The 115,343-nt window shown below is 63.4% G+C and carries 92 protein-coding genes, 1 tRNA gene, 2 pseudogenes and 2 riboswitches (2 of these 97 only partly in view); of the genes and pseudogenes, 47 read left to right on the forward strand and 48 right to left on the reverse strand.

The window, feature by feature from the left end; translation table 11 throughout:
* From ACUCCZ_RS10050 to ACUCCZ_RS10075, 6 genes are all read left to right on the forward strand, one after another.
* On the forward strand, window positions 1–728 hold the 3' end of the coding sequence (locus tag ACUCCZ_RS10050; protein ID WP_445439678.1) for a glycosyltransferase family 4 protein. Its footprint begins 1,441 nt before the window's first position; 728 of the gene's 2,169 nt are visible here — the last part of the coding sequence; the start codon falls outside the window, past its left edge; the stop codon is at window positions 726–728.
* 120 nt (window positions 729–848) lie between these two features.
* The gene (locus tag ACUCCZ_RS10055) at window positions 849–1,787 is read left to right on the forward strand and encodes a polysaccharide pyruvyl transferase family protein (protein ID WP_435918300.1); all 939 of its coding nucleotides are present in this window, start codon (window positions 849–851) and stop codon (window positions 1,785–1,787) included.
* A gap of 311 nt (window positions 1,788–2,098) precedes the next feature.
* Window positions 2,099–3,031 carry a glycosyltransferase family 2 protein gene (locus tag ACUCCZ_RS10060; RefSeq protein ID WP_435918299.1) on the forward strand — a complete coding sequence of 311 codons (933 nt, stop codon included), beginning with the start codon at window positions 2,099–2,101 and terminating at the stop codon, window positions 3,029–3,031.
* A gap of 3 nt (window positions 3,032–3,034) precedes the next feature.
* The gene (locus tag ACUCCZ_RS10065; protein ID WP_435918298.1) at window positions 3,035–4,927 is read left to right on the forward strand and encodes an ABC transporter ATP-binding protein; all 1,893 of its coding nucleotides are present in this window, start codon (window positions 3,035–3,037) and stop codon (window positions 4,925–4,927) included.
* 160 nt (window positions 4,928–5,087) lie between these two features.
* Window positions 5,088–5,675 carry a glycosyltransferase family 2 protein gene (locus tag ACUCCZ_RS10070; RefSeq protein ID WP_435918297.1) on the forward strand — a complete coding sequence of 196 codons (588 nt, stop codon included), beginning with the start codon at window positions 5,088–5,090 and terminating at the stop codon, window positions 5,673–5,675.
* A 96-nt stretch (window positions 5,676–5,771) separates the two neighbouring features.
* Window positions 5,772–5,909 carry a hypothetical protein gene (locus ACUCCZ_RS10075; protein ID WP_435918296.1) on the forward strand — a complete coding sequence of 46 codons (138 nt, stop codon included), beginning with the start codon at window positions 5,772–5,774 and terminating at the stop codon, window positions 5,907–5,909.
* A gap of 38 nt (window positions 5,910–5,947) precedes the next feature.
* On the opposite strand, the gene ACUCCZ_RS10080 is transcribed toward ACUCCZ_RS10075, so the two are convergent.
* From ACUCCZ_RS10080 to rfbA, 6 genes are all read right to left on the reverse strand, one after another.
* Window positions 5,948–7,315, reverse strand: a complete 1,368-nt coding sequence (locus tag ACUCCZ_RS10080; protein ID WP_435918295.1) for a glycosyltransferase family 4 protein — start codon at window positions 7,313–7,315, stop codon at window positions 5,948–5,950.
* A gap of 79 nt (window positions 7,316–7,394) precedes the next feature.
* The gene (locus ACUCCZ_RS10085) at window positions 7,395–8,444 is read right to left on the reverse strand and encodes a prephenate dehydrogenase (protein ID WP_435918294.1); all 1,050 of its coding nucleotides are present in this window, start codon (window positions 8,442–8,444) and stop codon (window positions 7,395–7,397) included.
* Window positions 8,441–9,442, reverse strand: a complete 1,002-nt coding sequence (locus tag ACUCCZ_RS10090) for a CgeB family protein (RefSeq protein ID WP_435918293.1) — start codon at window positions 9,440–9,442, stop codon at window positions 8,441–8,443. Before ACUCCZ_RS10090 ends, ACUCCZ_RS10085 begins: the two co-directional genes overlap by 4 nt.
* Window positions 9,443–9,527: 85 nt before the next feature.
* Complete coding sequence (locus ACUCCZ_RS10095) at window positions 9,528–10,772, reverse strand: zinc ABC transporter permease (RefSeq protein ID WP_445439679.1); 1,245 nt, start codon at window positions 10,770–10,772, stop codon at window positions 9,528–9,530.
* Window positions 10,769–12,346: a tyrosine-protein kinase domain-containing protein gene (locus ACUCCZ_RS10100; protein ID WP_435918291.1), complete on the reverse strand. Its 1,578-nt coding sequence runs from the start codon at window positions 12,344–12,346 to the stop codon at window positions 10,769–10,771. Before ACUCCZ_RS10100 ends, ACUCCZ_RS10095 begins: the two co-directional genes overlap by 4 nt.
* 351 nt (window positions 12,347–12,697) lie before the next feature.
* Window positions 12,698–13,564 (reverse strand): glucose-1-phosphate thymidylyltransferase RfbA, encoded by an 867-nt coding sequence (gene rfbA, locus ACUCCZ_RS10105; RefSeq protein ID WP_435918290.1) that lies wholly within the window; start codon window positions 13,562–13,564, stop codon window positions 12,698–12,700.
* A 268-nt stretch (window positions 13,565–13,832) separates the two neighbouring features.
* On the opposite strand from rfbA, the gene ACUCCZ_RS10110 reads away from it, so the two are divergent.
* The 15 genes from ACUCCZ_RS10110 (at window position 13,833) to pknB (ending at window position 28,408) form a co-directional block, all read left to right on the forward strand.
* The gene (locus tag ACUCCZ_RS10110) at window positions 13,833–15,167 is read left to right on the forward strand and encodes a hypothetical protein (RefSeq protein WP_435918289.1); all 1,335 of its coding nucleotides are present in this window, start codon (window positions 13,833–13,835) and stop codon (window positions 15,165–15,167) included.
* 324 nt (window positions 15,168–15,491) lie between these two features.
* A complete protein-coding gene (rfbB, locus tag ACUCCZ_RS10115) occupies window positions 15,492–16,490 on the forward strand; it encodes a dTDP-glucose 4,6-dehydratase (protein ID WP_435918288.1) in 999 nt (332 codons plus the stop codon).
* A complete protein-coding gene (locus ACUCCZ_RS10120) occupies window positions 16,490–17,878 on the forward strand; it encodes a sugar nucleotide-binding protein (RefSeq protein ID WP_435918287.1) in 1,389 nt (462 codons plus the stop codon). Before rfbB ends, ACUCCZ_RS10120 begins: the two co-directional genes overlap by 1 nt.
* Window positions 17,878–18,594 (forward strand): hypothetical protein, encoded by a 717-nt coding sequence (locus ACUCCZ_RS10125; protein ID WP_435918319.1) that lies wholly within the window; start codon window positions 17,878–17,880, stop codon window positions 18,592–18,594. Before ACUCCZ_RS10120 ends, ACUCCZ_RS10125 begins: the two co-directional genes overlap by 1 nt.
* Window positions 18,588–18,845 carry a PqqD family peptide modification chaperone gene (locus tag ACUCCZ_RS10130; RefSeq protein ID WP_435918286.1) on the forward strand — a complete coding sequence of 86 codons (258 nt, stop codon included), beginning with the start codon at window positions 18,588–18,590 and terminating at the stop codon, window positions 18,843–18,845. Before ACUCCZ_RS10125 ends, ACUCCZ_RS10130 begins: the two co-directional genes overlap by 7 nt.
* A 27-nt stretch (window positions 18,846–18,872) precedes the next feature.
* Window positions 18,873–19,808 (forward strand): nucleotidyltransferase family protein, encoded by a 936-nt coding sequence (locus ACUCCZ_RS10135; RefSeq protein WP_435918285.1) that lies wholly within the window; start codon window positions 18,873–18,875, stop codon window positions 19,806–19,808.
* Between the two features lie 47 nt (window positions 19,809–19,855).
* A complete protein-coding gene (locus tag ACUCCZ_RS10140) occupies window positions 19,856–20,074 on the forward strand; it encodes a PqqD family protein (protein ID WP_435918284.1) in 219 nt (72 codons plus the stop codon).
* Between the two features lie 5 nt (window positions 20,075–20,079).
* Window positions 20,080–20,718, forward strand: coding sequence for an arsenate reductase/protein-tyrosine-phosphatase family protein (locus ACUCCZ_RS10145; protein ID WP_435918283.1), 639 nt, complete (start codon window positions 20,080–20,082; stop codon window positions 20,716–20,718).
* 5 nt (window positions 20,719–20,723) lie between these two features.
* Entirely contained in the window at window positions 20,724–20,933 is a 210-nt protein-coding gene (locus ACUCCZ_RS10150; RefSeq protein ID WP_462981539.1) for a hypothetical protein, read from the forward strand.
* A 44-nt stretch (window positions 20,934–20,977) separates the two neighbouring features.
* Window positions 20,978–21,667: an FhaA domain-containing protein gene (locus ACUCCZ_RS10155; protein WP_435918281.1), complete on the forward strand. Its 690-nt coding sequence runs from the start codon at window positions 20,978–20,980 to the stop codon at window positions 21,665–21,667.
* A gap of 2 nt (window positions 21,668–21,669) precedes the next feature.
* Window positions 21,670–22,158: an FHA domain-containing protein FhaB/FipA gene (locus ACUCCZ_RS10160; RefSeq protein ID WP_435918280.1), complete on the forward strand. Its 489-nt coding sequence runs from the start codon at window positions 21,670–21,672 to the stop codon at window positions 22,156–22,158.
* A gap of 3 nt (window positions 22,159–22,161) precedes the next feature.
* The gene (locus ACUCCZ_RS10165; RefSeq protein WP_435918279.1) at window positions 22,162–23,634 is read left to right on the forward strand and encodes a protein phosphatase 2C domain-containing protein; all 1,473 of its coding nucleotides are present in this window, start codon (window positions 22,162–22,164) and stop codon (window positions 23,632–23,634) included.
* Window positions 23,634–25,040, forward strand: a complete 1,407-nt coding sequence (locus ACUCCZ_RS10170; RefSeq protein WP_435918278.1) for an FtsW/RodA/SpoVE family cell cycle protein — start codon at window positions 23,634–23,636, stop codon at window positions 25,038–25,040. Before ACUCCZ_RS10165 ends, ACUCCZ_RS10170 begins: the two co-directional genes overlap by 1 nt.
* Entirely contained in the window at window positions 25,037–26,464 is a 1,428-nt protein-coding gene (locus ACUCCZ_RS10175; RefSeq protein WP_435918277.1) for a peptidoglycan D,D-transpeptidase FtsI family protein, read from the forward strand. The genes ACUCCZ_RS10170 and ACUCCZ_RS10175 overlap by 4 nt, the downstream gene beginning before the upstream one ends.
* Window positions 26,465–26,521: 57 nt before the next feature.
* On the forward strand, window positions 26,522–28,408 hold the full coding sequence (gene pknB / locus ACUCCZ_RS10180) for a Stk1 family PASTA domain-containing Ser/Thr kinase (protein WP_435918276.1): 1,887 nt from the start codon (window positions 26,522–26,524) through the stop codon (window positions 28,406–28,408).
* Window position 28,409: 1 nt separating this feature from the next.
* Here pknB and ACUCCZ_RS10185 read toward each other — a convergent pair whose 3' ends face one another.
* A complete protein-coding gene (locus ACUCCZ_RS10185; protein ID WP_435918275.1) occupies window positions 28,410–29,039 on the reverse strand; it encodes an anthranilate synthase component II in 630 nt (209 codons plus the stop codon).
* Window positions 29,040–29,105: 66 nt separating this feature from the next.
* On the reverse strand, window positions 29,106–29,873 hold the full coding sequence (locus ACUCCZ_RS10190; protein WP_435918318.1) for a DUF881 domain-containing protein: 768 nt from the start codon (window positions 29,871–29,873) through the stop codon (window positions 29,106–29,108).
* A 181-nt stretch (window positions 29,874–30,054) separates the two neighbouring features.
* On the opposite strand from ACUCCZ_RS10190, the gene ACUCCZ_RS10195 reads away from it, so the two are divergent.
* Window positions 30,055–30,336, forward strand: coding sequence for a cell division protein CrgA (locus ACUCCZ_RS10195; RefSeq protein ID WP_435918274.1), 282 nt, complete (start codon window positions 30,055–30,057; stop codon window positions 30,334–30,336).
* 115 nt (window positions 30,337–30,451) lie between these two features.
* On the opposite strand, the gene lysS is transcribed toward ACUCCZ_RS10195, so the two are convergent.
* Entirely contained in the window at window positions 30,452–31,984 is a 1,533-nt protein-coding gene (gene lysS, locus ACUCCZ_RS10200) for a lysine--tRNA ligase (protein WP_435918273.1), read from the reverse strand.
* A gap of 488 nt (window positions 31,985–32,472) precedes the next feature.
* Here lysS and mptB point away from each other — a divergent pair, with 488 nt between their 5' ends.
* A complete protein-coding gene (gene mptB, locus ACUCCZ_RS10205; protein ID WP_445439696.1) occupies window positions 32,473–33,864 on the forward strand; it encodes a polyprenol phosphomannose-dependent alpha 1,6 mannosyltransferase MptB in 1,392 nt (463 codons plus the stop codon).
* Between the two features lie 445 nt (window positions 33,865–34,309).
* Here mptB and ACUCCZ_RS10210 read toward each other — a convergent pair whose 3' ends face one another.
* Complete coding sequence (locus ACUCCZ_RS10210) at window positions 34,310–35,602, reverse strand: ABC transporter substrate-binding protein (protein WP_435918271.1); 1,293 nt, start codon at window positions 35,600–35,602, stop codon at window positions 34,310–34,312.
* Window positions 35,603–35,758: 156 nt separating this feature from the next.
* On the opposite strand from ACUCCZ_RS10210, the gene ACUCCZ_RS10215 reads away from it, so the two are divergent.
* From ACUCCZ_RS10215 to cydC, 6 genes are all read left to right on the forward strand, one after another.
* Entirely contained in the window at window positions 35,759–37,495 is a 1,737-nt protein-coding gene (locus ACUCCZ_RS10215) for an ABC transporter ATP-binding protein (RefSeq protein ID WP_435918270.1), read from the forward strand.
* Window positions 37,492–39,489 (forward strand): ABC transporter ATP-binding protein, encoded by a 1,998-nt coding sequence (locus ACUCCZ_RS10220; protein WP_435918269.1) that lies wholly within the window; start codon window positions 37,492–37,494, stop codon window positions 39,487–39,489. Before ACUCCZ_RS10215 ends, ACUCCZ_RS10220 begins: the two co-directional genes overlap by 4 nt.
* A 316-nt stretch (window positions 39,490–39,805) precedes the next feature.
* Entirely contained in the window at window positions 39,806–41,323 is a 1,518-nt protein-coding gene (locus ACUCCZ_RS10225) for a cytochrome ubiquinol oxidase subunit I (RefSeq protein ID WP_435918268.1), read from the forward strand.
* Window positions 41,324–41,336: 13 nt separating this feature from the next.
* A complete protein-coding gene (gene cydB, locus ACUCCZ_RS10230) occupies window positions 41,337–42,410 on the forward strand; it encodes a cytochrome d ubiquinol oxidase subunit II (RefSeq protein WP_435918267.1) in 1,074 nt (357 codons plus the stop codon).
* Window positions 42,411–42,485: 75 nt separating this feature from the next.
* On the forward strand, window positions 42,486–44,054 hold the full coding sequence (gene cydD / locus ACUCCZ_RS10235; protein WP_435918317.1) for a thiol reductant ABC exporter subunit CydD: 1,569 nt from the start codon (window positions 42,486–42,488) through the stop codon (window positions 44,052–44,054).
* A complete protein-coding gene (gene cydC, locus ACUCCZ_RS10240) occupies window positions 44,051–45,655 on the forward strand; it encodes a thiol reductant ABC exporter subunit CydC (RefSeq protein WP_435918266.1) in 1,605 nt (534 codons plus the stop codon). The genes cydD and cydC overlap by 4 nt, the downstream gene beginning before the upstream one ends.
* 319 nt (window positions 45,656–45,974) lie before the next feature.
* Here cydC and ACUCCZ_RS10245 read toward each other — a convergent pair whose 3' ends face one another.
* The 8 genes from ACUCCZ_RS10245 to ACUCCZ_RS10280 form a co-directional block, all read right to left on the reverse strand.
* Window positions 45,975–46,565, reverse strand: coding sequence for a hypothetical protein (locus ACUCCZ_RS10245; RefSeq protein ID WP_202726555.1), 591 nt, complete (start codon window positions 46,563–46,565; stop codon window positions 45,975–45,977).
* Window positions 46,562–47,800, reverse strand: coding sequence for a DUF7224 domain-containing protein (locus ACUCCZ_RS10250; RefSeq protein ID WP_435918265.1), 1,239 nt, complete (start codon window positions 47,798–47,800; stop codon window positions 46,562–46,564). The genes ACUCCZ_RS10245 and ACUCCZ_RS10250 overlap by 4 nt, the downstream gene beginning before the upstream one ends.
* Window positions 47,797–48,513 (reverse strand): ATP-binding cassette domain-containing protein, encoded by a 717-nt coding sequence (locus tag ACUCCZ_RS10255; protein WP_353663606.1) that lies wholly within the window; start codon window positions 48,511–48,513, stop codon window positions 47,797–47,799. Before ACUCCZ_RS10255 ends, ACUCCZ_RS10250 begins: the two co-directional genes overlap by 4 nt.
* 581 nt (window positions 48,514–49,094) lie before the next feature.
* A complete protein-coding gene (locus tag ACUCCZ_RS10260) occupies window positions 49,095–49,775 on the reverse strand; it encodes a LutC/YkgG family protein (RefSeq protein WP_353663361.1) in 681 nt (226 codons plus the stop codon).
* A complete protein-coding gene (locus ACUCCZ_RS10265) occupies window positions 49,772–51,307 on the reverse strand; it encodes a LutB/LldF family L-lactate oxidation iron-sulfur protein (protein WP_435918264.1) in 1,536 nt (511 codons plus the stop codon). Before ACUCCZ_RS10265 ends, ACUCCZ_RS10260 begins: the two co-directional genes overlap by 4 nt.
* Before the next feature lie 3 nt (window positions 51,308–51,310).
* Window positions 51,311–52,117: a (Fe-S)-binding protein gene (locus ACUCCZ_RS10270; protein WP_435918263.1), complete on the reverse strand. Its 807-nt coding sequence runs from the start codon at window positions 52,115–52,117 to the stop codon at window positions 51,311–51,313.
* Window positions 52,118–52,159: 42 nt separating this feature from the next.
* Window positions 52,160–53,848 (reverse strand): L-lactate permease, encoded by a 1,689-nt coding sequence (locus ACUCCZ_RS10275; RefSeq protein WP_435918262.1) that lies wholly within the window; start codon window positions 53,846–53,848, stop codon window positions 52,160–52,162.
* A 119-nt stretch (window positions 53,849–53,967) separates the two neighbouring features.
* Window positions 53,968–54,117: a hypothetical protein gene (locus tag ACUCCZ_RS10280; RefSeq protein ID WP_435918261.1), complete on the reverse strand. Its 150-nt coding sequence runs from the start codon at window positions 54,115–54,117 to the stop codon at window positions 53,968–53,970.
* Between the two features lie 140 nt (window positions 54,118–54,257).
* On the opposite strand from ACUCCZ_RS10280, the gene ACUCCZ_RS10285 reads away from it, so the two are divergent.
* The 7 genes from ACUCCZ_RS10285 (at window position 54,258) to ACUCCZ_RS10315 (ending at window position 64,378) form a co-directional block, all read left to right on the forward strand.
* Window positions 54,258–54,920, forward strand: coding sequence for a FadR/GntR family transcriptional regulator (locus tag ACUCCZ_RS10285; protein WP_435918316.1), 663 nt, complete (start codon window positions 54,258–54,260; stop codon window positions 54,918–54,920).
* Window positions 54,921–55,089: 169 nt separating this feature from the next.
* Window positions 55,090–55,416, forward strand: coding sequence for a thiamine-binding protein (locus ACUCCZ_RS10290; protein WP_435918260.1), 327 nt, complete (start codon window positions 55,090–55,092; stop codon window positions 55,414–55,416).
* Between the two features lie 355 nt (window positions 55,417–55,771).
* A complete protein-coding gene (locus ACUCCZ_RS10295; RefSeq protein WP_435918259.1) occupies window positions 55,772–57,586 on the forward strand; it encodes an NAD(P)-binding protein in 1,815 nt (604 codons plus the stop codon).
* 15 nt (window positions 57,587–57,601) lie between these two features.
* Window positions 57,602–61,216, forward strand: a complete 3,615-nt coding sequence (nifJ, locus tag ACUCCZ_RS10300) for a pyruvate:ferredoxin (flavodoxin) oxidoreductase (RefSeq protein ID WP_435918258.1) — start codon at window positions 57,602–57,604, stop codon at window positions 61,214–61,216.
* A 23-nt stretch (window positions 61,217–61,239) separates the two neighbouring features.
* Entirely contained in the window at window positions 61,240–62,247 is a 1,008-nt protein-coding gene (locus tag ACUCCZ_RS10305; protein ID WP_435918257.1) for a dihydroorotate dehydrogenase-like protein, read from the forward strand.
* A gap of 450 nt (window positions 62,248–62,697) precedes the next feature.
* Window positions 62,698–63,117, forward strand: a complete 420-nt coding sequence (locus tag ACUCCZ_RS10310; protein ID WP_435918256.1) for a DoxX family protein — start codon at window positions 62,698–62,700, stop codon at window positions 63,115–63,117.
* Window positions 63,118–63,202: 85 nt separating this feature from the next.
* The gene (locus ACUCCZ_RS10315; protein WP_435918255.1) at window positions 63,203–64,378 is read left to right on the forward strand and encodes a glycosyltransferase family 4 protein; all 1,176 of its coding nucleotides are present in this window, start codon (window positions 63,203–63,205) and stop codon (window positions 64,376–64,378) included.
* Between the two features lie 59 nt (window positions 64,379–64,437).
* Here ACUCCZ_RS10315 and ACUCCZ_RS10320 read toward each other — a convergent pair whose 3' ends face one another.
* From ACUCCZ_RS10320 to ACUCCZ_RS10335, 4 genes are all read right to left on the reverse strand, one after another.
* Window positions 64,438–66,543 (reverse strand): ATP-binding cassette domain-containing protein, encoded by a 2,106-nt coding sequence (locus ACUCCZ_RS10320; protein ID WP_435918254.1) that lies wholly within the window; start codon window positions 66,541–66,543, stop codon window positions 64,438–64,440.
* Window positions 66,540–67,169: an ECF transporter S component gene (locus tag ACUCCZ_RS10325; protein WP_435918253.1), complete on the reverse strand. Its 630-nt coding sequence runs from the start codon at window positions 67,167–67,169 to the stop codon at window positions 66,540–66,542. Before ACUCCZ_RS10325 ends, ACUCCZ_RS10320 begins: the two co-directional genes overlap by 4 nt.
* Before the next feature lie 35 nt (window positions 67,170–67,204).
* A riboswitch (TPP riboswitch) is annotated at window positions 67,205–67,308 on the reverse strand.
* Window positions 67,309–67,541: 233 nt separating this feature from the next.
* Entirely contained in the window at window positions 67,542–70,043 is a 2,502-nt protein-coding gene (gene hrpB / locus ACUCCZ_RS10330; protein WP_435918252.1) for an ATP-dependent helicase HrpB, read from the reverse strand.
* Window positions 70,025–70,672: an NUDIX hydrolase gene (locus tag ACUCCZ_RS10335; RefSeq protein WP_435918251.1), complete on the reverse strand. Its 648-nt coding sequence runs from the start codon at window positions 70,670–70,672 to the stop codon at window positions 70,025–70,027. The genes hrpB and ACUCCZ_RS10335 overlap by 19 nt, the downstream gene beginning before the upstream one ends.
* A gap of 126 nt (window positions 70,673–70,798) precedes the next feature.
* Between ACUCCZ_RS10335 and ACUCCZ_RS10340 the strand changes: the two genes are divergently transcribed.
* Together ACUCCZ_RS10340 and ACUCCZ_RS10345 are read left to right on the forward strand one after the other, a co-directional pair.
* Window positions 70,799–72,151 (forward strand): NAD(P)/FAD-dependent oxidoreductase, encoded by a 1,353-nt coding sequence (locus tag ACUCCZ_RS10340; RefSeq protein WP_435918250.1) that lies wholly within the window; start codon window positions 70,799–70,801, stop codon window positions 72,149–72,151.
* Entirely contained in the window at window positions 72,148–72,435 is a 288-nt protein-coding gene (locus tag ACUCCZ_RS10345) for a hypothetical protein (protein ID WP_435918249.1), read from the forward strand. Before ACUCCZ_RS10340 ends, ACUCCZ_RS10345 begins: the two co-directional genes overlap by 4 nt.
* A gap of 308 nt (window positions 72,436–72,743) precedes the next feature.
* Here ACUCCZ_RS10345 and ACUCCZ_RS10350 read toward each other — a convergent pair whose 3' ends face one another.
* The 6 genes from ACUCCZ_RS10350 to ACUCCZ_RS10375 form a co-directional block, all read right to left on the reverse strand.
* Window positions 72,744–73,691, reverse strand: coding sequence for an endonuclease domain-containing protein (locus ACUCCZ_RS10350; protein ID WP_435918248.1), 948 nt, complete (start codon window positions 73,689–73,691; stop codon window positions 72,744–72,746).
* A 352-nt stretch (window positions 73,692–74,043) separates the two neighbouring features.
* A complete protein-coding gene (locus tag ACUCCZ_RS10355; protein ID WP_435918247.1) occupies window positions 74,044–75,165 on the reverse strand; it encodes a glycosyltransferase in 1,122 nt (373 codons plus the stop codon).
* Window positions 75,165–76,232 carry a non-hydrolyzing UDP-N-acetylglucosamine 2-epimerase gene (gene wecB, locus ACUCCZ_RS10360; RefSeq protein WP_435918246.1) on the reverse strand — a complete coding sequence of 356 codons (1,068 nt, stop codon included), beginning with the start codon at window positions 76,230–76,232 and terminating at the stop codon, window positions 75,165–75,167. Before wecB ends, ACUCCZ_RS10355 begins: the two co-directional genes overlap by 1 nt.
* A gap of 61 nt (window positions 76,233–76,293) precedes the next feature.
* Complete coding sequence (locus ACUCCZ_RS10365; protein ID WP_435918245.1) at window positions 76,294–77,538, reverse strand: O-antigen ligase family protein; 1,245 nt, start codon at window positions 77,536–77,538, stop codon at window positions 76,294–76,296.
* The gene (locus ACUCCZ_RS10370; protein ID WP_435918244.1) at window positions 77,535–78,668 is read right to left on the reverse strand and encodes a glycosyltransferase; all 1,134 of its coding nucleotides are present in this window, start codon (window positions 78,666–78,668) and stop codon (window positions 77,535–77,537) included. The genes ACUCCZ_RS10365 and ACUCCZ_RS10370 overlap by 4 nt, the downstream gene beginning before the upstream one ends.
* Window positions 78,669–78,670: 2 nt before the next feature.
* A complete protein-coding gene (locus tag ACUCCZ_RS10375) occupies window positions 78,671–79,969 on the reverse strand; it encodes a nucleotide sugar dehydrogenase (RefSeq protein WP_435918243.1) in 1,299 nt (432 codons plus the stop codon).
* Between the two features lie 162 nt (window positions 79,970–80,131).
* Here ACUCCZ_RS10375 and ACUCCZ_RS10380 point away from each other — a divergent pair, with 162 nt between their 5' ends.
* The 4 genes from ACUCCZ_RS10380 (at window position 80,132) to ACUCCZ_RS10395 (ending at window position 84,537) form a co-directional block, all read left to right on the forward strand.
* Window positions 80,132–80,893, forward strand: a complete 762-nt coding sequence (locus ACUCCZ_RS10380; RefSeq protein ID WP_435918242.1) for a DeoR/GlpR family DNA-binding transcription regulator — start codon at window positions 80,132–80,134, stop codon at window positions 80,891–80,893.
* 373 nt (window positions 80,894–81,266) lie between these two features.
* Window positions 81,267–82,217 carry a 1-phosphofructokinase family hexose kinase gene (locus ACUCCZ_RS10385; protein WP_435918241.1) on the forward strand — a complete coding sequence of 317 codons (951 nt, stop codon included), beginning with the start codon at window positions 81,267–81,269 and terminating at the stop codon, window positions 82,215–82,217.
* Window positions 82,218–82,230: 13 nt separating this feature from the next.
* Window positions 82,231–84,237 carry a PTS fructose transporter subunit IIABC gene (locus ACUCCZ_RS10390; RefSeq protein WP_435918240.1) on the forward strand — a complete coding sequence of 669 codons (2,007 nt, stop codon included), beginning with the start codon at window positions 82,231–82,233 and terminating at the stop codon, window positions 84,235–84,237.
* Between the two features lie 42 nt (window positions 84,238–84,279).
* Window positions 84,280–84,537, forward strand: coding sequence for an HPr family phosphocarrier protein (locus tag ACUCCZ_RS10395; protein ID WP_435918239.1), 258 nt, complete (start codon window positions 84,280–84,282; stop codon window positions 84,535–84,537).
* Window positions 84,538–84,948: 411 nt separating this feature from the next.
* On the opposite strand, the pseudogene ACUCCZ_RS10400 reads toward ACUCCZ_RS10395, so the two are convergent.
* From ACUCCZ_RS10400 to ACUCCZ_RS10430, 7 genes and pseudogenes are all read right to left on the reverse strand, one after another.
* Window positions 84,949–85,210, reverse strand: a pseudogene (locus ACUCCZ_RS10400) (peptide MFS transporter); the annotation flags it as partial.
* 97 nt (window positions 85,211–85,307) lie between these two features.
* The gene (locus tag ACUCCZ_RS10405) at window positions 85,308–86,678 is read right to left on the reverse strand and encodes an O-antigen ligase family protein (protein ID WP_435918238.1); all 1,371 of its coding nucleotides are present in this window, start codon (window positions 86,676–86,678) and stop codon (window positions 85,308–85,310) included.
* 92 nt (window positions 86,679–86,770) lie between these two features.
* The gene (locus ACUCCZ_RS10410; RefSeq protein ID WP_435918237.1) at window positions 86,771–87,763 is read right to left on the reverse strand and encodes a Gfo/Idh/MocA family protein; all 993 of its coding nucleotides are present in this window, start codon (window positions 87,761–87,763) and stop codon (window positions 86,771–86,773) included.
* The gene (locus ACUCCZ_RS10415; RefSeq protein WP_435918236.1) at window positions 87,763–88,875 is read right to left on the reverse strand and encodes a DegT/DnrJ/EryC1/StrS family aminotransferase; all 1,113 of its coding nucleotides are present in this window, start codon (window positions 88,873–88,875) and stop codon (window positions 87,763–87,765) included. Before ACUCCZ_RS10415 ends, ACUCCZ_RS10410 begins: the two co-directional genes overlap by 1 nt.
* Window positions 88,876–88,962: 87 nt before the next feature.
* Entirely contained in the window at window positions 88,963–89,580 is a 618-nt protein-coding gene (locus ACUCCZ_RS10420) for an acyltransferase (protein ID WP_435918235.1), read from the reverse strand.
* Window positions 89,581–89,706: 126 nt separating this feature from the next.
* A complete protein-coding gene (locus ACUCCZ_RS10425) occupies window positions 89,707–91,047 on the reverse strand; it encodes an O-antigen ligase family protein (RefSeq protein ID WP_435918234.1) in 1,341 nt (446 codons plus the stop codon).
* Entirely contained in the window at window positions 91,044–92,417 is a 1,374-nt protein-coding gene (locus ACUCCZ_RS10430) for a glycosyltransferase (protein WP_435918233.1), read from the reverse strand. Before ACUCCZ_RS10430 ends, ACUCCZ_RS10425 begins: the two co-directional genes overlap by 4 nt.
* Before the next feature lie 81 nt (window positions 92,418–92,498).
* Between ACUCCZ_RS10430 and ACUCCZ_RS10435 the strand changes: the two genes are divergently transcribed.
* On the forward strand, window positions 92,499–93,752 hold the full coding sequence (locus ACUCCZ_RS10435; protein WP_435918232.1) for a tyrosine-protein kinase domain-containing protein: 1,254 nt from the start codon (window positions 92,499–92,501) through the stop codon (window positions 93,750–93,752).
* A gap of 107 nt (window positions 93,753–93,859) precedes the next feature.
* On the opposite strand, the gene ACUCCZ_RS10440 is transcribed toward ACUCCZ_RS10435, so the two are convergent.
* From ACUCCZ_RS10440 to ACUCCZ_RS10460, 5 genes are all read right to left on the reverse strand, one after another.
* Window positions 93,860–95,230: an O-antigen ligase family protein gene (locus ACUCCZ_RS10440; protein WP_435918231.1), complete on the reverse strand. Its 1,371-nt coding sequence runs from the start codon at window positions 95,228–95,230 to the stop codon at window positions 93,860–93,862.
* A complete protein-coding gene (locus ACUCCZ_RS10445; protein ID WP_435918230.1) occupies window positions 95,218–96,405 on the reverse strand; it encodes a mannosyltransferase family protein in 1,188 nt (395 codons plus the stop codon). Before ACUCCZ_RS10445 ends, ACUCCZ_RS10440 begins: the two co-directional genes overlap by 13 nt.
* Window positions 96,402–97,781, reverse strand: coding sequence for a hypothetical protein (locus ACUCCZ_RS10450; RefSeq protein ID WP_435918315.1), 1,380 nt, complete (start codon window positions 97,779–97,781; stop codon window positions 96,402–96,404). Before ACUCCZ_RS10450 ends, ACUCCZ_RS10445 begins: the two co-directional genes overlap by 4 nt.
* A 171-nt stretch (window positions 97,782–97,952) precedes the next feature.
* The gene (locus ACUCCZ_RS10455; RefSeq protein WP_435918229.1) at window positions 97,953–100,244 is read right to left on the reverse strand and encodes a transglycosylase domain-containing protein; all 2,292 of its coding nucleotides are present in this window, start codon (window positions 100,242–100,244) and stop codon (window positions 97,953–97,955) included.
* Complete coding sequence (locus ACUCCZ_RS10460; RefSeq protein ID WP_435918228.1) at window positions 100,237–100,656, reverse strand: DUF5318 family protein; 420 nt, start codon at window positions 100,654–100,656, stop codon at window positions 100,237–100,239. The genes ACUCCZ_RS10455 and ACUCCZ_RS10460 overlap by 8 nt, the downstream gene beginning before the upstream one ends.
* Window positions 100,657–100,859: 203 nt before the next feature.
* Between ACUCCZ_RS10460 and ACUCCZ_RS10465 the strand changes: the two genes are divergently transcribed.
* The 3 genes from ACUCCZ_RS10465 to ACUCCZ_RS10475 all read left to right on the forward strand — a co-directional run bounded on the left by ACUCCZ_RS10465 (window position 100,860) and on the right by ACUCCZ_RS10475 (window position 103,713).
* Window positions 100,860–102,131 carry a M16 family metallopeptidase gene (locus tag ACUCCZ_RS10465; RefSeq protein WP_435918227.1) on the forward strand — a complete coding sequence of 424 codons (1,272 nt, stop codon included), beginning with the start codon at window positions 100,860–100,862 and terminating at the stop codon, window positions 102,129–102,131.
* 107 nt (window positions 102,132–102,238) lie between these two features.
* A complete protein-coding gene (locus tag ACUCCZ_RS10470) occupies window positions 102,239–103,489 on the forward strand; it encodes a M16 family metallopeptidase (RefSeq protein WP_435918314.1) in 1,251 nt (416 codons plus the stop codon).
* A 148-nt stretch (window positions 103,490–103,637) separates the two neighbouring features.
* Window positions 103,638–103,713 (forward strand) — tRNA-Ala (locus ACUCCZ_RS10475).
* A gap of 2,009 nt (window positions 103,714–105,722) precedes the next feature.
* Here the strand turns inward: ACUCCZ_RS10475 and ACUCCZ_RS10480 are convergent.
* The 8 genes and pseudogenes from ACUCCZ_RS10480 to ACUCCZ_RS10515 all read right to left on the reverse strand — a co-directional run bounded on the left by ACUCCZ_RS10480 (window position 105,723) and on the right by ACUCCZ_RS10515 (window position 114,184).
* A complete protein-coding gene (locus ACUCCZ_RS10480; RefSeq protein ID WP_435918226.1) occupies window positions 105,723–106,781 on the reverse strand; it encodes an RES family NAD+ phosphorylase in 1,059 nt (352 codons plus the stop codon).
* Window positions 106,774–107,745, reverse strand: coding sequence for a sce7725 family protein (locus tag ACUCCZ_RS10485; protein ID WP_435918225.1), 972 nt, complete (start codon window positions 107,743–107,745; stop codon window positions 106,774–106,776). Before ACUCCZ_RS10485 ends, ACUCCZ_RS10480 begins: the two co-directional genes overlap by 8 nt.
* 7 nt (window positions 107,746–107,752) lie before the next feature.
* Window positions 107,753–108,640 carry a sce7726 family protein gene (locus ACUCCZ_RS10490; RefSeq protein WP_316088211.1) on the reverse strand — a complete coding sequence of 296 codons (888 nt, stop codon included), beginning with the start codon at window positions 108,638–108,640 and terminating at the stop codon, window positions 107,753–107,755.
* A 550-nt stretch (window positions 108,641–109,190) separates the two neighbouring features.
* A pseudogene (locus tag ACUCCZ_RS10495) lies at window positions 109,191–109,652 on the reverse strand (response regulator); the annotation flags it as partial.
* Between the two features lie 121 nt (window positions 109,653–109,773).
* Window positions 109,774–110,448, reverse strand: coding sequence for a thiamine phosphate synthase (locus ACUCCZ_RS10500; RefSeq protein WP_435918224.1), 675 nt, complete (start codon window positions 110,446–110,448; stop codon window positions 109,774–109,776).
* Complete coding sequence (gene thiM / locus ACUCCZ_RS10505) at window positions 110,445–111,215, reverse strand: hydroxyethylthiazole kinase (protein ID WP_435918223.1); 771 nt, start codon at window positions 111,213–111,215, stop codon at window positions 110,445–110,447. Before thiM ends, ACUCCZ_RS10500 begins: the two co-directional genes overlap by 4 nt.
* Window positions 111,212–112,561: an MFS transporter gene (locus tag ACUCCZ_RS10510; protein ID WP_435918222.1), complete on the reverse strand. Its 1,350-nt coding sequence runs from the start codon at window positions 112,559–112,561 to the stop codon at window positions 111,212–111,214. Before ACUCCZ_RS10510 ends, thiM begins: the two co-directional genes overlap by 4 nt.
* A 51-nt stretch (window positions 112,562–112,612) precedes the next feature.
* Window positions 112,613–114,184 (reverse strand): bifunctional hydroxymethylpyrimidine kinase/phosphomethylpyrimidine kinase, encoded by a 1,572-nt coding sequence (locus ACUCCZ_RS10515; protein ID WP_353663378.1) that lies wholly within the window; start codon window positions 114,182–114,184, stop codon window positions 112,613–112,615.
* Window positions 114,176–114,270: riboswitch (TPP riboswitch) on the reverse strand. Its footprint overlaps the gene before it by 9 nt.
* Window positions 114,271–114,451: 181 nt before the next feature.
* Between ACUCCZ_RS10515 and ACUCCZ_RS10520 the strand changes: the two genes are divergently transcribed.
* Window positions 114,452–115,343, forward strand: the beginning of a protein-coding gene (locus ACUCCZ_RS10520) for an oleate hydratase (RefSeq protein WP_435918221.1). It continues 893 nt past the right edge of the window; the window shows 892 of its 1,785 coding nt (coding positions 1–892); the start codon lies at window positions 114,452–114,454; the stop codon falls past the right edge of the window.

A 115,343-nucleotide genomic window follows, 5' to 3' on the forward strand; every position in this document is an offset into this window, starting at 1 on the left:
GGATCGTCCTCAAGGTGCTCACCCCACCGCTACGACGTTGGGATCGCAGGGCCGCCGCGTCCGCGGACGAGTACCTGTGCAACTCGACAGTGGTTCGCGACCGTATCCGTGACGTGTACGGGATCGAGGCAGCAGTCGTGCATCCGCCGTACTCCCTGAATCCCACCGGCCCCCAGGAGCCACTACCGGGACTGGATCATCCCTCCTTCTTCCTGGTGGTCAGCCGCCTCATGCCCTACAAGAATGTCGACATCGTGCTGAATGCCTTCGTGGATCTGCCCGATGAGCATCTGGTCGTCGTCGGGTCAGGGCCATTGCGCGATGAATTGCACGATCTCGCCCCCGCCAACGTATCCTTCTTCGAAGGCATCAGTGACGCCCAGCTGCGTTGGGCCTACGCCCACGCGTCGGCGGTCATCGCGCCGAGCAAGGAGGACTTCGGGTTGACCCCCGTGGAGGGCTTCGCCTTCGGAACCCCCTGCCTGGGGCTACATGCCGGTGGCTACCTGGACACCGTCGTGGACGGCGTCTCCGGACGATTCTTCGACTCCGCAACCCCCGGAGCCGTGACGCAGGCCATCCGCCAGTTCCGCGAGAACCCTCTCGAGGAGCGCACCGTATTGGAGCACGCGGGGAAGTTCTCCCCAGAGACCTTCGCGAGGGCCATCAGGTTGCACCTACGACCGGCACCCGAGCGCGGCCCCAGTCCTTGCCACGACCAGGTGTAGACGGGCGCCCCCAGCCCAGGACCCCATTGGGTTCCCCTGCGGTCGAGGACGTCACCCACAACCGAACTCAACCAACGATGTCGCCCCGACATCCCATCACGAACGGGAGATTTCAACCTCATGGCACCAAGCAAGTTGACCGGGATTCAGCGCCGCCTACACGCCTCGAGGTCCGCTGCGATGACGGCGGCCAACAGCAGACTCCATCCCTCGGCACCCTGCACCACCGTGTACCAGTGGACCCATGTGAAGAACTTCGGCGACCTCATGTCGTGCCGTGTCCTCGCCGACGGCGGCATCCTCGCGTTCTCCAGGCGTCTCTCCCAGGCCGCCCTACTGTGCATCGGATCGGTCTTCAACCACCGTCCGACCAAGCCCCATCCCTGGATCTGGGGCTCGGGCATGTTGACTCCCGACGCCCCGGTCCTCGAGAACCGCAAGGTTTTTGGTGTCCGTGGCTGTCTCACCCGTGACGTGGCCGGACTCCCCGAGACCACTCCGTTGGGGGATCCCGGGCTGCTGTACACCGACCGGATCAGACTGCCACGGGCACGTAGGCACAGGTGGGGCATCGTCTCGCACTTCGAGGACAAGCGTCACCTGTTCATCAAGGAACTCACCACGCACGACGACACGATCGCGATCGACGTCTGCCAAGAGCCCCGCAAGGTCGTGAGTGCCATCAACAGCTGCTCCCACATCTTCACCACGTCGTTGCACGGCCTGATCGTGGCTGACTCGTTGGAGATCCCGGCGTGTTGGGGACGTCCCGACGCACAGTCCGACACCGGGGACTTCAAGTTCAACGACTATCACACGGCCTACCACACGATGGCCAGCGACCAGCGTCGCGCTGATCTCACCCGCACCATCAACCTCCGGGAGCTCGAGGACCTCGCGGCGTCACCGGACGTCGATGATGTCAATCGCGTGAAGAACGACCTCCGACGCTCCCGGAAGGATCTCGCCAAGGCCTCGGTGGTCCGCACCGGGAGGACCTCTACTGTCCGGAACGTGGCACGTGAGATTGGCCTGACCATGTGGCGCGGCCACGCCTGAGCAGAGATGACGGAAATCCGAGTGTCCACGCCGGCCCCGCGGAAGTGGCGTCGTAACGAGGTGGAACAACCAACTCCAGGCAGCGTATTCTCGTCTGGGTGCACGATGCCCCGTTGCGCCGATTTCACCGCTCCCGCACCGGGTTGCATCGCTCCCCGGCAAGGAGGACCTCAAGTTGGCCACGGTGGCGATCGCCGGACGTGGGGTCCATCCCGTCATGAGCCCCTCAACCATGACCGCACGACCTCGCCGCACTTCCCCGAGGTCATCAGGGCCCAGCGCCCAGCCGCTCGAGAACCAGAAGGACTGAGATGACCACTGCATCGATCATTATCCCGTCGTATCGGGGGGCACAGCGACTGCCGCGCCTGCTGAGCGCACTGGCGGCACAGACCGCCAAGGATTGGGAGGCCATCGTCGTCATTGACGGGGACATGGACGGCTCGGAGGGGATCGTCGCCACGTATTCCCATCTGCCGATCCGGTCCTTGGTATTCCCGCAGAATCGTGGCCGTGTCGCGGCTCTCAACGCCGGCCACGAAGCCGCCGAGGGCAACGTCCTCATTCGCTGTGACGACGACCTGGAGCCGGCGCCCGACTACGTCGAGCGTCACGTCGCCAACCACGCCGATCGCGAGCAGGGAACCATCGGCATCTGCCTCAACGTCCTTCCCGACAACCGCTACACCGCCGTGTACGGAGCTGAGGCGGACGAGCGGGTCCGGGCCGGCGCCTACCGGGCCGATGACGACCAGACCTGGCGCTACTGGGCCGGAAACGTCTCCATCACCAAGGCCATCTGGGAGCAAGTCGGGCCCTATGACGACCACTACCAGGCCTACGGGTGGGAGGACGTCGACTACGGCTGGCGTCTCCACCAGGCCGGCATCCCCATCGTCGTCGATCCCGCCCTCGCGACAAGGCACCACGCAGCGGCGGTCTCGACGCTTGCCCGCGTCAGCCGAAGTTATCGCTCCGGTCAGGCCCGTCGGACCTTCGACGAGATTCACGGACCAGGCACCTCCGGCGCCGTCCGTCCGGTAGAGGACAGCAGGTGGAACCAGCTTGTCTGCTCCACCGCCCCCCACCTGTCCTACCGCCGGATCCAGGCCCTGGCCAAGAGCCTCGACGCTGCTCTGCCCGGTCTCCCAGCCCCGGTCGCACAAAAGGCCATTGCGCTGCTTGTCGAGGCGTCGGGCATCGCGGGATACGAGACCACCGAAACCGCGGAGAGAGACTTCTGACACATGGGCAAGACCGAAACCGCTCCCAAACATGGAGGCGTCCTGAAGAACCTGAGGTTCCTCATCTCCACGTTCTCCCGCCCGACCCAGGTCAAGCTCGTCCTCTACCTCTGCGCGCAGGCCCTGATCTCGCTGATGGACATGGTCGGAATCGCCATGGTCCTGCCCGTGACCCAGGTCCTCATGGGGGCCGACCTCGACAAGGGTTACCTGGGAGTGGCCCACAGAATGCTGGGAAACCCGTCCACCGGAACGTTCACGATTGAACTCTGCGTGGCGATGGTGCTCGCCTTCCTCGTCAAGGCGGTCGTCGGGACATGGCTGTCGTGGTGGTCCACCGGGTTCGTCGCACGACTGTCCGTGGGGACCTCGTCCCGACTGCTGAGCGCCTTCCTCCACGAGGACTACCTGTCACACAAGAGAAGGGACGTCGCCGAGGTCATTCGCAATGTCGGTCCGGCCGTACAGGCCGCGCACACCCAGTCACTGGGCGGAATGATGAACCTCTCCGGACTGGTGTTCTCCAGCGTCACGGTGATGATCCTGCTGCTCATCATCACCCCGCTCCCGACACTCCTCGCGATCATCTACTTCGGCATTCTCATCCTCTTCATCCAGAAGGCCCTCGGCCGCCGCAATGCCGACGCCGGACATCTCGCCCAGAAGACGGCGTGGGAGGCCAGCAAGGCTCTCGTCGAGGCCATGAATGGGTTCCGTGAGATCAACGTCCAGGAGTGCGACACCCAGTTCATCGCGCGGTACGCTGAGAAGAACGCCGAGAACGCCAATGCCAGCAGGTTGGCGAACTTCTACACCGGTCTTCCGAAGATCATCCTGGAATTCCTCACGATCATGTTCATCGCGATCGCCCTCACCATCGTCTCGATGACCTCGGATCCCTCGTCGGCAATGGCCACGCTGACCGTCTTCGTCGCCGCTGCCATCAAACTGCTGCCCAACATGTCCGCCATCACGGCCAGCATCGGGATGGTCCGCTTCGGCGCCGGCGGTCTCGACATCACCGTCAGGACGCTCAAGAACATGAGCGGCAACAAGGAGTTCCGGTCGGACAGCCCCCTGCCCACGCACGAGGACGTCATCAAGCAGGTGCACCGCATCGGATACGGACAGCCGCATCCGGTTCCCCTCTCAGTAACCGACCTGTCCTTCACCTACCCCGACGGGACGGACCCGGTGCTGCAGAACATCACGATCGACATCCCGGCCGGCACCTCCCTTGCACTGTGTGGATTGAGCGGGTCCGGCAAGACGACCCTTATCGACATCCTCCTGGGCCTGATCCCGTACCGCCACGGAGTCATCACCTTCGACGGGATCGACATCCAGAACAACATGAGGTCGTGGCACGACCATGTCGCATACGTTCCACAGGACGTCTACATCCTTGATTCGTCGATCGACGCGAACATCGCCTTCGGAATCCCCGAGGACGCGTGGGACCGACAGCGCATCGTCGAGTGCATCAAGGCAGCCCAGCTTACCGACGTCGCCAGCGAGTTCGAGAGCGGGCGTCTGGCCAGCGTGGGAGAACGTGGTGCCAGGCTCTCGGGAGGCCAGCGTCAGCGCATCGGAATCGCTCGGGCTCTGTACCGGAACCCGTCGGTGCTGGTCCTTGACGAGGCGACCTCGGCTCTCGACAACGAGACCGAGGCTGCCATCAGCAACACGATCCACTCCCTGCAGGGAGAGGTCACCACCGTGCTGGTGGCACACCGACTGTCCACCGTCCGCGACGTCGACCAGCTCATCTACCTCGAGGACGGGCACATCGCCGCTCGGGGAACCTTCTCCGAGGTCCAGAAGTCGTCGAGATCCTTCGCACGGCTGGTCGAATTGGGCTCCCTCGATCGTGAGGTCCCCCGTGACGAACGATAGTCGCTGGCCTCGCCACGGTCCCCGGACCCACGATGAACCATCGCTTCGTTCAACGCGCAGCTGCCAGCACACACCAATGGGAGTGATCCATGTTTGACGCCAGCGTCATTGTCCCTGCACACAACGCATCGAAGACTCTCGGTGCCCAACTGGACGCCCTGTGCACGCAGGAGACGGACAAACACCTGGAGGTCATCGTCGTCGCGACGATCGGTCGACCGACTCGACCGCCGAGACGGCGAGGTCGCGTGCTGCCAAGATCAGGAGCACCATCGACGGCCGGCTGGACGTCATCTCCACAAGTCCTGACGGGCCGCACGGTCCATCGGCGGCGCGCAACGCGGGTGCCGAGCGCGCTTCGAGCGACAAGCTGCTCTTCTGCGATGCAGACGACATCGTTCCCCCGAACTGGGCGGAGACGCTGATCGCGGCCCTCGACCGTCACCCCTTTGTCGTCGGTCCGCTCAATCCCTTCATCGACGACCCGGAGAAATCCGACATTCCGCAATTCCCGAACTTCCAGGTGTGGAACAACCTGTGCCCGACCGGGGCGGCGGCGAACATGGCCATCGATGCCAGCCTCTTCCACTTCCTTGACGGGTTCGACACCCGGCTGCCCATCGCCGAGGACATCGACCTGTGCGTTCGCGCTCATCTGGCGGGCTGGGACGTCGCTCCGACCGACTGCACCGTTGCCTATCGTTCCCGCAAGATGTACTGGCAGCAGGTGCGACAGTCCATCGGATAGGCAGGTTACGACGCGCTCCTGCGTGCGGGGTACCGCGATCTCATCGTCGAGGCGGGCGGCCACGGTGTCCGCCTTTCAGACCTGACGTCCGACTTGGTGAAGACGGTGGTCAACCCGAAGAGGTGGCCGACGAGCGTGCCGGACCTCAAGGTGTGGGCCCAACAGGTCGTCATCAAGGTCGAACGCATCCGTGTCGTTCTCGACTACTGGGCCAGGCACGGCGCACAGGGCTGACACGAGTCACGGACGGACGCACCCACCCGCGCGAGACGTCAGCTCTGTGTCCGAGCGCGATCGATGACCTCCATGAGGTGATCGCCGAAATGCTCGTGGTCGTACTCGGTTGCCCTTTTCCGAGCGGCCCGGGACGCAGCCTCTTGATCGTCCTCGGAGAGGTGGGCAATATGGACCGTCTCGGCCCGCAGCTCCTCGACCGTCCGCCACAGGCCGGCGTCCTGGAGTCCTTCCACGACCTCGCGAGGTCCTGCCGTCGCATAGACGACGGGCACGCATCCGGCTGACATGGCCTCCACCGTCGTGATCCCGAAGTGCTCCTGGGTCTTGGGATCGGCATCAGCGTCCTCGCCGTAGCCCTGCGCATGCCAGTACATCGTCGCTCGCGAATAGAGTTCCCGCAGCACCTGGAAGTCAACATTCGGGTGGAACTCGACGGGTGCCGAACCAGCCCTCCTACGAAGTCCGTCCACGACCTGCTGCTTGGCCGGTGGACACGCTCCGACGACGTGGAGTGTCCAACCCTCGCGATGGAGGTCCTCCATGCCAGCGAAGGCGTCAACGAGCACGTCGAATCGCTTGTTCGGCACCTTCGGAACAACGGGTTCGAAGCGCCCGACCGTGATGATGTCGCGTCCCTTCGCCACACCGTCAACCGCCATGGCCGGGCACGGAGGAGGAAGAACCGTCGAGTCGACGTTCCAAAGCCGGCTGACATGTCCGGAGGTGAAGTGGGAGTTCGCCACCACCATCTGGTAGTTGTGGGGGAACGGTGTCCAGGTGACGAGAACCTTCCGCGCAACGGTCATGACACCCATGTACAGGCGGTGCAGGAAGGTCGTGCACTGGTAGTCCCGTCTGTGCGGGAAGTGGCAGACGTAGATGTTCGTTCGCGCCGTCCCCGGGGTCTCATTGCTGGAAGCACAGTTGATGAAGAGGTCAGCATGGAGTGGACGGAGCTGTAGTTTCCAGATCCAGTCCTCGATGAGGCGGCACAGTGCGACCGGTACCTGCCGCTCCATCCGGCTGAAATCCTTGATTCGGTGGATCCTCACCCCGGACAGGTCAAGGCCGTAATGTTTTTCCAGCCAGGTGTGTGTGACGTCGGCGTTCGCGAGAATGACGTCATCGTGGCCGCGCTCCGCGAGTGCAGCCGCGGTCACAACGGCGTAGCGTTCCGCTCCACCGCCGGGCTGCAGATACGGCATGAAGACGATGGCTGGCCCACGCGAACCCGGACCCCGCTCCCCCGCGACACTGGCGTTGCGTCGGGGGTCCAGAACCGGCCTCCACGCGCAGACGCCAGCTCCGGGGTGGTGGTTCCTCAGGAACTCCCGGCCCTTGTCCAGTACGCGGCCGATCAGAGCAGGAAGAGGTCCCTGCGCGATCCGTGTGTCCTTCACCATGACTCAACCTCCGTCGTGCGAGCGTGATGCGAACGGCCCGTCACTGACCCGTGTGGGTTCGACAGCGCCGACAGTCACCTCAGCCTGCATTCCTTCCTTGACCGGACAACGTCTTCGCAATGATCGAGGCGGGCTCGTCCCCCGACGAATCAATCGGCATCGTCGGCTCGTCGCCCCACCTGGAAAGGTTGTACCGACTCCAGAAATCCTCGATCCAGGCCGGTGGGGCCGGATGGTGAACCCATGCCGGCAGACCTCGGCATGCGGCCTCGAGGGTTCCGGTGGAGAAGATGGAGACGACCGGCCGCCCCTCCTCGACCAAGGACTTGCCTGATGCCTTGATGATGACGCCAGCCCTCGCCATGATGCGATGCTGGACACGCGACATGACGTCCGCCTCGTTGGGGTGGGGGCGGTAGATCGCACCGGTCGAGGTGCAGAACTCCGTGTACATCCGTTGCTTGGCAGCTCGGCCCAGTTCAGCACCGTGCAGTTGTCCCAGCATCACGGGCGTCTCGTCAAGGATCTCCACCTTGGGCAGCCTCGAAGCCTTCCACAGCATCTGGGAGCCGGTCACCTCACTGGTGACGTCGGAGCGGCCCGCGCACTGGTATTCGGCGTCGGCCTCGGACCACGCGAACAGGTGGTCCCCCGGGCTCAGCGGAGGCGCCCAGGGCGTCAACAATCCGTGCTGGACGACGCAGAACCTGGCATTGTGCCTCGTGGCCCAGGGCTTCACCTGGCGAGCCAGGTGATTGAAGGTTCCCAGGGTGAGTACCTGTTCTATCGAGGGTGGCAGCCACCCACCCTCGTTCCACTCCATGACGCGTACTGCCCCGGTCGCGGCCTCGCGGGCCTCGGAATGCGCCGAGAGAACGGCCGTACGATCAGGGTCGAGGTGCTCCAAGGGGTCGAAGGTCGCGTAGTAGCAACTCGCCGAGACCTGGTCAAGCACGACCAAGGTCGTGGGACGTTCGACCGGCAGGTACAGCTTCGCCGGAGTGACGGACGGCTGATGTCGCACGAACCTCTTGGCAGCTGCCAGTCCGAACCGCACCCGGTTCCGGCTGTCGGACCACCGGCACCACGCGTCGAGATCGTCAGGGAAGACGAGTCCTGGACCTGTCATGACCACAACTCCTCAATGACAGCAGCACGGCGGTCCAAGGTGTGCTCGGCCAGGGTGCGGGCCTTCGCAGCCCGACGCATGGCACTCATGCGGGTCCGATCCGAGAGGACCTGTCGGGCGAGCTCAATCGTCTCCTCAGCACTGTGTTGAACGAGTACTTCGTTGCCCGGTTCGTAGAACTCACTGACGTCGTCACGATCGACGATCTGGACCCCACCGACACCACACGCCTCGAAGGTACGCATGGTGAAGCCGTCCTGATCACCGTGCACATTGAGCGTCGCGGCCGAATCTCGCATGATGCCGTAGGCCTCGCCCAGGCCAACATCTCGTCTTGCCGGAATACCGGTGGACGTGATCCGCCACGTCCTCAGACGGTCGAGGGGGTGGTCAGACCATTCCCTACCATATGCCATCACGGGAATCCCAGCGCTGACGAGAGCAGCGAGGAACTGCTGACGGGCAGGAAGATGAGACCCTACGAAAGTGATGTCACGTCGTGGCCAGCGGCCGGAAGGCACGGTCGACGTGTTAAATCCTATTGGAACGTAGTGGGCGTCGATTCCTTTCCCCTGCAATTCCACAGTATCATCGCGGCTGTACGTCGCGACGGTGGAGACGGACGCCACCCTGCCGATGTCCAGTGCCATGCGACGCAATTCGTCGTACAGCCAGACGACCGAGCGTATTGTGCGCCGTCTCATCTCATCCCAATAGGCCTCGCCGAGAACATCACCTCGGACGGTGAGTACAAGGTCGGGACGGACAGAACGCACACGCTCGATCGCCCTGGCCGTCACGACCTCGGCTGACAGGTGTCCCTCGGTGCCGCGGATCTTGGCCGGCAACTCATACCTCAGCTTGTTCCACGCCTTCTCGACGCGCGGGGCCGCATCGTACCGATGCACGACGACGTCGTAACCGGTCCTCTCGAACGCGTCACCAATGGCATCCCCGTAGCCATGGAAACTGGGGGTTACGACGAGGAGCCGCATCATTTCACCATCCTTAAGGAATCATCTCGGTTTCGCGTCCACCCAAGCGGACTCTTTGACGGCTGCACGACATCGAGCGAGTCGGTCATCACTGCGCGTCCTTCGTGATGGGAACCACAGCCATGCCTTGGCCAGTGTCCAAAGACAACTGCTCCTGCGCCTTGATGGGCGAACCGTATCGCTCGCACAGCGCAACCCCGATGACGATGAAGGCCGGGACAGTGAAGAACACCTCACCCAGTTTCCACGCACACACCAGGATGGCGATTGCTGCGCCCTCCACGACCCGTTGCTCGTCAGAGACTTTCGTTCGCTGGTCCATGAGGCCCCAGACCACGAGGACGAACAGACCCACGACAGCGACCAACAGCGGAATACCACCCTCAACCCGGAGGGCCGCATAGGAGTCGTGAAACCACATCCGGCGGTCGTCGAAGACCAACACCCATGCTGTGCCCAGACCCTCGCCGTACCAAGGAGCTGCATGCACCTTGGCCACCGTCGCGACGTCGATGACACTACGGAACCAGTCCGTCCCGGCCCTGCCGGCGAAGACACCGGTCCGGGCAAGGTTCTCCTCGACATAGCGAATTACACTCCAGCCAAGGAACGCCAAAACCAGGCGCAAGGTTAAACCAAGACGGTCACGGATGAACACCCAGACGCACCCTGCCGCAAACGCCATCATGGAGGTCCGAGATCCCGTCGCAACAGCAGTCGCACTAAATACCAAGAATGCAATCGTGCGGGTCGTCGTCGTACGCAGGATGGCCAAGGCCATGATGCCGATCACCGCATAGACCATCCCGGCCACGTTCTTGTCGCCGAGGAAACCAAGCAGGAAGCCCTCATATCTAGCGCCTCGCAGCGATGTGAAGTTCGCCGGGATGTTGATGAAGACCAGGGCGAATGCATAACCAGCGATGAGGGAACGCCACAGCAGCCGCCGCTGCGCCAGGCAGACCGAAAACAGAACCAGGAGAAACCACCGGAACGACCTTTGCAGCCATGGCTCACCCTCGTGGATCGAGACCGCGATGACCCATGCGAGCACCGTGGCCCACATGAGCAAATAGAAACCAAAACCTCGTACCTTGATGGTCGGACGCACGAAAGCGCAGACGAAGATCGCACCTGCGACGAGAATGACGTCAATGGGAACCGGCAGACCCGCGTCCCACCTACCCAGGATGAGGCTGCACCCCAACAAGAAGTCAGGAACCCGCGTACTGCCGACACGATCGGCAAGACTACGGACCTTGGTGCCCATACCCCTACCCTGGCCCGCCACAGCGGCGGACCCGGTGTGCCCTTCAGCAACCAGCTCGATCATTTGGCTCGACGTGGAGTGGGCTCTGGGTCCGTGTCAACGGGTTCCGTTTTCTGGACTCGGACTAGCCTCTCCTTCGGCTGACGATCGTCCTTGACAACGGCAATTGATTCCTGGCTGTCCTGCTCCTCCGTGCCATAAGACGTGTAGTAGCCATGCTTTCCATAATCACCGTAGTACGACCCATACCCATAACCGGCCGCACCATAACCATACAGCACGTCGCCCATCTTCTTACGAGGAACACGAGTCAGCACCGAGCCCAGGAGCGGAGCTCCAACCTGCTCCAGACGCTTGACCACCAAGGACACCTGATCGCGGTGAGTCTCCCCAACCACAGCCACATAAATCGTGCCGTCCGCTATCGTCCCGAGCAAGCCGGCATCCGTGACGGCCAGCAACGGCGGAGCGTCAATGACAACGAAATAGCCTTGCCTGCGCAACTCGGTCAGCAAATCCTTCATCCGCTGAGAGCCAAGCAGCTCGGACGGGTTCGGCGGGATACGCCCCGCGGCCAACATCTGGAGATGCTTGGTCTCGGTTCGCATCAGTGCGTCATCAAGGCTTACGTCACCGGCAAGTACCTGCGAGAGCCCGACGCCCGCTTCAGTGCCGAAAACCTTGTGCTGTACCGGACGGCGCATGTCGGCATCAATGAGGACAACTTTCTCGCCAGCCTGAGCCATAACTACCGCGAGGTGAGTCGAGATCGTCGACTTACCTTCTCCCGGATTTGCGGAGGTGATAACGACCGAACGAGGAGGGTTGTCAACATTAGCGAATCTGAGGTTCGTACGAAGCTGGCGGAACGCTTCACCAGTCACGCCGGAGAGATGGACAATCGACTTCTTACGCTGTTCCGCAAGCTTCTTGTCATCTGGTACGACGGCAAGGGTTCCCGAACCCGTAAGCTCTTCAACCGTCGCCTGGTCCCTGACCTTGACGTCGAACTGCTTCCGAACAACTGCGATGACCGCACCGATAAGGAATCCAATCACCAAACCAGCTGCAAGGAACAGTGCCAGCGACTTCCCACGGTCACCGGCTGGAAGGCCGGCGGACTCATAGCCGAGAACATGCACCGAGGTCATCTTGGCCAACTGGGCATCGCTCTTGTTGCCCGACCCGGCAGTCTGACCATAGGTCTCCATTCGCAGGGCCTCAGAAATGAGCGCCTCCAACCCCGCATTGGCAAGGGCTTGAGCGTTCTTGGCAGTGTCGCCAGTCGCTTTGATGTCGATAAAGGCAGTGTCACCTGGCGCGGATGCTGTCAGATGGCCACTCGCAGCCTCTGGGATACCTTGTTTCCTGAGGATCTCGGCTGTCTTTTGAGACATGGTTCGCGTCTCAACGAGCTTCGTGTAGGTCGTTGCGCGCTGCTGGGCGATCGTGTTGCCCGACATGGCTCCGCCGACGGAGGCAGAGTCACCAGCCACGACCATGCCTGTCGCTTTGGCCGTAAACACCTCTGGGCGGGTCAACTGATATGCCGCGCCGATCAATCCTCCTATCACGGTGCAGATGATCAACAGGGCAAGATTGCGCCGCAGAATGCGGACTACGTCAACGACTGTCACGGGGATTGGACTCCTCCAATTCTGGGGCTGCAGGCGCTGTGATGCCTCTCAACCGGCACGGACAGCCTACAGTCTGGCGTGACATCGAGCGAGTTGGAGGCAAGACCCCTCATCAAAAGGGCCCGGCGTGCTGAACAGCCTGCCCCACAGTCCCGTACAGCCAAGAACGGCGAGCTCCTCGCCGTCAGCACCGGGAACATGACAACCGTCATGTTCCCTCCATCAAGATCGAGGTCGTCCACACCAACGGCTGGTTCGAGTCTCCCGCACTTCCAGGATCCACTTCGTCACGGAATTGGTCGAGCCGATGACCGAAGGCACTCGCCAGATCGGAAACCCCTGGACCTGATCTCAGCTGGTCAACAGGCTACGCAGGTAAGCACCATATCCAGATTTCTCGAACTTCCCCGCCCTGGCGAGGAGATCATCATCTGACAGGAATCCCCGGCGCCATGCAGCCTCCTCTGGACAACCCACCTGCAGACCCTGACGAGCCTGAATTGCGCGGACGAAATTGCCGGCATCGTTCAGCGACTCGAAGGTCCCCGTATCCAGCCAAGCCGTGCCGCGCGGCAACAGTTCGACATGAAGACGATGACGGTCCATGTAAACCCGATTGACGTCAGTGATCTCCAGTTCACCACGCGCCGACGGCCTGAGACCACGAGCGACCTCAATGACATCGTTGTCATAGAAGTAAAGTCCAGGCACCGCCCAATGTGACTTCGGATGTTCCGGCTTCTCCTCGATGGACACTGCGAACCCATCATCGTCAATCTCGACGACGCCGTAAGCGCTCGGATCGGCGACCCGGTAGCCAAAGATGAGGGCTCCGTCCACCGATTGAGCCTTGGCCTGGAGGCGAGTTCCCAACCCCGGCCCTGAGAAGATGTTGTCCCCCAGAATGAGGCACGATGAATCACTGCCAATGAACTCAGCTCCGATGGTGAACGCCTGAGCGAGCCCCTTGGGCTCGGGCTGCACTGCGAACTCAATGGATATCCCGAACTGGGAACCATCACCGAGCAGGTGGTGAAAAGCCTCGGCCTCATGAGGGGTGGTGATGACCAAGACATCCCGGATACCGGCAAAGATCAAGGTCGTCAGCGGGTAGTAGATCATCGGCTTGTCGTAGACAGGCATGAGCTGCTTGCTCGTCCCGAGTGTGACCGGGTGGAGTCGGGAGCCAGTACCACCGGCCAAGATGATGCCTCGCATGTCCCCATCATGTCATGCCAGACTGATGATCGTGGCGTAGCGCAATATGCACTGCTCCTTCCAGTCGTCATCGACATGAGCAACCGGATGAACGGGACACAGTCAGGAAGACAAGCCGGACAGCTGTATGAGGTATCGTTTCACACTGTGGCCAGGCCCATCCATGTGAACCATGCACACGTGCTACATTTTCCATGTACTTTGCCGTAACTGGCGACAGGACCCTACAACTCTCGACTGAACCTTTGTCATTTTTCGAGGAGCAGACATGGACACCAGCAAACAAGAACCCGTCCACGCAACTGGGCCGTCGCAAGTATCGCGTCGGTCAGTGGCCAAAGGCACCGCGTGGGCGGTACCGGCGATCACCAGCATGACACTGGTGCCGGCCTTCGCGGCCAGCACGCAACGCAAACAGGTCACAATCACCTTCGACGCGAAAAAGCACAATGAGACCGTCCAGTGCGTACGGGTACCAGCCGAAGCCACCGACATCCGCTATTCCATCCGCGGCGGAGCGGGCGGCGCAGGCCCCAAGGACAGCTGGGGCGAACGCGGCGGATCCGGTGCCCAGGTGCAGGGCCAGATCCATCGGCCCGGCGAAGGTACGGCTGCCGCACAGGAGTTCACCATCTGGGGTGTGGCCGGCGGCTACGGGCCCACGGCTGCATGGAACGACGGCGCCGTCGAGTTCGCAACCGGATACGGCAACGGCGGTCCGTCAATGGGTGTGCCCTACCACACCAGTACCGTCTCAACTGAGCAATGGTCTGAACGTTGGTGCCACGGTGGCGGCGCCGGTTCGGCAATAGCCATCGGCGGTGACCCCGAGGGGTCGGGCCAGCTCGTGGCGGTGGCCGGCGGCGGTGGAGCCGCCGGTACAGGCACGTATTCGCGTGAGGCGGCAAATATGGGGTCCACGGTCTGGCCTGTCCGAGAGGGCGGCAACGGCGGTGACGGCGGCAAGAGCTGGGACGGCGCCGATGGCGGTCAGTCCCACTACGAGACCGAATACGCCCAGGTCACTGCAGCCGGAGGTTCGGGAGCCCACGGCGGTCAGGGTGGCAACGGAGGTAGCAAGGCAAACACCTCGTACATGCCCAGCGACCTCGAGTTCGACAAGATCATTCCAGGCCAGTCGGGTGGCAACCACGGCAGCGGCAACCACGGTGGTGGCAACGGTGGTGCGCCAGTCAAGTTCGAGCGCAAGCGTAGCGTGCGCGGGGACGGTCACATTGATGACTACATCGCGCTGTCCACGGCCGCGGGTGGCGGCGGCTACGCCGGCGGTGGTTCCGGGGCACTCGTCGTCATTTCGCGCGACCCGATCTTGAAGTGGGCTGCCAGCGACGTCCCTGGACAGTTGGGGGCCATTGGTGCCGGCGGTGCTGGCAGCAGCTACCTCGCACCCAGTCTGGACAATGGTTTCAGTGCGACCGGGGAGATCGACTTCCCCGACACTGGTGGCGTGCGCACCAATGGCACAGTGCACATAGCACCCAGTCTGCCGAAGAACTATGGCGAGCCCGGGAACGTGACGATTAGCTTCTGGGTTCCCGAGGACATGTCCACAAAGCCCAAGGACTACACCGACGAGTGCTGAGGCACTCTCGGGTGTCCTCATGGCAACGGGAGGGAAGGTGAATCAGATTCACCTTCCCCCTCCTTTGTCTTCGGTAGGTTGGTCAACGCCTGTCCCACCGGACGCCGTACCTGGCACCTGCTCACAGCACAACGGTCCGTCCTCGAGCGGACGACAAAGCCCTCATGGCATGAGGATGATGCTGGTTCTCACGTGCCGGGCCGCCAACAGTGGAGTTACCACTGCCCGTGAGGACAGCTTGATGTCAGGCCGGTTTCACCCCGAAGCCATGCTGCTCCAGCGATGGGAAAACCATCGGGCATGGCTTCCTCTACACTGCCTGTTATGCACTCCCTTCTCGTCACTGGCGGAGCCGGGTTCATCGGCAGCAACTTTGCCCACTGGATCATCGACAACACTGACGCCACAGTCACGGTCTTGGACGCGATGACCTACGCCGCCAACGAGGCCTCCCTGACAGGGCTGCCCCGTAACCGCTTCCAGCTGGTACGAGGATCGGTGTGTGATGCTGACCTCGTCGATGAGCTCGTCTCCCATCACGATGCCGTCGTCCACTTCGCCGCTGAATCCCACAATGACAACTCCCTGGACGGTCCGGCCCCGTTCATCCAGACCAACATTGTTGGCACCTTCACCCTGCTACAATCCGTCCGCAAACACGAAACGCGGCTACACCACATTTCCACCGACGAGGTCTATGGCGACCTTCAGCTCGACGACCCCACCAAGTTCACCCCACAGACTCGATACAACCCGTCGTCGCCCTACTCAGCTTCCAAAGCCTCTTCGGACCTTCTGGTACGTGCTTGGGTACGCTCATTCGGAGTCCAGGCCACCATCTCGAACTGCTCGAACAACTACGGCCCACGCCAGCACGTCGAGAAGTTCATCCCCCGTCAGATCACCGAAGTCCTTGAGGGACGACGCCCCAAACTCTACGGGAGCGGCCTCAACGTCCGCGACTGGATCCACGTTGACGACCACAACTCGGCAGTGTGGACGATCCTCGAACGCGGCACGATCGGCGAAACGTACCTCATCGGGGCCGACGGTGAGCTCGACAACAAAACCGTCATCGAACTCATTCTTGAACTCATGGGCCAGCCCACCGACGGCTACGACCACGTCAACGACCGCCCCGGCCACGACCTGCGCTACGCCATCGACGCCACCAAGCTGCGCGAGGAACTCGGCTGGCAACCCGAGTACACGAACTTCCGAAACGGCCTGGCGGCGACAATCGACTGGTACCGCAACAACGAGTCGTGGTGGCGTCCCCAGAAGGAGGCCACCGAGGCCGCCTACGCAGCGAAGGGGCAGTGATGAGTGAATTGAGCATCGACACCACCGACATCCCGGGCCTTCTCGTCCTGCACCTTCCCCTGCATGGCGACAACCGCGGCTGGTTCAAGGAGAACTGGCAACGCGCGAAGATGACCGCTCTCGGCCTACCCGATTTCGGACCAGTACAAAACAATGTGTCACACAACGCTCAGGCAGGCGTCACCCGGGGAATGCACGCCGAGCCGTGGGACAAACTCGTCTCAGTGGCAACTGGGCGCATCCTCGGCGCCTGGGTGGATCTACGCGACGGGAACTCCTTTGGCACCGTCGTCACCGTCGAGATGGGACCCGAGACTGCAGTCTTCGTCCCCCGAGGAGTCGGCAACGGTTACCAGGCTCTCGAGGACGGCACGACATACAGCTATCTCGTCAACGACCACTGGTCGGCCCAGGCCAGGAAGTCCTACACCTTCGTCAACCTCGCCGACCCGGCACTGGGCATCAAGTGGCCGATCTGCGTGGACCAGGCAGAGCTGTCCGAGGCTGATCGCCATCACCCGCCGCTGAGCGGGGTCATCCCCTTCCGTAAGCCGCGCACCGTCGTGTTGGGGTCCAACGGCCAGCTCGGCAGGGCCCTGCGCCAGCTCCTGCCCGACGCCGAGTTCACGACCCGCGAGACCCTCGACCTGTCCAATCCGGCCAGCCTTGACGCCTTCGACTGGAGTGGGGTCGGCACCATCATCAATGCCGCCGCCTACACCGCCGTCGACGCTGCCGAGGACCCCGCCAACCGGGCCACCGTCTGGGCTGCCAACGTCTCCGGGGTCGCCCACCTGGCCCGGATCGCCGCTGAGCGACTCGCCGCCCTGGTCCACGTCTCCAGCGACTACGTCTTCGACGGCACCAACCCGCTCCACACCGAGGACGAGACCTTCAGCCCGCTGGGCATCTACGGCATCACCAAGGCCGCTGCCGACGAGATCGTCACCGCGTATCCGCGCCACTATGTGCTGCGCACCAGCTGGGTCGTCGGCGAGGGCGACAACTTCGTCAACACCATGGCCAATCTGGCGCGTCGCGGCATCAGCCCTCAGGTCGTCTCGGACCAGCACGGCCGTCTCACCTTCACCCGAGATCTTGCTGCCGCAATCGTCCACCTGCTGACGACCGAGGCGCCTTTCGGCAGCTACAACATCTCCAATGAAGGACCGACGCAGACCTGGTTCGACATCGCGAGCGAGATCTTCACCCTGTTGGGAGCCGACGGCACCGTCACCCCGACAACCTCAGCCGAATGGGGCAAGGGCAAGGACTTGGCCCCGCGTCCCGAGCATTCCACCCTTGACCTGTCCCGCATCGAGGCCAGCGGGTTCACTCCGGCCACGACTGCTGACCGGCTGCGCGAGTACCTGGGCGTGACCAAGTGATGGATTTGGCAGCCCTCGGCACCACGGTGCAGGTCGACGCATCCGGGACCGGGCTGGACCAGGAGGAGCTCCGCCACGCGTGGGCACGTTGCCTCAGCGCCCCGGATCCCGAACCGGTCCTGCTCGCCCCCGGTCCGATGTCGGCATCCTCCCTGACCCAGGAGATCACCCGGAAACTCATCTCACGTCAGATTGGCCGCCTCCTCATGTTTCACGCCGGTGCCGTGTGTCACCCGGTCACCGGGGACTCGGTCGTCTTCGTCGCCCCTGGTGGCACCGGGAAAACCACCCTCGCCACCCACCTAGGGCAACGCTACGGGTACATCAGCGACGAAACGGTCGCCATCGAGCCCGGCACCTGGCGGATCCTCCCCTACCCCAAGCCGCTGTCGACTCGTCGTCCCGACCTGTCCGGGGAGAAGGCAGAACTCAGCCCCGACGACCTGGGACTGCAGACCTGCCACCCCGATCCCCACGTCAGTCACCTCGTGCTGCTGGCACGAGACGACTCCCACGACACTCGCACCACCCCCGTGCGGCGTCTTGACGCCATGGTGACGATGGCCGAACAGTCCTCGTCGATCTACAAGCTCCCCAAGCCACTGTGCCTGCTGGCAGATCTCATCTCGCACGCCGGAGGCGTCTGGCGAGCCCAATATGCCGAGCATGGCACCCTCGACCCGTTCATCGACGACCTTTTGGGGGCGCCATGCTGATTCAGCGCGCCGACGTCACAGACATCTGGTTCGAGGACGACGAGGCACTCGTCATCATTGAGGAGGCCATTTTCCGACTCACACCCCTCGCCGTCGCGATATGGGACATTCTCGAGACCCCACTCGAATTCGACGAGTTGGGTCGCGAACTCGAGGCCCTTTTCGGGCCGCCGCCCGACGGTACCCTGGCCGAGGCACTAACGAGTTTCGTCGACACCATGACCCGCAACGGGATATTGATGAAATCATGACGCCACTCATTGATAAGCTCCAAGACGATGAATGGCGTGACCGAGGTGACGATTGGCACTGCGAGTCGCATCGAGCTGACCCACGGCGTCCTGCAACGGCTGGCCGACCGATGCGGTGCCGACGTGCTGCATGTCAAAGGCCCCGCCGTCTCCCCAGAACTCCTGGGGCACCGCTTCGTAGACGGCAAGGACACCGTCATCCCCCGCGGTTCCACGGATGCAGACATCCTCGTGCGTCCCGAGCACCTCGCCCAGTTCGAGAACACACTCGCCAACCACGGCTGGCACAAGGTGGCTGATTTCCGTGACGGCTCAGCCTTCGGTCATGCGGCCAATTACTGGCACGAGTTCCTTGGCTACGCCGACGTCCACCGACAATTTCCGGGGATCGACATCGCACCCTCGCAGGCCTTCCAAGCGCTGTGGACCCGTCGTCAAGGAATCGACATCGCCCACACCCCCATCCACACCCCCAGCGTGACCGACCAGCGCCTCATCCTTCTGCTGCACGCAGCCCGTAGTGGTAACCCGAACCATCCTGACAAGGTGCGTTGTTGGGACGATGCTGACGACCACGACCGTCGGGCCGTACGCACCCTGGCCCGCGATCTCAACGCCCAAGTCGCTCTGGCCGCCGTCATCGGCGAACTGGACCAGTTTCGCGGACACCGCACCTATGACCTGTGGCGACAGTTCTCGACCGGGGACCCCAGTCGTCTGCACGAGTGGCGCGCTCGGATCCATGCCGCCCCCACCCGCAAGGACGCCGTTCAGGTGATTCTGAGGTCCCTCGCCCTCAACCGACCGCACTTGCGCATGAACCTCGGCCACGAGCTCACCCGTGCTGACATCGCCCGCGGCTACTGGGATCGCACCGTGAAGGCCTCCCAAGAGGTCTTCCAGGTGGCTCGCAGACAGGCCCGGAAGCAGCTGGGCTCGCACCGCCGAAAGGGCCGCCGATGACGTGGCGGATCAGACCCAATGTGGCATGGACGTACGACGGAGATGCCGTGGCTGTCGCAACCGTCCCCGACACCCAGGTGTATCGCCTCGACAGCAGCGGCAGAATCATCTGGGACGCGGTCGCCGAACACCCGGGAGCGACGACCGAGAAGATCGTTGAGGACGTCGCTGCCCTGGTCGACGTATCTGCCGACCACATCCGTGAGGACGTCATCAGCTACCTGCGCCACCTGGAATCCCTCGGTATCGTGACCGCGAAAGGTTGACGATCATGACCGAACACGCACATTCGACGGACCCGCTGCGAATCCATTTCGTCTGCACCGCCAATATCTGCCGCTCAGCGTATTGCCAGGCCCGCGCAGCTCACTTGTTCAATCCCTCGCGATTCGAGACGTCCAGTTCAGGCTGCCAGGCTGAGGAAGGCCTGCCGATGTGGGGACGGATGCGCCGCGAGCTCAAGCGTCGTCAGTCCCAGGCGATCGCGACCTCCTCCCACCAGATCGAGATCGACGACGCCGAGAACGCGGACCTCATACTCACCATGACGGCGATACAGCGCGACGCCATCATCGGGTGGTGGCCACAAGTGATGAAACGGACCTTCACCCTGTCGCAATTCGTCGCGATCGCCAGTGCCCTGACCTGGGACGACCCAACGATGGACCCTCGCCAGGTCATTGACACAGCATTTCAGAATCGCTCCGCAGTCGGTGTAACTGACGACATCGAGGACCCCTTCCGTCAGAGCAGTGAGGTCGTACGCGCCTGCGCCGACACATTGGACGGGCTCCTCGAGGACCTGGAGCACATGCTGACCCCCGTGAGGCCCCGCCGCGCGGCAGACGGACTCCCCGATGACCTGGAACACATCCTGGCCCCCGTAAAGCCCCGACACGCGGCAGAATGACCACCATGCACCTCGCCGAGAGCCTCGACCAACAATCCGCCATCATTGTGACCGATCCCAGCCATGTCGACGAGGTCATCGACCTCCAGGGCACCCCGGCCCCGGTGGCGCTTCCGAAGAAGCCTTCGGGGATGGCGCTCGCCACGCGGAACACGGTCGCCACAGGGGCGTCGTCAGACCTTCTGGGTACACTCGCATGGTGGTGGCCCGTGTGAAACGGGCCACCCAGCCCGACATGTGAACCGGAAGGAGGAGCCGGGTGGGTTTCCTGGACAAGGTCGAGAAGTCGATCGAAGGCGCCGTCAGCGGTGTCTTCGCGCGCGCCTTCCGTGGTGAGGTCGAGCCGGTGGAGATCGCCGGTCGCTTGCAGCGCGAACTCGACTCCGAGGCTCAGATCCTGTCCCGTGACAAGTCGCTGGTTCCCAACGACTTCGTCGTCCAGCTGTCGAGCCGAGATTATGAACGTCTTGTTCCCTACACCAAGACCCTGAACGCCGAGATCATCCCGACCCTGCGCGATCACGCCAGTGAGCGTCACTACGTCTTCAACGGGCCCATCCACATCCGGTACGACCTGAACGACTCCCTGCCGGTCGGCAAGTTCACCGTCCTGACCGGGGAGAACCATGCCGAGGCCACGGCCGGCGGTAGCGCACCGCTGGTTCTGGAGGTCAATGGAGTGCGTCATCCCCTCACTCCTCCGGGGCTGACGATCGGTCGTGGTTCCGACGCTGACATCCGGATCAACGACCCGGGGATCTCTCGCCTCCATGCCCGAATCAATGTCTGGCCCCAGGGCGACGGAATTGGCCTATCCATCGAAGACCTCAACTCCACCAATGGCGTGACGGTCAACGGCGTCAAGGTCTCCAGCACGGAGATCAGCGACGGGTCACGCATCGAGATCGGCTCCACGCGGATGCTGGTTCACTCTCCGACGGGGATGTGATCGTGAGCGAATTCCTGGTCGCACTGTTGCGCATCGCATATCTGGCGGTGTTGTGGATCTTCATCCTGCTGGTCACCAACGTCATTCGTACCGACATCTATGGCCATCGAGTTCCTCGTAATGCCGAGGCAGCTGCCGTGGGTTCGGGACGACGCGGCAAGGCCCGCAAGGCTCGTCGGCGCGAGGTCTCCCCGGTACCGACGGGTCTGCAGGTCATCTCGGGAAGTCGGGCCGGCACTCATGTCCCGTTGGCCAACGCCGTCACCGTGGGACGCGGAAACGACTGCACCCTGCCCATTGACGACGACTACGCCTCCACTCGTCACGCCGAGTTCAGCCCCGGACTCGACGGTGCGTGGTTCGTCGAGGATCTGGCCTCGACAAATGGCACCCATGTCAACGGTGAGCGCATCGAGGATCCGACGCGCCTGTCGGTGGGGGACGAGGTGCGAATTGGCAGGACCGTCATGACCGTCACCGGCGGGTGGTGAGCCATGGCCTTCTCCCTCGATGTTCGATGCCACTCCGAAATTGGCCTGGTACGACGCAACAACCAGGACTCGGGGTACGTCTCCCCGAGAATGCTCGTCGTCGCCGACGGCATGGGTGGTGCCGCCGCAGGTGACCTCGCCTCCACCGTCGCCGTGCGTCACGTCGCTCGAGCTGACGAAAGGTTCTCCGGGAAGGACTCCCCGGGCCGCCCGCAGGGCGAGGAAATGCTCACCATTCTGGCTGGTGCAGTGGCTGACGCCAATGACGAACTGGCCGACCTCGTGGCGTGGGATTCCTCTCTGGAGGGCATGGGGACGACCTTCTGCGGAGCGATGTTCTCAGGCACCCAGCTCGGTGTGGTCCACATCGGTGACTCCCGCGGCTACCTACTGCGTCAGGGCCGCATGAAGCGGATGACACACGACCACTCGTGGGTGCAGTCCCTCATCGATGATGGTCGGATCACCCCCGAGGAGGCTGCGGTCCACCCGCATCGGTCCCTCCTTCTCAAGGTGCTCAATGGCCAGCCCCAGCACGTCCCGGACACCCAGATCGTGGATCTTCGGCTGGGAGACCGCATCCTCTTCTGCTCTGACGGACTGTGCGGTCTCGTTGACGACGAGAAAATCGCCGAGCACCTCGGCACCACCAGTCTCGACGATGTCGTCGACCTGCTGACGACGGATGCCCATGCCGCTGGCGGCACCGACAACATCACCGTCGTCGTTGCCGAGGTCGTTGAGGCTGATCCCACCCTGGACGCCTCCGAACCCCACATCATCGGGGCAGCGACAACCCGCAAGGTTCCCGAGCACGAGGTCACCGCTCCGCTCTCCGTCGAGAAACCGTCCTCCGCGACGAAGGACGACGGCGCGTCAACCGTGCTCTTCGACTCCGAGGCCGAGGAGTCCATGCGATATGCCCCCGTGGACTCCCGGACTCGCCACCATCGCTACTGGCTGTGGCCGGTTGTCATGCTCGCTCTCGCCGCTGTCGTGACCGGCGGGATCTTCGGCACTCGCGCCTACCTGAACACCCAGTACTACGTGGGCACCGACGGCAACGCGGTGGCGATCTACCAGGGATCGCCGGACTCCCTGGCGTGGATCCAGCTCTCCCACGTCGCCGAGACGACGGACATCAAGACCACTGATCTTCCCCGCTACTACCGCGATCGTGTCTCGGGCAACATCCGTGTCTCCTCAATGGAGTCCGCCCACGCCACGGTTGCCGAACTGCGTACCGGAGCTGAGCAATGCAGGGCTGTGCGTGACATGGCCGCGACCCCGCCCGCTGCCCCGACCAAACCCTCGACAGCACCGTCAACGAGCCCACGGCCTGCCAGTGGTTCTGGTACTCCTCGCCCGTCCACAGTGCCGACCCCTGCCGCCCCGTCGCCGACCTCCGAGATGCCCTCACCGAACGCCTCGGGGCATGAGGTGGACCTCCCCGCCGTCAGCTCGGGGGATTGCTGATGAGCATCGGACAGGAATTCGGTGACGGAACCGTCGTCGTCCAGAGCAAGAGGCGCTGGACGGAGCTGTTCATGCTCCTCATGGCCTGGGCCATCGGCTTCGCCGGCTGGGTGCTCACCGAGCTCAACATCAACCATGAGCTGCCCAAGACGTGGATGATGGTCGGCGGGTTCTGGCTGGGAATGGCTGTCATCACGCACGTCTTCGTGAGGATCGTCACTCCTTACGCCGACCCGGTGGTTCTGCCCATCGTCGTCACCCTCAATGGGCTCGGGCTCGCGATGATTCACCGCATCGACCTCATCCCCGACCCGCACTATCACCGGATGGAGACCCAGGCCCTGTGGACGGCCCTGGGCATCGTCCTCTTCGTGGCGACCCTGCTCATCCTGCGCGACCACCGCAAGTTGCAGAAGTACCCCTACGTGCTGTTCATCGTCGGACTGGGTTTTCTCATGCTGCCTCTGGTTCCCGGCCTGGGGATGGCCGTGCTGGGATCGCGGGTGTGGATCCACCTCGGCCCCTACAGCTTCCAGCCCGCCGAGGTCTCCAAGGTGGTGCTGGCCATCGCCTTCGCGGCCTACCTCATCGACAACCGCGACGTGCTCTCCCGTGCCGGCCACACGTTCCTGGGCATCACACTGCCCCGCGCCCGTGACCTCGGCCCGATCGCGGTGATGTGGGTGGCGACGATGCTCGTCATCGTCTACCAGAACGACCTGGGCACCGGAATGCTCTTCTACGGCATGTTCGTCGTGATGCTGTATATCACGACCGAGCGGGTCGGATGGGCGATCCTGGGAGCGATCAGCCTGGTCGGCGGCGCTGCACTGGCGTACGCCTTCTTCGGTCACGTGCGCATCCGCTTCGACTCCTGGCTGCACCCCTTCACTGACTACAGCCAGAATTACCAGATCATCCAGGCCCAATTCGGGTTGGCGTGGGGTGGTCTTGCCGGGCGTGGCTGGGGGCTTGGACGTCCCGGCATGGTGCCGCTGTCATGGAGCGACTTCATAGCCTCCTCGATCGGCGAGGAGCTCGGCGTCACCGGCCTCATGGCCGTCATCGTGATGTTCTTCATCCTCACTGCTCGCGGTATGCGCACGGCCCTCGGCTGCCGAGACGAGTTCGGCAAACTCATGGTCGCTGGACTGTCCTTCACCCTTGCCCTCCAGGTCTTCGCCATCATCGGTGGCGTCACCCGACTATTGCCACTTACTGGCCTGACGACGCCATTCATGAGCCAAGGCGGGTCGTCCCTGGTGGCCAACTGGGTCATCGTCGCACTCATCATGATCGTGTCGCACCGCAACCGAAGGCCGGCCGACGACTTCGTCGCCACCGTTCCCGTTGACCCTCAAGCCCAGACAGCCACCGCCGTCGTCTCGAATGGAGACACGCGATGAACAAGCAGATTCGCGGGGTCTCCCTGCTCGCCGGGCTGATGTTCCTCGCCCTCATGGTCAATCTCACCGGATCGGCCATCTTCCGGCAGGCCGGCCTCAACAATGATCCCCGCAACGTTCGCGTGCGAGACGCCGAGTTCTCCCAGAACCGTGGCGACATCCTCGTCGGTTCGATGCCCATCGCGACCACCACGTCCAGCGACGGCAAGTTCGCCTACCAGCGCGTCTATCCCTCCGGCCCGGAGTACGCCCCCATCACCGGGTACTACTCCTATTACTACGGACGTTCCATGCTGGAGCAGACCCAGAACGCCCAGCTGACCGGAACCTCTGATGCCCAGTGGCTTTCCCGAATCACAGGAACGTTGTCCGGTCACAAGCCTGAAGGCGGATCGATCACCACGACGATCGACGCCAAGGCCCAGGACGCCGCATGGAAGGGGCTCAAGGGCAAGAAGGGCGCCGTCGTTGCGCTCGACTACACCACCGGCGCGGTGCTGGCCATGGCGTCCTCCCCCTCCTATGACCCCAACGATCTGGCCTCCCATCGCCTCGACGACACCAGCCAGGCGTGGAAGGACCTCGTTGCCGACAAGTCGTCTCCGTTGTCCAACCGCGCCACCCGAGAGATCTACGCACCCGGGTCGATCTTCAAGCTCGTCACCGCCGCTGCCGCCTTGCAGAATGGTTACAGCGACACGTCGAAGATCGATGCCCCCGAGAAGTGGATCCTGCCCGGTTCCCGCACACCGTTGACGAATGACGAGTACTGCGGCGGCAAACAGATCACCATGACTCAGGCGTTGACGGTTTCCTGCAACACCGCCTTCGGAAAACTCGGCGTCACGCTGGGGCAGGACAAGATCCGTGACCAGGCCAAGGAGTTCGGATTCGGCGACACCGTCGACTCCGACATCTCGATGGTGGCCTCGAAGTTCCCCCAAGAGCTCAACGACGCCCAGCTCGCACAGAGCTCCATCGGGCAGTTCGACGTCGCCGCCTCCCCGTTGCAGATGGCCATGGTCACCGCCGGCATTGCCAACAGCGGAAAGCTCATGGCCCCCTATCTCACCGCGCAGGTTCGGGCATCGAATCTTCAGGTGGTTTCCGAACATCAACCTCGGCAGATGTCCCAACCGATGACGAAGGACTCGGCTGAACAGCTGAAGTCGATGATGGTCTCGGTGGTCAACAACGGCACCGGTAAGAGGGCACGCATCGACGGAGTCACCGTCGGCGGCAAGACCGGTACTGCGCAGACGATGAGGGGCAAGGCCCCCTACGCGTGGTTCGTGGGGTGGTCGGACAAGCCACACGTCGCAGTGGCGGTCTTCATCCAATCCTCGGACACCGCCATCGACGAGGTCTACGGAGGCCGACTCGCGGCGCCCATCGCCAGAGATGTCATCGAGGCGATGAGATGACAATCAGACAATCAACCAACACATTCCACCACGTCTCACCACGAAGGAGATCCCTCAATGGGCACTGAGAGTTGGCTCTCCGGGCGTTACGAACTGCAGAACCTCATCGGCCGTGGCGGCATGGCCGATGTCTGGAAGGCCCGCGACCACCGTCTCGGCCGCGACGTCGCCGTCAAGAGACTGCGCGCTGACCTCGCCAGCGACGACACCTTCCAGGCGAGGTTCCAGCGTGAGGCGCAGTCAGCAGCGCGCCTCAACCATCCGAACATCGTCGCCGTGTATGACACCGGTGAGACGAAGGATCCGACGACTGGCCTGCAGGTGCCCTACATCGTCATGGAGCTCATTGACGGTCACACCCTGCGCGACGTGCTGCGTGACGGCCGCAAGATCCTTCCCCGCCGTGCCCTGGAGTTCACCCAAGGTGTGCTCGATGCGCTGAGCTACTCCCACGCCGCCGGTATCGTCCACCGTGACATCAAGCCGGCCAACGTCATGCTCACCCGTGAGGGATACGTCAAGGTGATGGACTTCGGCATCGCCCGCGCAGTCGCCGACACCTCCGCCACCATGACCCAGACGGCCGCCGTCATCGGCACCGCCCAATACCTTTCCCCGGAGCAGGCTCGCGGCGAGACCGTGGACAACCGAGCCGACATCTATGCCACCGGCTGCCTGCTGTACGAGCTGTTGGTCGGACGCCCGCCGTTCATCGGCGACTCCCCCGTCTCGGTGGCCTACCAGCACGTTCGCGAGATCCCGGCCCCGCCGTCCTCGCTGGACTCCGAGATCACCTGTGAGATGGACGCCATCACCCTCAAGGCCTTGGCGAAGGACCCGACCGATCGCTACCAGACCGCCAAACAGATGCATGACGACATTGATCGTTTGCTGTCGGGACGCGAACCACTGGCAATGCAGACTCACGCGGATCCCGAGGCCGACACGCAGGAGCAGACCCACCTCATCCCGGCTGCCGCGGCGACTGCCGCCGCAACTCGTCCCGCTCCGGCTGCCGCTGCACAGCGAAATGGTGTCACTCCAGCTCGAGACGACGACCCCGAGGAGCCTGAAGAGCCCCAGCGCAAACGTTGGCGAATCGTCCTCGTGACGATCCTGGTCTTGGTGTTGGTCGCTCTGATCGGATTCGGGCTGTACAAAACGCTTGGCCCCTCCTCGGACCCCTCGCCGTCCCCGACGCCGTCGAGCACCGTCACGATGGTGGATGTCCCGGCGGTCACTGGTCTGAGCCAGCAGGGAGCTACCTCGACCCTGGAGAACGCCAGCCTCAAGGTCAAGGTCGAACACGTCCAGAAGGATGAGTCCACGGCCAACCAGGTCGTCTCCCAGAATCCTGCTGCCAACCAGAAGGTTCCCGAGGGCAGCGAGGTGACGATCACCGTCAATGACGGACCGAAGCAGCTGACCATCCCGCAGAACATCGTCGGAATGTCCAAGTCGGATGCCGTCAAAGCCCTCAAGGAGGCCGGATTCTCGGACAACCAGATCAAGGTCAACAACGATGACCCCAAAACTGAGCCGAATACCGCCAAGGCAGGCACGGTTGATTCCGTCAGCCCGAGTGCTGGAACGTCGCTGACCCCTGAACAGCAGGTGACCCTGACGATCGCGACCGGTAAGTCGATCGTCCCGAACCTCAAGGGTATGAGCGTCGAAGAGGCCAACGCCGCCGCCAGCTCGAGCGGATTCTCCATCTCCGTGGAGCGTCAGACGACGTCCTCGGCTGCTCCGAGAACGGTGTTCAGCCAGGACCCGGATTACGGGGCCGCTGCCAAGAGGTCGACTGCCATCAAGGTGCTCGTCGCCGTCGCACCGGAACCGACTCGCGAGGCCCCCACGAGCTCTGCCCCGAGCGAGGACCCGTCAACCTCGTCGATCGCTCCGGCACCGACATCGACGCCCAGCCCGTCATCTCACGGCTGAATCAGTGGTTCGTCGCACTCATCAGCGGGCTCATCTGGCTGGCGCGCGCGGGAGCTTCCGGATCCCCGCACTCCGCCAACCAGGTGGCGAGCATCTGGTGACCGTGCTGGGAGAGTACTGACTCGGGGTGGAACTGCACCCCTTCCACCGGCAGGCTGCGGTGACGCAGACCCATGACGACGCCGGTGTCCGTGCGTGCTGTCACCTCCAGCTCGGCCGGGATCTCGTCCACGGCCAGGGAGTGGTAACGGGTGACGACGAGCGGATCTGGCAGGCCAGCGAAAACCCCCTTGCCCTCGTGGTGTATCAGCGAGGTCTTGCCGTGCAGTTGCTCCTCGGCACGCCCGACGTGGCCTCCCCACGCAATGGCCATGGCCTGCATACCCAGACAGACCCCGAAGATCGGTCGATGGGCACCACGCAGGACGTCAACGCACACTCCGGCGTCCTCCGGATGCCCGGGGCCGGGTGAGAGCAGGATGCCGTCGAAGGGATCCCACCACTGCGCATCCTCGAAGAGAGGGTCATCGTTGCGAACCACGGTGGTTTCCGCCCCGATCTGTCCCAGGTAGGACACGAGATTCCACACGAAGGAGTCGTAGTTGTCGACGACGAGAACCCTGGCTGTCATGGGGTCATTGTGTCGCAGGCCGGAGTCGAGATGCCATCGTGTTCAGGTTGTGTCAGGCGGGTAGTCTCAACGCGGGGTGGCGTGGCCCATGGCGACGGTGCCAGCGTAGGCCGGCATCGTGACCGAACCGAGCCGCTCCACCGACCATCCGAGCTGGTAGGCGTTCACATATTCCTTGTAGATCCGCACCGCCTCGGATGTGTCAAGGGCTTGCTCCATGGCGCCGCGGTCCCCAATCGCCTCGATGACATAGGGCGGGGCGTAGGCAACCCCGTGCAGCACGACCGTGTTGCCGACGCATTTCACGGCAGTGGTCGAGATGACCCGCTGCCCCTGGATGGTCATGGCCTCGGTTCCACCGGCCCAGAGGGTGTTGACGACCATCTGGATGTCCTGCTGGTGGACAACGAGCATGTTGGCGTCGACCCCATCGGGATTCTCACTGAGGGGAGCGTCATCAAGGGTGACCCGCAGAGCTCTGCCGCTGACGGCTCCCAGACCTACCGACGGTGCCAACGCTGACGTCGAGGAGACAGCCGAAGAGGTGATGCCCGGGGCCTGGTCGGCCTTGGAGAGCTCGTCAACCTGAGCTCGCAAGCTGGCTGCCTCTTCCTGCAGGGCGGCATTGTGACTGGCCTGGTTACGGACGAGGGTGGCCATGTCGGTATCGCGTTCGGGGCGCAGGTCACGGCCACGCGAATTGACCGCGGCCGTCGTCATCATGAAACCCGCCACCGCCATGACGAGCACCGTGGCGAATCTGGCCAGGCGAGGATGGCGGGAATCCGATCGGATGTCCTGGATGAGGGGTCCGCCGACGGCGTCCTCCGCCATCTTCTCGGGCTCGGCGGCAGGAGCAGGGTCGGGATGCCCGGCGTCGTTGTCGTCGCTCATCGTCCCCTCCTCGCAGACCGACCTGTGTCGCCGGAATTGGCGATCGTCCTCTAGGCTAGTCACGTAAGACTTGTCCCATCACGCTCGGTGGGCGTGTCCTCGAAATTCAGGAGTTGTCACCGTGCCCGAATCCAAGGTCAGACCGCAAGCCAAGAAGAAGGCCCAGGCCAAGAACCGGGCCGAGGTCGAGGAGCGTCGGGCCGAGAAGAAGGCCGCGCCGGTTGACCGCTCCTGGGTGCCGAAGGTGTTCGTCCCCCTTTTCCTGCTCGGTGTGCTGTGGTTGATCGTCTACTACATCGCCGGCAACCAGATCCCCGGCATGAAGGATCTCGGCGACTGGAGCGTCCTCATCGGCATGTGCCTCATGGCTGCCGCTTTTGGCGTCGCCACCTTGTGGAAATGAGCTGACGCTAAACGGCGCAGGTGCTGGGCATCTGTGCCGTTTAGCATGTCCTGGAACACTTGCCCTTCTGATGCCACGAAGGCACGCGGGACCATTCCCGGCGGGCCTCACACCGTCAGTGCTCGGGCTTGAGCAGCGGGAAGAGGATCGTCTCGCGGATACCGGCATTGGTGAACAACATCACCAGACGGTCGACGCCGAGCCCAAGACCACCCATGGGCGGGCAGCCGAACTCCAGGGCCTCGAGGAAGTCCTCGTCAAGCTGCATGGCCTCCGGGTCGCCAGCAGCAGCTGCCAATGACTGCTTGGTGAGCACCTCACGCTGAATGACAGGGTCCACGAGTTCGGAGAATCCGGTGCCGCGCTCCATGCCGCCGATGATGAGGTCCCAGGCCTCGACCATGCGCGGGTCGTCACGGTGCGGGCGGGCCAGCGGCTGGGCGATGGCCGGGTAGTCGCAGACGAAGGTGGGGTTGATGAGCTCTGGCTCGACGAGTTCGCCGAAGAGCTCCATGACGACCTTTCCGGCCTCCCATGACGGATCGAGTTCGATCTCGTGCTCGACGGCGATGGCGTGTAATTCCTCCAACGGCGTGTCGAGGGTGACCTCGCGCCCCAGCTTCTCCGACAGCCCCGGGTAGACGCTCACCCAGCGCCATTCGCCGTCAAGGTCGACGGTCCCCTTGAGGGTCTCGATCTGGTGGATGTCGAGGGCGTCGGCCACCTCCATGATAATGTCCTTGATGACCTCGGCAATCGTGAACTGGTTGCCCCAACTCATGTAGGCCTCAAGCATGGAGAACTCGGCCGAGTGACTGGAGTCGATGCCCTCGTTGCGAAAGACGCGTCCTATCTCGTAGACGCGGTCGGTGCCGCCCACCATCGCGCGTTTGAGGTAGAGCTCAAGAGCGATGCGCAGGCTCATGTCGGTGTCAAAGGCATTGAGGTGGGTGTTGAACGGACGAGCCGTCGCACCACCGTGGACCAGCTGCAGGATCGGTGTCTCGATCTCCAGGAAGCCACGCTCGTCGAGGGCGTGGCGCACCGCGCGAGTAATAATGGCGCGGGTGCGCACCATCCGACGGGACTCGTCGCGCACGACCAGGTCCGCGTAACGACGACGTACCCGGGTCTCCTCCGAGAGTTCCTTGTGGAGGGTCGGCAGGGGACGCAGGGCCTTCGACGCCATCCGCCACTGCGAGGCCATGATGGACAGTTCGCCACGACGGGAGACGACGACGCGTCCACGCACCCAGACATGGTCGCCCAGGTCGACGTCGGACTTCCAGGCCGCCAGGGCTTCGTCGCCCACCTCAGCCTTGGAGAGCATCACCTGCAGACGCTCGCCGTTGGAGGTTTCGGTGAACCCGTCCTGCAGGCTGGCGAAGCAGAGCTTGCCGGTGTTGCGGACGAAGACGACGCGCCCGCCGATGGTGACCTCATCCGCCGTCTCCTCGCCCACAGCCAGGATCAACTCGCCCTTGTCATCGGTGTACTTCTGACGGATCTGGGCCAGGGTGTGGTCGCGCAGCAGATCGACCGGGTAGGCCTGACCTCCGTCGGCGATGATCCGGGCCCGCTTGTCAAGACGGACCTGCATCTGCTCGGAGACGTCAGGGGACTGGCTGGAAACGGTGTCAGAACTCACCGGGTAATCCTATCGAAAAGGAGGGGTAGGGACGATTCTGTCTATGCTGTCCACAGCACCCGCCTACTCCCGGGAAGGCCTGATGTTCTGTGTCCTCTACCGCAGCGACGGCGTCACACAATCGGACAACCATCGCAGTATCGCCCCGCCCACGACGATCCCACACAGGAACCCTCACGACCTGGCATTCTGGCGTGAGCCATGTCACCTACATCCCGGCGATACCATCGAGACATCTCAATTTTGAATGCATGAGCAACGGGCCTTTGACGTTGCCACCGCGATAGAATCGCGATTCAGACCTTGTCGTCGCCCCGAGACCAGACTCTTGATATTGCACAACTCAACCAACCTACCGAGGTTTAAACCCCATGCAACGAGCACATCAGACATCCACACATCCGAGGAACTGGTTTTCTGAAACAAACACGGCTCTCAGGAACAACCCTAGGATGAAAATTTCCGCTGCGTTATCAATATTGACAGTCATGTATATCGCAGCGCTTTCACCAAGCGGAAACCCCAAGATACCCGATGGACCAGGTGGGGCATGGAAACTCTTTCGTGTCTTCAATGGACACACAGGGATAGAACTCGCACACACATGTACCCTTTTTACGATAATTTGGTACATCACATGGATCCTGCTGAGACACACCAGCAAGTCAAGCCACCGGTGGTTGGTTGCCACATGGATTCTACTGCTCACCGTCTTTCCACCGATATGGGATGACACTTACAACTATGTCGAGCAGGGATGGGTAGTCCTTCATGGCGGAAATCCAACCACATTGCCAGCTGGCTCAATGCAAGGACCGTACACGGAATGGACCAATACATGGAAGGGAACCACTGTCGGATACCCTCCCTTGGCGCTGTACACCCAGGCGCTGGCCGTCGCCCTCTCCTTCAACCAGCCATGGCTGGCTCTGACGAACATGCGGATACTCGGGATTGTAGGATGGCTGTTCTTGGCATGGGCCACCCCACGCATTGCAGCGCGAACCAAGGCGTCACCTGAAGCCGCATTCTGGTTTGTCTGCGCCAATCCTTTTCTACTTGTATACGGAATCAATCATGGTCACAATGATTTATTGGCTCTAGGAATCTCGGCCGTCGGAATAGAATTGATCTATCAATACCGCGCTTCAAAACTCAAGGCCATCGCAGGATTCTTTGTTGTCATGTGTGGCGCGCTGATCAAACCTACAGCACTGATCGTGCTCGTCCTACCGGTCGCATCGTCGATTTATCGCAACCATGATCCGCGCGAGTTGGTCACTCAATTCCGTGCACTCATTTTTTCAGGAATTGCCTGCGCCGGTTCTGCCCTCTTGTGCATCGGGCTGTCTGCGATCTCCCCGCTAGGAGCGTATTGGATCAGACCCACGGGTGATCCCGCGCCGTATTCGTCGTCCCTCTATGCCATGACCGGAGCACTACTTCACGCATACGCCCCGACCACCGACTCCGCATGGAATATGGCAGGAAAGCCCCTGTGCGTTCTGGCACTGATAGCAATCATGATCACAGCTGTCTTCAAACGCATCCTGGACAGGCCAGAAGTCATTGTGATCATTACTCTCACAACCTTGGTCCTCGTCGGCCCGCCTGGGCGCCCCTGGTATCTGTTGCCGGTCATCATGGGCCTTGGCCTCATCGACTGGCCAACAAGGAAGAAGATTGCATTCCAATCAGTTTTTGTAATACCATTCACATTGTACTCTCCTATCCATTACAGCTATTTCGTCCTTAATTTCTACTCATGGATCACATCGGCCGCATGTATTTTTGTGACTATTGTCGCAGGTTGGTGGCGCAACACACCCGATAACAGTTACGGCTATCATCCGCGCCGCCCCGCGACCTCCTCCGAGTAATGGCAGTGAAGGTCAGCACGTGGCTTCATGCCCGATGTCGATGCGAATATCTCTCCTGAGCCATGTTAGGTTGACTTTGGCCAATACCCGCGTTCTCGCGCAGACAACTGTCACTCGCCTCATCCACATGCTTCGCGTGCATAATATGCGCACGGCAGATTCACCATCCACCAGTGATCGGAGGAGCAAAATGAAACTCAGAATTTATTATTACTGATGTCGAGTAATCCGTTGTGTCGATTCATATGTATCCCGGAGTCCACCCATATAAACTGGGCGAGCTGAAGTCAGAAATTACTCATCTGCCACGGCTCAGATATCAGGACCAGACCATGGTCAGCGAGGACATCAAGCCCACCCTCAAAACCTACCGCTGACCAACCCAACTCTCGGTCTCCTGGATGTCATCGTGCGGCTGCGTCACGGAATGCTGCTCTCGCGAGGGTTACCCCTCAGCCACCTTCAACCCGCCAGCGGCCAGGGCACTCCTTGCCGTCGAAGCCAACACAGGAAGCTTCCCGCTGACCTTCGTCCTCGTCCCCCACAACTTCGCATTGGGACGCCAGGCCACCGCGACCTCGTCCCACACCGGAGAGGTCGAGGAGTCATCGTCGATCCTGCGGCCCAGATCAGCGAGGTCACCGACGACGTCCTCGTTGCCCACCAAGGTCTCGAGGGACGCCGGCGTCGTCATCCCCTCGGCCTTGCCAGCCGGGACGAGACCGCGTCCCGTCAGCAATTCGGGCTGGTTGTCGAGGGCATCAGCGAAACTCAGTGCCTGCCGCGCAGTCCTGCATCCCTTGAGCACCACCCACGACGAGCCCTGATACGACGACACCCGGGAATCATGACCCTCGAGCGGAGGAATGGAGGCAACCTTCCAATGATGCTGCCCAGCCCCAACGGCGGTCTTGAGATGAGGAAGATCAGCGGGAGCACCAATGTGTCCCACGATCTTCCCGGATGAGAAATCACTGTGCACCGACTCCCACCCATGGGAGATGACGAGCTGCTGTGCGGCAACCATCCGCTGCAGCTCGTCGGTGAGCTTGCGCGCCCCGTCTGAATCGATGTCAACCCTCCACGTCGTGTCATTCACCGGGACGAACCATGGCGATCCCGCTGTGTCGGACATCGCAGCCAGCCACTCGGTCTCCTCAACTGGCAAATCCGACACCGCCTTTCCCGTGGACGCCAGAGTCGTGGCTGCGACGTGGAGCTCCTCCCAGGTCTTGGGCGGAGCCACATGGGCCTCCGACCAAGCGTCGGAATCGTAGAAGAGGACCAGCGGCGAGGTGTCCAGCGGCAGCCCGTACGTCCTCCCCTGGTAGGTGACCCGCGACATCGGGCCGCGTTCGTACTTGTCGCGATACTGCTCGGCGTACTGAGTGACATCTTCCAGCACCCCGTCATGGGCCAGTCTCGCCACCGACCTGCTCGGCACCTGGGCCATACAAGGCGCTTTGTCCTCCTCGACCGACGTCTCCAGAGCGGTGAGGTACTTGTCGGTCGTCGAGAAGATCGCATGCAGGTTGAGTGTCACACCGGGATGGCGACGCTGATACTCGTCACCAGCGCTCTCCAGGCTCGGCAGGTCAGGCGCCATGGACATCCGGTGCCACACCTCGACCGAATCGTCAGGACTGGGCTTGGCCAATGGAGTCAACGTCTGTGCGCACCCAACTGTGCCGACGAGAAGCAACCCTGCCACCAGGAGGGCCAGCGTGCGTCTCATCATCACCCCTCACATCACAGCAGATTCGGTGGCTCACAGCCTACCGACCGGTCGACTCGTCCGACGGGACAACACTGCCCATCTCCTCTAGGGTGTCGATCGTGCCGCTCGGCAGATCCTCTCACGCCGGTTGCACATGTCACTATCCGAGGAGCACTCGTGCTGACACAACTTGTGGCCCGGCATCTACGGCCCTATCGCCTGCAGGTGACCGTCATCGTCGTGGCGCAAGTCTGCGCCCAGATCGCCGCGCTGACCCTCCCGACGATCAACGCTGACATCATTAACAAGGGCGTCGTCCGCGTCGACACCGGCTACGTCACCTCGCATTCCCTCCTCATGCTGGCCGTCGCCCTGGGACAGACGATCTGCCAGGTCATCGCAGTCTTCCTGGCCGCCCAGGTCGCCATGGGAATGGGACGCGACATCCGCGACGCCGTCTTCACCCGCACCCTCGACTTTTCCGCCCGCGAGGTCAACCAGTTCGGGGCGCCGTCCCTCATCACCCGCACCACGAACGACGTCCAGCAGGTGCAGATGCTGGTCTTCATGACCCTGGCCATCCTCATCGGGGCGCCGATCATGATGGTCGTCGGTGTCGTCATGGCGATCCGGGCCGAGGTCCACCTGTCGTGGATCATCGCCGTAGCCGTCGTGCTGCTGGGCATCGGCGCGGGGCTCATCGTCTCCCGCATGGGTCCGCTGTTCAAGCGCCAGCAGAAACGCATCGACGACCTCAACCGCGTCGTCCGCGAGCAGATCACCGGCATCCGCGTGGTGCGAGCCTTCGCCCGGGAGCGCCATGAGGCGGTCCGCTTCGAGGCCACCAACTCCTCCCTGCGCGACATCCAGGTCAGCGTCGGACGAACCATGGCCGCGATGTTCCCGCTCGTCATGCTCATCATGAACCTGTCCCAGATTGCGGTGTTCTGGTTTGCAGCAGCACGGATTGACAGCGGGCAGACCGAAGTCGGCGTCCTGGCCTCATTCACCACATACCTCATGCAGATTCTCATCAGCGTCATGATGGCGGTCATGCTCGTCGTCATGTGGCCACGCGCCTCGGTGTGCGCCACCCGCATCGAGGAAGTACTGCACACCTCGTCGTCGCTCACCATCGACCCCGAACCCGTGACGACCCTGCCTGATGATCCAACCCTGTTGGAGCTGCGGGACGTCACATTCAGCTACCCCGGCGCCAGCGAGCCGGTTCTCCACGACATTTCCTTCACCGTGGACAGGGGCACGACCACGGCCATCATCGGATCGACCGGGTCGGGGAAGTCGACCCTGGTCAACCTCATCCCCAGACTCGTCGACGTGACGAGTGGCCACGTATGCATCAACGGGACCGACGTCCGCCGTTATGACCTTGAAACCTTGTGGGGTTGCATCGCAATGGTGCCGCAGCGTCCCTACCTCTTCAGCGGCACGGTGGCGTCAAACCTGCGTGACGGCCGCTCCGACGCCACCGACGAGGATCTCTGGAACGCGTTGCGCATCGCCCAGTCCGACGACTTCGTCTCCCGGATGGACGGAGAGTTGGACGCCACCATCTCCCAGGGCGGCACCAACGTTTCCGGCGGACAGCGACAGCGACTGTCCATCGCCCGAGCTCTGGTCAAAGCCCCCGAGATCTACGTGTTCGACGACTCCTTCAGCGCCCTCGACGTCGCCACCGATACCCGACTACGGGCCTCCCTGGAGGCCCATCAGGGCGATGCCGCAATGCTCATCGTCGCCCAGCGGGTCTCAACAATCCGCAATGCCGACCAGATCCTCGTCCTCGATGCCGGACGCATCGTCGGCAAGGGAACCCATGACGAGCTCATCGAGTCCTGCCCGACCTACGTCGAGATCGTCGACTCCCAGCTCTCCATCGAGGAGGCGGCATGAGCGGCAGGGTCGAGAAGGCTCCCACCCGCAATGACCATGCCGAGATCGCGCGAGCCTCGTCACGACGCGGCCCAGGCGGGGGCCGGGTCGCCGAGAAACCCATCTCCTTCGGCCCGTCCCTCAAGCGACTGCTCGGCCAGCTCAAGCCTCATCGCCTCGTCCTGACGATCGTCGTCATCATGGCTACGGTCTCGGTGACGTTCAACGTCATGGGTCCCAAGATCCTGGGGCGCGCCACCGACGTCATCTTCGGCGGGATCGTCGGAAAACAGCTGGGCGCACACGTCCCGCAAGCGCGCGGCATGCCGGCTGGTGAGTTCATCGACACACTCGGCAAGACCGGCCAGGGTGGGGATCGTGGAAAGATCATCACCCTGCTGCAGCAGTATCCCGACGTCGTCATCGGTTCCGGCATCGACTTCCACCGACTCGGCGTCATCATGGCCTGGGCGCTCGGCCTGTATGCCTGCGCCGCCCTGCTGATGTTCCTGCAGGGATTCCTGCTCAACACCGCCATCCAGCGTTCCATGCACGACCTGCGCCGTCAGGTCAGTTCCAAGTTGGAGAGGCTGCCGCTGTCCTACTTCGACGGTCAGCCCCACGGCGAGCTCATGAGCCGGATGACCAACGACATCGACAACGTCTCGCAGACCTTGCTGCAGACCCTCCAGCAGCTCCTCAACGCCCTGCTGACCGTCATCGGGGTGTTGATCATGATGTTCTGGATCTCCCCGTTGCTGGCAGTCGTCTCCCTGGTCATCATCCCGATTGCCGGAGTCATCGCGGGAGCCATTGGCAAGGAGGCCCAGGAACAGTTCGCCCAGATGTGGAAGGCCACCGGAGAGCTCAACTCCCACGTGGAAGAGGCGTATTCAGGCCACGCCCTGGTCAAGACCTTTGGCCGTACCCAAGCCGTCGCCCACGAATTCCACGAGCGCAACGAGGAGCTGCGTCAAGCCACCGCCAAGGCCCACTTCATCTCCGGGTTCATCCAGCCGGTGATGTTCCTGCTCGGCAACGCCAACTACGCCGTCATCGTGCTCATCGGCTGTCTGCGCGTGGCCAAGGGCCAGATGCCGCTGGGCAATGTTCAGGCCTTCGTCCAATACTCCCGAATGTTCACCCAGCCGATCACCCAAATTGCGTCCATGGCAAATCTGTTGCAATCCGGGGTCGCCTCCGCGGAGCGGGTGTTCCAGGTCCTCGATGCTGACGAATTGTCCACAGAGGCCGACGGTGGCCTTCCCGCCACCGAGGGACGAGTCGTCTTCGACCACGTGCGCTTCTCCTACAGCCCTGACAAACCCCTCATCACCGACCTCTCGCTGGTCGCCGAGCCGGGCCAGACGGTGGCGATCGTCGGTCCCACCGGTGCCGGCAAGACGACACTGGTCAACCTGCTCATGCGGTTCTACGAGATCGACGACGGGGCCATCACCCTCGACGGCGTCGACATCTCCACGGTCCCCCGCGGCGAACTGCGCTCCCGGATCGGCATGGTGCTGCAGGAGGCCTGGCTGTTCAGCGGGACGATCCACGACAACATCGCCTATGGTCGCCCGGAGGCATCCGAGGGAGAGGTCCTTGATGCCGCGCAAGCTGCGCACGTCGACCACTTCGTCCACACCCTTCCCGACGGCTATGACACCGTCATTGATGAAGACGGATCCAATGTGTCGGAGGGGCAAAAGCAGCTCATCACCATTGCGAGGGCGTTCCTTGCCGCCCCGGACTTGCTCATCCTTGACGAAGCGACGAGTTCGGTGGACACCCGAACCGAGATGCTCGTCCAAGAAGCCATGGGGCACCTGCGCAACGGGCGTACCAGCTTCGTCATCGCCCACCGCCTCTCCACGATCCGGGACGCCGACCTCATCCTCGTCATGGAGCACGGCGACATCGTCGAACAGGGAACCCACACTGAGTTGCTGGAGCGCAAAGGCCACTATCACGACCTCTACCAGGCGCAGTTCGACGCAGCCGCTGCCGAATGAGATGCCAACCCCGATCCCAGGAACGGGTCCTGCGGTGGATCAGGTGTCCACAGGGGGCACAGCGTCCGGCCGGCCCCAGCCGACCGTGGGTGGGCGGCTCGATGGCCTTCCCCCACGATCACCTTCCTGTGCCTGTTCTTCATCACCGCAGTCATCCATGCGGCCTCACACATGGCAAGCGGGGCGGGAAACGGTACATGCCTCCGGCCTCGCCACGCCGCTGTCGGCAGACGTTGGTGCACGATTTTTCATCCGTTTTGACGCAACACGACCCAGAATGCCCAAACCGGTACTGACGACTAGTAGGGTGCGCGCCATGGATGCCCAACTGATCGCCCGATGGCAATTCGGGATCACGACGGTCTACCACTTCTTCTTCGTCCCGATCACGATCGCGCTATCGATGCTCGTGGCCGTGATGCAGACGGTGTGGCTTAAGACCCGCAACGACCGTTACCTTCGTCTCACCAAGTTCTACGGCAAGCTCTTCCTCATCAACTTCGCCCTTGGCGTCGTCACCGGAATCGTGCAGGAGTTCCAGTTCGGCATGAACTGGTCGGAGTACTCGCGATTCGTCGGTGACATCTTCGGCGCTCCGCTGGCCCTCGAAGCCTTGGTGGCCTTCTTCATGGAGTCGACCTTCATCGGCTTGTGGATTTTCGGCTGGGAAAAGCTCCCCAAGGGAGTCCACCTGGCCTGCATCTACCTGACCGCCATCGGCACCATGATCTCTGCGGTGTTCATCCTGGCGGCCAACTCGTGGATGCAGAACCCCGTCGGGGCCAGCTACAACCCCACAACCCACCGGGCCGAGTTGACCGATTTCGGTGCTGTCCTCGCCAATCCGGTTTTCAAGTCGACCTTCCTTCATCAGATGTCAGCCTCCTACCTGGTCGCTGGAGCTCTCATCGCTGGAATCGCCTTCTGGCATCTGTCCAAGGTGGCCCGTGGACGTGCCACCTCCCAGATCTCTGACAGCGAAGAAGTCGAGACCGTACGTACCTGGCGTTGGGCCTCAAAGTTCGGCGCCTGGGTGCTCATCGTCGCCTGCGTCGGCATCGTGCTCAGCGGCGACTACCAGGGCAAGGTCATGACCGACACTCAGCCGATGAAGATGGCCGCCGCCGAAGGTGCCTTCGAAAACACCTCGGACTTCTCCGTCCTCACCATCGGCAACCGGGACGGCTCCGAAGAGGTGTGGGCCATCAAGATCCCCGGTATGCTCGGATTCCTCAGCACCGGCACGTGGGGCGAGGACATCAAGGGTGTCAACGAGCTCAAGAACTACCAGGTTCACGAGTACACCTACCACCGCAGGGACAATTCGCAGACCTCTCTGCAGGCCTCCTACCAGGACGTGCTGCGCCAGAAGATCGACGCCAATGGCATCAAGCTCGATCCGAACGTCCCGGTCTCCTACTGGACCTTCCGCATCATGATCACCCTTGGCATGATCGGTGGCCTCGTCGGCCTCATCATGCTCATCGCGATGCGCGGTGACCGCAACCCGAAGCCCCACGGCTGGCTGACCTTCGTCATGATCTGCCTGCCGCTGCTACCGCTGTTCGGTAACTCCTTCGGCTGGATCTTCTCCGAGATGGGACGGCAACCCTGGCTCGTCGCCGGCGTACTACCCACCACGGCGGGAGTCTCACCAGGTGTCAGCGCCAGTAGCGTGCTCTTCTCGACCATCGCCTACACCGTGGTGTACGGCATCCTGGCTGTCGTCGAGGTGAGCCTGTTCTGGAAGACCCTCAAGAAGGGTCTGCCCGAACTGCCAAGTCGTCAGCCTGCTGTCGAGGACGAGGACACCGCGGTGTCCTTCGCATACTGAGGAGGTCACCGATATGCTTCCTGTGCTTGAAACTGCTGCTCACTCGCCCCTGACGATCGTCTGGTTCATCCTCATCACCGTCCTGTGGGTTGGGTTCTTCTTCCTCGAAGGCTTCGACTTCGGTGTCGCCATGCTGCTTCCCTTCCTGGGACGCGATGACAAGGACCGTCGCCTCATGGTCAACACCATCGGCCCGACCTGGGACGGCAACGAGGTGTGGCTGCTCACCGCTGGTGGCGCCACCTTCGCGGCCTTCCCCGGCTGGTACGCCACGATGTTCTCCGGCCTCTACCTGCCGCTGCTGCTGGTGCTACTCGGCCTCATCATCCGTGGTGTTTCCTTCGAGTACCGCTCGAAGCACCCGTCCTCGAGGTGGCGCAACACCTTCGACTGGATGGCCACCATCGGATCCTTCCTGCCCACCTTGGTGCTCGGCGTCGGCTTCGCGAACTTCGTACGTGGCCTGGCCGTCGGCCCGCACCAGACTCCTGACGGTGGCGTCGCCCCGCTGGTGACGACCTCGTTCTGGGGCCTGTTCACCCCGTTCGCCCTCATCGGCGGCATCCTGTTCGTGGTGCTCTTCTGCGCCCACGGCGCCAACTTCATCGCCCTGAAGACGCTGGGTGACATGCATGACCGGGCTCGTAAGACCTCGGCCAAGCTGGGGTGGATCGCCACCGCCGTCGCCCTGGTATGGGCCCTGATGTTCAACATCATGTACGTCACCACGGATGGTCGCCAGGTACTCACCTGGATCCTCTGCCTGCTCGTCGTCGCGCTGCTGGCCGCTGGTTCTGCAGTCGTCGCGAAGGGGCGCGAGGGCCTGGCCTTCCTGTGCACCGGGCTGGGCATCGCCCTCATGATCGTTGCCTGCATGATCGCCATGTACGGCAACCTTGGGTACCGCCCGTCGGGGATCCCCTTCGACATGTGGATCGCCTCATCGACCCCCTACACCCTGAAGATCATGACGATCAGCGCCTGCGTCTTCGTGCCGATCGTGCTGGCCTACCAGATCTGGAGCTACTGGGTGTTCCGCAAGCGCCTCACCCGAGACGCCATCCCGGACGCCGCGGTGGCTGTCTGATCCGTGGCAGCTCCGCTGGACCCGCGCCTGGTTCGCCGGGCGCGGGCCACTCTCCCCTTCCTTGCGGGTCTGTGCGTGGTCGGTGTGGCTACGGCCCTGCTCATCCTCACGCAGGCCTGGTTGTTGTCCCGCGGCATCTCGTCGGTCTTCGCCACCCATCGCCTCGACGGCGTGGCAATCTGGTGCGGACTGCTTGCGGCGGTGTTCTGTGGTCGAGCTTGCCTCGCCTGGCTGCAAGAATCCCTGGCTCATCGAGCTTCAGCGTCAGTCAAGTCGCAATTGCGGCGCGACATCCTGCAAGCCAGGTTGTCGCGTCCCACCGACGCGACGATGCCATCGGGAACCCTCATCAGCCTGGTGACAACAGGTCTGGACGCCCTCGACGGCTACTACTCGAAGTACCTTCCGCAGCTTGTACTGGCCGTCATCGTTCCGGTGGTGTTGGCCACCGCCATCGGCTTCCAAGACATCACGAGCCTCATCATCGTCGTCGTGACGATCCCGCTCATCCCCGTTTTCATGGCCCTCATTGGCTGGCGCACTGAGGCGGCCGTAGCGAAACGGTTCAAGGTAGCCACCCGACTCGCCAACCACTTCGCTGATCTGGTCGCTGGGCTGCCGACTCTGCAGGTCTTCGGACGAGCCCACGCCCAGCTCGAGGGTCTGCGCCGCACCGAGGCGGCCAACCGCGGCGAGACGATGCGCACCCTGCGCATCAGTTTCCTGTCCTCCTTCGTCCTCGAGTTGCTGGCAACCCTGTCGGTGGCCTTGGTGGCCGTCACCGTCGGTTTCCGGGTGGCCGCCGGTGGCATGGACCTGCGCACGTCCCTCTTCATCCTCATCCTCGCCCCCGAGGTCTTTCTCCCAGTGCGGCAGGTGGGCGCCCTCTTCCACGACGCCGCCGACGGCATGGCCGCTGCCGAGGTGTCCTTCGGTCTCATCGAGTCGGGACGACCGATGGATTTTGGCAGCGACGTCGACATGCCCTCACCGAGGGATGTTCCGGTGGTCGTCAGTGGGTTGACTCACACCTACGAGGGCGCCGATCGCCCGGCGCCGGATGGGTTGTCCCTGCGGATTGATCCAGGGAACCTCGTCGCCCTGGCCGGACACTCCGGTGGTGGCAAGACGACCGCCCTGTCATGCCTGTTGGGATTCATCGACCCCGATTCCGGGTCGATCCTCGTCGGTGACCACGAGCTCGTCGGGGCCGACGAGTCCGTCTGGCAGGCGTGGCGTCGTCAGTTGGCCTATGTGCCCCAGGCTCCCGCGATGATGGCCGGGACGGTGGCGCAGAATGTGCAGCTGGGATACCCAGGGGCCCCCGACGCTGTGCTTCGCGATGCCCTGAATCGTTGTGGTGCCGTGTCCATCCCGCTGGACAAGCGGGTTGACGACGACGCCGAGGGTTTGTCGGCCGGCGAGCGACGTCGCGTCGCCCTGGCACGTGCCTTGGTCAGAGTCGAACAGGCCAGGGCCGGTTTGCTGGTCCTCGACGAGCCAACCGCAGGTCTCGATGCCACCACCGAGGCCACGGTCCTTGACGCGGTGCGAGCCTCGGGAGCGTCAGTGCTCGTCGTGACCCATCGTCGCAACATCATCGCGGCAGCTGACGTGGTCGTCGACCTGGAGGTGCTGGCATGAACGCGCGAACCACTCAGTTGCTCAAGACTCTGTTGCAGGATGTCCCGCGAGGTCGCTGGCTACTCGTCCTATCGACCCTGCTCGCCGCATGTGCATCCGGGGCGTCGGTGGCCCTCATGGGTGTGTCAGCGTGGTTGCTGTCTCGAGCCGCAGAGATGCCACCAGTGCTATACCTGGAGGCCGCAGCCGTCGGGGTGCGATTCTTCGGCATCTCCCGCGGTGTCTTCCGCTACGCCGAACGTCTGGTAGGCCACGACCTGGCTCTGCGGATGCAGGGGGCATTGCGGATGCGGGTCTACGACCGGCTTTCACGTACCACCCTGCTGGGACGTCGCCGGGGTGACCTGCTAGTGCGGGTTACTGCCGACGTCGACGCGGTGTTGGACATGGTCGTGCGGGTGATCGTTCCGGCGTGCGCGTCAAGTCTCGTCATCATTGGCACGACGGTCCTGCTGGCCCGGTTCTCATTGGCTTCGGCTGCGGTCCTACTGCTGTCGGCCCTACTGGCGGCCGTCGTCATGCCGGCGATCACCCAACGCCTGTCCCGGGCTGCCGACTCCTCCTTGGTGCCGCTGCGTGGTCAGTTGGCCGACCGCACTCGCGAGTTGGCCCATTGCGCCCCTGATCTGGTGGCTTACGGAGCTCAGGACGCGATCCTGGCCGATGTATTGGAGGTCGATTCCCGGTTGCGCACCGCCGAGCAACGAGCGGCATGGGGACGAGGTCTCGGCACCGCAGGTCAGATCCTGGCAGCCGGATTAGCAGTCGTCTCGGCCCTATGGATCGGTGGCAATGCGGTTGCCGACGGGCGTATCGGTGGGCGAATCCTGGCTGTGCTGGTGCTGACCCCACTGGCCCTCCACGAGGTGTTCGGAGCGTTCACGGGGGCCGCCCAGACTCATACCCGTGCCAAGGCAGCACTACTGCGGGTCGTCGAGGTGTTGGACGCCCCGCAAGTCGGGACAGGAGACTCCCCCACCGCCGGGGCATCTGAGGAGGAGCCCTCCCTCGTCATCGACGGATTGACGGTCGGGTGGCCGGGTGGCCACCCCGTGCTGTCCGATGTGAATCTGACGGTTGCTACCGGGGAATCGGTGGCCGTCGTCGGGCGGTCGGGTATCGGCAAGACGACCCTCGCCGCAACCATCATGGGACTCATCCCGCCGCTGGCCGGTTCCGTGACGACGACCGGACGGGTGCGATACCTGGCCCAGAACGCTCATGTCTTCGCGACCTCGATCAGCGAGAACGTGCGCATCGGGTGCAGGGACGCCACCGAGTCGGAGGTCGTCACGGCCTTGGGCCGAGCCGGATTGACCATCCCGCCGGAAAGGGTCGTGGCCGAAGACGGCGGAACCTTGTCCGGTGGCGAGGCACAAAGGCTCGCCTTGGCTAGGGTGCTCGTCAACCACGACACATCCGAAGACCCTTCGGCCCATGATGTCCTCATCCTCGACGAACCGAGTGAGCACCTCGACGTCGAGACGGCCACCGTCATCATGGATGACCTGTGGGCGTCCACCCCCAAAGCCGCCAAACTTGTCATCACCCACGATCCCGCTGTCATGGCCCGGTGTGACCGAGTGTGGCACATCAGGTGACGGCGCTGGTCCAGCCGTCCGCATCCTCGTCACAGGCCACGCCACCCCGCCAGCCAACCGTGCCCACCGAGGCGCCGCGTTATCCCCGACCCCTGCCGTGGAAATCCGGTGCACAAAACCCAGCATTACCACCTTAACTGGCATGAGACCCAATTCCCTACCGATTTACCACACACGTCGGTTGCCAAGTCCAAATGCCAGTGGCACGAGCGTCGCAGCAGCCGATGACTAGTCAGCAACGACAGATCAGCATCGGTTTTCTGCGACACGATCCGCCGTCAAGAAAACAACTCACAGGGTGACCCGACCCCACGGCTGCTCAATCGGCATCCGCGCCGAAATGTTGCCGAACTCTCCGAGTCGGAATCACGAGGGCAAGCACCCCGAGGACAACCGAGGAAATAATCCATCCCTGGCTCACGCATCCCGATGGACTAGACACTGACCAGTTCCACCAGGTTTCGCCGTCGTAGCTGCGACCCACTAGGAGGCCAACGAAGAAATACGCGATGGAAGGCAGTGAGGCCAGACTGCGCGGCATCCAGCGGGCCGCGACCATCGTGATGCCAAGGAGTATCGGAACATCGCGAACAACACTGGCATTTCCTGGCCCGCCGAGGAGCCCCAGCAGCATGATCGCTGACATCGCTACCCCCAAGCTGGCGTCAAGAATCCCCGTGCCACGCAAGGATCTGTCCTCGACAGTCAGATCAGCCCGAGCAAGACCGACAGCGTAGATAATCGCAAGTACCAGGCCGAACACGTTGTTCAACACCATCACCGCACTGATACTGCCGAAAATGGGAGGCACGGCCACCTCCCCCGGGTCAGTGAGAGTACACACCGTCGCGAGGACACCGGTCACGGCAAGCTGGAATCCCGCCATCCGATTGCGGAACCAGTACCTCACCGAGGACACCCACGCAGGTATTCCTGCATCTTCCGTATTGCACTGGCTTGAACCGCGGCGTCCTTGGTCCGCATTTGTGTGGCCCAAGCAGAATCATCTGCCGCTACCCCCGCCTGCGTAACCTCAACGCCAGCCGCATGCGCCACTTGCCGCAGCCACGCGTCAATACGACCGCTGTACTGGATGATCTCGATGGGCCGAGTCCCCTCGTCATCTGGGGTCGAGCAGAACGGGCTTCCCGTAGCTGCCGCGAGGCGGGTAACGACTTCCGACTCTCCCGTCATCCCTGAGGCAACACTGAGGTCGACGACGTTCGTGCGTCCTGGAAGGGCCTGCTCGGAATACACATCCGGGAGAGTTATTCCGGCACGCCTCCAGATTGGAAATACACGCTTGGCGCTTGCCTCGATCGTCGTCCGCTCAGATTCGTGCTCCGGGAGTAGACACAGGTCGATGCCCACGTCGTCTACCGCGTGGCACTTCACGGCAGTTTCACGCGCAAGGGTCGGAAAGGCGTTGAGACCTCTGACCTGGACGGCGCCGGCGACGAACCCCATGACGAGGGCCAACACTCCCAGGCACAGAACCAGCCAGCGTCCACGCCGTGCCACCCGGGCCGATGCAGCGATGACACCTCCGACCAGAAGACCAAGCTGAACAGCCAGGGTTCCTGTCACGACGACCGGATTCAGTGTCTGCGTGATGGTGCAGCAGCTCATCCACGTGCCAGTGAGGTGACGGAGCCAGTAAATCGACATCCCAGGCGGAAAGATCATCCACGCGACGGGTATCGCCAGAGCCAATGGCGCGGCCACGGCAACGGGCAGCCAGATCCCCAACGCGACCCCGACAATCGTCCAGGACCACACCGACAACAGGGTCACGCCGAGGATGGCCCACCCCAAAGGATGGGAGGCAAATCCATGCTTGACCATGAAGATCACCGTCAGCACGGTAGTTACTGCCGCCGAAGCTACTATGGGCCCCGCCAACACACGCCACCACGGCCTCACTCGGTTACCCGTAAGGGCAACAGCTTTAAGTCGTCTACCCTCCAAAGCACCCGCAAAAGCACATAGCCCATTGGCGACCATGACCCTGGCCGTGTCCTGAACCATCTGGGCAAGCCAGTACGGCTCGCTAGAAGCATTCTGGTCGACCATGATGAACACGAGCGCGACGAGAGGTGCCAGCCAGATCCCAGGCGCAGTTCGCAGTCGTGTCGTAAACCTCATTCGCCGGTCACCAGTCCCAGATAAGCCGCCTCAGCACGATGCTGCGAATCCTCCGGTGCGAGATCGAGGAACTCGTGAGGAGTCCCATCAAAGACAACGCGCCCCGAGAACAGGACAATCACCCTGTCGTACCCGTCAGCGAGATCATCAACCTGATGAGTTGAGACGACGGTGACCCGGTCATCTGGAATTCGCTCAAGAACCTCACGAAAACGCATTCGCTGAGCCGGGTCGAGCCCAGCAGTCGGCTCATCGAGCAGCAATACTTCTGGCTGTCCAACGAGGACCTGAGCCAAGCCCACCCGGCGCAACTGGCCACCCGAGATCTGGGAGGAGCGCTCGTCGGCCTTCTCCATCAGATCGACGTCTTCAATCACCCGCTCAGCCTTGACGGAAGCCTCACGAACGCTCAATCCCCTGAGCCACCCGCAGTACGTCACCTGCTCGCGCACTGTCAGTCCCGGCATGGGCCGGACGGCCTGGCCCATGAATCCCACGCGCCGACGCAACGTCCGAGACGAAGCCTCACCGGTTCCCAACGTGATCTTCCCTGACTGAGGCACCGTGACTCCCGAACACAGCGCAAACAGGGTGGACTTACCCGCCCCATTAGGACCAAGCAATGCCGTCCTACCCGGCGTGAACTCGGTATTCACACCATGCAAGACTTCATGATTTCTCCGGTAGGAGAAAGAGACGTCACCGATGATCATGGCCACTAATTGTCAGTACTTAATGCGGAAGTCGTTGACCGAGACCGAAGCTTTCCCCCCGATACCGCGGATGACCACATGGTAGTCACCCTTGACTTGACGTCCCCAGTACAGCGATCCCGTCTTTGAGCATGGCAGCGTCTTAGTACCCAACTTAGCATCAGGACGCCACGAATACTCATGCATGAGCTCATAGCTCACTGATTTGGCGTTGCACTTGGAATAGTGTGAAACGCTAGTTGAGACTCCATCAGAATCGCCGTCCCACCAGCTTCGAGTCTCAAATCCCACTCTCCCATTCGATATGTGGCTGTTGATACTGCCTTCGGCGAATGCCGGAACTGCCACAGATGCAGCTACAACGAGACCCGCAGCAACTGCCGCTACTCTGGAAGTTTGCTTCGAAAGAAGCATCATAATCTCCTTTGAGTACTTGGGTTTCACCGGTGTGAAACAACCCTAGCCAAACCTTACCACTCGTCCCCTACTCCTGTCACGGAGCGCCATGAGATTCGAAGAATCGACTGAGCTATGTTTTGGCTCTCTGCTCAATCCAGTGGAAGTAATTGACGGCTACACCATTACTGATCGTCCACGACGATGACGTAGAGCTGACGGGGCCCATGGACACCATCGACACGTGCCAACTCGATGTCGGAGGTTGCCGAGCCACCGGAGATGAAGGTCAACGGATGGCCCTCGTGGACCGCCGGCTTGACGATCTGGATGGCCTCGGGAACATCAGAAACCACCTGACTGGCCTTGATGACACACACGTGGCGGTCCGGGACGAGGGTGATGGCTCGACGCCCCTGGTCCTCGACATGAGTCAGGACGATCGAACCAGTGTCGGCGATGCCGGCTGCCGAGGCAGTGACGACGGCGTCGGTGCCGTTGAGCTCCTGCTTGGACAGCTGAGGATCGTCAACGCGAACGTCAAGACCGGCACCCTCGATCGCCTCGACCCAAGACTTGTCCAGCCCGACCGACACGACTGCGCTGTGCTCGGCCCCGGTGGCCTTGAGCCCCTCAACAACGGCCTTGGGAACATCAGCCCCCTTGACTCGCACCACGGTGGCCTTGTAGTCGATGACCTTCTCGACGAAGGTACCGACGACGTCATCCATCTCGATACCGGTGCCGTACTCCCAGTCGATCGGCACATCGGCGACCGGATCGGACGTGGTGATGTCCGAGCTGGCGCGACGAATCCGGGCAAGGATCTCGGTACGCGCCACCGGATCAGTGCTGATGGTGGTCATCGCTTTTCCTCCCTGTTCTTCTTCCACCAGGTGCGGAACGTGTCGGTCGGTGGCGCGTCGACGTCGCGGTACTTCAGCCACCGCTCAGCCACCGGCACCGGAACCGGTCCCATCTTCTTGCCACGCAGGACACGTCCCACACCGCGCGAGCCAACCTGGATCGCCTCGAAGTGCTTGTAGTCACTGAACGCCCACGACGCGGTCTTCATAAGACCCATCTCACCGGCGACCTCGTAGTCCTGCGGGATCCTGTCGGCCTTCTCGGACTCGACGGCCTTGTTGCGCAGCTCAAGGAGGATGTCGGTGAAGGGGATCTTCACCGGGCAGACCTCGTTGCAGGCGCCACACAGGGAACAGGCGTACGGCAGGCCCCGGTCAACCGGGTGCTCGACGCCACGCAGCTGCGGGTTGAGCACAGTACCAATCGGTCCGGGGTACACCGAGCCGTAGGCGTGACCGCCGGCACGCTCGTAGACCGGGCAGATGTTGATGCAGGAGGCACACCGGATGCACCGCAGCACCTCACGACCAAGCGTGTCGGCCAGGACGTCGGTACGACCGTTGTCGAGGAAGATGACGTGCTGCTCCTGCGGGCCATCACCCTCGGTCACGCCGCTCCACACCGAGTTGTACGGGTTCATCCGCTCACCGGTGGCCGAGCGCGGCAGCAGCTTGAGAAAGACTTCAAGATCGTCAAAGCTCGGCAGCACCTTCTCGATGCCGACGATGGACACCAAGGTGTCGGGCAGGGTCAGGCACATCCGGCCATTGCCCTCAGATTCGACGATCACCAGCGAACCGGTATCGGCGAGCACGAAGTTGCCACCCGAAACCGCCATTTCGGCGCGCAGGAACTTCTCGCGCAGATGCAGACGAGCAGCATTGGCCAACTCCGGCGGGTTCTCCGAGATGTCCTCGGGGGCGGGACGACCGTAGTTCTTCATCTCATGAAGGAAGATCTCGCGGACTTCGGCACGGTTGCGGTGGATGGCCGGCACCACGATGTGGGAGGGACGGTCGTGTCCGAGCTGCACGATGAGCTCGGCCAGGTCGGTCTCCCAAGCCGCGATGCCCTGCTCCTCGAGGTACTCGTTGAGGTCAGTCTCCTGGCTGGTGATCGACTTGATCTTGACGACCTCGTCAACCCCCTTGTCCTTGGCGATCTGCGCAACGATGCGGTTCGCCTCCTCACCATCGCGGGCCCAGTGAACGTGGACGCCGTTGGCAGTGAGGTTCTTCTCCGCCTCGACCAGATAGTGATCCAGGTGCCGGCCGACACGATTCTTGATGGCCTCGGCGGCATTACGCAGATCCTCCCAGTCCGGGGACTCGGAGACACGCATGGCACGCTTGTTGCGAATCGTCGTAGTGGCATTACGCATGTTCTTGCGCTGCACCGACAGGTTCAGCTCATTCTTGACGGCCTTCGAGAACTTCGGCATACCCATGTACGAACCAGGCTTGTCGGGGGCCGGAGTGAGCCGGGCGACGCCGTGGTTTCCATAGGTGACGCGACGCAATTCGGTACTCATGAGTCAGTCCTCCTCAGTATTGGCGAGGATTTCAGCGATGTGAATCGGTTTGACGCCCGAGTTCTGACGCGACAGCACACCACCAATATTCATGAGGCAGGAGTTGTCGCCGGCGACGACGTACTCAGCCCCCGTCTCACGAACGTGACGGGCCTTGTCGTTGGCCATTGCCGCGCTCATGTCGGGGTTCTTGATGCAGAACGTTCCGCCGAATCCGCAGCACTGCTCGGCCATCGGTAGGTCGACCAGGGTCATGCCGCGGACGTTCTTGAGCAACTCGTAGGGACGATCCCCCAGCTTGAGCAGACGCTTGCCGTGGCAGGACGGGTGGTACGTCACTCGGTGTGGGAAGTACGCCCCGACGTCGGTGACGCCGAGGATGTCGACGAGGAACTCCGGCAGGTCATAGGTGATCTGGCTGGTGTGCTCGACCTCCTTGAGCAGTCCGGAATCACCAGCGTACTCGGCGAGCATCGGGTGCTGATCACGGACGGCGGCGACACAGGATCCGGACGGAGCAACCACGTAGTCGTAGCCCCCGAAGGCCCGCACGTACTGTCGGACGGTGGGAACACCCTCGTCGAAGTATCCGGTGTTGGTCGTCATCTGGCCGCAGCACGTCTGCTCACGCGGGAACTCGACCTTGCAGCCCAGACGCTCCAGCAGAGTGGTGACGGCCACGCCGGTCTGGGGGAACATCACGTCATTGATGCACGTGATGAACAGCCCGACGGTCATGCCCGCCCCCGGCAAGCCGGGCGAGGCGGCCCTGGTACCAGGGCTCGTAGTGGTTGTCATGGTGACCTCCATTGATGAGGAACGGATGCCAGGCGGTGTCAACCGTCAGCAGAATCAGGGAACCATCCATCCGAGCACCGGGGTCGACATGAGGCCGACGAGGATGCACATCAGGATGAGCAGGATGATCGAGAACTTGAAGACCTTGCGGAGGATGATCGACTCGCCGCCAGCCAGGCCAATCGCGGTGGCCGCGATGGTCAGCGACTGCGGGGAGATCATCTTACCGACGACACCACCGGAGGCACCGGCGCCGACCAGCAGGTGCCGCATACCCTCGACACCGAGGTGAGATCCGGCACCGACCTGCTGACCGACGCTGCTCTGCAGGCCGGAGAACAGGATGTTGGCGGAGGTGTCAGATCCGGTGACGTAGGTACCGATCCAGCCAAGGATCGGGGCGAGGAACGGGTAGACCGCACCAGCGCCAGCAATGAACATACCAAGGGCCAGCGTCTGGCCGGAGTCACCCATGACATAGGCGAGGGCGACTACCAGACCGATGGTCAGCATCGAGAACTTCATCTTCTTGGCGTTGACCCACAGCTCCGTGAAGACGTCGGGGAGGGACACCTTGTAGATGAGGCCGACGAGAATGGCAACGATGGCCAGCAGGAAACCCGGCTGGGACAGCCACTGCCAGGTGTAGGACTGGTGGGCCGCGGCCTTGCCACCGGTGGTCATGAGGCCGGCCAGGCCAGGCCAGGCCATCTTGGTGTCGGCGGCCTTCAGGCCCTCCTTGACGGCCGGGATGGCAGCGATACCGAAGACCACGATGACGAGGATGTAGGGCACCAGGGCCATGAAGATACGGTTGCCGGTGAGGTCGGAGGTGTCGACCTCCTGAGCCTGCACGAGCTCGGTCTCAATGGCCGGGTCCATCGGGATGCCGATGCGCTCGGCGGCTTCACGGCCACCCTTCGGCTTCCAGACCTTGAGGAAGAGCAGGGAGAGGGCGACGGTGACGACGGCGGCGAAGATCTCGGTCAGGTTGTAGACCGGGGTACCACCGACGATGATCTTGGTGACGCCGAAGACGATGCCGACGAACAGACCGAACGGCCAGCACTCACGCACACCCTTGCGACCGTCCATGATGGCCAGCATGAGGAAGGGGACTACGAGGCAGAGGACGGCACAAATCCGAGCGGTCACCGGGGCGACCATCGAGACGTCCAGACCACCGGTCTTGGCAGCCATGAGCACCGGCAGACCGACAGCGCCGAAGGCCACCGGGACAGTGTTGGCGACCAAGGCGGTGACGGCACCGCGGAGCTTGCCGAAGCCAATGGCGATCAACATGGCAGCCGCGATGGCGACCGGGGCGCCAAATCCAGCGAGAGCCTCGAGCAGACCGCCGAAGCAGAAGGCGATGAGGATGCCGAGGACGCGCGGGTCGTCACTGATGAGGAAGAAAGTGCGACGCAGGTCGTCGAAACGCCCGGAGATGACCGTCACCTGGTACATCCAGATGGCGCCCAGCAGAATCCACGAGATCGGGAACAGACCGTAGAGGAATCCCTGGATGCTCGAGGAGAATGCCATGCCGATCGGCATGTGGAATGCGGTGACTGCCACGATGAGGGCGATGCCCCACGAGAAGAGGCCAGCCAGATGCGCTTTCCAGCGCAGCGCGCCAAGGGTGATGAGCATGGCCAGCACTGGCAGCACGGCGAGGAGGGCCGAGAGCCACTGTGCCCCCAGCGGGTTGGCCGATGGGGTGAAGGTCTGGAGAAGAACCATCGAAGAACTCCGTTGTTCAACCATTGCCTCCGGTCGGCGAACCGTTGGCAATATCGGGCCAATTTGGTCCGACCAATAGTACGGTAGGACCATTACTTACAAACGTCAAGAACTTCCTTTCATTTGATGAACGGACGGTCAGCCATCTGTGCAAAAAATAAGGTTTGCCTAAATTCAAGACCCATTCCAAGGTCCTCTTTGAGCACCCACTCCTCCTCACGACGTTGCTGGCCATACGATGCATGTTCGGTGACGATGAAGCGACTCACTGACGAGGATCCCAGCCATGACACAGACCCGCGACACGCAAGCCAACCAGCCAGGCGCACATCCCGGACACTGGGCGTCAGGATCGAACCCCGGCTCAGGCGCTGACACTGATACCAAGTCGGGCGGATTCTCCGTCGTCATGCATCACATCGATGACGAGATCCTCACCGGGACCTGGGTCAATGGTTCGCGCCTGCCCCCGGAGCGAGAACTCGCCGCCACCCTGGGCGTCAGTCGGGGAGCCGTCCGGGAGGCCATCCGCGCCTTGGAGGCCCAAGGAATCCTCACCTCGGGCACTGGCCGAGGCAACGGCACTCGCGTCGACGCGCATCCTTCCGACGCCATGGGCCGCATCCTGCGCCTGCAACTGGCCCTCGACGTCGTCTCATTCGCCGACCTCACCGAAACCCGAGTGGCCCTGGAGAAGGCAGCCTGCGCGGCTGCGGCGAAGGTCCGCGCCCCTGGACCGCTGGCACGAGCGACCAACCTCCTCGGTCAGATGCACGGGGCCCTGAAGCCGAACTCCTTCAATGCCCTCGACACCGCTTTTCACGTCGCCCTCGCCGAGGCCGGGGACAACCGCCTCATGAGCGATTTGACGGTGGCCATCCGCAAGGCCGTCCACCGCCCCATCTTGGAGGCCGAGCACTCCCTCGTCGGCTGGGAGACATGGCGTGACGGCCTGGTCTGCGACCACGAGGAGATGCTCACCGCGATCGAGAACGGCGACCCGGTTCGGGCGGCTGAAGCCACCGAGGCCCACATTCGCAACGCCTACGAAACCCTCCTGGGGGCCGACTGACTGAGCCGGAGCGCAACGACTTCGTCTGGAAGCGTGACTCAGCGCTGAGCCCCTCGTCGCACCACTGCAAGGCCGCAGGACGGCAACGACCCGGCTTCGACCACAGGTCAAGATGAACTCAATTTGGACTCTGCCCTCCCCCTGGCGCCCCACGAGGCAGGCTAGACACATGATCGTTGCATTCAGTCTTGTTCCCAGTGGTGGTCGCGCCTCCCGCGAGGACGGCGGCGTCGCCGACGCCGTGGCGGCTGCCGTGCGCATCGTCAGGGAGTCCGGCCTGCCGAACCGCACCAGCTCCATGTTCACCGAGATCGAGGGTTCCTGGGAGGAGGTGATGGACGTGGTGAAGCGTGCCACCGAGGCGGTCGGCCAGTACGGGACCCGAGTGTCACTGGTGCTCAAGGCCGACATCAGGCCAGGAAGAAGCGGCGAGATGACAGCCAAACTGGAGCGACTGGAGGCCGAGCTGGACAGGTCAGATTGCCCGCCCAGGTGACAGCACGGCGCCGCTGGGACGCGGCCGATCCTGCGGCATCCCGTCGCATGGCCGGTAGACGCCTCACCAAGGGTGGTCTGCGCTGATACTGCCGCCGCCTCGGGGCACGCCTGGCCTCGGGCCCAGAACGGGGGGGATTATCGCAAGCCTCCCTGCACACAATTGCATTGTGCTCCCCTGATCGTGCACACCCTCCCACCGAGGGTCTACTATCGACCGTAGTGGACCGAGCCAGGTGTCATTGACACCGCTTGATCCACTCACCGACGCGGCCGAGTTTGGGCCCCCACGACCACCGGTGGCCACCGCCCTGCTTGGCCCGGCCACCCCGTCACCACAAGGGAGAAGTCAGGCAATGAGCACGGACACCCCGGTCAATCCGCCGGACACGCAGGAAGGCCCCGAGGCCGCCATCGACCCCCACGGCTATGTCGTGAGGGACAAACAGGACCTCACCGAACGCCCTGACCTGGCACGCACCGCCGGTCGCGTCGCCCCGGTTCGTGCCCGCCGCCCCCTTTACCTCGACATGCTCCCCCCCTGCAACGCCGGGTGTCCCGCCGGAGAGAACATCCAGGAATGGCTGCGCCTCATCAAGGCCCACGAGGAGGAGAAGGCGTGGCGCCAGCTCACCGCCGACAATCCCTTCCCCGCCATTCACGGTCGTGTCTGCTACCACCCCTGCGAGGTGGCCTGCAACCGTGCCGACCTCGACGGCGCCGTCTCGATCCACTCCGTGGAGCGCTACCTGGGTGACCTCGCCATCGAGAAGGGCTGGAGCTTCAACCCGCCTCCGGAGAAGTCGGGCCACCGAGTGATGATCATCGGCGCCGGCCCCGCCGGCCTGTCGGCGGCCTACCACCTGGCCATGCTGGGCCACGAGGTCGAGATCCACGACGCCGGCGACAAGGTCGGCGGCATGATGCGTTACGGCATCCCCGAGTACCGGCTGCCGCGCGAGGTCCTCGATGCCGAGGTCAAGCGACTCACCGACCTAGGGGTGCGAATCGTCCTCAACCACCCGGTCAACGACCTCATGGAGGAGAAGGCCAAGGGCCGCTTCGACGCCATCTTCGTGGCCATCGGTGCCCACCTGTCCAAACGCGTCGACATCCCCACCGTCGACGCCTCCCGGATGGTCGACGCCGTCAGCTTCCTCCACAACGTCTCCTCCGGCGAGAAGCCCCTCATCGGGCGCCGCGTCGCCGTCTATGGCGGTGGCAACACCGCGATGGATGCAGCCCGCGTCGCCAAGCGACTCGGGGCCGAGGAGTCGATCGTGGTCTACCGGCGCACCGCCGAGCAGATGCCAGCCCACGACGAGGAGCGCGCCGAGGCCGAACGCGAGGGCGTGCAGATGAGCTGGCTGCGCACCATCACCGAGGTCGGCGACGACCTCACCGTCGAGATCATGGAACTCGACGAGGACGGCAAGCCCCACGGTACTGGCCGCTTCGAGAAGTTGGAGGCCGACACCGTCATCCTCGCCGTCGGCCAGGAGGCCGACACCGGCTTCCTCCACAAGCTGCCCGGACTGCGCTTCAAGAACGACGTCGTCGACGTCAATCCCTCCACCCTCATGACCGACGTGCCCGGCATCTTCGCAGGCGGCGACACCGTCCCCAGCGAGCGCACCGTCACCATCGGCGTGGGCCACGGCAAGCGCGCCGCCCGCCAGATCGACCTGTGGCTGCGCCGGGAGGAGGCCTACCCGGCGCCCAAGAACACCACGGTGGGCTTCAACGACCTCAATCTGTGGTACTTCGGCGACCATCTGCGTCGTAACCAGCCCGAACTCGACCCGACCCAGCGCGTCGGGTTCGACGAGGTCGTCGGTGGACTCACCGAGGAGCAGGCCCACTTCGAGGCCGGACGATGCCTGTCCTGCGGCAACTGTTTCGAGTGTGACGGCTGCTACGGTTCCTGCCCCGAGGACGCCATCATCAAGCTCGGCAAGGGCCACCGCTACGAGTTCGACTACGACAAGTGCACTGGATGCGCCACCTGCTTCGACCAGTGCCCGGTCCATGCCATCGAGATGATCCCCGAGCGCACCGATCCGGCCACCGTGCAGGGATCCGGCAACCCCACCCCTGGCTGGGCGGTGCGTCATGAACCCAATCCACAACGGTCAGCTTCGATGAAGTTCACCGTCAACTCCGAGAACTGAGAAGGAGGACTGACCATGGCAACGAACTCCGACTCCCGCGTCCGCACCATTGCGGACGGCAACACCGCCGCCGCCTCGGTCGCCTATCGCTGCAACGAGCTGTGCTCGATATACCCCATCACCCCGTCCTCCCCAATGGCCGAGACCGCCGACGAGTGGTCCGCCGCCGGACGAAAGAACATCTGGGGAGACACCCCCACCGTCATGGAGATGCAGTCCGAGGGTGGAGCCGCCGGCGCCATGCACGGCGCTCTGCAGGGTGGCGCCCTGAGTACCACCTTCACCGCCTCCCAAGGCCTGCTCCTCATGATCCCGAACATGTACAAGATCGCCGGTGAGCTCACCAGCACAGTCTTCCACGTGGCCGCCCGCTCACTGGCTGCCCAGGGCCTGTCGATCTTCGGCGATCACCAGGACGTCATGGCCTGCCGCCAGACCGGATTCGCCATGCTGTGCTCCTCGACAGTGCAGGAATGCCACGACCTGGCCCTCATCGCCCAGGCCGCGACGATGCACTCCCGGGTGCCCTTCATGCACTTCTTCGAGGGTTTCCGCACCTCCCACGAGCTCAACGTCCTCGAGATGCTGTCGGACGACGACATCCGTCACTTCATCACTGATGATCTCGTCCACGCTCATCGGGAGCGCGCCCTGTCCCCGGCACACCCGTTCATCCGCGGCACCGCGCAGAACCCCGACATCCACTTCCAGGCTCGTGAGGCCGCGAACAAGTACTACGAAAAGGTGCCGGGCATCGTCCAGTCCCTCATGGACGAGTTCGCCCACGTCGTCGGTCGGCAGTACCACCTTGTCGAGTACCTCGGTGACCCCGAGGCCACCGAGGTCATGGTCTGCATGGGTTCCGGTGCCCGCACCATCGAACACACCATCAACCACCTCAACGCCCAGGGACACAAGCTCGGCCTCGTCGAGCTGCACCTGTTCCGTCCCTTCCCGGCCGCCGAGATCGTCAAGGCCATCCCGGAGACGGCCCGCACCGTCGCCGTCCTGGACCGCACCAAGGAGCCCGGCTCCAATGGCGAGCCCCTCTTCCTCGACGTGCTGGCCGCCCTGTCCGAGGCCCACTCCCGTGGCACCCGCAACACCATGCCGATCGTTTCTGGTGGTCGCTACGGCATCTCCTCCAAGGAGTTCACCCCCGGCATGGTCGCTGGTATCGCCGCTGAACTCGAACTGGAACGTCCGCGTCCCCGCTTCACCATCGGCATTGAGGACGACGTCACCGGAACGTCCTTGCCGTGGGAACCACTCGATATTGAAGATCCCAAGACGATTCGCGCGGTGTTTTACGGCATGGGTTCTGACGGCACCGTCGGCGCCAACAAGAACACCATCAAGATCCTCGGCTCGGACCCCAACACCTACGCCCAGGGCTACTTCGTCTACGACTCCAAGAAGTCCGGATCGCGGACGACTTCCCACCTGCGCTTCGGACCCAAGCCGATCGAGGCCCCCTATCTGGTCAGCCAGGCAGGATTCATTGGCATCCATGCCTGGGGAATCCTAGAATCCATCGACGTTTTGACGATGGCTCGCGAGGGCACCACGGTACTGCTGAACTCCCCCTACGACGCCGACGAGGTGTGGGACAAGCTCCCCGACACCATGCAGCGTCACATCCTCGACAAGCACCTCGACGTGTGGACCATTGATGCCCTGTCCGTCGCCCGCAAGGTGGGTCTGCGCAACCGCACCAACACCATCCTGCAAACCTGTTTCTTCGCGATTTCGGGTGTGCTCCCCAAGGACGAGGCGATCACGAAGATCAAGGATTCCATCCAGAAGACCTACGGCAAGAAGTCCCAGAAGATCGTCGACATGAACCACGCCGCCGTCGACGCATCACTGGAGCATCTGCACCAGGTGAAGGTTCCCGACCAGTTCACCGCCAACCACAGCCTCATCCCGGCCGTGCGCGAGGACTCCCCCGAGTTCGTCAAGAATGTCACTGCCCGAATGATCGAGGGATTCGGTGACCTGTTGCCCGTGTCCGCCCTGCCTGACGACGGCACCTACCCCGCCGGCACCATCAAGTACGAACAGCGCACCTTGTCAGACGTCATCGCTACCTGGGAGCCCAACGCCTGCATCCAGTGCGGCAACTGCGCTTTCGTGTGCCCGCACGGTGTGATCCGCGCCAAGTACTACCCGCAGTCCCAGCTCGAGGGAGCCCCGGAGTCCTTCCAGTCCGCCGAGCTCAACGCCGCCGGCCTGCCGGAGTCCTGCTACACCCTGCAGATCGTCCCCGACCAGTGCACCGGCTGCAGCTTGTGCGTCGAGGCCTGCCCGGCCCACCCCGTGGGCGAGCCCGACCGCAAGGCCATCAACCTTGAGGAGCACCTCGACAAGACGGTCCAGCGCGAGAACGTGAAGTTCTTCGAGACCATCCCGGTCAACGACCGCTCCCGTGTCGACTTCGCCACGGTGCGAGGCACCCAGTTCCTGGAGCCACTCTTCGAGTTCTCCGGAGCCTGCTCGGGTTGTGGCGAGACCCCGTACGTCAAGCTCATCACCCAGCTGTTCGGTGACCGTGCCGAGGTCGCCAACGCCACTGGCTGCTCCTCCATCTACGGCGGTAACCTGCCGACAACCCCGTGGGGCGAGAACGCCCAGGGCCGTGGTCCGGCGTGGTCGAACTCCCTGTTCGAGGACAATGCCGAGTTCGGCCTGGGCATGCGGATGGCCGCCAACGTCCAGACCGACCTGGCCAAGCGTCGACTCCAGGAGGTCTCCGACCAGCTCGACCCGGAGTTCGTCGACGACCTGTTGCACGCCCCGCAGCTCACCGAGCATGACCTGCAGAGTCAGCAGGGTCGTGTGAAGCAGCTGCAGGCCAAGCTCGCCGTCATGGAGCAGACCCCGGCGGTGCGCGACCTCATGAGCGTCGCCGACCACCTGCTGCGTCGCTCGGTGTGGATCATCGGTGGTGACGGTTGGGCCTACGACATCGGTTCGGGCGGCGTCGACCACGTGCTCGCCTCCGGACGCGACGTCAACGTCCTGGTCCTCGACACTGAGGTGTACTCCAACACCGGTGGCCAGGCGTCGAAGTCGACCCCACTCGGTGCCGTCGCGAAGTTCGCTTCCGCCGGTAAGCCGACCGCCAAGAAGGACATGGCCATGCAGGCCATCGCCTACGGATCGGTGTACGTGGCTCGCGTGGCCCTGGGAGCCGACCCGCAGCAAACCCTGCGGGCCTTCCGCGAGGCCGAGGCCTACCCGGGCCCGAGCCTCATCATCGCCTACAGCCACTGCATTGCCCACGGCTACGACCTGCGCAACGGCCTCGACCAGCAGTACAAGGCCGTCCACTGTGGGCACTGGCCGCTGATGAGGTACAACCCGGTGTTGGCCGACGAGGGACGCAACCCGTTCCTGCTCGACTCCCCCAAGCCCGACAAGACGTGGCGGGAGTACACCAAGCTGGAGTTGCGTTACCGGATGCTCCAAAAGGCTCATCCGAAGGAGGCCGAACGTATGCTGGACCTGGGTCAGCGTCAGGTGGAGCGTCGCTACGCCGAGTACGCCGAGATGGCTTCCCGCAGCGCCGAGGACTTCGCCGTCGATGCCCGCATGTCCGAATTCGCCGCCTCATCCAAACGCGCCTGACAGCCACGAAGGAATGACGTGTCATGAGTGATCTACGCACCAGATACATGGGACTACCCTTGAGGTCGCCGCTGGTTGCCTCCGCCGGCCCCATCCAACAGAAGGTTGACGGGGTCAAGGCTCTCGCCGACGCCGGGGTCGGGGCCATCGTCATGTACTCCCTGTTCGAGGAACAGGTGAGGCACGAGGAGGCTCGACAGACTGAGATCGAACTCGAGTACGTCAACTCGTTCGCCGAGTCGCTGAGCTTCTTCCCGACCGTAGCCAGCAACGAGGGCGGCATCACCGAGCGCTACCTCGCCCACCTGGAGGCCAGCGTCAACGCCGTCGACATCCCTGTCATCGCCTCGCTGAACGGCGCGACGAACGGTGGCTGGGTCGACACCGCGAAGCGGATGGAGGATGCCGGCGCCGCGGGTATCGAGTGCAACATCTACATGGTGCCCGGTGACCTTGAGCAGTCGGCTGAGGAGGTCGAGGACCGTCACGTCGAGATCGTCCAGGCCGTCAAGGATGCTGTGACCGTCCCGGTCGCCGTCAAGCTCTCGCCGTTCTTCTCGGCCCTGGGTAACATGGCCACCCGTCTGGATGCCGCAGGGGCCGACGCCCTGGTGATGTTCAACCGCTTCCTACAACCTGACATCAACATCGAGAAGATGCAGGTCGAGCCTGGTGTGTGGCTTTCCTCGCCAGCGGATGCCCGTCTGCCGCTGACGTGGATCGCCGCCCTGTCGGGTCGTGTCAATGCCTCGCTGGCTGCGTCCTCGGGTGTCGAGACCGCCGACGATGTCGTCAAGTACCTGCTTGCCGGCGCTGACGTCGTCATGACCACCTCGGCCCTGGTGCGCCATGGTGCCGGATATACAGCCGAGCTGCAGAAGGGGCTGGAGTCTTACCTGCAGCGTAAGGAACTCGACCTCAACACGCTGCGCGGCACGCTCGCCATCCCAGACGATGCCTCAACCGCCGAGTACGAGCGCAACGGTTACGTCGCGGCCCTTGAGAAGGCCAAGACAACCTACGGATCCTGATCCTCGGATGTGCTGAGGGCCGGTGGCAACTGCCACCGGCCCTCGCTTCATGTCATCCCCACATCGATCGTCGGGGCACTCACCCACGCTGTGGTAATTCGGGTACCAACAGTGCGCGCTGCCAGTTCACGTGGCTGATCCAGCCATCGCCACCCGATTGCCACAGCGACATCGGTGGCTCCGGCGGAGGAACGCAAGAACAGACCAATGCCGGGGCCGGAGTGATCCCGATCCGCCGCAACCTCGCAGACCCCGCCCGCGCACCATGGTCGGATGCACCGGTGCCGGAATCGGTGACACGACGAGTCGGCCGGTCCTGACGACCAGCTGTGGTAATTGGGGTTCGCAAGGGCCACCGTGCGACATACGATGGCCCCTCGGCCACGAAGAACCACGATTTCCACGCGTTACCATCGGTGGGGTACCGCTTCCACTTGTCAGGAGGATGCCATGTCACGCTCGTCGCACTTCACCGATCCCTCGCCTTCAAAGCGCCACCCGCTGCGCACACTGAACCGCCTCGGCGTGGGCGGTCTTCTGGCCTACTCCGGTGTCGGTCACCTCACCTTCGTCCGCGAGGAATTCCAGGCTCAGGTACCCGAATGGGTACCCCTAGACGACGACGCGGTGGTCCTGCTGTCAGGTGCCGCCGAAATTGTCCTCGGAGCCGCCTTGCTCTCGGGGCGTCACAAGAAGTTCTGGGGACGCAGTGCTGCCGCCTTCTTCACCGCGATCTTCCCAGGCAACGTCGCCCAGTTCGTCGAGCACAAGGACGGATTCGGGCTCAACGACGACCGCAAACGCGCGATTCGTTTGCTCTTCCAGCCCATCCTGGTGGGCCTGGCCTTGGAAGGCACCCGGCAGGACTGATCGGCCACTACTACGGGCGCGGCGCTTCCCACGAGCAGCCGCCGCGCCCGGTAGGGTTAGTGTGCGCCCCAACCCAGGAGGAACGATGCCGCAACGCAAGGTCAGCGTGATCAACCACTACGCCTTCCCGCCGGGATCGGGCGGCATCACCCGTAACTTCGACATGTTTTCTCGGTTGCGCGGATGGCAACCTCATTTCTACGCCGCCAGCATCAACCACACCTCCGGCGAACACATGACGGTCGATGACCCGCGCTACACCCTCGTCCCGATCCCGGAGTACAAGGGCAACGGCGCCAAGCGTGTCCTCGGCTGGATCTCCTTCGCCGCCGGTGCCGGCGCCCGCGCCTTGGTGCGCCCGGCCGACGTCATCTTCGCCTCCTCCCCGCAGATCCTGGCACCGGCCGCTGGAATGGTCGTCGCCGCCCTGCGCCGCAAGCCCTTCGTCGTCGAGGTGCGCGACCTGTGGCCGGAGTCACTGGTCTCCGGCGGCGCGCTGAAGGAGGGATCAGCCCTTCACAAGGTGCTTCAGGGGCTGGAGAAGACCATCTACGCCCACGCCCGCCAGATCGTCGTCGTCACAAAGGGCTGGGAGGACCACTTCCGCGACCTTGGTATCAACCTTGACAAGGTCACCGTCGTCCCCAATGGCGCTGACCTGGCCGAGTACGAGGTCGAGGAGTCCCGCGAAGAGCTACGCAAGGAGTACGGCATCTCGGGATTCACCGCGGTGTTTTCGGGAACTCACGCCAACTACGTTGGACTGGACCTCATCGTTGATGCCGCACGCCGTCTACCCGACGTCAACTTCCTGCTCGTCGGTGCCGGAGCTCGTAAGCAGTGGGCCATCGACGAGGTCAAGAAGCTGGGCTTGACGAACGTCAAGTTCCATGACCAGGTGCCCAAGTCCGAACTGGTGCGCATCCTCTCGGCCTGTGACGTCGGTTTGCACACCGTCTCGCCGCAGTCGGTCTTCGACAAGGGCATGAGCCCCAACAAGCTGTACGACTACATGGCCGCCGGGCTGGCCGTCGTGTCGAACGCCAAGGTGCCGATCCGCGACGTCATCAGTGATGACGAGGTTGGCGCCTGCGTCGACCCGACCGAGCTCGTCTCCGGCATCGAGCGAGTGCGTGACGCCGACGAGGCCACCATGAAACGTTGGCACGAGCGGGCTCGCGAGCTCATGACGAACAAGTACTCCTTACAAGCATCGGTCGACAGGCTCGAAACGGTGCTGGGGAAGGCGCTGTACCGCTGAGGTTGAACGAGCGGCTGGGGTGGACAACCCCGGCCGCTCTTGGACGTTGTCGGAGACCGTCAGCCCAGCAGCGCCGCTGCAATGGCCGGGACGGCGACGATGAGGACAGCCAACGCGACACCCCAGAGGTCTCGCACCCGCCAGCGCGACTCGACGGCGTAGGTACGACGAGTCGCCGTCGCGAAGCCGCGAGAGTCCATCGCTCGACTGAGCACCTCCGACGACCTCATGGCGTACAGCACCATCGCGAACGTCATTGACGACAAGTACTTGACCCGGGAGGACAAGGAGCGCTTTGGCCCCATCCCGCGAAGGCGACGCACATCGGACTGGATGCGCCACTGGTCGCCCAGGTGCCCCATCCGGACCACACCTGCCACCGACGCCACCACCGGGCGCTGTGGAAGGTGGGTTTGCTGAGCCAGGGCGTCGCCGAAGCGAGTGGGATCGGCCGCGGCCGAGGCCAGCGCGCCAGGCAGGACGAAGACGAGGATCCTCAACCCCTGCCGAGTCGCCTCGCTCCAGACAGCTGAGGTGGTGAACCCGTTGTGGAGCAGCAGGGTCGTCCACACCAGCATCACCGCGGCGATGAGGACCGGAACCGTCCGTACCACCAAGGGTTTGACGCGATGCGAGCACATCGGAGCCATGACCACGGCCGGGATGAGGCTGATGACGCCGATGAGCGGGGACCTCACGAAGAGGGACCCGACGATGCCCGCAACAGCGATGAGGAGGACGACGAGCGGGTTGATCGTCGCCAGGAAGGCCGAGCTGTCCTGGGGCATCTCGTCAGGGGCTGGATCCGGAACGCGACACGAAGCGACGTCAACGACCTCGTCAGCCATCTCGATGACCTGAGGATCATGGGAGGAGACGACGACGGCAACCCCGGACTCTGCTGCAGCACGGATGGCCATCAACACGCTGGCACCGCTGTCGTCGTCGAGGCCGACTGTCGGCTCGTCGAGGAGGAGCAGATCGGGTTTCTGAGCGAGGGCCGCAGCAATGGCAAGGCGTCTCTTCTCGCCACCCGAGCACGTCATGGGGTGGGAGTCGAGGATCGGCGTGAGGCCGAAGGTCCTGACGAGGTCGCGCAGATCAGCATCCTCGGGGACCACCGGGGATGCGAAGAGCTCGTCGGCTGCCGTGCGGGCGACGAGGTAGTTCTCCGGGTTCTGCGGTACCCAGGCGGTGTGCCCGGGCTCGGGAAGGGTGAGCTCACCGGCGGCGGGGGCGTCGAGTCCGGCAAGCAGTCTCAGCAGGGTGGACTTGCCAACCCCACTGGGTCCTGACAAGACCGTGACGTGACCGCGCCGGGCCGAGATGTCGACCCCACGCAGCAGCACGTCGTCGGACTGGGGACGGTAAGCGTCGAGGGCGACGGCACGGGCCACCGTCTCACCGGGAGTGGCGGCATGCCACGGCAGGTCGGTGGGCTCACGCGAGTCGAGGTAGTCTTCGAAATCCCAGATCCGACTGAGGGTGCCGTGATCGGTCAACTCGACAACCTGGTCAAGGATCTCGCCCCACTGATCCGGGTGGTGGTCGACGATGAAAACCGTCCGGTCGTGGGCCATCCTGGCAACTTCGTCACGGATTGCCGCGGCGGACTCCTCGTCCAACATGGAGACGGGCTCGTCAAGCAGCAGCAGGCCAGGGTTGGTGGCAAGAATCCCCGCGATGGCTAGGCGCTGCATCTGACCGCCGGACATTTTCGTCGTCGAGTGGTCCGCGGGCATCGTGAACCGGGCTCGCCGTTGAGAATCCTTGACGATGGGCCAGATGTCCTGGCGTGGGACTCGGTGGTTCTCCGGCCCGAAGGCGGTATCTCGTCCGCACGTGGCAGCGACAACGGAATGAATCGGTTCCTGCTGCAGCAGACCAACGCTCACACCACCGGACCAAGTACTCACCCGACCCGTCAGGTCGTAGCTCTCCTCCTCCAGCAAACCGCCGACGGCGTGCAACAGAGTGGTTTTGCCAGCACCCGACGGTCCGGCAATGAGGACCCGCGACCCGGCTGCCAGATGAAGGTCGATGGGGCCCAGAATCGGATCGTCGCGGTCAGGGACGCCGATCGTCAACCCCTCGACATCCACCGGAACCGCGCGACGACCGGAAACCTTGCCGACCTGGTCGTCCCGGGTCAACACATCAGTCATGACAGTTTCCGGGTCGCCTTCGCACCCTTGGCGGTCTTGGGGCCACGCAAGTCGCGGGAGACCGCGAAAGGGTTGAGGGCACCGGCAGCCGCCAGGCCGCGGACGGTTCCCCACGCCAGCAGCCCGCCAAGCAGCGCTCCGGAAACGATCATCAACATGAAGTAGACGATGGTGTCGCCAACGCGGAACATCGGATAGTAGGCGATGCGTTCGTAGATGCCCTCAGCGAAACCGGTGAGAGCTCCGGCCACTATGGCGAGCCTCGGGCCAACCTTGCGATAGGCGACGACAAGCAGGCACAGTTCCATCGGCAGAGCCTGGATGACTCCGGAGATGATGGTGCCTGGACCCCATGGGCCTCCCAGAGCCGCCTCGATACATGCAGCAAGAATCTCTGCGAGAAGGGCAGCGCCCGGTTTGCGGACGACGAGGCCGGCGATGAGGGCGGGTAGGAACCAGATGCCGGTGAGAATGCCCTCGGCTGGCACATACACCGAGGACACCGGCTTGAGGAGGCTGTAGAGAGCGCCGTAACCGAGGAAGATGACGCCGAAGGCCACCGCGATCATCACTGGGGTGACGATGTCAATGGTGCGATACCGCATGGCAGGTTTGTCGCTGGTCATGGAAGTCCTTCCGTTCATTCGGAAGGGGGCGCACATGCGCGAAGAGCCCGACTCCCTACGCCGGTCCTAACCGGTTCAGGTTCGAGGGTCTGGGCGGTGCCCACTCTCAGCATCCGATGATGCTCCCCTGTCGTCGCCCCCGATCATAGCCACGGGGACGACAAGACCACCACTGCCTGCGATACATGGGGGGTGGACCATCGTGGCCACCGGTCGCACTCCCCCTCAGGAGTCTTCGCTGCCTCACCGCCCTCAGACGATTGTGGCAATCGTGATGCAGATACTCCCCCACGCCATTCCAGGCGGCTCTCCACGACATCGCAAACCACTTCACCACACGCGCCGCGCTCCGGGGCGACCAGGTCAGTCTGCCTACCGAGAACGGTTGGTGTGCTTGGTGGGGACGGCCGTCATGGGATCCTCCGGCCACGGATGTTTGGAGTAGCGTACGCGGTTCTCAGCCCTCACCCCGGGATACACGTTCGCCCAGAAACTCGCCAGGTCGTCGGTAACTGCCAATGGTCGCCGGGCCGGCGACAACAGGTGAAGGACCACCCTCACCTTCCCGTCACAGATCGTCGGGTCATCAGTCCACCCGAAACACTCCTGGAGCTTGACCGCGAGCACCGGGGCGGCGTCACTGTCGGGTTCCGGATAATCGACGCGGATTCGCGACCCGCTGGGGACCGTGATGGTCTCGGGGACAAGCTCGTCGAGACGAGCGGACTCCTGCCACCCCAACAGCCCACGAAGGCCAGAGGTGGCGTCACTCCCGCGCCCGGCCGCCAGGCCATCCAGGTCGAGCCACTCCTCGGCGCGGGACAGCAGGGCCGCGTCGCTGACATCCGGCCAAGGGCCACCGAGAACCCGATGGGCCAGGGCAAGCCGACGCCTCAGGGACTCACCGTTCTTCGTCAGATCCACTGTCCCGAGCCCGCGAGACCTCACTGCTTCCAGCACGGCGCGACGAGCCTCATCACTCCCTGGTTGGACCGGGGTGGATGACAACTCAATGGCACCAAGCCGCGAAACGCGTCGACCGCGAGCCTTGCAACCATCCCAGGTAACCGTCGTCTCGGTCGCAAGCATTGCTGCGCCGGCGTCCAAGGCAGCCGATTCCGTCAGCGGAACCGCAGCCCGGATGAGGGCGCCGCTCGTAGTGCGGGAGGTTCGGGCGACGGCCAACCAGGACTGTCCGAGCAACCCAGGTGAGCAGTTGTGAGGCAGTTCAACTCCGGTGCCACACGCCAGCAGATAGGACGACGACCCCTCTCCCCGACTCCGAGCGATCCACCCCGGGCGAGCCAGCGAGACGACCGTGGCGACGGCGTGATCGTCGGTGATGTGGCTGGCGGGGACGTCGTCGACGAGGCGAGCGAGTCGGTCGGCCTCCCGGCGCCAGACCTTCGCGCCCGGGTGCCGCCCGGTCCGCAGCTGACGCAACTGGGCGACCAGATCGACATCTCTGCCGTCAAGACCGAGCATGGCGACGACCTCAGCGCAGCGACGGGACCCGACGATCGGTGCGCCATCAGTCAGAGCCCTTGCCAGACGCGGGTCGACCGGAACCGTCGCGAGCCGACGGCCTCGCTCGGTGGCCCTTCCCTCAGAGTCAACGGCGCCCAGATCACGAAGCTCCTCCTCGGCCTCGACCACCCGGTCCTGTGGCAATGGGGTTGGTAGAGCCATACCCTCGCCACGAGGGGAGCCCCAGACCGCCAGTGACAACAGAGGTGCCACAAGGTCGGCGTGGTCGATCTCGGGGGCAGGGTCGGCGTCCATACCCGACCAGTCCTGGGAACACAGGCACCGCACCGCGACTCCAGGACCAAGACGAGCAGCACGTCCGGCACGTTGGGTCGCCGATGCTCGGGACTCCCGAACCGTCACGAGCCCCGTCATGCCTCGTCCGCGATCGAGGCGCGGCTCCCGGGACAGACCCGAATCGACGACGAGTCTCACCCCCGGCACCGTCAGGGAAGACTCCGCAACGGCTGTCGAGACGATGACCCGGCGGACATCACCTGGCTCTGACAAGGCATGATCCTGCTCACGCGGCGACATCGACCCTGATAGCCCAACAACCTCGACGTCATCGAGGCGGGAGCGCAGATCCGCGACGACGTGATCGACCTCGCGGGCACCAGGGACAAACACGAGCGCCGAGCCTTCCGTGTGGCGATGAAGTGAGTCGGCGGTCACGGCGCCAAGATGGTCGAGGAATTCGCGACGTACTCCCCGAGATTCCACAGCAGTGCCAGGGGCTGGCGCCCATTCCACCTTGAGTTCGTGCAACGCAGATGCCACTTCGACAACTGGGGCCGGCTCGGCACCGCCGAGAAGGGTCGACCACCCGGAGCTGTCAACGGTCGCCGACATTGCGACGACGGTCAGGTCTTCGCGCAATTGCGCCACCTCATCCACCATCGCGACGACGAGGTCAGCGTCGAGGTGACGCTCGTGAACCTCGTCAAGAATGACGGCGTCGACCCCTGTGAGGTCAGGGTCGCGCATCAGGCGACGCAGCAACACCCCGGTCGTCACGAACTCGACCCTGGTGTCGCGAGTTGTCGTCGACTCCCCGCGAACGGTGTGGGAGGCGAACTCGCCGGGGCGGGTTCGGGTGAGTGTGGACAGTCGGCGTCCGGCGGCTCTGGCTGCCACCCGTCGTGGCTGGGTGACGATGACCCGACCAGATTTCCACGAGGCCACCAGAGGTGGGATGAATGTTGTCTTACCGGTTCCCGGCGGGGCGACGATGACGGCCCTGCCAGTAGCCAGGGCTGTGGTGATCTGGTCGCGCTGGTCCGCAACCGGGAGCCCGGCTCCTATTGCGTCAAGGTCCGGACCCCGCGTCACCGGGTCGTCCCCCACCCCTTGGTCTCCCTCTCGTCCAGGGGATCAGGGGCGGTGGCTTCGGCGATCGTACGGTTCGTCATCGGTTCCTCCGGGGCGTCCTCCAGTGACCAATCCGTCGCCGGAACAGGAATCCAGGAATCGGCCACCCTCTCGACAATCATCGTCATGATCATGACGGCATCGGGCTCGGCGCTCGGGAGCGCGGCAAACTCGTCAGGGCTAACCCACTGAAGCTCCAGAGACTCGCCAGGACGCGGTTTCTCCGCCGGATCACCATCGGCAACCATCGCCATGACGATGTCGGAGTGGAAGTGCCCTGGGAAAGGGCTGTGGGTGTTGAGAAGCACCGGCGTCGGGTGAATGAGGTCATGGACCCCGTCAGGAAGCCGATTCCAGGGCTGCAGGACGCTCAACTGGTCGATGTGGTAGCCAGCTTCCTCATGGAGCTCGTGAACAAGGGCCTGCCAAGGGTTCTCGGTGTGCTCAACGTGTCCGCCCGGCTGAATCCACAAATTCATCTTGCGGTGTTTGTGCACAAGGGCTTTCCACCGCCAGCCACGTGGGCTGTCGAACGGAAACCTCCTCAAGATCCACGCACTGATCGTGACGTCATGTCCATGTGGCTGGGTATGGAGATGTGGCATGGTCCAAGCCTGTCACGCTGCATGCTGAGGCGCCCGGCCCCGCCCTACCCATGAGACTCACGTTTTTGCGAAATACAGCACATTTTTGGGACAATCCGCGTGTACCACCACCATTCGGAGGATCAGATGGACATTAATACCCTGTTCTCGGACACTGGCCTGCCGGGCCTGGGTCGCAAACCGGTCCTGACGGGCTCCAAGCCTCGAGTCGTGATCGTTGGTGCTGGTTTCGGTGGCATGGCGGCCGCCGAGAAGACTGCCGAGGCAGGGTGCGACGTCACGCTCATCGACCGCAATCCCTACACCACCTTCCAGCCCCTGCTGTACCAGGTCGCCACCGGTGGCCTGAACCCAGGTGACGTCACCTACCGCCTACGTTCCTTCGCCGCCCAGAACGGTCCTCGCACCCACTTCCGTCGTGCCTCTGTGACCGACGTTGACACCGAGAACCGCGTCGTCAACGTCGACAACGGCGACCCGATCTCGTACGACTACCTCATCTTGTCCCAGGGCGTCGGAGCCAACTTCTTCAGTACCCCTGGTGCCGCAGAGCACTCGTACACCATCTACACCCGCGCATCTTCGCTGCGCGCACGCGACGCCATCTTCACCTACCTCGAGGACCTCGACACCCAACGTGACAAGACCTTTGACGTTGTCATCGTTGGTGGTGGCCCAACCGGTGTCGAGATGGCCGGCACCCTGGCCGAGATGAAGTCGATCGGCATCCCTGCAATCTTCCCCGACGTGTCCACCGACCGCGTCCACGTCACCCTCGTCGAGATGGCTGACCACCTCCTCATGCCCTTCGACCCGACTCTGCGCCACTACACCCGCCGCCAGCTGCAGAAGCGCGGCGTGGACGTGCGCACCAAGACCGCCATCGCCGAGGTGCGCAAGGATTCGGTGCTCCTCAAGGACGGCCAGACGCTTCCTGCGGACATGGTCATCTGGGCAGCGGGTGTCGGCGCCCACACGTCCGTTGCCGACTGGGGGTTCGAGCAGGGTCGCGGCGGCCGTATCGCCACCGATGGAACCCTCCGCGTCAACGGTCACGATCGCATCTTCGCTGTCGGCGACGGTGCCATCAACACCGAGGACCCCAAGCCTCAGCTGGCTCAGCCCGCCATCCAGGGCGGCGAGTGCGTCGCCCGTCAGATCGTCCACCTCGAGCTCGGTGAGCCGCTGGAGAAGTTTGAGTACCAGGACAAGGGCACCATGGCAACGATCGGTCGTAACTCGGCCGTCGTCCAGCTGTCCGAGAAGCTGAAGTTCACCGGAATTGGCGCATGGCTGGCCTGGGTGACGGTACACATTTACACCCTGTTGGGCGGTCGTAACCGTCTGCAGGCCATGATCAACCTCGGCGCTCGGTACATCGCGTTTCATCGCGAAGCCGGAGCCATCGTCGGCGATGTCCTCACCGAGGAAGGTGAGGAAGACACGAAGGGCGCCAATTCCATCGACAAGGAGAAGTGATGCACATGAGCACGACCGAGATCAACCCTGCCGAGATCGACAAGGGGACCTTGCTTGCCGTCACGGTGGCTGCGGTCGCCGTCGTCGGGATCGCGCTGGTGGCAGCGCGCAAGGCGCCCAAGGACAAGAAGGCGGGATCCCACGACCCGTCCTTGTCCGAGCGCCTGTCCGAGGGCAAGCCAGCCGACGGACGGAGGGCTCGCCGTCGTCATGACGGCCATGCCACCCCGATGGATGGCGCCGGGCGTGTTCCGACAGCCCCGGCTTTCTACACCTACAAGTGACGATTCGCTGACGGTCAGGGTGACGCGAAAGCGTGCCCGACCGTTTTCGTGAGCCCGGCAAGTCTGAGTCCCCCATCCCGTGCCTCGGGCCACGGGATGACCGCTGCCCTCCTATGGCAATGAGGTTTCTGACGGTCGGTGGTGCAGCGTCACGTTGCAGATGAGTTCAGCGACACCCCGTTTTCCACAGCAGAACAATGCGAAGGTCAGGCTGGGCTGGGGCGCATGGGGTCGGTGAATGGGCCAAATCACGACCCGCCAGGGGATGGTTGCCCTGCGTCGTCGCCACGAGGTTCGATCCACGAGCCTCAGGCTGGCGCGACACCGCCCATGATCTGGCGCAGGACGGATTCGCTGAACATGGTTCTTGGCCGATGCCGGCGATGCAGGTGAAAGGCGAGCCAGTCCAGGACGAATCTCGGGTTCTTGCGGAACATCGTCGGGGTGACGTGGAGCACCTTCCAGCCATGACGGTCCAGATGAGCCGACCTCATCATCGTCTCCTCATAGCTCTCGGCGGTGCCGTGAACAGATCGGCCATCAATCTCCAGGGCGACCTTCTCAGCCTCGAAGGCTTGGTCCAGGTAGTAATGGCGATCTCCCACCCGAACCTTGTGGTTAGGCTTGTGGCCGGTGATCCCGGTGGCGCGAAGCACCCTGCTCATCTCCAGTTCCGGGATCGACCACGCGGCCAGGAGGATGTCAGCCACCGCGGAATCAACGTCGGCCTTTGGGTACCGCCCGGTCAGGCTCTTGCGTGCCTGACGGCAGGATTCAGGAGTAACGAGGCGTTGCCGCAGCGCCTCGCAGACCCACTCCCACTCCCCTTGAATGGCGAGGACAAGGACCGATACCTCGGCGGCGGCAATCCGAACCTGCTCCCGCTCAGTCACGAACTGGTGCGGAACGTGCCAACGACGCACCCGAATGCCCGGGCGGACCAACCGCCGTGTCGAGGAAAAGGCCTCGACCTCATTGATGGTTCGCAAATCCATGGGCCTGTTGGCGCCAGGAGCCGTCATCCCGAGCAGCAGGAGGGCGGCCTTCCCGACGATCACGACGTCGCGGTGCCACAACAGCAGCGCGCGAAGGATGGTCCTGGGGTCTCTGGCAAGCGCTGTCGCGGCAATCACTCCTGGCAGGATGCGGACCGCGTCTCCTCGTGCCACCGCCCGGTCGGCCTGCCCACGGATGTAGCTGTGACGGTGGATGCGGGCAACGCCGCGGCGGTCGAGTCGTTCTTGTAGGTTCCTCACATCCCAATTTGTCGGCGAGACCCGCCATTTCCGCCAGGCAATGTCGATTCTGTGGACAACTGTGGTTGAGGTAGCCGAAGCTCCTGTGGAAAACCGTCTTCTTAACCCGATCCTCGCTACGAGGGATGGCTCACCGCATGTTCATCACCCCAATTACCACAGCAGCTGTGAGTGCGGGCGCGCTGGAGCAGAGTGGGTGGGGAAAGATGAGGGTGGGGAAGGGTTGGGGTGGCCTGGATCAGCGCCGGGCAACCTTGACCCTGGCCGGAATGAGTCGATACTGCGGTGAACGGGAACAAGTGCTGAACCGAGGCAGAAAGGACGACGGGTACCGTGCCCTGGCTCCGAAGGATCACCCCTTGAGCAGGCGAGAAACCAGCCCCGTCAGCGCCTCGGCCTGAGACTCGAAGTTCAGTCCCGCCTCAACAGCCCGGCGACCGGCCCGACCCATCTCGCGACAACGCTGCGGATCTGCGAGCAGCACGCAGACGGCATCAGCGGTCGCAGCGGCATCGTCGGTGTCGACGAAAATGCCGGCACCATAGCCGTCGAACATCTCCCGCCATGCCGGGAAATCGGATGCCACGAACGGTATTTGGGAGGCCATGTACTCGAACAGCTTCGTTGGCAGGGATGCGACGTAGTTCGGCAACGGTTTGAGGAACACCAACCCCACCTGTCCGCTGGCCAACACCTTCGGCACCTCGGTTGGGCCAATCAACCCCAGATGCTCGACGAAGCCCTCGGCGACGGCGTCATCGACAACCTTCTGACAGCGCGGCAGGACCCGCCCCGCCAGCATGAGATGGGCCTCCGGTACCTTCTGACGGACCCTGCGCGTCACCTCGATCATGAAGGAGAGCTTGCGCTCCTCCGACAGATCTCCGACGTACACCATGCGTCCCGGCACTGGGGCAGGCATCACGTCGTAATTGCGCAGCCACGGGTAGTTCCGCACCACTGTCACCGGGGAGTGGTGAAATCTCTCCCCCACCGTCGGGGTCGCGGCAACGACGGCATCAGCCCCACGGTCGGCCAGCCCCACGAGACCACGAGCAGCCAACCGAGCCAGTGGCCGCGTCACCTTGCCCAGATAAGGCTTCGTGTCGACCTGGCCGATGAGGTCCTCGTGGGCGTCGTGAATGACCTTGCAGCGGTGACGGCGCCCCCACAGCAGTGCCAACGGGATGAGCTCGGGATCGTGAATGTGCAGCACCTCGGGCTGAAGGGTCTGCAGGTGACGCCACGCCTCCCGCTGGCTGACGACCAGCCGACGGACTCGCCCTTCCTCGCGGTGCAAAGCGACGACTGGAATACCCTGGTCGACCCCGTCGTGCTCGGCGGAGATGACAAGGTGATAGTCGTGGCCGGCCCCGACCATGGCTCGCGCCTCCTTGTTGAAGACCCGGTTGTCGTGGCCGTGGTGCACCGTCGACAGGGACACCACCCTGCCGATGTGAGGGGAATCGGTCATCAGTTCCTCTTGCCGGCCGTGAGCAGCACCGTGGCGACGTTGACGGCAGCCTTACCGTCGCCGAACGGGTGCCCCGGATCGCCCGCGGGATGCTGACGGACGGCGTGCTCGGCGAGATGCTCGGCGTCGGGATCAAGCACGTTCCAGCCGTTCTCGACGGTCTCCACCCACTCGGTCTCGGTACGCACCGTCGTGCAGATGGTGCCGAGCAGGAAGGCCTCCTTCTGTAGACCGCCGGAATCGGTGATGACGCCGGCGGCATTGGTGACGGCGTTGACCATGTCGGGATAGGCCAACGGGTCGATGGTGGTGAGGTTGCCGCGAGCGATGGTGACGCCGTCGGCCTCGGCGCGGGCACGCAGACGCGGATGCACCGGCAGGATGACCTTACGATCCACGTTGCCGAGAGCGTCGAGGATGTGGGTCAGGCGCTGCGGATCATCGGTGTTGTCGGCACGATGGATTGTCGCCATGACGTACTCCTCGCCATCCTTCACACCGGGCACCGGGCGCGGGTTCGCGAGGACGGAGTCGCGCACCTGCAGGCAGACATCGGTCATGACGTCACCGACGAGCACGGAGCGGGCAGCCAGTCCCTCGTCGGCCAGATGCCCCATGGCAACCTCGGTCGGTGCCAGGCAGAGGTCAGCGGCGTGGTCGGTGAGAACGCGGTTGTGCTCCTCAGGCATGCGGCGGTTGAAGGAACGCAGGCCAGCCTCGAGGTGGGCCACCGGCAGGTGCATCTTGACCGCCGATAGGGTGCCGGCAATGGTCGAGTTGGTGTCACCGTAGACGAGCACCCAGTCCGGGTTCATGTCCTCCAGCACCGGGTCGAGCTGCTCGAGCATGCGGCCGGTCATGACGCCGTGGGAGCCGCCGCCGACGCCCAGATGCAAGTCAGGGTTCGGGATGCCGAGCTCGACGAAGAAGGAGTCGGACATGTTGACGTCGTAGTGCTGACCGGTGTGGATGATCTTGTGATCGATCCCCTCAGTCGCGAAGGCTTTGGCCACCGGAGCCAACTTCACGAACTGGGGACGAGCCCCGACGATGCTTACGACGCGCATTGATGCACCTTCCTGCCCACGTACCGTACGTCAGCCCACCCTATCGTCCAGCGCCGCCAACTCACGCCTCCTCGCGGGCAGCACGTCTCGGCACCACCGCGTCCCGGGATCCGATCATGGTGTCGAGCAGGACGAGTACGGCCATCCACAGGGCAACAACGTTCGGCCCGACGAAAACGCTGTTGGCCATCATGAGCGCGGGGACCGCGAACATCATCGCGATGTACAGCCTGGCGATCTGGCGGATTCGTCCCGAATGATGCGCACATCGCTGGAACGCCCCGACGATCCCCCACACCCATGCCACGACGAGTACAGCAGCGACGAGAACACCGTAGTCGGAGGCCACATGGATGAGTCCGTTGTGGGGATTGGTCTTGTGGTGCAGGGAATACACCGCAAAGTGACGCGACAGATGGGCGAACCCACCGGGTCCGACCCCGACCAACGGGTGCGTCGCGATGAGGTGCAGACCGAAGCCGAGCAGGGACAGTCTGACCGGCCAGGAGCGTGAGCCGAGATTGGCATGGTGCACCAGCACGGCGACGACATCATTCCACGTCGAGACCAGCGTCGCCCGTCCTGGCCCAAAGGCAACAACGACGACTGCCACCGCTGCCGCACCAACGGCAAACCGACCGAATCTCCACGTCAGAGCTGCTCCGACGGCCATCAGCACCGCACCCATGAGACACAGCTTCGACCCCGTCAGCCATAGCAGGTAGAAGCCTGCCACGGCCACAACGGCGTGGCACCAACGCCGCCAACCGCCCTTGACGACGGCGTGCCAGACGATGAGTCCCAGCCCCAGCACGAGGAACAGGGCGTAGTAGTTCGGGTTCGGAAAGAAAGTTCCCGGCAACGGGTACACGAGAGGACGACCCCGCCACAGACCGTTGATGAACTGCGGCAGGTGGCGCGTCGTGCGGTGTTCCCACAGCGCGATCGGCAGGCTGATGAGGATGGCGACTTCCCACCCCAGAGCCAGGTCGTCCAGGGCTTCGTCACTCCTCACCCTGGACAGGGCCCACACCAGCACCAGCCCGATGACGAGGTTGGCGAGGTCACCCCAGGCCGGTGTCCAGGACACCATGAGTCCGGACACCACGGCGATGACCACCCAGGCGGCCCCGAAGATGACCAACGGCCATTGCCGCGACCACGACGTCCCCTCGATCAACGCCACCACGGCCAGGACGGCCACGACTGCCCGGAAGGACGTCAAGGACCCCACCGCCGCGTAGGCGCCGAAAAGCACCGTCAACGGCAGCAGGGCCACCAGGACACGGGTGAGGGTCCGGGTCATGCCTCAACGATCTGGGAGTCCTGACGCTTGAGGGCGCGCTCCTCGACCGCGACGAGGGCGTTGACGTCAGCCTCGAAGTTGAACTCCTCGGCAATGGCGCGCCGACCGTTCTCACCGAGACGCTTGCAGCGCTCAGGATCGGCCAGCAGCTCCTTGGCAGCCTCGGCCGCGGCCTTGGCGTCCTTCGAGGTGTCGACGAAGACTCCGCAGTCCCACTTCTCGAGCATGTTCACCAGGAACGGCAGGTCGGTCGAGATGAACGGGATTCCAGCCGCCATGTACTCGAAGAGCTTGGTGGGCAGCGAGTTGACGTAATTGGGCAGCGGCTCGAGGAAAACCAGGCCGACGACCGAGGACCCGAGCAGACCGGGCACCTCATCAACCGGGATGGATCCGCGGTAGTCAACGCGCGGATGCCTGTCAAGCTGGTCGAACAGATGAGCGACCTCGGGGTCCTGCTTGCCGGCGATGACGAGACGGGCGTCACCGTCCATCAGGTCCATCATGTCGAACATCTTGTCGGTCTGACGTCCCTTGGACAGCATGCCGACGTAGACGATTTGGCCTGGGGTCTTCTCCCCCTCCACCGTGGTGTCGAAGCTCGACAGCAGCGGATAGTTGTGGACCAGCTTCTGGTTGCGGTGACCGAAGTCCTCGGCGACCCCATCGGTCACCGCGACCACACCGTCGAACCACTTGTCAGCCGTGGTGACGAGGGTCTTGGCGACCGCTCGGGCAACCGGCTTGACCTTCGGCGACATGTACTCCTTGCCGTCGATCTGGGCGACGAGATCCTCGTGGGCGTCGAAGACTGCTGCCCGCCCGCGCAGCTTCTTCCACGCCAGTACCAGCGGGATGAGCTCGGGGTCGTGGATGTGGACGAGATCAGGGTTCACCCGGTCGAGGGCCTTCCACACCTTGGCCTGACGGCGGGTCAGACGGTCGATGCGGTTGGTGGCCTTGCCGATTCCCACCACATGCACCCCGTCAACGATCTCGTCACCGTCCTGGGCACCGATGAACCACACATCGGCGCCACGCTTGGCCAGGCTGGCGCATTCCTTGCGGAAGATGCGCCCGTCGCGTGGGTTGTGAACGGTCGAGACGTGACACACGCGGGCAAGGGACATACTCAGGCCTCCCCGTCACCAACGACGATGACCTTGACGCCGTCCCACCTGGCCGGGTCGACGACGTGACGACCGTCAACGAGGACCTTGACGCCGGGCAGATCGGCGGGTGTCAGCTCGGCGTACTCGGGGTGGTCGGCCTGCAGCAGGACTCCGTCGACGGGCTCACCGACGTGGTATGCCTTGAAACCAAACTTGCCGAGCTCGTCGTCGGTGAACATCGGGTCGTGGACGCTGACGTCAGCGCCGGCCTTGGCCAGGATCTCGACCGTTGGGAAGACGCCAGAGAAGGCAGTCTCCTTGACCTTGCCGCGGTAGGAAGCGCCGAGAACGACGACCTTCTTGCCGGACAGATCACCCAGCACCGAGGCAACCTGGTCGACACAGTACTGCGGCATCGTCATGTTGGCCTCGCGGGCGGTGCGCACGATGGTGGCTTCCGGGTCGGTCCACAGGTAGAGGCGCGGATAGACCGGGATGCAGTGGCCACCGACGGCGATACCGGGGCGGTGGATGTGAGAGTAGGGCTGCGAGTTGCAGGCGTCGATGACCTTGTAGACGTCAATGCCATTGGCGGCGGCGTACTTGCCGAACTGGTTGGCCAGGCCGATGTTGACATCGCGGTAGGTGGTCTCGGCGAGCTTGGCCATCTCGGCGGCCTCGGCGGTACCCATGTCCCAGACACCGTTGACGCGCGGCAGATCGTCACGGTCATCAAAGTCGAGAACCTGCTGGTAGAACTCCATGCCCTTGGCGGTGCCCTCGTCGTTCAGGCCACCGACGAGTTTCGGGTAGCGACGCAGGTCGGCGAAGACACGACCGGTGAGGACGCGCTCCGGGGAGAAGACGAGGTGGAAGTCCTTGCCCTCGGTCAGACCGGAGATCTCCTCGATCATCGGCTTCCAGCGGTTGCGGGTGGTACCGACCGGCAGGGTGGTCTCGTAGGAGATCAGGGTGTCCGGAGTGAGGTGGGCGGCCAGCGACTTGGTGGCGGCCTCCATCCAACCGAAGTCCGGCTCCCAGGTCTCGTCGTTGACGAACAGCGGGACGACGATGACGATCGCATCGGCGTCCGGAATCGCCTTGGAGTAATCCGTGGTGGCGGTGAGCTTGCCTGCCGGGACGAGCTTCTTCAGCTTCTCGTCGAGGTAGGCCTCACCGGGGAAGGGCTCGTTGCCCTTGTTGATCTCGTCCACGACGCGCTGCTGCACGTCGACGCCGATGACGTCGTGACCTTTCTCGGCGAACTGCACGGCCAGGGGAAGCCCGATCTTGCCCATGGCGACGACGGCAATTTTCATTCCTGAACTCCTTGGGATTCGCGGATACCCCGTCAGTCTATCCGGGAGGACCACCACAATGAGTTCGTGTTATGCTCCCACCATCACAGTCTTGCCCATGTCATGCGTCTGACTAGGAGTTTCATCCTGTTTGCGCTGGGTGGTTTTCATTGAGGAGGGCCGGTGTATCCCGCCGAGAGACACAAGTGGCTCATCGACACCGCCCGTGAGACCGGTCGAGTGTCGGTGTCCGATGCGTCGACCGCCCTGGGGGTTGTCCCGGAGACCATTCGGCGAGACCTCGATCAGCTGTGCAGCCAGAAGATGCTGAGACGCGTCCATGGTGGCGCCATCCCGATCGAGTTCGACCTGCTGGGAGATCAACCTCTCGACACCCGCGATTCCTCCGCAGTGAGCCAGAAGGAGCAAATCGCCAGGGCTGCGTTGTCCCACCTACCAGCAGACACGGGGTCGATCATCCTCGACGCTGGATCGACGACCGGTCGGCTCGCCGCAATCGTGCCCCCCACGAGGCGCGTCAGCGTGTTCACGAACTCATCGCCGATCGCCAGTACCATGGCCACCCACAGCGCCTGCGACGTGCACCTCCTGGGAGGGCGACTACGCCCGACCACTCAGGCGACCGTCGGAAATGTCGATGCCATTTCACGGCTGCGCGTCGACGTCGCCTTCATGGGTACCAACGGCATCTCTGCCGAACATGGCCTCTCCACCCCCGACGCCGACGAGGTCGCGACAAAGGCGGCGATGATCGCAAGCGCCCATCACGTCGTCGTGTTGGCCGACTCGCGAAAGATGGGGGCGGAGTCGACGATGAGGTTCGCGGAGCTGGGTGACGTGGACGTCATCATCACCGACTCCGGGGTGACCTCACACCAGGTCGAGATGCTGCAGAAGTCCGGCGTCGAGATCGTCATCGCCTGAGGTCGTCCACCACCGAGCGCGTTCTTCGTCACACGCCATCGCGCATCCGCCACGAGGTCACCCGTCCGTCGGCCCGCCGTGACACGTACACCCCCACCATGTGTGGTATTTCGGTTGCTGACACCGACTCCTGCAACTACAGGTGGCAGACAACCCCATTCACAACCGCGATCACCACACGGCGGACTGTATCGAGACGAGCCCGGCGGGCATCGACCACGAGGTAGCGCAGTGCGCATCCAACATTTACAACACAAAATATCTGTTTTGTTGTTGCTTTCCGTGTGTTTTTGGTTTAGAGTGTCACACATCCCAACATTGAAAGGCCTCTCACATCCGCGGGACCGTTGGGAGAAGCGACGAAGGAGTCCACGTGATCGTCACAGTCACGCTCAACCCGAGCATCGACCGCACTGCATCCCTACCTGGGCCGCTGCAGCGCGGCCAGGTGAACCGACTCGGTAATTCCACTGAGGTTGCCGCTGGCAAGGGCGTCAACATCTCCCGAGTCCTCTGCGGCGCTGGAGTCGACACCTGCGCCGTCGTTCCGGCGAGAACCAAGGACCAGCTGGTCACCGGCCTCGCCGACGACAAGATCCCACACGTTGCCGTCCCGATCTCAGCGTCGGCGAGGGTCAACCTCACCATCACCGAACCCGACGGCACCACAACCAAGATCAACCAACCCGGAGCCGCACTCACACCCGACGAACTGACCGCCGTCGAGGAGGTCATCCTCGAGACGTCAACCGACGCCGAATGGATCGTCCTGTCCGGGTCGCTACCCCCGGGTGTCCCCTCGAAGTGGTACGCCACCACGACCCGCCGTCTGCACGAAACCGGGGTCAAGGTCGCGGTCGACACCTCTGACGAGCCCCTGCAGGAGCTGTCCCGAGAACTCCCCGAATCAGCTCCCGACCTCGTCAAGCCCAATTCCGTCGAGCTCGGTCAGCTCTGCGGGATCGACGGCCACTGTCTGGAAGCCGCTGCCGAACAGGGCCATTTCGACGACGTCGTCGCTGCCGCCCGACGTCTGCACGGCATCGGCGAGGTGCTGGTCACCCTCGGAGGAGCGGGGGCCCTGCTGGTCACCGAGACCGATGCCTGGCACGCCTGGCCCGACCCGGTCGAGGTGAAATCGACCGTTGGCGCCGGTGACTCCTCCCTGGCCGGATACCTGCTGGCCCATACCCGCGGTGACCAGCCCGAGAACTGCCTGCGCACCGCCGTCGCCTGGGGCACGGCCGCCGCAGCCCTCCCAGGATCAACCATGCCGACCCCTTCCCAGGCCGACGCCATCCACGTCAGTTTTACCCACCTGTGAGATCGGAGAACCGATGAACGCCCCTCTCATCACCCCAGAACTGGTGTCGCTCGACGCCGATCTGGGCTCGACCAAGACCGAAGTCATCACCTCGGTCGCCGGAATCATCGCCCGGGCCGGACGCGCGGATGCCGAAGGCCTGACCCACGACGCCCTGGAGCGGGAGTCCAAGAGCCCGACCGGCATGCCCGGCGGATTCGCGATCCCCCACTGCCGCTCCGCAGCAGTGTCCCAGCCCTCACTCGGCTTCGCCCGCCTGTCCCCCGGGGTTGACTTCAACGGACCTGACGGGCCCGCTGACCTCGTCTTCATGATCGCCGCATCCGAGAACGGTGGCGCCGACCACATGAAGCTCCTCACGAAGCTGGCCCGCGCCCTCGTCAAGCCCGAGTTCGTCAAGCAGCTGCGTCAAGCTCCCGACGCCCAGACGGTCGTCGACCTCATCGGCGGAGTCGTCGACCCTCAGGAGGACGCACCTGCATCAGCAACCGCCACCGCAGCCGGGACCGACCTGACAGCCCCCGAGCAGACGCCCACCAGCCACATCGTCGCCATCACGGCTTGCCCAACCGGCATCGCCCACACCTACATGGCCGCCGACTACCTCACGGCTGCCGGTAAGAAAATGGGCGTTGACGTCAAGGTCGAGCCCCAGGGTTCCACCACCACCGAGCCTCTCAGCTCGTCCGACATCGAGGCCGCTGACGCCGTCATCTTCGCCACTGACGTCGGCGTCAAAGGTCGGGAACGCTTCGCCGGCAAGCCGGTCATCGAGTCCGGGGTCAAGCGCGCCGTCAACGAGCCCGAGAAGATGGTCGCCGAGGCCGTCGCGGCAGCCAAGGATCCCCACGCCCATCGCGTTCCCGCGAGCCACGGGGAACGCCAGGAGTCCGAGCAGACTGGTTCCCAGATTGGCTGGGGCAAGCGCATCCAGCAAGCCCTCATGACCGGTGTGTCCTACATGATTCCGTTCGTCGCGGCAGGTGGTCTGCTCATCGCCCTGGGATTCCTCTTCGGCGGATATGAGATCGCCACGGACGGCATGGACATCGCCCTCAACAACACCTTCAACAATCTTCCGGCACCCACGGCCCATGCCTTGGGTGGATCGGCCGCCATGACCTACATCGGCGCGGTTCTCTTTGCCGTCGGCCAAGCGGCTTTCGGCTTCCTGCTTCCCGCGCTGGCCGGCTACATCGGTTTCGGTATGGCTGATCGCCCCGGCATCGCCCCTGGGTTCGTGGCTGGTGCCATCGCCGGGGTCACCGGGGCCGGGTTCATCGGCGCCATCATCGGCGGTCTGCTGGGCGGCCTGGTCGCCTACTGGTTCACCCGCCTCAACCCGCCGCGCTGGCTGCGTGGCCTCATGCCGGTCGTCATCATCCCGCTCGTCGGATCCCTCATTGCCGGTGGCCTCATGTACGTGGTTCTCGGTCGGCCTCTGGCCGCCCTCACCAACGCCCTCAACAACTGGCTGGGTGGTATGAACGGGGCCTCGGCGGTCATCCTCGGAATCATTCTGGGCCTCATGATGTGCTCCGACCTCGGTGGTCCCATCAACAAGGCTGCCTACCTTTTCGCCACGACCAACCTCGCCGTCTCCAACGTCGGGTCTCTCAAGGTGATGGCCGCCGTCATGGCAGCAGGAATGGTCCCGCCCCTCGCGATGGCCCTGTCGACGACCCTGCGCCCGAAGCTCTACCAGCCGGCCGAGCGGGAGAACGGTACCGCTGCCTGGTTGCTGGGTGCCTCGTTCATCTCCGAAGGTGCCATCCCCTTCGCAGCCGCTGATCCACTGCGCGTCATCCCCTCGATGATGGTCGGCGGAGCTGTCACCGGCGCCCTGTCGATGGCTCTGGGCGCGGCCTCCAAGGCCCCCCATGGCGGAATCTTCGTCTTTTTCGCCATTGACCGGGTCTGGGCCTTCATTCTGGCCATTGTCGTCGGTACCGTCGTGGCAGCCTTGCTCGTGACCATCCTCAAGGCATCGGCCAAGCGCAAGGCCGAGGCCACCGCCTGAAATCTCCACACCACAACACACAATCCCGAAAGGAACACCATCATGGCCAGCAGAATCGTCAAGGTCGGATCCTCCGTCGGACTCCACGCCCGTCCCGCCGCCGTCATCTCACAGGAGGCTGCCAAGCTCGGCTCCACCGTCACCCTGGCCGCTGAGGAAGGAGAGCCGATCGACGCCAAGTCCGTGCTGGGCATCATGACCCTCGGCGCTGGCGCTGGCGATTCCGTCACGGTCGCCGGTGACAACGAGGATGATGTCAACACCATCGCTGATCTCATCGAGTCCGACCTCGACGCCTGATCCCGCTCCATACACGACGAGGGCCGTTGTCGCGATGACAGCGGCCCTCTCCACGTCCGCGTGGATGCGAACGTCGTCGGAACGTCGACCGACCGGTCCTTACCACCTCCCGTCTGGCTTTCGGACTGGACCAAGACGCTGGACGTTGGTGGAAAATCGGTTCCTGATCCCATCGGCTGCCACCTGGGATGGCACCAGGAGCTGTCAGCAACCCGATCGCCACACACGATGGAGGCACCTTGGCCAAGGCATGTCAGGCTGGGTGCCTCTGATACACAACCCAGTCGACTCGCCCCCGGCCTCCTCAGACACCTGCTCAACGTCCCCCATCTTCGCATCTTCGACTGGGTCCATGGCGAAGAGCACGATCGTCACCGCAGCCAGACCCTGACCGCAAGCCGCTGCCAGCAACCACACGCTCAACAAACCGGCGAGGATGAGCACGGTGGCTGGGTTGATCACCTGGGCTCGGGCTTGAGAAGGGCGGAACCTGCGATGTGGCCGTCGGTACTGTCCTTGGCGACGGGGCCATCTTTCCGGCCACCTGCTCGAAGAGCATGATGAAGAGCACCTGGCCCACCCACAGCGGGAGGAAGGACCACAGGTGACCACGCTCCCGGTCGGTGACCTTCGGGGAGCGGAACATCGTCAGGAAGTATCCCAGAGCCGTCACAAATGTGAGCTGACAACGGGTTCAGGCTAGTACCCAGCCGTACTGTCTGTTGATTCACCCCGAAAAACCACGGCTGAGCACGGATTTCCCGCACGAATCAGCGGTCTGAGGACACTTGTTCAGCAGGATCGTTCCCCGCAGTCGTCACCAGGCGGCAGGCAACCAGCGTGAAGAACCACCAGAACAGTGCGATCGGGAAGTTCTTGATGAGGTAGGTGTCCATCAGGAAGGCCGGTATCGTCGCGAGCACCCCGAGGCACAACACCGGGCAGTCTCCGCCAATCCCCCTGATGCACACCGCGATGACGGTGCCCAGGGAGACCAGCACCAGGGCAAGGCCGATCACCCCGAGCTCCCCCAGCACTTGGGCCACAACACTGTGAGCGTGCGGAAGACTGTAGCCGTACAGGGTCTGGCGCATGCCGTGGGAGGCCCCGGGCATGAAGGCGGACTCAAAGACGAACCATGGCCAGATGGTCCCATAGCCGGTTCCCATCAGGAAACGCCCCGGTGACTCAAGGACGACGCGCCCCGCCAGAGCCCACGTCCTCGCCCGCGCTGGGTCCACCAGCGACCCCGCCCGCAGCGTCAAGACGAGCCACATGGCAACTCCGGCCACCGCTATCCCCAGGATCGCAAGGATGGCCCATTGCTTATGGCTTCGTCCGCGATGAGGGCGTCCGAAGAAAAACAGACCGACGATGAACAGGGCCAGGCAGATGATCCCGGCACGGGACCCGGACGCCGCCACACAGGCCAGGTGGCTGACGACGGCCACGCTCGAGATGATCCGGTGACGGTTCCGGATGACGGCCTCGACGGCGACGGCCAAGGCGAGGATCAGCACTACGTGACAGATCGCAGCGCCACCGAGCCTGGTGGCAACCCGCCATCCGGTCGTATTACCGACTGAGTATTCGGCGACGAGCCCAATTGGGTTCGCGATCGCCATCAGAATGGACAGTCGCCACAGCGCTCCTTCGAGGTTCTCCACCGCGATGAGTCGGCACGCGAAGACAGCGACGAGAATCGTCATCGTCGCCTCGGCCAGGGGCACGACGAGGGCATAGAGCGGCATGTCCCTGATGACCCCCATGGAATCGTCATAGACGACATGGTCATGGAAGGGGATTGAGGCCGCCGCCCAGACCAGCAGAGCCAGGAAACTGCACACCACGATGGTGAGGGGGCCAGACCACTCCCGCGGAGTCGGTATCCCCCGTGCATCCCTGGCGATGCACAACACCTCCAGCACCACAGCAGCCGCTCCGAAGAGCGGGAGCATCAGAGGGCACGCGCCATTGCCGAAGAATGGCTGGGCCACCATGACATAGGTACAGGTGAGGAACAGGCACGCGACGACCACCTCGGCCCCCCAGCTGAACCATTGGGCGGGGTCGACCGAGCGCAATGACGTCACGACCCGCAGGTCGTCAGAGGAGTCGTGGTAACCAAAGATGCCAGCCATTCTACCCTTGGGGTTGTTGGTGATTCGGTCGCCCGGACCAGGCCGAACGCATCGATGAACGCAATCGGCCCGGCCCGATCATGACCAATGTGTCAGGAGGTCCTGATGAACTCCCCGGTGGCGGCGGAGTTGATCATCGCCTCGCAGACCTGGACAACCTTGGCGCCCTGGGCCATCGTCACGATGTCGGAGTCCTTGCCCAGCACGGCGTCACGGAAGTTCTCGTGCTCGGTGCGCAGCGGCTCGGGCTTGGGGATCGCGAACCTGGTGACGTCACCTTCGGCAACACCACGGAAGTTGGCGATGTCGTCCCACACCGTTGCAACCTTGGCGTTGGAGTAGAAGGTGAGGTCTGCGGTCAGAGTGTCCGCGACGAACATGCCCTTCTCACCTGTCACGAAGGTACGACGCTCCTTGGTCGGGGTCAGCCAGTTGACGAGGTGGTTGCTCATGAGCCCACCAGAGAGCTGGCAGGTCGCCGAGACCATGTCCTCGTAGTCCCGACCAGCCTTGAACATGGTGCGGGCAGCAACCAGCTCGAACTCACGCTGGGTGACCCAGGCGGTGAGGTCGATGTCGTGGCTGGCGAGGTCCTTGACGACGCCGACATCTGCGATACGGGCTGGGAAGGGGCCCTGACGGCGGGTGGCCACCTGGTAGAGGTCACCGAGATCGCCGTTCTCCAGACGCTTGCGCAGCGACTGCAAGGCCGGGTTGTACCGCTCGATGTGACCGACAGCACCTACCAGGCCCTTGCTCTGGAAGGCCTCGGCCAGACGGGTGGCAGCGGCGGTGTCGTAGGCAAGCGGCTTCTCGATGAGGGCGTGAACACCCGCCTCAGCCAGCTTGAGACCGATCTCCTCGTGGAACTTCGTCGGAGCAGCGACAACGCAGTAGTCGACCCCAGCCTTGATGACGGCGTCGACGTCGGGCAGGACAGGCAAGTCACCAGCGACCCCAAACGGGTCCTTGCCAGAGGCATCAGCAATCGCTACCAGGTCGACGCCGTCGATGGCGCGCAGGTTGCGAACATGGTTCTTGCCCATCGAGCCGATGCCGACCATGCCGGCGCGCAGGTTCGCCATCAGGCACCTGCCTTCGCGCACGAATTGACGCCGGCGACGATGCGCTCGAGGTCAGCCTGGGACAGCGACGGGTGAACCGGCAGCGAGACGCACTCGGCGGCAACCTTCTCGGTGTTCGGCAGCTCCAGACCCGGGGCGTACGGAGCCAGCGAGGGCAGACGGTGGTTCGGAATCGGGTAGTAGACACCCGAACCGACCTGATGCTCCTCCTTGAGGGCGGTGACGAAGCGGTCGCGCTGCTCGCCGGTGGCTCCCTCCAGGCGGATCGTGTACTGGTGGTACACGTGCACGTAGCCCTTCGGGACGGCGGGGGTGACGGCCTCGGTGATGTTCTCGGACAGGAAGGCGGCGTTCTCCTGACGGGTCTTCGTCCAGCCGGCCAGCTTGGTGAGCTGAACGCGACCGATGGAGGCGTGAATGTCGGTCATGCGGTTGTTGAGACCGACGTACTCGTTGGCGTAGCGCTTCTCCATGCCCTGGTTGCGAAGCATGGCAGCCTCACGAGCGACCTCCGGATCGGAGGTGGTGATCATCCCACCCTCACCCGAGGTCATGTTCTTGGTCGGGTAGAAGGAGAAGGCGCCGAAGGTGCCGAAGGTGCCGACATGCTTGCCGTCGATGCTGGCGGCGTGAGCCTGGGCACAGTCCTCAAAGACCTTGAGGCCGTGCTTCTCAGCGATCTTGAGGATCTCCGGCATGTTGGCCGGAAGACCATAGAGGTGCACCGGCATGATCGCGGCGGTTTTGTCGGTGACGGAAGCCTCGACGGAGACCGGATCCAGGTTGAAGGTCACCGGGTCGACGTCGGCGAAGACCGGCTTGGCGCCGGACAGGGCGACGGAGTTGCCGGTGGCGGCGAAGGTGAACGAGGGGACGATGACCTCGTCGCCCTCACCAATGCCAGCGGCCAGCAGGCCGATGTGCAGGGCTGAGGTGCCCGAGTTGACGGCCACGCAGTGGACTCCGTCAACGACCTGGGAGGAGAACTCCTCCTCGAAGGCGTGGACCTGAGGGCCCTGAGCGACCATGCCGGAGGCGATGACCTCGTCAACGGCCTTGTGCTCGTCGTCACCGAGGATCGGCTTGGCAGGTGGAATGAACTGGGCAGTCACGTTGAAAGCTCCTAACTGTTCGGACGGGATGTCCGGTTTGTGGGCGCCGCGGCACCCACAACGGGGTTGAATTGGGCGACGACGACCTCAGGCCTGCTCGCCCTCGCTGACGAGGGTCAGCGTGTCGGTGTCGGGATCCTCGACGAATCGGTCCCCGGTTCGCGAGTCGATCCACTTGTTTTCACCGTCGGGATCCAGCGGGAAGCCGGAACGGCCCACCCACTTGATTCGACGAGCCGGTACACCAGCCACCAAGGCGTAAGCCGGGACATCCTTGGTGACGACCGATCCGGCGGCCACCGTGGCCCACTCACCGATGGTGACGGGGGCGACGCACACGGAGCGAGCGCCGATGGCGCAGCCGCGCTTGCAGGTCACGCCCACCTGCTCCCAGTCGTCAGCCGACTTGAGGGAGCCGTCGGGGTTGATGGCGCGCGGGAAGTGGTCGTTGGTGAGCACCACCGCCGGGCCGATGAACACGCCGTCCTCCAGCTGCGCAGGCTCGTAGACGAGCGCGTAATTCTGGACCTTGCAGTTGTCACCGACGTGCACCCCCTCGCCGATGTAGGCGCCACGCCCGACGACGACGTTCTCGCCGAGGACGGCTCCGCCGCGCACCTGGGACAGGTGCCAGATCGACGAACCGTCGCCGATGGTCACACCGTCGTCCAGGTCAGCGGTGTCGATGATCCGTGGTTCACCCATGTGGGAAGCCTTTCATGCCGGTTGCATCGGGTCCAGCGTACTCGCGCCAACGACACGACGCCGACAGGGGCACTCTCAGTAGGCCGGACAGGTCACAGGACGGCGGCTCTCGAACGTGGCGGGGGCTCACTTCTGGCCAACTGAGATGGCTCGGGTCAGAACTCGGCGTCGACGCGGAAGCCGCCGCACGTCGTCACCCTGATACTTCTCAGACCTGCGCGGAGCCAGGCCGGGTCTGAGCAGGTACTGGCACCACAGCGCAATGGTGGCCATCTGGCACCAGACCACCGGGCTCTTGAGGTACGAACTGTTGGCCATGGCCAACAGCGGGCAGAGGAGCAGACTCACACCAACCGCCTGCAGCAGGAGCGTCTCGGTGTACCCGGGATGTCCCCCGGCACGGCGGATGGCTGCGACGAGGGCAGCCAGGGCCAGAGCGACGAGGACGACGCCAACGAGCAGGCCGTAGCCGACGAAGACCTCGGTGAAGCCGTTGTGCGGGTCGATGGCACCGTAGGTGCGCCACGGCGCAGCAGCGACCTCCACCGTGTACCGACCCGGTCCGATCCCGACGCCCTTGGTGTTCACGAACATCCATCCGGCGTTCTGGTACAGGTGCAGACGGGTCTGACCAGAGTTCGAGTTGAGGTTGACGATGAAAGTGTTGTAAGCGTCAATGAGCCTGGGAATCATCCCGGAGGCAATGACGACGATGGCACCGACGCACACCCCGATGGCTGCGATCATCGTCAGAACCCGGGAGCGCACGCACATCCAGGCCACCAGCACCAGACAAGCTGCCACGCAGAGTCGAGACCCGGTGAACCAGGTCACCGGCGGCACGAGGAGCGCGACGATGAAGTAGGTCCACTTCAGCCCGCCCTTCTCGAGCTGCCATCCCACGATGAGGGCAACCATGCCGGCAGTGATGAAGTAGGCGAAAAGGTTGGGGTTGACCATGAATGAGGCGATGTCGGTCGCCGTCCTGCGGACATAGGCCGGGGCACCCAACCGGTAGTTGGGCATGTGCTTGCCAGTGGCAATCTCGAACAAGCCAGGCAGGATCGCGATGATGACGCCTCCCAGCCAGGCCCGGCACATGAGGATGATCCAGGACAGCCCGTGGCCGACGAGGGTCACGGAAATCATCGTCACCAGACCGACGAGAACCCCCAGAATTTCCTTGAACCCCTCAGCATCCCGCATCAGGAACAGGCCCATGGCGATCCAGAACATGCCGACGGCGATGAGGACCTGGGAGACGATCTCCACCCGCGGGCGCGCCGCAAGAGCTGCCAACATCAGGACGATGACCAGCAAACGCACCGGGGGAAGTCCGGCAAGGGTGATCGTCGAAGCCCATGCTGACGCGAATGGCAACAGGATGAGGAAGAACTTCACGAACCACACTGCGAACCGGGAGGGCTGGGAGCTCGCAAGAGCAGCCCGCTGAGCCATCGTCGTCATGCCTGTGCCACCGCTACCATCCGGTCGACGAAGACGTCAAAGTTGTGATCGGCGTCGTACTTCTCGGCCACCAAACGGGCCACCTCCTGACGAGTCCGTTCGGACTTGACATCATTCATCCGCGTCGCGATGAACTCAGCCACCTCTGACGCTGACGGATCGGACGGCATCAGCCAGTCCGGAGGAAGGATCTCACGAACCCCGCCCACATCGGTACCGATGACCGGCACGCCGCGCACCATCGCCTCCATCATGGACACCGGGATGCCCTCCGAGGAGCTGGTGTTGACCAGGACGTCGGCCTCGTGGGTGCGGTACCAGTCGAAGAGCTCGTCGTGTCCGAGCTGGCCCAGCCACTCCACCTCGACCCCGCGAGGCTCGAGCCTTTCGGAAACCCGGGCAGCAAGCTCGTCATGGAGACGTCCCTCACCGGCGTGAACCCAGCGCAGCGTGGTCGATCCGCATCGCTGGGACAGCTCCGCCAGGGAGTCGATGAGCAGATCGAGCCGCTTGAAAGGTGTCATGGTGCTGACGGAGAAGACGGTGAAGACGCCGTCGGGACTGGGCCGGGACCACTCCCCGCACGAGGGGATGTCGACACCCAACCGGCTGACGACCACGTGGTTCTCATCAAATCCATAGCGGCTCACGCAGAACTCGGCGCCATCGGCGGCGATCGGGGCCAGCAGATCGACCTCGTCAACGATCTGGCGCACCGCGGGATGATGGCCCAGGGGATGACGATCCTCGTAGATGTCGGCGTTGTGAGCCCGGGAGGCCACGCGGCGCACTGCCCCCTGCTTCTTCGCCAGCGCAGCGCCCACTGTCGAGACGGCCAGCCAGTAGGTGTAGACGAGTTCGATCCCGCCGTGTTCCCTTGACAGTTCGGCCAAGGTGCGTCGAACCATGGTGATCTGGGCACAGGACCGCAAGGCGAAGACGAAGCGAGAACGGTCCAGACGGCCCAAGTTGGCGAGATCGCGGACTTCTCGCCAGAAGACGCCGGACGTCAGGGCGTCAAGAACTGACAGCGCACGCCCTTTCTGGCTTCCCCACTTCCTCAACAGGCGGGTGTCGAGGGTGACGCCCGCAGGAAGATCACGGGGTTGGACATTCGGCGCGTCGTTCTTCTCCGGCAAGACCACCATGTCGACGTCGCGACCCGTCCAGTGGGGCAATTCCGCGACAATGAACTGCTCGGCAGATCCGTAGGGGAACCGGGACGTCACCAGGACGACCAGCGGCTTGTCATGGTGCCGACCGGTTGATTGGCGCGAAACCCCTTGGGAAGGGCGGACACGGCGGACCCGCTGCGCGAGCCAGCGCTTCGCGCGTCCCACCACGCCGGAGAGTGCGCCGGATCGTCGCATGGCTGATGCTCCTTGGTTGTCCTACGGGCTATGGTGGTTCCAGCCTATACACACCTCCACCCCTGACAGATCGGTCGTTGGATGCAGCTACGTACAGTGTTCCGGAACGCGCGCCATTTCTTGGCCTCATCGGCGATTGTCGCCGTCATCGTCGCGATCGTCGCTGGGGTCGGCCACTACGCCATGTCCCATGCGAGCTACGAGGCCGAGGCCGACGTCTTGTTCACGTCAGAGGCCTTTGACACGTTCCAGAATCCGGCGGCGGCCTCGGAATACACCACCCACCTCGTCGCTTCCTATGCCGATTACCTCAGTTCCGCCGCGGTGCTGGAGCCCCTCGGCGCCAGCCTGGACCCGAGGGTGTCGTCAAAGTCGCTAGAGCAGGCCATCAAGGTGACCCCTTCCCCGATGTTCCTGCAGATCATCTACTCCAGCGACAATGAGGCCGACACCAAGAAGGTCGTCGACACCATGGTCACGGACCTCAAGAAGGCCGTTGCCCGGGTGCCGCATGCCAGCAACAACAAGCCGGTACTGTCCATCTCCAAGGCGACCGTCATCATCTCTCCGGTGCAGGGAAGTGAGCGCTCGGCCACCAAGAGCATGGTCGTCGGTGTGCTCATCGGCATCCTCGTCGCTCTCATCTACCTGTTCGTCCGAGCCATCCTGAACACCAGGATTCATTCGCCGGAGGACGTCGCCGAGGTCGTCGATTCCTCGGTTCTGGGCCGCGTTTCGGCATCCCCGACGACCAGCGAGATCACACCGCTGGCCCACAACATCTCCTTCATGCCGTCACGAGACGGCATTCGTACCGTCTCCTTGTGCCCCAGCTCCGGACCCACCCAGGCCGGAGTGATTGCCGCGGCTGTCGCCGACAGCCTGGCCCGCACCGGTACCAGGACGGTGCTCGTCGACGCCGATCTGGCTCATGGCAGCGCAACCCAGGCACGTGGTCTGGACCGTACCTGCGCTGGGCTGTCTGATCTGCTCGCCGGACGCGCTCATGACGGCGACGTCCTCGTCAGCGGCAAGGGAGACGAGGCCGACTTCATCTCGGCCGGAACGGCCACCGCCAACGGCGGCGAGCTGCTCGGCGGCGAGGCGCTGACGACTCTCCTGCACGAGCTGGGCCGTCGCTACGACAACGTGATCGTCAACGCCTCAGCAGGGTTCGAGGCCTCTGACTCCCTCACGGTCGCATCCAAGACCACCTCAGCGATCGCCGTCGTGGGGGAGGGAGTGACCTCGAAGCGCGAACTGAGCGATCACCTCGAGCTGTTGTCAATGTGCCACGCTCACCTGGATGGTGTGGTGCTCGCTCGTAAGAAGTAGGGGCTCCTGGATGACCTCATGTGGCGGTTGCCGGTTCCCGGCAACCGCCACATCTTTGACGACTTCCTCAACGCGGTCGGCGCCCGAATCGCCGCCCGGAGCCGCCGTCACAACATCGGGCTGGTCGAACTCCTGTCGTCTGATTCCTCACCGCTCGGCTCCACGGTGCCGGGCCCTTCCGGCGAGGCCACTGCCGAGCCAACACGCTCTGCGTTGCAGCCATGAGATGCCAACACGCAGCCAGCGATCAACCACCACCACGTCGACACGGCGAAGTTCTTCAGCAGATAGGTGTCAAAAACCCATGCAGCCGTGGTGGCCGCCAGCACCATCGAGGTCACCGCCCAGGTGGAGCGACGGCGGACGTCATGCCAGGCATTGACCCACAGCACGACGGCGGCTGCGCACAACACCAGGAACATGAGGACGCCCAACTCCGTGAGCACCGCGACGAAGACCGAATGAGCAGAGTTGAGGGCAACCCCGAACGGAGTGCCGATGATGCCGGCTCCCGGGGCCGCAATGAACTTGTCCTCGATGGAATACCACGGAAAGACCCGACCGGATCCCACGCCGAGAAGCAGGTACGTCCAGGAGCTGGAGACCGCGTCCCATCCCACCGAAGCGGCATGAAGACGGGCCGGCGAGGTCCATGTGGCCAGACGTTGCAGAGCGGGTACACGGATAACGAGGGCGACCAGCATCACCGCTGCGGCAGCCGCAACACCCCCCGCGATGCGCGGATGGTGTCGTCCCCAGGCTGCCAGCGCCCAGGCGCCGAAGATGAACAGCACGATGAGGGCGGCGCGGGAACCGGTGGCGATCGTCATGCCGACGGCAAGACATCCCACCATGGCCAGGGCAAGTTGCCGCGGACGCGTGCGAGCCATCCGAGAAGCGTCGAAGAAGACACCAGCTGCCAGGATGATCGCGACGTGGACAACCGCCGAGCCACCCATAGCGCTGGCAAGCCTGGGACTGCGGTGGATGGACGCCTGAACCGGCCAGTCCACGAGAGCGCCGAGAAGCACCGCAGCAGACCCCCCCAGGGTCGCCAGCCGACGAGCATGGCGAGACAGGACGAGTACCGTTGCCACCGCCGCCATCAAGGTGACCAAGGCTGTCACGGCTGGCATGACCTGGTGGATGCGTGGCACCGTCGTCCGCCACACGACAGCTTTCGGGGCCACCATCGCCGAGATCAGGGACCAGATCATGATGGTCGTGATCTCGGCGATGAAGATCCAGCCGGTTCGACTCATGGAATGACGTCGTCGCCATGCTGCTGGCGCCAGACACATCGTCACGACGGCGCATCCGACAAGCTGGATCGAGACGGTCCAAGGGGTCCACAGACCATGCCGGGTGTCGATGAGCTGCATCGCGAACAGGGTGATGACGACGACGGCGACGACGACCTTCTCGAGGGTTGGAAGACTCCCGACCCTGCGCGCGTATTCCAGCCTCAACTGGCCCACCTCCCGGTGAAAAAGCGCCAGCCCCACCACACCATGACGGCGAGATCAGCGACGACGATGATGCCCATGATTCCGCGCCACAGCAACACCAGACCGGGCGGTTTGGACGGGCCACGAGTGAGCTCAGCCAGCGCGACGAAGAGCGGGAACCACAACAGAGTGGCACGGTTGACGCTCATGTACCAATAACCGATCGAGAAGGCCACGACTTGGATACCAACCCAGGATGCCGAGGCCCAACGACGACGGATCAGACAATAGATCACGACGAGGATGCCCAGCACGACCGAGACAAGCTCGAGGCGAAACACGACCGCCACTCCGGCTGCCCCGGAGCCGTAGGTGACTTCCAAGGTCTCGGGGTGGGTCGCGGGAATGGTGTGTCGCAAGGTCTCGACAGGGGTGGTGAACCCACGTCCCCATCCCTTGGTCTGCGCCTGGGACCAAGCCGTCCACGACCCGGTCAGCCGATGCAGCCACACCACGAAGGCGACGAGAACAGCGGTTGGCACCAGGAGAGTCGAAAGCCGATTGACGATCTCGGTGGTACGGCGGCGTCGAGCAGCTTGACTGGTGGGACGATGCCGGTCGCCGTCACCCAGGACCGCCATCACGGCCAGGGCGCCGACGAGGAACAGTCCCGAGACACGGAAGGTGCACGCCAGCCCGGCAAGCAACGCGGCTGGCCACCACTTCCCGGACCGGGCACGCTCCCAGGACCAGAATGCAGCGGCGCAGAATGGGGATTCGGTGTACCCGACGACGGTGAAAACCGCTGTCGGGGCGATCAGCCACAGACACGCCGGTACCGTCCCACCGATACGAAACAGCGCCCAGGCCGCCAAGGCTGACCCGACCAGGCCGAGCAGGACTCCGGTGACCTCCATCGGTAGACCGACGAGGCTGCCGACCCTGAGCAGCGCCGGGAGTCCGGGGAAGAAGGCCATTTCCACGGGATCGGCGTACCCATTACGGGCGATGGACATGAAGTGCTGGACGTCCCAGTTGGCCATCACCTGGGAGAAGGTGCGGTGGCACCCGGCCATGATGGCCACGGCGACGATGAACAGGATCGCTCGGCTCCCCAACCATGTCTGGGTCACCAGGCGTCCATCATCGGCGGGGGTGAATGACGTCGCGACTCGCGTCGACCTCGTTGCTCCGGTGCGCGTCACCGGGCAGCCCCCGCGGCGGGTTCATCCTCGAGCGCCGGGTCTGGTAGGTGGTCAAGCACCCCACCGGTGGGATCGTCGGCATACCCCGCCCTGACGACGTCATTCCATGGCCGTCGGATGTCGTCGACAACACCCCATACGAACCAGATCTCACAGGCCAGACGCAGCAGGACGGAGGCCCAGTAGACGATGTCGGCGTCAGAACCGCCGGGCAGGGACAGCCCGCCCAGATGGGCCCAGACGGCCAACGAGTAGAAGCACTCCCCCACCATGAGGACGGCCCAGTCGCGAAGGTCGGGACGTGCCAGGGCCGCCAGCGGGACGAGCAGCAGCACCCACTGCGGCGAGTACACCTTGTTGGTGATGAAGAGGATCAGCAGGGCTGCGCAGGCCACCTGGGCGATGCGCGGACGCCTCGGGACCGTCATCGACAGCCATGCCAGACCGAGCAGGCCACCAATCGTCAAGGCACCGGTGATCCAGCCGATCCCGGGGATCGTACCGCCCGAGGAGTCCTGGATGACATACCAGATCGTTCCCAGACCGGTGCCCGACCAGAAAACCGACCGCAGACAGGTCCACCACGAGGTGAGGCCCAACCACGCCGCAGCGACGTGGCACACCACCAGCACGAGGAAACCCGACAACAGGTACCGTCCGAGTTCCGCCAGCCGGGTCGCGCGCAGACAGCACACCAGTACGGCGAAGGCCACCACGGCAGCCTGCAGGCTTCCGGCACAGGCCAGGCCGATGAGGATCCCGGCCAACCAGGGCCGACGACGCGACCACGCCAGCATCGACGTCGTGGCGAGGGCCACCGGGACCATGGAGAAGTCGATGAGACCGTTCAGGTAGACCGCCGGACACAGCACCACCCAGAAGACGTCCCAGGAACGGCGTCGAGCCTGGGTGGGGCCGCTCTCCCCGCCGACCGGAAGGTTGGCGTCTGAGCCGCGACCCAGCAGCATGACCGAGATGGCGACCGCCAGGAAAGCCACGAAGAGCACGACCTGGGCGACCCCCCAATAAGCATTCGCGGCGTCGAGAACCTGCTGGTCAGTGGCTTTCGGGGAGACCTGTGCGCCGAAGGCCCACACCATTCGGCGACAGAACGCCATGAGAACGGTCACGAGAGGGGGCTGAGCGATGTCGGGGTTCGAGAACAACGCTCCACCGTGACCCATCCCCGAGGACCGATAGATCGTCGGGATGTCCGAGTAGCACTGCCGCTGGTAAGGATCGACCGCCTTCGCCGCGTCATGCTGCACACATGGGGTGACCCGGTAGATGGTCAACAACCAGACCACGATCGCGCTCATGATGGCCCACCAGCCGGGATCGAAGAAGACGCCTCGTGGCCAGGCATGGCGACCAATACGCCCACCCAGACGGCGATCCAGCCCCAGTCGGGACACGCGGGATCGCTTCGGGGCGTCAAGAGCACGGCGGGCTGCGTAACCCATGGATCCGCCATTCGGGTGCGCGACGGCACGGCTGTCGGCAACCATGGCGTCGTCTTTCGGATCGGGAATGGTCACGTCGTCAGGCTACCCATTGTGGCCCGGACCACCGGGTTGGAGCCCGCCGCGCGTCGTCTCTCCCGTCGTGGGATGACCGGTGTGCGTCGGTCGGACGGTATGGGTTGGACGCCGGATGCGGGTCGTCTCGGTCTTGGTCGGTGACGGCGTGGAAGGCTCCTGAGTGGCCGAAGCCGTCGGTCTGGTGCTCGACGTCGTCGGGATGGAACTGGGAGACGCCGTCGCGGTCGAGGAGTCCGACGAGTTCGACGAGCCCGAGTCGGAATTCTCGTTGTCGTCAGACTTGCCCTCGGCCGGCACCACTGGCCGCTCAGTGTCGCCATAGTGCTTACCGGAGAGGTTCACCCAATCGGGGTCGGCGAATGACTTGTGAGGCATTCCCTTCATCGCCGTCGCCATGTAGTCCACCCAGGTCTGAGCCGGATACCCGCCGCCGTAGAAGCTCGACGCCCCCTCCCTGGCGTAGCGGTTGAGGTCCTCGTTGCCGCCATCACCGGCGACGAACATGACCGCGGTCGAGACCTGCCTGGTGTAGGCGACGAACCATGCCGCCGTCACCTGCTTTTCAACACCGGCGGTTCCCGTCTTGCCGGCAACCTCGTGGCCGAAGTCGGAGACGGCTCGCCCCGTACCTCCCCTGACCACTGACTGCAGGGCATAGGTGACGTCGTGGGCGATGTCAGCCTGGATGGTCTGTTTGGAGGGCTTGGACGCCTCGTAGACCGTCTTGCCGGAGGGATCGACCACCTTCGCCACCACGTGCGGGGTCACCTGCCTGCCACCGTTGGCGATCGTCGCATAGCCGCCAGCCTGGGCGAGCGGACTCACCTCGGCAGTACCCAGCGCGATGCGGTTGTTGAGGTCCCAGCCGGTGCCCTTGGGAAGCCCTGCATCGGTCGCGGCCTTGACGACCTCCTTCGGGCCGTGCTTCGTGTGGGCCACCAAGTCGACGAAGGCCGTGTTGATGGATTTCTCCGTGGCCCGATACAGACTGACGGTACCGAAACTCTCGTTGTTGTCGTTGCGGACCTCGGTCTTGTCGCTGTCCGGGGTGAACGGGTCACCCTCGAGACGGGAGCGCAGGCTGAAACCGTGACGCATCCCCGCGACCACGGCATAGGTCTTGAAGGTCGAGGCAGCAGGGCGGGGGGTGCGTGCCCAGTTGCGGGTGTTGGAGATGTAATCGTCGCCACCGTAAAGGGCAAGCACTCCGCCGGTACTGACGTCGACTGAGGCCAGCGCCGGATGAAGGTTCTTGGCACCCTTCTCCCCAGCATTGCGACCAGCGATCTTCTTGTACTTCTGGCCAGTCGCGACGGCTGCCTTCTGATCGTTGCGATCGAGGGTGGTAGTCACCTTCAGCCCACCCCCCTTGATCTGCTGGTCGGAGAACCCCTTGGCAGTCAACTCGTCATGAACCATCTTCATGAGGTAACCGTCGGTACCCGCCCACCGGTTGTAGTCGGGGACCTTCGGGAACTTCGGCAGCTCACGGTAGGCCTCGTCATGCTGGGCCTGAGTAATGTTGCCGGCCTCGAGCATGCCGTCGAGAACGTAGCGGTACCTCTGCAACAGCCTCTCGCGAGCAGCCACTCCCGCACTCGGGTCGAAGTTCACCGGGCTGTTGAGGACCGAGGCCAGCACCGCCGACTGGGACAAGGTGAGCTTGGACGCGTCAGTGTAGAAGAAGGCCTTGGCGGCAGCCTGAACACCGTAAGCACCACGACCGAAGTAAATGGTGTTGAGGTATCCGGCGAGGATGTCCTCCTTGGGCACTTCCTTACCCATCTTGACCGCAAGCAAGAGCTCCGTGAACTTGCGGCTCATGGTACGTTCCTGGGTCAGGTACAACACCTTGATGTATTGCTGGGTGATCGTCGAGCCACCCTGCATCTCGCCACCACGGGCAATGGCCCACGTGGCACGAACCATGCCCCTGACCGAGATGCCGGGATCAGTCCAGAAAGTGCGGTTCTCAGCCGAGACGACAGCATTGCGCAGGTCCTTCGGCATCGACTCATAAGGAATCGACTGACGGTTCTGCACCGAGAAGGACCCCAGCCGACTGCCGTCCCGGTAGTAGATGAACGAGGTGTTCGTCTGGAAGTCACGGTTGGGGTCGGGCAGCTCGGTGTGCTCATACGCGACGAAGACGCCGATGACGGCGATGATCGCCAGCGACAGGATCGTCACCAACAGGCCCCACAGGAACTTCTTCAGCTTGCCGTGACGGTTGCGCTTCGGCCTGGTGGCGGGAACTGCTCGTCGGACTGGCCTCTTGGCAGGTTTGTGATCAGCCATAAATGTCCTCCACGGTCGGCTGATGGCGAGGTGGGCGACGACGTCGACCATCCCCCAGGACGTAGTCGACGAGGATGTGGTTCCACAGACAGTCGGGACAAACCTCGACCTCATAGACGTGGAGCTCACCGAACTGGTGCTCCATCTCCTCCAGTTCATCAAGCGTGCGGATACGTCCCGAGTACTGACCCAGCTGGTGGCCGAAGACGTGGCGCAACAGGACCAACCGCGGCGACTCGCAGACCGGGCAGTCGTGGTCGAGGGACTCGCCGTGGTGCATGGCGGCGCGCACCAGCATGGGGTCGGCGTCGCACGCCGTAGGGGCATTGAGGTCGACCTGGGGGCTGAGCAACGCCTCCAGGGTGTGACGGCGTTGCAAGGCGTGGGACACCACGTTTCGCTGCGTCTGCATACCCTCCAGGGTACGGCGCGATGAGGACGAAGCGACGCAGGTGGTGTTGTGCACCGGGGTGCAGGAGAGGCTTTGAAGGCCCTCTTGCCCGCTTGTGGTGATCGGGGTGATGATCGTGGGCGGTGCTACGAGCGGTGACGACACCGAAGTTCAGAAACCACATCACCACCACGGACTGCCCCACGACGTCACCGGCTGCCCCTATGCTCGAACCCATGTCAGAAGGCCTCCATCTCCACCGCGCGACCCTTGACAACGGAATGCGCGTGGTCGTCAACCCGGACACCACCTCCCCCGGTGTTGCCGTCAACATCTGGTACCAGGTGGGATCGGCCGACGAGGAGATCGGCCATTTCGGCTTCGCCCACCTCTTCGAACACCTGATGTTCTCGGGCACCACGAGCGGCATCGCGTCGAGCGAGCACCTGGCCACCATCGAGGCGGTGGGAGGGTCGGCCAATGCGTCCACCAGCTTCGACCGCACCAATTACTACGAGACGGTTCCCGCCGGGGCGTTGGAGCTGGCGTTGTGGTTTGAGGCCGAGCGATTGGCCCACCTGGCCGTCACCGAGGAAAACCTCGCCACCCAGCGGGAGGTCGTCAAGGAGGAGAAGCGCCAGCGCTACGACAACACCCCTTATGGCGACCTGCTCGATCTGCTCCTGGACGGGCGATTCGGGCAGGCACACCCGTATGGGCACCCGGCCATCGGTTCGGTGCCTGACCTCGACGCCGCCCACCTCGACGACGTGACGGCCTTCCACTCCACCTGGTATCGACCCGACAACGCTGTTCTCGTCATCTCCGGGTGTGTCGAGGCTGACGAAGGTCTCGTTCTCGCCGAGAAGTACCTGGGCGCGGTACCCACTGCAACCGGAGATCTCCCGCCGCGCATTCAGGAACCAATTCGCCACGACAACCGACGGGTGGTCGTTGAGCGCCCGGTGCCTCGGACCGCGGTAACCCGGTGCTGGGCCACCCCGCCCATCACCGATCTCGACAGCCTCGCCGTGGCGATGGCCATGGACGTCATCGGGTCCGGGATGAGTTCGCGTCTCATCCGCATCCTGGAAAGGGAACGTCACTTGGTCGACGGCGTCGCGATGAACGACTTCGGGCTGTCGCGGGGGTCCTCGGCGGCCCTGGTGTCGGCCCACCTCAAGCCAGGAGTCCGCGAGGAGGAGCTGACCGGGGTCGTTGACGAGATCATCGCCGATTTCGCCACCAATGGACCGCACGAGGCCGAGCTGGAGCGAGCCCGGTCCCAGGTGGAGAGGGGTTGGTTGGAGTCCCTCGCCGTCGTCGACGAGCGGGCCGACCTGCTCAACATGCACGAGACCCTGCTGGGAGACGCCTGCCTTGTCAACACCCACCTCGACCGAGTGCGTGCGATCACCCCCGACCAGGTCGCCGAGGCCGCGAAACGGTGGCTTTCCCCCGACCAGTCATCGACCGTCGTCCACAAGGAGGCGTGATGGAGACCCTCAATGATCGTCCCGATGTGCGGCCCGGCTCGCCGTGGTCCTTCCCGGAGTGCATCGTCGAGACCCTGTCCACCGGACTGACGGTGGTGCGCGTGCCCATGCCCGGTCAGCGCATCATCACCATGGAAATCGGGTTGGACGCGCCCCTGAGCGTCGAGCCTGCTGGTCTCGAAGGTTTGGCCGGACTCGTCGTCCGCACCGCCGACGAGTCGACCGGCCCTCACCCCGGCGCCGCCTTTGCGGAGGTGATGGAATCGATCGGGGCCAGCTACGACGGGTCGGCTGGTCTGGCCGGCAGCCACGTTGGCGTCGACGTTCCCGCCACGAGGTTCGATGCCGCTGCCGAGCTCTTCGTCGAGCTGTTGCGGATCACCAGCCTGGCCCAGGCCGACGTCTCCCGCCAGATCGACATGGCACGAGCCTCCCTGGCCCAGACGGCTCAGCGTGGATCGGCCTTGTCCGGGCTCGCAGCCGCCCGTGCCCTGTGGCCGGAGGGGTCGAGGTCGGCGTTACCAACCATTGGCACCCTGACATCGGTAGAGAAGCTCGACGCCGAGGCTGTCCGGGAGTTCTGGGCCGCGCATTGGACCCTCAGCGATGCCGTGCTGGTGGTGGCCGGCGAAGGGGTCGAGGACCTCGATCTGTCGGTGTTCGAGCAATGGACGGCCACCGGGTCAGCGGCGGAGATCGTTCCGGCCACACCTCGGGTCGGTGGGCCACGAGTGATCCTCGTCGACCGCCCCGACGCCGTGCAGGCCGATGTGAGGATCCAGCAGGCCACGGTGGGGAGAGCCCACCCTGGGTGGGGAGCCCTCAAGGTGGCGTGTGGGGCCTTGGGCGGAACCTTCGGGTCGCGGCTCAACCAAGTGCTGCGCGAGGACAAGGGATGGTCCTATGGGGTCGGGATGTCAGCTCGTCCACTGCCTGACGGCGGGGTGACGACGGTCGCTGGGTCCTTCCGGACCGAGGTCGGGGCCGACGCCGTCGCCGAGGCGTTGAGTATTCTCACGTCCGAGGACGACCTGCGTGACGACGAGGTTGATTCCGCCCGTGACCACTTGGTGGGGATTGCTCCGCTGCAGTACGACACCGCCGGTTCGGTGGCTCATCAGGTGGCTGCTCTGGTGCGGGCGGGTCTGGCGCCAACCTGGGTCGACGATCACCTGGCTGCAGTGGCCTCGGTGAAGGCGGATGGTCAGGAATGGTCAGCCAACACTGCGTGGCGCCAACTTCTCAACCCCGACGACTGGCGCATCGGTATCTGCGGTCGAGCGGAGGATCTGGCTCCGGCATTGGCCAAGCGTGGGTTGGAGGCAGTCGTCGTCAGCCCCACCGAGGTGCTGTCGTAACTCGAACGTGTCAGGCGAATCTGCCAAAAACTGCTCCGAAAAGCGGGATGGCAACGTCACCATGGCAGTTTTTGGCAGATTTGGCTGATTGCTCCCAGGATGTGACTCGCCCAAACGCCCCATGTTCCTCTAGACTGTCCAAGTCCACGGGGCATTGGCGCAGTTGGTAGCGCGGCTGCTTTGCAAGCAGTAGGTCAGGGGTTCGAATCCCCTATGCTCCACCAGATCAGACGTATTAGCACACCTGACATCAGCCGGATGTGGGGCCGGCGGCGACGTGCTAGCGGGACCCTCGTGGTCGTGCCGCCCAGTGTCCAGGCATTTTTGATGACGTCCGCCAGGGCGATGCAAATTTGATCTTGGTGACGTTTCAGGGGTAAAGGAGGCCGATAGCGTCCGCTGAGTAGGCTTCGAGGGGCATGGCTGCCACGGCAGCCTCCAGTCGCTGTTTGGTAGCGGTGCGGTCGTGATGGCCTGAGACCGCTCAGCGAACCGCTGCTCGAAGGCGGCTGCAACCTGCGCGTAGGTAGCCGGGGCAATGACGACATACTGGGGGCAACCGGCGACGAGTTGTTCAGTAATGCCGACAGGTACGGCTTTCCTCGTGCACGTTGTGGTGCGGGTGGCTCGTCCGGTGCAGATGTAGCAGGCGAAGCGCACGCAAAATAAGTTGCAAGCGTTAGTCGCCCTGCAATCGCGACTTGCAGGTGTCTGCAGTCAGGGGCGGTGGCGGGGTGCCCAGGAGGGTCTGGACCTGCTGCCAGGTTTCGGGGTTGACGATGGGTTCGTGAGCGCCAGGTTGGAGAGCGCTTTGGTAGCGGACCTGCCCGATGTTGTCGACGATGGCGCACCGAGCGCTCCGGCGACGGCTGTGCCAAGATAAAGGCCGGAGATGTTCAGTGAACCGGCGGCCATGGCTGTCTCGAGAGCGGCTGCGACGGTGCTGGCCTGCATCGACCTATGCCTACCACTGCGGTAACGGGTGCTGAGCGTGGCGATGAGTGCGAGTACGTGTCAAGACTGCCAGACGTGCGCGGCGCGGACCGATGATGTTGGCCAAGGGCCCGCCGGGTAGCGCAGAGCGTATACCATCCAAGTCCACGATCAGAAGCAGAAGAGGAATCAAGCTGTCGCTGCCAAGGAGGGTGAGGGTGATAGGACCGAGGTAGTTATAGAACATCAGCCCACCGCACCGCACAGGAAGATCGCGAGAACCATGTGCCGACCGGACCTCCCTTGAACAATGCGACCGTAAACCCCGCTGTCACCACCGACAGGAAGGTCCCCTGCTTGCCCCTCGAGGCTCCTTGGGCAGCGACCGTGAACGCAGTGATAGACACCGCGACCGCGGACAGGCTAGTAATGATCCGGAATAGCAGCAGGCTGAACAGGCCGGCGCACGTGCACAACCCCGGTTCGCGATCACGAACATCGTCAGTCCTGCCATGAATACGTTCTTGTGTGTGAGAAAACAATCGAACAACACCGCAAACATGGACGCACCGAATGCGAAGGCAGGTGTGAATCCGGTGAGGAGCTGCCCGGCGGTTCCGGGCGTGGTGTTGAGGTCAGCAGCAACGCAGTTGAGGACGCCAGCGATACGAGAGGCAAAGATGGCGATGGGCAGAGCCGAGAGCCATAACGATGTTCGAGGCATGGGCTTCCCCGAAGATGGTCACGGACACAAAAGTGTTCTATGTTTCACGAATATCGAACAAGCTAGAGTCGGGGGCCTGAGGCCAGGGCACTCCGTGGATCAGTCCCCAGCTGCGGGAAGCTGTCCCTGATCCGTGTCTTGGCCGCGCTCTCCGACCCATTACGGCCGGGGATCGTTCAACTGCTCTCCGATGGTGAGAGGGGTGAGATCGATGCCCCGGTCTCTAAATCCACTCTCAGTCACCGCATGAAGGGACTCGCAGCTCCGTTCCCCGGCCTACTCCCGTCTCTCCTCGCAGCAGCCCTGGCGACGCGGCCCACGTTGGGTTGACGTAGCCGCATAAACTCACCAGTGAAGACTGCCACGCGTCTTGCAGATCGAGGAACGACGCCCCTTTGGGCGATGCGTGACCCTGCAAGGAATGGTCGCTGGACGTGTATTCGTCGAGCCGAAACCGACGGGCCGGAACCTCGATCTTCCAGAGATGTACCACTCCACAGTTGTTGTGCGGGGCGAGAGTTGATTATTGGCCGACCCGCAGCGAACGTTGATTCTAGCTCGAGGGTTTGATCAGGCTCACGCAGCGCCTGCAATGACTACCGTCACACGATCCACGAGAATGACCTTCGTCTCCACAGGGGAGGCGTGCTCCGGGGAGAAGAGTGCCAAGTTGACACCGTCGCTAACGGAGCTCCGGTAGATAACTCCTTGGTATCCTCGCTTCTTAATGAATTCACATAGGTACTGACTTGGTATGTACTCATATGCTGCGCTGCGGGGTTGCACGGGCTTCGTGAGCTCTTCACCTAAGCGTTCCAGTAACGGGAGTCCAGATCTAAGCGACATGATCTGCTCCGCATTCTCGAGTATGAACGGGGAGGCACTCTTTCGGGGATCTCGGAGATCGATTGCCCGGATAGGGCGAACTTGAAAAGTCGCAATGCAAGCCTTTTCACCTGTATGCGGCCGGACCTCAGAAACTGCCGTTGTCGCAGTTGAGCCGAGATATAGATATGGAATTCCTGCAGGATTTGCGCGCCCGTGCCCGGCGAGGTGAGCGGGCGGGGCGCCCATCTCGGAGAGAAAGAAGGGCTTGTCATCCGAGAGTAAGCGAGCGCGATGCCACACGTCGGTGATCTCCTTAAGCGCGCCGGCTGGCGCGACTAGCAACTCCAGCATCTCTGCAAGACGCTCGAGATCAATTGGCTTATCGAGGAACCAACGGTTACGGTGCATCATCTCATCACGGAGAGCATCCCATTGTTGAGGCTTCTCATTGATCCGCGGTCTTACAGGAACGAAGGAACGCCGGACGATCTCGCCATCATTGAGGATCTCGGCAAGGAGTTCCTTGGCGTGCGCCTCATCCATACTAGGGTTATCGAATAGACTCCAGTCTTCTGCGAGCAGGGCTGCCAGAGATCTACCCTCGCTTTTTTCGGCGTAGCAATCGACCAACATCTCGAACCATTGACTCAATGCAGAAGGGTTGATGGTGATTGTGTTCCGAGTTCCGCAGTAGCCGCAGTCGCCATCACGAGGCTGACCGGTGCCATCCCCAATAACCTTGGGAATAATACTCTGGGTTAGCCCCGGATCTCCGAAACAATTTGCGCAGCAGTATTTCTCAGTCATTACGGTTGACGTAATGATAGTTGGCGAGCGTCTCCAGGTGGTGTTTAATCGAAAGCTTCTTTACATACCCTAATCCAGGAAAGTGGCCGTGTTCGTTTAGGTTTCGGAACTCACGAATGGCGCTAGTCTCCAGAAGCTTCGAATCGCCAGAATCAAGTTTCATGATCATCTTACCCAAGGCCTGTGCAAACTTTCCGGCCGGATCGGTTGGCGTGTCGTTCGTATCAGACTTGAAATGATAAATGAACATCGCGTCATCTTGATCTGGGTCAATGAAGGTCAGATGGATAGCGACAGCATACGCGGGGCCGCCTCCTTCACTGTAGCTGTCTCCAACCGTCAGAAAGTCCCCATAACCGTCCATCCCTTCCTCCGGGAAAGTAATATGCAGGTCTGAGAATGCCTCAACGGGTGGATAGTCCGCATTCCTCATCTGGACGAAACCATCGCTGACCAAAATTCGCGGCTTTCCTTGGAAATGTCTCCTATAGAGGCGATTCGCGTGATCAGTCAAAAAGACGTTTCGGAAGCCCTCTGCAACTCCTCCAAGTTGATCCGATAGGGCTCGTGGGTCTGTAAACCCAGCGTGAATTAGGGTTGCCTCAAGTCTCTCGGGTTCCTTGGCCAGACCACGCACCCGACTTATCAGATCAAGTGCTTGATCTAGGCTAGTTTCACTCGTGAGGAGAATTCCACCTTTTATTACGTCACTACCTTGATAGTTCCGTTCAAGAAGCTCCAATATCTTCTCGCAATTCTCTCGATGATCTCCGTATCGCGGATTCACCACCACCACCGCCTGAGCCCCGACATCAGTCAAGGACATGAGTGTCTTGTCCAGACCTTCGAGGGATGCGCGCACCGGCTCAACAATGGGAACGAAACCGGATTCTCTGAGCAGAGCGACCGATTCGCGAATTGCGATTAGTTCAAACTGCTTACCTCGGAAATAGGGGTAGTACATGCGATCCTCATCTCCAGGCAAGAGCCGTGGCTAGTGGAGTGTCAACAGCTTCCTTGATGCGGACTCTGTTGCTGGGGGTCGGGTTTACGGCTAATGAGGCCGCTCGCACCGAAGCGGGAACGGAACTAATGAATGAGGCTAAGCTGGCCTGCGATCGGCTAGCCTTGAGAGTTTTAACCGTCTCTTCGTGGACGACGGTCGGTTCGAGAGTGGCGAAGATGCGCTGAAGCTCAGAGCGAATCTTTGTATTCGGTACGTCCGGAACTTCCCGCCCCAAACGGGACAAGATTGATGTCGCTTCATCAATTCGCAAGATGTCTAGGATCATCATCGGATTAACGCGTTCGGGCTTGTTCTGAGGATCCCGAGTGGTCTGAAATCTATACCTTTCAGATAGGGTGACGATTCCCACATCCTCGGGCGTAATGCGAAGAACCTCCGGCAAATGCGACTTGCTAACCACCACATTTACCGCAGCAAACACCTGACGATAATTTTCGAGTTGGTTTCTCAGTCGAGACAGAGAGTCGCGCTCAGACTTAATCTCATAGGCGGTAGAGGTCCCATTTAGGACGACAACGTCAGCCTTGCATGAGCCAGCACGAACCTCGCTGAGAAGCGTGGCAGTGTTCAAGTTGTGACGGCCAAGGAGGATCTTCTCTGTAATCGCAGTCCGGTAAACGTAGTCGTCACGAAATTTTGACTTACTGAGTAGCTCGAATGCTTGATTGAATGCGGTTCCCACAGTCGCTTCAGACGGCACGAATGCGCTGAGGCGGGTATGGAAAAGTAACCTTGCGAATAGCGGAGAGCGTGCGTACTTGCTGAAGTCTCGCAGTACCGCTGCAGAAAAGAGACGGCTAAGGGCTGCGGCTTCGTTCTTGTCGAGATCCATATGTCAACCCTCTTCTGCTCGGCCAGCTGGTGAACTCTTCGGGCTATACAAGACTATCGTCTGGTGAGCCAGATCGCTGCATGGCTCGCCGCCGCTCGACTAGTCATCAGATGGCATCCGAGGGGATGTCGAGTGGTCGAACCTGGCATACGTCACGTGGAACTCGACATCCTGCGCCTCGACGATATGTGGGAACCCCGGACTGACCATTGATTTCACGGCCGTCTCACCCAGCTCGCAGCGGAATCCACGTGGGTCGCTACCGGCAACTTCATGCGCTTCACGACGGACATCCCCTGGCCAACCGCCGCCCTGGTGGTTTGGGCACACCCGCCGGTACCGGACCTGTCGTCCCTACAATCGAGTGTATCCCTGGCGGGTGTACCCCTTGTCGCAAACTCTCAAGATCGAGGACTCTCCCCTCCTTGCCCATGGCACCTCCGAGAAGCTCGTGCACCTCGTCAACGACTTGTGACACGCGCACGACGCGAGTGGGAGGCCATCTTGACGGACACCTCGCCTGATGGACTGCTCAGACTAGGGCCTGAGTTCACTCCTGCAGATCAAGCACCAACCGATCCCTCGTTCTGGCGTCGGTGATGAGATACCGAGGGTTGCTCGGCCGGGCTCCAACTTTGTGCACAGCTGGGAAAATGTATAACCGCAAATACCCGGTGCCGATAGCGTACTCCGACCCCAGATCAGGCTCAGCATCATCTCGCGAGTCACGGTGTGCGAGATGAGCTCAGCCTGCACTGACCCGAAAGGATGACCGGCTCGCTATCCTCCTTCGTCCTGACCGATCCTCCTCGTCAGGGCCCGAATCTGCGCCAACAACTCATCCATCAAAAAGGCTTGGTGCCGTATCCGTCAGCCCCGGCCTCAATGGCCCTCTACCTCCCACGGACCCCGACCGCCCAGAGATCACCAGGATCGGCGCCTGGAACCAATCCCGCACCGTCTCAATGACCTGCACCCCTTCCAGACGCGGCATGCCGAGATCCAGCAGGATCTCGTAACCGTGTCGTAAAGCGGTCGCCGCCCCGCCCCCACTGATCCCATACGGGGGTGTACGGGATCCTCACGGTTTACCAACGGACGAGCGCCGAGCGGTTCAGAACGCGTGATGGGCGTCACCTTTCGGCTGAGGGGAAGCAGCCCTCCCGACCGCGATCAAATGCTTTGATGGCCTGCGCGACGACGGTGGCAGGATCGTCGGCGGCCATCACGGCGCGCACCATCGCAACCCCTGCGACGCCCGTCGTCGCCAGCGCAGCCACGTCGTCAACCTGGACGTCGCCGATCGCGACGATGGGCAGAGAACTCGCCTGCACCAGAGCCGGGTACCCCTCCACCCCCAGCGGCGGGCGTCCGGAGTCCTTCGTCGGGGTGGGCCGGAAGGGGCCGGCACCTAGGTAGTCCAAGGCGTCTGCGAAGGGCTCAGCCGACCTCACCAGGTCCAGGGTTCCGGTGGTGTAACCGACGATGGCGTCGGGCCCGAGCATGGCCCTGGCATCACGCACCGGAAGGTCCTCGACTCCCAGGTGCACACCGTGAACGTTCCCGCGGGCGCGCATCGCTGCCCAGGCGACGTCGGCCCTGTCATCGACCACAACCAGCGTCTTCGGGTTCGCACGATGCACCGCCTCGCCGACCCGAAGGACCAGTGACAGCAGGTCCCGGGTGGCCAGGGTCTTGGCTCGCACCTGGACGATTCCGGCACCGGCCCCGGCGGCCAGCGCAGCCGTCTCGACGGTGTGACGGTCGGTTCCCGAGGTCACCAGGTAGCAACGCAGGTCCAGGGTCATCTCGTCCCCTCCACTCCGGTTCTCGCGACCTCGTCAAGGGCGTCGAGCAGTTGCACACGAAAACTACCGGGCTCGCCGGCACGGGCCGCCGCGACCTCGCCGGCGACGTCGAACCAGGTGACGGCCGCGACCGCCGCCTCCATCGGATCGTCCACTGCCGCCAGGCATCCGGCAGTCAATGCCCCTAGTAGACAGCCTGTTCCGGTCACCCGGGCCATGAGCGGATGGCCTCGGGAGATCTTCTCGGCCACTCCGTCAGCAGTGACGACGACATCGGTCGGCCCCGACACCACCACGACTCCCCCGGTTCGTCGCGCCACCTCGACGGCCGCGTCAACGGCGTGCTCGGGGGTGTCGGCGGAGTCGGCCCCGCGTCCCCCTCGTCCTCCGACGAGAGCAAGGATCTCGGAGGCATTCCCCTTGACGACGTCGGGACCCTCGTTCAGAAACTCCCGAGCCATCCGGGTACGCACCGGGGCCAGCCCGATCGCGGTCGGGTCGAGGACCCACGGGATGTCTTTGGGCCGAGCGGCGACAGTGGCCGGAATACCAACCATGCCATCGGTGGACAGGGTGCCCAGGTTGACCGACAGGGCGTCAGCAGCCGAGACGACGACCGGAGCCTCCTCGAGGGTCTCGGTCATCATCGGGCGTAACCCGGCAGCCAGCAGGCCATCGGCCACCAGTGACATGCTCACCGTCGCGGTGAGGCAGTGAACCATGGGCGGATTACCTCGAGCAGCCGCCACCACCTCGTCAATCGTCATGCCACCCTCGCCACCTCGTCGATGTCAGCGTCAATGTCAGCCCCCGAAAGCCTCGGTCCGAGGGCGGCGCCCAGCACCACCAGCAAACCACCCAGCACGACGAGGACCAGCACCGCACCGAGGTGTCCGAACACTCTCTCCAGACCCGGCAGGTAGAAGGGGTACAGAGCCGGCAGGATGAGGGACAGGCTGTACCCCATGCCGTAACCGGTGGAACGCACCTCGGTCGGGAACCTCTCGGACAGGTAGGCCGAGATGGGACCGTAGGCCGACACCGTCGCCACCTGGAGGGCGACGGCGAAGACGGCTGCCCTGCCGGCCGAGGCGGAACTGATCGCTCCCCACCACAGCAGCGGGCCGAGCACCGCCGCGCTCATTCCCCAGCACACCAGCAGACGGCGTCGTCCCACCCTCGTGGACCAGTGCCCGGCCAGCGCCATGAAGATCGCCTGACCAACGGAGGCGACTCCCATCACCCAGGAGGTCGCCGTAGCCGTCAACCCGGCGTCGGTACGCAGTCGCGCGGTGAGGATCAGCACGGTGGTGTCGGTGAGCAGCCACAGCCCCGTCATGAGGGTGAACACCTGCCAGAAGGCCGGCGCCCACGCCCCGGCGATGACCTCACGCACACCGGGGGTCAGGGTTTTCCATGCCTCCTTGGAGTTGTCGGAGCGGTGGAAGAGAGGGGCGTCGCAGACTCGCCGGGAGTAGTAGACGATCATCCCGATGCTCATCGCAGCGCCCATGACGAACAGGATGCGCCATCCCCATGCGGCGTAGCGGTCCGGCCCGAGAGCGGCCAGCATGACGGCGACGGCGAAGGCGATCGATGCCTGGGCCCAGGGAGCCATCGACAGGATGACCCCGGACGCCAAGCCGCGTTTCTTGGGAGATGACCATTCCATCGCCAACGGGATGGCGGCGGAGTACTCACCGGCGACGAAGATCCCGCCCAGGAATCGCAGCAGCAGGATGAGCCCAATCGTCCACGCCCCGATGAGCTGGTGGGTGGGCATGACGGCAATGAGCCCCGCGCAGGTCGCGGTGCCGGCAATGGCCACCCGAGTGGTGCGGGTGCGTCCCAGCCGGTCGGAGATGCGTCCGAAGATCATCCCGCCGAGGGGGCGCCCCAGCAGCATGGCGATGACGACGAGGGCGCCCATGGAGGCGCTGGCCGAGGGCCCGGCGAGCACCGCCATCGCAGGGGCGAGGGCCGTCAGGGGCAGGAAGACGTGGATGTTGTCAATCCAGTTGCCGACGACGCCAGCACGCAGGGCGGCCCGTCCTTCGGGAGGCATCGTCAACGAGGTGTTCGTGGCGGTGCGCAGTGAAGTTGTGGTGGTCATGAAGGCAGGTCCTTGAAAGATGGTGTGTGTCTGAAGTGGGGTGATGGTGACTCAGACGCGCATTGCCTGGTCGAAGAACTCCAGTTCATGACGGCAGGCAGTCAGGTAGGCGTGGGCCGCGCGTGCCCGAGCAGCCGGGCCGGCCTGTTCGAAGGCCTTTTCGACGACATCGAGGGTGTGCGAGGTGGCCTTGGTGAACTCCGGGTCCCGATAGGTGTCGAGCCACAACGCATAGGGATGGCCTTCCGGAACCTGCGGCAATCCAGCTCCCACCTGGGCATACAGCCAGAAGCAGGGCAGGACCGACGCCACCCCGACGACGTAGTCGTCACCCAGGGTTCGTGCCAGTAGGAAATCCGTGTAGGCCGTCGTCACCGGACCAGCCGGAACATGATCGCGTCCCGCCAACCAGGTGCGATGCAGGGCGGCCTCCTCGACGATGCAGGTCTGGGATGACTGCGCCCACCACACCGAGTCCTGCGGATCGACGGCGCGAGCCGCAAGAGCGGCCAGAGCTCGTGAGTAACAGGCCAGGTACTGGGCGTCCTGCCCGAGGTAGAAGTTGAAGGCGTGTCCTGTCAAGGTGCCGTCGACGAGGGCAGCGACGAAGTCCGATGCCTGGATCTGACGGACCAGATCCTCGCTGGCCTGCCACAGGGCCGTCGTCCACGGACCAACCGGGGCCACCGCAGCCGTGGGTGCTGATTCCGACGAGCCGACCAGGGTCTCGGGAGATGCCAGCGGTTCAATCGGCCCGAACCAGGCCACCGCCGAGGCATCGGCGGACAGTCGTCGTGCCCGGTGGGAGTGGTCCACCGGACCGTGTCCCCGGCCTACCTTCAACTCTGACCCGTGCTGGATCGCCTCGTGCAGCCAGTTGGTGACCCAGCCCAGGGCGTCACCGGGAGCGTCCCCGGCACCCAGCCGAGTGGCCAGGGCCGAGGACAGCGAACATCCGGTGCCGTGGGTGTTCGTCGTCTCCACCCGAGTGATCTGTGCGGTGTACGTCGTCCCCTCCGGGGTCACCCAGATGTTGTCGACGCGCGAGGAGTCGAGATGGCCGGTCTTGACGATGACGGCGACCCCGGTCTCCTTGGCCCAGCCGCGCGCTTGTTCCAGGGCCTCCTCGGCATCCTTCGCCGGTTCACTCTGGCACAGCACTGCGAGCTCGGGGATGTTCGGGGTGATGACGGTTGCCCGGAGGCAGAACTCGCGCATGGCCACCTCAGCGTCAGGGGCGAGGAGCCTGTCCCCGCTGGTGGCGACCATGACCGGGTCGACGACGACAACGGGCGGACGGTGCTCGTCAAGGAACCCGGCGACCGTCTCGATGATCTCGACGGTGCCGAGCATGCCGGTCTTGACGGCGTCGATCGCCACGTCGTCACTGACCGCCGCCAACTGCTGCGTGAGGAACTCGGTGGGCGGGGTGTGGATCGCGCGCACCCCTTGGGTGTTCTGGGCCACCAGGGCGGTGACGGCGGCCATCGCGTACCCGCCAGCCGCGGTGATGGACTTGGTGTCGGCAGCAGTGCCGGCGCCCCCGGAGGGATCCGTTCCCGCAATCGAGAGGACGCGCGGGGCTGAGCCCTGCGACGAATTGATGGGTATGGAAGAAGTCATCGCGGACATCCCTTCGCCAGTGCGAACTAGATCAGGTTCCACGGGTGTGATCTCAGCGCCGATACGGCGCACCCCGTGTCCACAACCAAGTATGGCACCCGGCTACGACGAGGGGTTGCCCCCGAGCCCTGGCAACGCAGAACACCTGAGAAAACTCATGCGAACGTCTCATGACAATGGGGGTCCATCGCAGCCGATCGGCGCTATCGTGGGCAACGCTGGAGTTCACCGGAGAACTCTCCGGCGAAGTCGTATGAGGAGTGAATCATGACGAACTTCCAAAAGATTTATCAGCGCAGCTACCCGGTCAGCCCTGACGGCAACGCCTACGTCCACAACGACCTGGGCACCTACACCCACAACCGGCCCGTTCCCCCCGACGACGTCGCCGAGCGGAAGGCCTACATCGTCGGGTCCGGCATCGCCGCCCTGACCGCTGCCGCATTCCTCATCCGCGACGGCCAGATGCCCGGCGCCAACATCACGATCCTCGAGGAACTCACGGTTCCCGGCGGCGCCTTCGACGGCAACGGCGACACCGAGAAGGGTTTCATCGCCCGCGGTGGCCGCGAGATGGGTCAACACTTCGAGTGCTTCTGGGACATCATGCAGGACATTCCCGCCCTGGAAATGCCGGCCCCATACTCGGTACTTGACGAGTTCCGCATCACCAACGAGAACGACCCCAACGTCAACAACTGCCGCATCATCAACAACTGCGGACACAAACGTGACGCCTACCACATGGGCCTCAACAAGAAAGGTCAGCTGGCGATCGTCAAGCTCCTGCTGGCCAAGGAGTCAGACACCTACTACAAGTCCATCGAGGACTGGTTCGACGACGATTTCCTCAACTCGACCTTCTACACCCTGTGGAAGACGATGTTCGCCTTCGAGCAGTGGCAGTCGCTCACCGAGCTCAAGCGCTACATGCACCGCTTCCTGCAATACCTGCCCGGGTTCTCCGACCTGTCGTGCCTGCGGTTCTCCAAGTACAACCAGTACGACTCCTTCGTCGTGCCGCTAGTTCGCTGGCTGACCGACCAGGGCGTCAACTTCCAGTACGAGTCACTGGTCTTCGACGTCGACCTGGAGATCACGGCCCACCGCAAGATCGCCCGAGGTATTCTGTGGCGCGACAAGGAAGGCGGCGAGCATC

The organism is Cutibacterium nasicola (genome assembly GCF_052654715.2).

Bases quoted from the DNA above. Each gene is read 5' to 3' on its own strand.
- ACUCCZ_RS10055 (WP_435918300.1), top strand. From the start codon at position 849: ATGGCACCAAGCAAGTTGACCGGGATTCAGCGCCGCCTACACGCCTCG.
- ACUCCZ_RS10285 (WP_435918316.1), top strand. From the start codon at position 54,258: ATGCATCACATCGATGACGAGATCCTCACCGGGACCTGGGTCAATGGT.
- cydB (WP_435918267.1), top strand. From the start codon at position 41,337: ATGCTTCCTGTGCTTGAAACTGCTGCTCACTCGCCCCTGACGATCGTC.
- ACUCCZ_RS10080 (WP_435918295.1), bottom strand. From the start codon at position 7,315: ATGGTGAAGGACACACGGATCGCGCAGGGACCTCTTCCTGCTCTGATC.
- ACUCCZ_RS10225 (WP_435918268.1), top strand. From the start codon at position 39,806: ATGGATGCCCAACTGATCGCCCGATGGCAATTCGGGATCACGACGGTC.
- mptB (WP_445439696.1), top strand. From the start codon at position 32,473: ATGTATATCGCAGCGCTTTCACCAAGCGGAAACCCCAAGATACCCGAT.
- ACUCCZ_RS10125 (WP_435918319.1), top strand. From the start codon at position 17,878: ATGGATTTGGCAGCCCTCGGCACCACGGTGCAGGTCGACGCATCCGGG.
- ACUCCZ_RS10265 (WP_435918264.1), bottom strand. From the start codon at position 51,307: ATGAGTACCGAATTGCGTCGCGTCACCTATGGAAACCACGGCGTCGCC.
- rfbA (WP_435918290.1), bottom strand. From the start codon at position 13,564: ATGCGAGGCATCATCTTGGCCGGTGGTACTGGCTCCCGACTCCACCCG.
- ACUCCZ_RS10185 (WP_435918275.1), bottom strand. From the start codon at position 29,039: ATGACAGCCAGGGTTCTCGTCGTCGACAACTACGACTCCTTCGTGTGG.
- ACUCCZ_RS10065 (WP_435918298.1), top strand. From the start codon at position 3,035: ATGGGCAAGACCGAAACCGCTCCCAAACATGGAGGCGTCCTGAAGAAC.
- thiM (WP_435918223.1), bottom strand. From the start codon at position 111,215: ATGACGATTGACGAGGTGGTGGCGGCTGCTCGAGGTAATCCGCCCATG.
- ACUCCZ_RS10135 (WP_435918285.1), top strand. From the start codon at position 18,873: ATGAATGGCGTGACCGAGGTGACGATTGGCACTGCGAGTCGCATCGAG.
- ACUCCZ_RS10190 (WP_435918318.1), bottom strand. From the start codon at position 29,873: ATGGCGGAGGACGCCGTCGGCGGACCCCTCATCCAGGACATCCGATCG.
- ACUCCZ_RS10320 (WP_435918254.1), bottom strand. From the start codon at position 66,543: ATGACTGATGTGTTGACCCGGGACGACCAGGTCGGCAAGGTTTCCGGT.
- ACUCCZ_RS10130 (WP_435918286.1), top strand. From the start codon at position 18,588: ATGCTGATTCAGCGCGCCGACGTCACAGACATCTGGTTCGAGGACGAC.
- ACUCCZ_RS10120 (WP_435918287.1), top strand. From the start codon at position 16,490: ATGAGTGAATTGAGCATCGACACCACCGACATCCCGGGCCTTCTCGTC.
- ACUCCZ_RS10435 (WP_435918232.1), top strand. From the start codon at position 92,499: ATGCAGCTACGTACAGTGTTCCGGAACGCGCGCCATTTCTTGGCCTCA.
- ACUCCZ_RS10095 (WP_445439679.1), bottom strand. From the start codon at position 10,772: ATGATCGAGCTGGTTGCTGAAGGGCACACCGGGTCCGCCGCTGTGGCG.
- ACUCCZ_RS10310 (WP_435918256.1), top strand. From the start codon at position 62,698: ATGTCACGCTCGTCGCACTTCACCGATCCCTCGCCTTCAAAGCGCCAC.
- ACUCCZ_RS10365 (WP_435918245.1), bottom strand. From the start codon at position 77,538: ATGACCCGGACCCTCACCCGTGTCCTGGTGGCCCTGCTGCCGTTGACG.
- ACUCCZ_RS10275 (WP_435918262.1), bottom strand. From the start codon at position 53,848: ATGGTTCTTCTCCAGACCTTCACCCCATCGGCCAACCCGCTGGGGGCA.
- ACUCCZ_RS10470 (WP_435918314.1), top strand. From the start codon at position 102,239: ATGCCCGGTCAGCGCATCATCACCATGGAAATCGGGTTGGACGCGCCC.
- pknB (WP_435918276.1), top strand. From the start codon at position 26,522: ATGGGCACTGAGAGTTGGCTCTCCGGGCGTTACGAACTGCAGAACCTC.
- ACUCCZ_RS10210 (WP_435918271.1), bottom strand. From the start codon at position 35,602: ATGATGAGACGCACGCTGGCCCTCCTGGTGGCAGGGTTGCTTCTCGTC.
- ACUCCZ_RS10250 (WP_435918265.1), bottom strand. From the start codon at position 47,800: ATGAGGTTTACGACACGACTGCGAACTGCGCCTGGGATCTGGCTGGCA.
- ACUCCZ_RS10390 (WP_435918240.1), top strand. From the start codon at position 82,231: ATGAACGCCCCTCTCATCACCCCAGAACTGGTGTCGCTCGACGCCGAT.
- cydC (WP_435918266.1), top strand. From the start codon at position 44,051: ATGAACGCGCGAACCACTCAGTTGCTCAAGACTCTGTTGCAGGATGTC.
- ACUCCZ_RS10270 (WP_435918263.1), bottom strand. From the start codon at position 52,117: ATGGAGGTCACCATGACAACCACTACGAGCCCTGGTACCAGGGCCGCC.
- ACUCCZ_RS10370 (WP_435918244.1), bottom strand. From the start codon at position 78,668: ATGTCCCTTGCCCGCGTGTGTCACGTCTCGACCGTTCACAACCCACGC.
- ACUCCZ_RS10260 (WP_353663361.1), bottom strand. From the start codon at position 49,775: ATGACCACCATCAGCACTGATCCGGTGGCGCGTACCGAGATCCTTGCC.
- ACUCCZ_RS10460 (WP_435918228.1), bottom strand. From the start codon at position 100,656: ATGCAGACGCAGCGAAACGTGGTGTCCCACGCCTTGCAACGCCGTCAC.
- ACUCCZ_RS10165 (WP_435918279.1), top strand. From the start codon at position 22,162: ATGGCCTTCTCCCTCGATGTTCGATGCCACTCCGAAATTGGCCTGGTA.
- ACUCCZ_RS10290 (WP_435918260.1), top strand. From the start codon at position 55,090: ATGATCGTTGCATTCAGTCTTGTTCCCAGTGGTGGTCGCGCCTCCCGC.
- ACUCCZ_RS10110 (WP_435918289.1), top strand. From the start codon at position 13,833: ATGGACACCAGCAAACAAGAACCCGTCCACGCAACTGGGCCGTCGCAA.
- rfbB (WP_435918288.1), top strand. From the start codon at position 15,492: ATGCACTCCCTTCTCGTCACTGGCGGAGCCGGGTTCATCGGCAGCAAC.
- ACUCCZ_RS10500 (WP_435918224.1), bottom strand. From the start codon at position 110,448: ATGACCCTGGACCTGCGTTGCTACCTGGTGACCTCGGGAACCGACCGT.
- ACUCCZ_RS10420 (WP_435918235.1), bottom strand. From the start codon at position 89,580: ATGGGTGAACCACGGATCATCGACACCGCTGACCTGGACGACGGTGTG.
- ACUCCZ_RS10430 (WP_435918233.1), bottom strand. From the start codon at position 92,417: ATGCGACGATCCGGCGCACTCTCCGGCGTGGTGGGACGCGCGAAGCGC.
- ACUCCZ_RS10340 (WP_435918250.1), top strand. From the start codon at position 70,799: ATGGACATTAATACCCTGTTCTCGGACACTGGCCTGCCGGGCCTGGGT.
- ACUCCZ_RS10150 (WP_462981539.1), top strand. From the start codon at position 20,724: ATGCACCTCGCCGAGAGCCTCGACCAACAATCCGCCATCATTGTGACC.
- ACUCCZ_RS10405 (WP_435918238.1), bottom strand. From the start codon at position 86,678: ATGGCTGGCATCTTTGGTTACCACGACTCCTCTGACGACCTGCGGGTC.
- wecB (WP_435918246.1), bottom strand. From the start codon at position 76,232: ATGCGCGTCGTAAGCATCGTCGGGGCTCGTCCCCAGTTCGTGAAGTTG.
- ACUCCZ_RS10170 (WP_435918278.1), top strand. From the start codon at position 23,634: ATGAGCATCGGACAGGAATTCGGTGACGGAACCGTCGTCGTCCAGAGC.
- ACUCCZ_RS10395 (WP_435918239.1), top strand. From the start codon at position 84,280: ATGGCCAGCAGAATCGTCAAGGTCGGATCCTCCGTCGGACTCCACGCC.
- ACUCCZ_RS10175 (WP_435918277.1), top strand. From the start codon at position 25,037: ATGAACAAGCAGATTCGCGGGGTCTCCCTGCTCGCCGGGCTGATGTTC.
- ACUCCZ_RS10335 (WP_435918251.1), bottom strand. From the start codon at position 70,672: ATGCCACATCTCCATACCCAGCCACATGGACATGACGTCACGATCAGT.
- ACUCCZ_RS10355 (WP_435918247.1), bottom strand. From the start codon at position 75,165: ATGACCGATTCCCCTCACATCGGCAGGGTGGTGTCCCTGTCGACGGTG.
- ACUCCZ_RS10255 (WP_353663606.1), bottom strand. From the start codon at position 48,513: ATGATCATCGGTGACGTCTCTTTCTCCTACCGGAGAAATCATGAAGTC.
- ACUCCZ_RS10315 (WP_435918255.1), top strand. From the start codon at position 63,203: ATGCCGCAACGCAAGGTCAGCGTGATCAACCACTACGCCTTCCCGCCG.
- ACUCCZ_RS10145 (WP_435918283.1), top strand. From the start codon at position 20,080: ATGACCGAACACGCACATTCGACGGACCCGCTGCGAATCCATTTCGTC.
- ACUCCZ_RS10425 (WP_435918234.1), bottom strand. From the start codon at position 91,047: ATGACGACGATGGCTCAGCGGGCTGCTCTTGCGAGCTCCCAGCCCTCC.
- ACUCCZ_RS10485 (WP_435918225.1), bottom strand. From the start codon at position 107,745: ATGTACTACCCCTATTTCCGAGGTAAGCAGTTTGAACTAATCGCAATT.
- ACUCCZ_RS10510 (WP_435918222.1), bottom strand. From the start codon at position 112,561: ATGACCACCACAACTTCACTGCGCACCGCCACGAACACCTCGTTGACG.
- ACUCCZ_RS10455 (WP_435918229.1), bottom strand. From the start codon at position 100,244: ATGGCTGATCACAAACCTGCCAAGAGGCCAGTCCGACGAGCAGTTCCC.
- ACUCCZ_RS10085 (WP_435918294.1), bottom strand. From the start codon at position 8,444: ATGACAGGTCCAGGACTCGTCTTCCCTGACGATCTCGACGCGTGGTGC.
- ACUCCZ_RS10090 (WP_435918293.1), bottom strand. From the start codon at position 9,442: ATGATGCGGCTCCTCGTCGTAACCCCCAGTTTCCATGGCTACGGGGAT.
- ACUCCZ_RS10220 (WP_435918269.1), top strand. From the start codon at position 37,492: ATGAGCGGCAGGGTCGAGAAGGCTCCCACCCGCAATGACCATGCCGAG.
- ACUCCZ_RS10305 (WP_435918257.1), top strand. From the start codon at position 61,240: ATGAGTGATCTACGCACCAGATACATGGGACTACCCTTGAGGTCGCCG.
- ACUCCZ_RS10325 (WP_435918253.1), bottom strand. From the start codon at position 67,169: ATGACCAGCGACAAACCTGCCATGCGGTATCGCACCATTGACATCGTC.
- ACUCCZ_RS10515 (WP_353663378.1), bottom strand. From the start codon at position 114,184: ATGACTTCTTCCATACCCATCAATTCGTCGCAGGGCTCAGCCCCGCGC.
- ACUCCZ_RS10480 (WP_435918226.1), bottom strand. From the start codon at position 106,781: ATGACTGAGAAATACTGCTGCGCAAATTGTTTCGGAGATCCGGGGCTA.
- ACUCCZ_RS10295 (WP_435918259.1), top strand. From the start codon at position 55,772: ATGAGCACGGACACCCCGGTCAATCCGCCGGACACGCAGGAAGGCCCC.
- ACUCCZ_RS10375 (WP_435918243.1), bottom strand. From the start codon at position 79,969: ATGAAAATTGCCGTCGTCGCCATGGGCAAGATCGGGCTTCCCCTGGCC.
- nifJ (WP_435918258.1), top strand. From the start codon at position 57,602: ATGGCAACGAACTCCGACTCCCGCGTCCGCACCATTGCGGACGGCAAC.
- ACUCCZ_RS10465 (WP_435918227.1), top strand. From the start codon at position 100,860: ATGCTCGAACCCATGTCAGAAGGCCTCCATCTCCACCGCGCGACCCTT.
- ACUCCZ_RS10060 (WP_435918299.1), top strand. From the start codon at position 2,099: ATGACCACTGCATCGATCATTATCCCGTCGTATCGGGGGGCACAGCGA.
- ACUCCZ_RS10490 (WP_316088211.1), bottom strand. From the start codon at position 108,640: ATGGATCTCGACAAGAACGAAGCCGCAGCCCTTAGCCGTCTCTTTTCT.
- ACUCCZ_RS10410 (WP_435918237.1), bottom strand. From the start codon at position 87,763: ATGGCGAACCTGCGCGCCGGCATGGTCGGCATCGGCTCGATGGGCAAG.